This is a genomic window from Paraburkholderia sediminicola (assembly GCF_902859805.1).
Classification (GTDB): domain Bacteria; phylum Pseudomonadota; class Gammaproteobacteria; order Burkholderiales; family Burkholderiaceae; genus Paraburkholderia; species Paraburkholderia sediminicola.
In genome coordinates this window covers 512,195-624,487 of the sequence record NZ_CADIKC010000003.1, presented here as the reverse complement: position 1 = coordinate 624,487, position 112,293 = coordinate 512,195, and the positions used below count along the sequence as shown (strand labels likewise).

117 protein-coding genes and 3 tRNA genes (1 of these 120 running past the window's edge) are annotated in these 112,293 nt (G+C 61.3%); 45 read left to right on the top strand and 75 right to left on the bottom strand.

Annotation, left to right across the window (positions count from 1 at the left end):
* Positions 1–27 precede the first annotated feature (27 nt).
* On the top strand, positions 28–939 hold the full coding sequence (locus R8871_RS15275) for a LysR family transcriptional regulator (RefSeq protein WP_175051186.1): 912 nt from the start codon (positions 28–30) through the stop codon (positions 937–939).
* A gap of 283 nt (positions 940–1,222) precedes the next feature.
* On the opposite strand, the gene alaS is transcribed toward R8871_RS15275, so the two are convergent.
* Complete coding sequence (alaS, locus tag R8871_RS15270; protein WP_175051185.1) at positions 1,223–3,847, bottom strand: alanine--tRNA ligase; 2,625 nt, start codon at positions 3,845–3,847, stop codon at positions 1,223–1,225.
* Positions 3,848–4,258: 411 nt separating this feature from the next.
* On the opposite strand from alaS, the gene R8871_RS15265 reads away from it, so the two are divergent.
* A complete protein-coding gene (locus tag R8871_RS15265) occupies positions 4,259–5,479 on the top strand; it encodes a CaiB/BaiF CoA transferase family protein (RefSeq protein ID WP_175051184.1) in 1,221 nt (406 codons plus the stop codon).
* A gap of 218 nt (positions 5,480–5,697) precedes the next feature.
* Here the strand turns inward: R8871_RS15265 and R8871_RS15260 are convergent, their stop codons facing one another.
* Together R8871_RS15260 and ggt are read right to left on the bottom strand one after the other, a co-directional pair.
* The gene (locus R8871_RS15260) at positions 5,698–6,258 is read right to left on the bottom strand and encodes an RBBP9/YdeN family alpha/beta hydrolase (RefSeq protein WP_175051183.1); all 561 of its coding nucleotides are present in this window, start codon (positions 6,256–6,258) and stop codon (positions 5,698–5,700) included.
* A 190-nt stretch (positions 6,259–6,448) separates the two neighbouring features.
* A complete protein-coding gene (gene ggt / locus R8871_RS15255; protein WP_175051182.1) occupies positions 6,449–8,203 on the bottom strand; it encodes a gamma-glutamyltransferase in 1,755 nt (584 codons plus the stop codon).
* Positions 8,204–8,701: 498 nt separating this feature from the next.
* Here ggt and R8871_RS15250 point away from each other — a divergent pair, with 498 nt between their 5' ends.
* Both R8871_RS15250 and R8871_RS15245 read left to right on the top strand, forming a co-directional pair.
* Positions 8,702–10,411 (top strand): glutamine--tRNA ligase/YqeY domain fusion protein, encoded by a 1,710-nt coding sequence (locus tag R8871_RS15250; protein WP_175051181.1) that lies wholly within the window; start codon positions 8,702–8,704, stop codon positions 10,409–10,411.
* 271 nt (positions 10,412–10,682) lie between these two features.
* Positions 10,683–11,576, top strand: a complete 894-nt coding sequence (locus R8871_RS15245) for a transporter substrate-binding domain-containing protein (RefSeq protein ID WP_175051180.1) — start codon at positions 10,683–10,685, stop codon at positions 11,574–11,576.
* A gap of 77 nt (positions 11,577–11,653) precedes the next feature.
* Here R8871_RS15245 and R8871_RS15240 read toward each other — a convergent pair whose 3' ends face one another.
* Entirely contained in the window at positions 11,654–12,103 is a 450-nt protein-coding gene (locus tag R8871_RS15240; protein ID WP_175051179.1) for an NUDIX hydrolase, read from the bottom strand.
* Positions 12,104–12,185: 82 nt separating this feature from the next.
* A complete protein-coding gene (locus R8871_RS15235; RefSeq protein ID WP_175051178.1) occupies positions 12,186–12,575 on the bottom strand; it encodes an RT0821/Lpp0805 family surface protein in 390 nt (129 codons plus the stop codon).
* Positions 12,576–12,854: 279 nt separating this feature from the next.
* Here R8871_RS15235 and R8871_RS15230 point away from each other — a divergent pair, with 279 nt between their 5' ends.
* On the top strand, positions 12,855–13,094 hold the full coding sequence (locus R8871_RS15230; protein WP_175051177.1) for a hypothetical protein: 240 nt from the start codon (positions 12,855–12,857) through the stop codon (positions 13,092–13,094).
* 63 nt (positions 13,095–13,157) lie between these two features.
* Here R8871_RS15230 and R8871_RS15225 read toward each other — a convergent pair whose 3' ends face one another.
* Positions 13,158–14,693, bottom strand: coding sequence for a cytochrome-c peroxidase (locus R8871_RS15225; RefSeq protein ID WP_175051176.1), 1,536 nt, complete (start codon positions 14,691–14,693; stop codon positions 13,158–13,160).
* 215 nt (positions 14,694–14,908) lie between these two features.
* On the opposite strand from R8871_RS15225, the gene R8871_RS15220 reads away from it, so the two are divergent.
* Positions 14,909–16,489 (top strand): acid phosphatase, encoded by a 1,581-nt coding sequence (locus R8871_RS15220; protein WP_175051175.1) that lies wholly within the window; start codon positions 14,909–14,911, stop codon positions 16,487–16,489.
* Between the two features lie 254 nt (positions 16,490–16,743).
* Positions 16,744–17,127 carry a DUF427 domain-containing protein gene (locus R8871_RS15215; protein ID WP_093640291.1) on the top strand — a complete coding sequence of 128 codons (384 nt, stop codon included), beginning with the start codon at positions 16,744–16,746 and terminating at the stop codon, positions 17,125–17,127.
* Positions 17,128–17,185: 58 nt separating this feature from the next.
* On the opposite strand, the gene R8871_RS15210 is transcribed toward R8871_RS15215, so the two are convergent.
* Both R8871_RS15210 and R8871_RS15205 read right to left on the bottom strand, forming a co-directional pair.
* Positions 17,186–17,259: transfer RNA gene (locus R8871_RS15210), tRNA-Arg, on the bottom strand.
* A gap of 309 nt (positions 17,260–17,568) precedes the next feature.
* The gene (locus tag R8871_RS15205) at positions 17,569–18,399 is read right to left on the bottom strand and encodes an undecaprenyl-diphosphate phosphatase (RefSeq protein ID WP_175051174.1); all 831 of its coding nucleotides are present in this window, start codon (positions 18,397–18,399) and stop codon (positions 17,569–17,571) included.
* Between the two features lie 678 nt (positions 18,400–19,077).
* On the opposite strand from R8871_RS15205, the gene R8871_RS15200 reads away from it, so the two are divergent.
* The 3 genes from R8871_RS15200 to R8871_RS15190 all read left to right on the top strand — a co-directional run bounded on the left by R8871_RS15200 (position 19,078) and on the right by R8871_RS15190 (position 21,373).
* A complete protein-coding gene (locus R8871_RS15200; protein ID WP_175051173.1) occupies positions 19,078–19,986 on the top strand; it encodes an aldose epimerase family protein in 909 nt (302 codons plus the stop codon).
* Between the two features lie 204 nt (positions 19,987–20,190).
* Positions 20,191–20,919, top strand: coding sequence for a peptidoglycan DD-metalloendopeptidase family protein (locus tag R8871_RS15195; RefSeq protein WP_175051172.1), 729 nt, complete (start codon positions 20,191–20,193; stop codon positions 20,917–20,919).
* 127 nt (positions 20,920–21,046) lie between these two features.
* A complete protein-coding gene (locus R8871_RS15190; protein ID WP_093640302.1) occupies positions 21,047–21,373 on the top strand; it encodes a hypothetical protein in 327 nt (108 codons plus the stop codon).
* 857 nt (positions 21,374–22,230) lie between these two features.
* Here R8871_RS15190 and R8871_RS15185 read toward each other — a convergent pair.
* The gene (locus R8871_RS15185; protein WP_175051171.1) at positions 22,231–22,959 is read right to left on the bottom strand and encodes a pentapeptide repeat-containing protein; all 729 of its coding nucleotides are present in this window, start codon (positions 22,957–22,959) and stop codon (positions 22,231–22,233) included.
* Positions 22,960–23,070: 111 nt separating this feature from the next.
* On the opposite strand from R8871_RS15185, the gene R8871_RS15180 reads away from it, so the two are divergent.
* Together R8871_RS15180 and R8871_RS15175 are read left to right on the top strand one after the other, a co-directional pair.
* Positions 23,071–23,379, top strand: a complete 309-nt coding sequence (locus R8871_RS15180) for a DUF2288 domain-containing protein (protein WP_175051170.1) — start codon at positions 23,071–23,073, stop codon at positions 23,377–23,379.
* Positions 23,376–24,764 (top strand): MATE family efflux transporter, encoded by a 1,389-nt coding sequence (locus R8871_RS15175; RefSeq protein ID WP_407673160.1) that lies wholly within the window; start codon positions 23,376–23,378, stop codon positions 24,762–24,764. The genes R8871_RS15180 and R8871_RS15175 overlap by 4 nt, the downstream gene beginning before the upstream one ends.
* A gap of 184 nt (positions 24,765–24,948) precedes the next feature.
* On the opposite strand, the gene R8871_RS15170 is transcribed toward R8871_RS15175, so the two are convergent.
* Entirely contained in the window at positions 24,949–25,110 is a 162-nt protein-coding gene (locus tag R8871_RS15170) for a hypothetical protein (protein ID WP_166618273.1), read from the bottom strand.
* A 162-nt stretch (positions 25,111–25,272) separates the two neighbouring features.
* On the opposite strand from R8871_RS15170, the gene R8871_RS15165 reads away from it, so the two are divergent.
* From R8871_RS15165 to R8871_RS15150, 4 genes are all read left to right on the top strand, one after another.
* On the top strand, positions 25,273–25,446 hold the full coding sequence (locus R8871_RS15165) for a hypothetical protein (protein ID WP_175051169.1): 174 nt from the start codon (positions 25,273–25,275) through the stop codon (positions 25,444–25,446).
* Positions 25,447–25,543: 97 nt separating this feature from the next.
* Positions 25,544–25,620 (top strand) — tRNA-Pro (locus tag R8871_RS15160).
* Positions 25,621–25,811: 191 nt separating this feature from the next.
* Positions 25,812–26,270, top strand: a complete 459-nt coding sequence (gene sixA / locus R8871_RS15155) for a phosphohistidine phosphatase SixA (protein WP_054036280.1) — start codon at positions 25,812–25,814, stop codon at positions 26,268–26,270.
* A 244-nt stretch (positions 26,271–26,514) separates the two neighbouring features.
* Complete coding sequence (locus tag R8871_RS15150; RefSeq protein WP_175051168.1) at positions 26,515–27,327, top strand: GNAT family N-acetyltransferase; 813 nt, start codon at positions 26,515–26,517, stop codon at positions 27,325–27,327.
* Positions 27,328–27,452: 125 nt separating this feature from the next.
* Here R8871_RS15150 and ppx read toward each other — a convergent pair whose 3' ends face one another.
* On the bottom strand, positions 27,453–29,078 hold the full coding sequence (gene ppx, locus R8871_RS15145; RefSeq protein WP_093640350.1) for an exopolyphosphatase: 1,626 nt from the start codon (positions 29,076–29,078) through the stop codon (positions 27,453–27,455).
* Positions 29,079–29,280: 202 nt separating this feature from the next.
* Here ppx and ppk1 point away from each other — a divergent pair, with 202 nt between their 5' ends.
* On the top strand, positions 29,281–31,344 hold the full coding sequence (gene ppk1 / locus R8871_RS15140; protein WP_175051167.1) for a polyphosphate kinase 1: 2,064 nt from the start codon (positions 29,281–29,283) through the stop codon (positions 31,342–31,344).
* Positions 31,345–31,454: 110 nt separating this feature from the next.
* On the opposite strand, the gene phoR is transcribed toward ppk1, so the two are convergent.
* The 11 genes from phoR to R8871_RS15085 all read right to left on the bottom strand — a co-directional run bounded on the left by phoR (position 31,455) and on the right by R8871_RS15085 (position 43,629).
* A complete protein-coding gene (phoR, locus tag R8871_RS15135) occupies positions 31,455–32,768 on the bottom strand; it encodes a phosphate regulon sensor histidine kinase PhoR (RefSeq protein WP_175051166.1) in 1,314 nt (437 codons plus the stop codon).
* Positions 32,769–32,810: 42 nt separating this feature from the next.
* Positions 32,811–33,512, bottom strand: coding sequence for a phosphate regulon transcriptional regulator PhoB (gene phoB / locus R8871_RS15130; RefSeq protein ID WP_028199153.1), 702 nt, complete (start codon positions 33,510–33,512; stop codon positions 32,811–32,813).
* A 25-nt stretch (positions 33,513–33,537) separates the two neighbouring features.
* Positions 33,538–34,242: a phosphate signaling complex protein PhoU gene (gene phoU / locus R8871_RS15125; RefSeq protein WP_054036271.1), complete on the bottom strand. Its 705-nt coding sequence runs from the start codon at positions 34,240–34,242 to the stop codon at positions 33,538–33,540.
* A gap of 28 nt (positions 34,243–34,270) precedes the next feature.
* A complete protein-coding gene (pstB, locus tag R8871_RS15120; RefSeq protein ID WP_175051165.1) occupies positions 34,271–35,119 on the bottom strand; it encodes a phosphate ABC transporter ATP-binding protein PstB in 849 nt (282 codons plus the stop codon).
* Positions 35,120–35,136: 17 nt separating this feature from the next.
* Positions 35,137–36,033 (bottom strand): phosphate ABC transporter permease PstA, encoded by an 897-nt coding sequence (gene pstA / locus R8871_RS15115; RefSeq protein WP_175051164.1) that lies wholly within the window; start codon positions 36,031–36,033, stop codon positions 35,137–35,139.
* Entirely contained in the window at positions 36,030–37,031 is a 1,002-nt protein-coding gene (pstC, locus tag R8871_RS15110) for a phosphate ABC transporter permease PstC (RefSeq protein ID WP_175051163.1), read from the bottom strand. The genes pstA and pstC overlap by 4 nt, the downstream gene beginning before the upstream one ends.
* A 145-nt stretch (positions 37,032–37,176) precedes the next feature.
* Complete coding sequence (gene pstS / locus R8871_RS15105; protein ID WP_097389979.1) at positions 37,177–38,208, bottom strand: phosphate ABC transporter substrate-binding protein PstS; 1,032 nt, start codon at positions 38,206–38,208, stop codon at positions 37,177–37,179.
* Between the two features lie 309 nt (positions 38,209–38,517).
* A complete protein-coding gene (gene glmM, locus R8871_RS15100; protein WP_097389980.1) occupies positions 38,518–39,876 on the bottom strand; it encodes a phosphoglucosamine mutase in 1,359 nt (452 codons plus the stop codon).
* Between the two features lie 28 nt (positions 39,877–39,904).
* A complete protein-coding gene (gene folP / locus R8871_RS15095) occupies positions 39,905–40,804 on the bottom strand; it encodes a dihydropteroate synthase (protein ID WP_175051162.1) in 900 nt (299 codons plus the stop codon).
* A gap of 83 nt (positions 40,805–40,887) precedes the next feature.
* Positions 40,888–42,777: an ATP-dependent zinc metalloprotease FtsH gene (ftsH, locus tag R8871_RS15090; RefSeq protein WP_054036261.1), complete on the bottom strand. Its 1,890-nt coding sequence runs from the start codon at positions 42,775–42,777 to the stop codon at positions 40,888–40,890.
* Between the two features lie 189 nt (positions 42,778–42,966).
* Complete coding sequence (locus tag R8871_RS15085) at positions 42,967–43,629, bottom strand: RlmE family RNA methyltransferase (protein WP_054036258.1); 663 nt, start codon at positions 43,627–43,629, stop codon at positions 42,967–42,969.
* A gap of 182 nt (positions 43,630–43,811) precedes the next feature.
* Between R8871_RS15085 and R8871_RS15080 the strand changes: the two genes are divergently transcribed.
* Positions 43,812–44,342 (top strand): YhbY family RNA-binding protein, encoded by a 531-nt coding sequence (locus tag R8871_RS15080; protein WP_063496816.1) that lies wholly within the window; start codon positions 43,812–43,814, stop codon positions 44,340–44,342.
* Between the two features lie 132 nt (positions 44,343–44,474).
* Here the strand turns inward: R8871_RS15080 and R8871_RS15075 are convergent, their stop codons facing one another.
* From R8871_RS15075 to gloB, 7 genes are all read right to left on the bottom strand, one after another.
* A complete protein-coding gene (locus R8871_RS15075) occupies positions 44,475–44,984 on the bottom strand; it encodes a DUF4149 domain-containing protein (RefSeq protein WP_175051161.1) in 510 nt (169 codons plus the stop codon).
* A gap of 20 nt (positions 44,985–45,004) precedes the next feature.
* Entirely contained in the window at positions 45,005–45,481 is a 477-nt protein-coding gene (gene greA, locus R8871_RS15070) for a transcription elongation factor GreA (RefSeq protein ID WP_054036257.1), read from the bottom strand.
* Positions 45,482–45,632: 151 nt separating this feature from the next.
* Positions 45,633–48,887, bottom strand: a complete 3,255-nt coding sequence (gene carB / locus R8871_RS15065) for a carbamoyl-phosphate synthase large subunit (protein ID WP_175051160.1) — start codon at positions 48,885–48,887, stop codon at positions 45,633–45,635.
* Positions 48,888–49,042: 155 nt separating this feature from the next.
* Positions 49,043–50,197 carry a glutamine-hydrolyzing carbamoyl-phosphate synthase small subunit gene (gene carA, locus R8871_RS15060; protein WP_175051159.1) on the bottom strand — a complete coding sequence of 385 codons (1,155 nt, stop codon included), beginning with the start codon at positions 50,195–50,197 and terminating at the stop codon, positions 49,043–49,045.
* A gap of 428 nt (positions 50,198–50,625) precedes the next feature.
* Positions 50,626–51,867: an MFS transporter gene (locus tag R8871_RS15055; RefSeq protein WP_175051158.1), complete on the bottom strand. Its 1,242-nt coding sequence runs from the start codon at positions 51,865–51,867 to the stop codon at positions 50,626–50,628.
* 200 nt (positions 51,868–52,067) lie between these two features.
* Positions 52,068–53,762, bottom strand: coding sequence for a transglycosylase SLT domain-containing protein (locus R8871_RS15050; protein WP_175051157.1), 1,695 nt, complete (start codon positions 53,760–53,762; stop codon positions 52,068–52,070).
* Between the two features lie 157 nt (positions 53,763–53,919).
* Complete coding sequence (gene gloB / locus R8871_RS15045; protein WP_175051156.1) at positions 53,920–54,711, bottom strand: hydroxyacylglutathione hydrolase; 792 nt, start codon at positions 54,709–54,711, stop codon at positions 53,920–53,922.
* Positions 54,712–54,730: 19 nt separating this feature from the next.
* Here gloB and R8871_RS15040 point away from each other — a divergent pair, with 19 nt between their 5' ends.
* The 5 genes from R8871_RS15040 to R8871_RS15020 all read left to right on the top strand — a co-directional run bounded on the left by R8871_RS15040 (position 54,731) and on the right by R8871_RS15020 (position 59,372).
* Entirely contained in the window at positions 54,731–55,594 is an 864-nt protein-coding gene (locus R8871_RS15040) for a class I SAM-dependent methyltransferase (protein ID WP_175051155.1), read from the top strand.
* Positions 55,591–56,037: a ribonuclease HI gene (gene rnhA, locus R8871_RS15035; protein WP_175051154.1), complete on the top strand. Its 447-nt coding sequence runs from the start codon at positions 55,591–55,593 to the stop codon at positions 56,035–56,037. The genes R8871_RS15040 and rnhA overlap by 4 nt, the downstream gene beginning before the upstream one ends.
* An 80-nt stretch (positions 56,038–56,117) precedes the next feature.
* Positions 56,118–56,858: a DNA polymerase III subunit epsilon gene (gene dnaQ, locus R8871_RS15030; protein WP_175051153.1), complete on the top strand. Its 741-nt coding sequence runs from the start codon at positions 56,118–56,120 to the stop codon at positions 56,856–56,858.
* A gap of 48 nt (positions 56,859–56,906) precedes the next feature.
* Positions 56,907–56,981 (top strand) — tRNA-Val (locus tag R8871_RS15025).
* 513 nt (positions 56,982–57,494) lie between these two features.
* Entirely contained in the window at positions 57,495–59,372 is a 1,878-nt protein-coding gene (locus tag R8871_RS15020) for an ABC transporter ATP-binding protein (protein ID WP_175051152.1), read from the top strand.
* 81 nt (positions 59,373–59,453) lie between these two features.
* Here the strand turns inward: R8871_RS15020 and R8871_RS15015 are convergent, their stop codons facing one another.
* The 3 genes from R8871_RS15015 to R8871_RS15005 all read right to left on the bottom strand — a co-directional run bounded on the left by R8871_RS15015 (position 59,454) and on the right by R8871_RS15005 (position 62,253).
* Positions 59,454–59,918 carry a DUF2214 family protein gene (locus R8871_RS15015; protein ID WP_175051151.1) on the bottom strand — a complete coding sequence of 155 codons (465 nt, stop codon included), beginning with the start codon at positions 59,916–59,918 and terminating at the stop codon, positions 59,454–59,456.
* Between the two features lie 158 nt (positions 59,919–60,076).
* Positions 60,077–60,931, bottom strand: coding sequence for a hypothetical protein (locus R8871_RS15010; RefSeq protein ID WP_175051150.1), 855 nt, complete (start codon positions 60,929–60,931; stop codon positions 60,077–60,079).
* Positions 60,932–61,188: 257 nt separating this feature from the next.
* Positions 61,189–62,253, bottom strand: a complete 1,065-nt coding sequence (locus tag R8871_RS15005) for a glycosyltransferase family 4 protein (protein ID WP_175051149.1) — start codon at positions 62,251–62,253, stop codon at positions 61,189–61,191.
* Between the two features lie 692 nt (positions 62,254–62,945).
* Between R8871_RS15005 and R8871_RS15000 the strand changes: the two genes are divergently transcribed.
* The gene (locus R8871_RS15000; protein ID WP_175051148.1) at positions 62,946–64,781 is read left to right on the top strand and encodes an ABC transporter ATP-binding protein; all 1,836 of its coding nucleotides are present in this window, start codon (positions 62,946–62,948) and stop codon (positions 64,779–64,781) included.
* A 115-nt stretch (positions 64,782–64,896) separates the two neighbouring features.
* Here the strand turns inward: R8871_RS15000 and otsA are convergent, their stop codons facing one another.
* Positions 64,897–66,357 carry an alpha,alpha-trehalose-phosphate synthase (UDP-forming) gene (gene otsA / locus R8871_RS14995; protein ID WP_175051147.1) on the bottom strand — a complete coding sequence of 487 codons (1,461 nt, stop codon included), beginning with the start codon at positions 66,355–66,357 and terminating at the stop codon, positions 64,897–64,899.
* 67 nt (positions 66,358–66,424) lie between these two features.
* Positions 66,425–67,174 carry a trehalose-phosphatase gene (otsB, locus tag R8871_RS14990; RefSeq protein WP_175051146.1) on the bottom strand — a complete coding sequence of 250 codons (750 nt, stop codon included), beginning with the start codon at positions 67,172–67,174 and terminating at the stop codon, positions 66,425–66,427.
* 429 nt (positions 67,175–67,603) lie between these two features.
* On the opposite strand from otsB, the gene R8871_RS14985 reads away from it, so the two are divergent.
* Genes R8871_RS14985 through R8871_RS14975 form a run of 3 tightly spaced genes read left to right on the top strand, consistent with a single transcriptional unit; the run spans position 67,604 to position 69,604 of the window.
* Positions 67,604–68,218 carry an SCO family protein gene (locus R8871_RS14985; RefSeq protein WP_407673159.1) on the top strand — a complete coding sequence of 205 codons (615 nt, stop codon included), beginning with the start codon at positions 67,604–67,606 and terminating at the stop codon, positions 68,216–68,218.
* Between the two features lie 18 nt (positions 68,219–68,236).
* A complete protein-coding gene (locus R8871_RS14980; RefSeq protein WP_175051144.1) occupies positions 68,237–68,698 on the top strand; it encodes a copper chaperone PCu(A)C in 462 nt (153 codons plus the stop codon).
* A gap of 9 nt (positions 68,699–68,707) precedes the next feature.
* A complete protein-coding gene (locus tag R8871_RS14975) occupies positions 68,708–69,604 on the top strand; it encodes a cytochrome c oxidase assembly protein (RefSeq protein WP_175051143.1) in 897 nt (298 codons plus the stop codon).
* A 78-nt stretch (positions 69,605–69,682) separates the two neighbouring features.
* On the opposite strand, the gene R8871_RS14970 is transcribed toward R8871_RS14975, so the two are convergent.
* From R8871_RS14970 to R8871_RS14955, 4 genes are all read right to left on the bottom strand, one after another.
* Entirely contained in the window at positions 69,683–70,177 is a 495-nt protein-coding gene (locus R8871_RS14970) for a GNAT family N-acetyltransferase (RefSeq protein ID WP_175051142.1), read from the bottom strand.
* 220 nt (positions 70,178–70,397) lie between these two features.
* On the bottom strand, positions 70,398–71,156 hold the full coding sequence (locus tag R8871_RS14965) for a TraB/GumN family protein (RefSeq protein ID WP_175051141.1): 759 nt from the start codon (positions 71,154–71,156) through the stop codon (positions 70,398–70,400).
* 47 nt (positions 71,157–71,203) lie between these two features.
* Positions 71,204–71,608: a hypothetical protein gene (locus R8871_RS14960; protein ID WP_175051140.1), complete on the bottom strand. Its 405-nt coding sequence runs from the start codon at positions 71,606–71,608 to the stop codon at positions 71,204–71,206.
* A 100-nt stretch (positions 71,609–71,708) separates the two neighbouring features.
* A complete protein-coding gene (locus R8871_RS14955) occupies positions 71,709–72,443 on the bottom strand; it encodes a hypothetical protein (protein WP_175051139.1) in 735 nt (244 codons plus the stop codon).
* Positions 72,444–72,571: 128 nt separating this feature from the next.
* Between R8871_RS14955 and R8871_RS38445 the strand changes: the two genes are divergently transcribed.
* The 4 genes from R8871_RS38445 (at position 72,572) to R8871_RS14940 (ending at position 75,312) form a co-directional block, all read left to right on the top strand.
* A complete protein-coding gene (locus tag R8871_RS38445) occupies positions 72,572–72,934 on the top strand; it encodes a hypothetical protein (protein ID WP_246287577.1) in 363 nt (120 codons plus the stop codon).
* Positions 72,852–73,727: a hypothetical protein gene (locus R8871_RS14950; protein WP_246287576.1), complete on the top strand. Its 876-nt coding sequence runs from the start codon at positions 72,852–72,854 to the stop codon at positions 73,725–73,727. Before R8871_RS38445 ends, R8871_RS14950 begins: the two co-directional genes overlap by 83 nt.
* Positions 73,728–74,161: 434 nt before the next feature.
* Positions 74,162–74,746 carry a ComF family protein gene (locus tag R8871_RS14945; RefSeq protein ID WP_175051137.1) on the top strand — a complete coding sequence of 195 codons (585 nt, stop codon included), beginning with the start codon at positions 74,162–74,164 and terminating at the stop codon, positions 74,744–74,746.
* Between the two features lie 32 nt (positions 74,747–74,778).
* Positions 74,779–75,312, top strand: coding sequence for a hypothetical protein (locus R8871_RS14940; RefSeq protein ID WP_246287575.1), 534 nt, complete (start codon positions 74,779–74,781; stop codon positions 75,310–75,312).
* An 80-nt stretch (positions 75,313–75,392) separates the two neighbouring features.
* Here R8871_RS14940 and R8871_RS14935 read toward each other — a convergent pair whose 3' ends face one another.
* Positions 75,393–76,193: a hypothetical protein gene (locus R8871_RS14935; RefSeq protein ID WP_175051135.1), complete on the bottom strand. Its 801-nt coding sequence runs from the start codon at positions 76,191–76,193 to the stop codon at positions 75,393–75,395.
* Between the two features lie 119 nt (positions 76,194–76,312).
* Entirely contained in the window at positions 76,313–77,104 is a 792-nt protein-coding gene (locus tag R8871_RS14930) for a DNA adenine methylase (protein ID WP_175051134.1), read from the bottom strand.
* 220 nt (positions 77,105–77,324) lie between these two features.
* Between R8871_RS14930 and R8871_RS14925 the strand changes: the two genes are divergently transcribed.
* Positions 77,325–77,726: a hypothetical protein gene (locus R8871_RS14925; protein WP_175051133.1), complete on the top strand. Its 402-nt coding sequence runs from the start codon at positions 77,325–77,327 to the stop codon at positions 77,724–77,726.
* 151 nt (positions 77,727–77,877) lie between these two features.
* Here R8871_RS14925 and R8871_RS14920 read toward each other — a convergent pair whose 3' ends face one another.
* The 35 genes from R8871_RS14920 to R8871_RS14750 all read right to left on the bottom strand — a co-directional run bounded on the left by R8871_RS14920 (position 77,878) and on the right by R8871_RS14750 (position 106,837).
* Entirely contained in the window at positions 77,878–78,261 is a 384-nt protein-coding gene (locus tag R8871_RS14920) for a hypothetical protein (RefSeq protein ID WP_175051132.1), read from the bottom strand.
* A complete protein-coding gene (locus R8871_RS14915) occupies positions 78,258–78,428 on the bottom strand; it encodes a hypothetical protein (RefSeq protein WP_175051131.1) in 171 nt (56 codons plus the stop codon). Before R8871_RS14915 ends, R8871_RS14920 begins: the two co-directional genes overlap by 4 nt.
* Positions 78,425–78,919, bottom strand: coding sequence for a hypothetical protein (locus R8871_RS14910; RefSeq protein WP_175051130.1), 495 nt, complete (start codon positions 78,917–78,919; stop codon positions 78,425–78,427). The genes R8871_RS14915 and R8871_RS14910 overlap by 4 nt, the downstream gene beginning before the upstream one ends.
* Positions 78,906–79,313 carry a hypothetical protein gene (locus R8871_RS14905; RefSeq protein ID WP_175051129.1) on the bottom strand — a complete coding sequence of 136 codons (408 nt, stop codon included), beginning with the start codon at positions 79,311–79,313 and terminating at the stop codon, positions 78,906–78,908. Before R8871_RS14905 ends, R8871_RS14910 begins: the two co-directional genes overlap by 14 nt.
* Positions 79,314–79,331: 18 nt before the next feature.
* Entirely contained in the window at positions 79,332–79,898 is a 567-nt protein-coding gene (locus R8871_RS14900) for a glycoside hydrolase family 108 protein (RefSeq protein WP_175051128.1), read from the bottom strand.
* On the bottom strand, positions 79,895–80,155 hold the full coding sequence (locus tag R8871_RS14895) for a DUF7940 domain-containing protein (RefSeq protein WP_175051127.1): 261 nt from the start codon (positions 80,153–80,155) through the stop codon (positions 79,895–79,897). The genes R8871_RS14900 and R8871_RS14895 overlap by 4 nt, the downstream gene beginning before the upstream one ends.
* Before the next feature lie 82 nt (positions 80,156–80,237).
* Positions 80,238–80,549, bottom strand: a complete 312-nt coding sequence (locus tag R8871_RS14890) for a hypothetical protein (protein ID WP_175051126.1) — start codon at positions 80,547–80,549, stop codon at positions 80,238–80,240.
* A 10-nt stretch (positions 80,550–80,559) separates the two neighbouring features.
* Positions 80,560–81,288 carry a hypothetical protein gene (locus R8871_RS14885; RefSeq protein ID WP_175051125.1) on the bottom strand — a complete coding sequence of 243 codons (729 nt, stop codon included), beginning with the start codon at positions 81,286–81,288 and terminating at the stop codon, positions 80,560–80,562.
* A complete protein-coding gene (locus R8871_RS14880) occupies positions 81,288–81,593 on the bottom strand; it encodes a hypothetical protein (RefSeq protein WP_175051124.1) in 306 nt (101 codons plus the stop codon). The genes R8871_RS14885 and R8871_RS14880 overlap by 1 nt, the downstream gene beginning before the upstream one ends.
* A complete protein-coding gene (locus R8871_RS14875) occupies positions 81,593–84,988 on the bottom strand; it encodes a host specificity protein J (RefSeq protein ID WP_175051123.1) in 3,396 nt (1,131 codons plus the stop codon). Before R8871_RS14875 ends, R8871_RS14880 begins: the two co-directional genes overlap by 1 nt.
* The gene (locus tag R8871_RS14870) at positions 84,988–85,575 is read right to left on the bottom strand and encodes a tail assembly protein (protein ID WP_175051122.1); all 588 of its coding nucleotides are present in this window, start codon (positions 85,573–85,575) and stop codon (positions 84,988–84,990) included. Before R8871_RS14870 ends, R8871_RS14875 begins: the two co-directional genes overlap by 1 nt.
* A complete protein-coding gene (locus R8871_RS14865) occupies positions 85,572–86,324 on the bottom strand; it encodes a C40 family peptidase (RefSeq protein ID WP_175051121.1) in 753 nt (250 codons plus the stop codon). The genes R8871_RS14870 and R8871_RS14865 overlap by 4 nt, the downstream gene beginning before the upstream one ends.
* Positions 86,324–87,007, bottom strand: coding sequence for a phage minor tail protein L (locus tag R8871_RS14860; RefSeq protein ID WP_175051120.1), 684 nt, complete (start codon positions 87,005–87,007; stop codon positions 86,324–86,326). Before R8871_RS14860 ends, R8871_RS14865 begins: the two co-directional genes overlap by 1 nt.
* Complete coding sequence (locus tag R8871_RS14855) at positions 87,004–88,749, bottom strand: hypothetical protein (RefSeq protein WP_175051119.1); 1,746 nt, start codon at positions 88,747–88,749, stop codon at positions 87,004–87,006. The genes R8871_RS14860 and R8871_RS14855 overlap by 4 nt, the downstream gene beginning before the upstream one ends.
* Positions 88,750–88,754: 5 nt before the next feature.
* On the bottom strand, positions 88,755–89,093 hold the full coding sequence (locus R8871_RS14850; protein WP_175051118.1) for a phage tail protein: 339 nt from the start codon (positions 89,091–89,093) through the stop codon (positions 88,755–88,757).
* Positions 89,090–91,978 (bottom strand): phage tail tape measure protein, encoded by a 2,889-nt coding sequence (locus R8871_RS14845; RefSeq protein WP_175051117.1) that lies wholly within the window; start codon positions 91,976–91,978, stop codon positions 89,090–89,092. The genes R8871_RS14850 and R8871_RS14845 overlap by 4 nt, the downstream gene beginning before the upstream one ends.
* Positions 91,968–92,369, bottom strand: a complete 402-nt coding sequence (locus R8871_RS14840; RefSeq protein ID WP_246287574.1) for an HK97-gp10 family putative phage morphogenesis protein — start codon at positions 92,367–92,369, stop codon at positions 91,968–91,970. The genes R8871_RS14845 and R8871_RS14840 overlap by 11 nt, the downstream gene beginning before the upstream one ends.
* On the bottom strand, positions 92,350–92,652 hold the full coding sequence (locus R8871_RS14835; protein WP_175051116.1) for a phage tail assembly protein T: 303 nt from the start codon (positions 92,650–92,652) through the stop codon (positions 92,350–92,352). The genes R8871_RS14840 and R8871_RS14835 overlap by 20 nt, the downstream gene beginning before the upstream one ends.
* 32 nt (positions 92,653–92,684) lie before the next feature.
* Positions 92,685–93,059 carry a hypothetical protein gene (locus tag R8871_RS14830; protein ID WP_175051115.1) on the bottom strand — a complete coding sequence of 125 codons (375 nt, stop codon included), beginning with the start codon at positions 93,057–93,059 and terminating at the stop codon, positions 92,685–92,687.
* 3 nt (positions 93,060–93,062) lie between these two features.
* On the bottom strand, positions 93,063–93,500 hold the full coding sequence (locus tag R8871_RS14825; RefSeq protein ID WP_175051114.1) for a phage tail tube protein: 438 nt from the start codon (positions 93,498–93,500) through the stop codon (positions 93,063–93,065).
* Positions 93,501–93,511: 11 nt separating this feature from the next.
* Entirely contained in the window at positions 93,512–93,868 is a 357-nt protein-coding gene (locus R8871_RS14820; protein ID WP_175051113.1) for a DUF3168 domain-containing protein, read from the bottom strand.
* Between the two features lie 23 nt (positions 93,869–93,891).
* Positions 93,892–94,218, bottom strand: a complete 327-nt coding sequence (locus tag R8871_RS14815; RefSeq protein ID WP_175051112.1) for a phage head closure protein — start codon at positions 94,216–94,218, stop codon at positions 93,892–93,894.
* A 1-nt stretch (position 94,219) separates the two neighbouring features.
* Positions 94,220–94,882: a head-tail connector protein gene (locus tag R8871_RS14810; protein WP_175051111.1), complete on the bottom strand. Its 663-nt coding sequence runs from the start codon at positions 94,880–94,882 to the stop codon at positions 94,220–94,222.
* Positions 94,879–95,244, bottom strand: coding sequence for a hypothetical protein (locus R8871_RS14805; RefSeq protein ID WP_175051110.1), 366 nt, complete (start codon positions 95,242–95,244; stop codon positions 94,879–94,881). The genes R8871_RS14810 and R8871_RS14805 overlap by 4 nt, the downstream gene beginning before the upstream one ends.
* A 71-nt stretch (positions 95,245–95,315) precedes the next feature.
* Positions 95,316–96,542, bottom strand: a complete 1,227-nt coding sequence (locus tag R8871_RS14800) for a phage major capsid protein (RefSeq protein WP_175051109.1) — start codon at positions 96,540–96,542, stop codon at positions 95,316–95,318.
* Positions 96,543–96,622: 80 nt separating this feature from the next.
* Positions 96,623–97,342, bottom strand: a complete 720-nt coding sequence (locus R8871_RS14795; protein WP_246287573.1) for a head maturation protease, ClpP-related — start codon at positions 97,340–97,342, stop codon at positions 96,623–96,625.
* Positions 97,320–98,606 carry a phage portal protein gene (locus R8871_RS14790; RefSeq protein WP_175051108.1) on the bottom strand — a complete coding sequence of 429 codons (1,287 nt, stop codon included), beginning with the start codon at positions 98,604–98,606 and terminating at the stop codon, positions 97,320–97,322. Before R8871_RS14790 ends, R8871_RS14795 begins: the two co-directional genes overlap by 23 nt.
* Positions 98,606–100,294, bottom strand: a complete 1,689-nt coding sequence (locus R8871_RS14785) for a terminase large subunit (RefSeq protein WP_175051107.1) — start codon at positions 100,292–100,294, stop codon at positions 98,606–98,608. Before R8871_RS14785 ends, R8871_RS14790 begins: the two co-directional genes overlap by 1 nt.
* Complete coding sequence (locus R8871_RS14780; protein WP_175051106.1) at positions 100,291–100,791, bottom strand: P27 family phage terminase small subunit; 501 nt, start codon at positions 100,789–100,791, stop codon at positions 100,291–100,293. The genes R8871_RS14785 and R8871_RS14780 overlap by 4 nt, the downstream gene beginning before the upstream one ends.
* A 244-nt stretch (positions 100,792–101,035) precedes the next feature.
* A complete protein-coding gene (locus R8871_RS14775; RefSeq protein WP_175051105.1) occupies positions 101,036–101,419 on the bottom strand; it encodes an HNH endonuclease in 384 nt (127 codons plus the stop codon).
* Between the two features lie 221 nt (positions 101,420–101,640).
* Positions 101,641–102,432 (bottom strand): zinc finger-like domain-containing protein, encoded by a 792-nt coding sequence (locus tag R8871_RS14770; protein WP_175051104.1) that lies wholly within the window; start codon positions 102,430–102,432, stop codon positions 101,641–101,643.
* Between the two features lie 267 nt (positions 102,433–102,699).
* Entirely contained in the window at positions 102,700–105,441 is a 2,742-nt protein-coding gene (locus R8871_RS14765) for a VapE domain-containing protein (protein WP_175051103.1), read from the bottom strand.
* Positions 105,442–105,602: 161 nt separating this feature from the next.
* Entirely contained in the window at positions 105,603–105,851 is a 249-nt protein-coding gene (locus R8871_RS14760) for a hypothetical protein (RefSeq protein ID WP_246287572.1), read from the bottom strand.
* 135 nt (positions 105,852–105,986) lie between these two features.
* Positions 105,987–106,496, bottom strand: a complete 510-nt coding sequence (locus R8871_RS14755) for a hypothetical protein (RefSeq protein WP_175051317.1) — start codon at positions 106,494–106,496, stop codon at positions 105,987–105,989.
* A 113-nt stretch (positions 106,497–106,609) separates the two neighbouring features.
* Positions 106,610–106,837 (bottom strand): hypothetical protein, encoded by a 228-nt coding sequence (locus tag R8871_RS14750; protein WP_175051102.1) that lies wholly within the window; start codon positions 106,835–106,837, stop codon positions 106,610–106,612.
* Between the two features lie 17 nt (positions 106,838–106,854).
* On the opposite strand from R8871_RS14750, the gene R8871_RS14745 reads away from it, so the two are divergent.
* From R8871_RS14745 to R8871_RS14685, 13 genes are all read left to right on the top strand, one after another.
* The gene (locus R8871_RS14745) at positions 106,855–107,460 is read left to right on the top strand and encodes a helix-turn-helix domain-containing protein (protein WP_322789515.1); all 606 of its coding nucleotides are present in this window, start codon (positions 106,855–106,857) and stop codon (positions 107,458–107,460) included.
* Positions 107,402–107,911 (top strand): hypothetical protein, encoded by a 510-nt coding sequence (locus tag R8871_RS14740; protein ID WP_175051100.1) that lies wholly within the window; start codon positions 107,402–107,404, stop codon positions 107,909–107,911. The genes R8871_RS14745 and R8871_RS14740 overlap by 59 nt, the downstream gene beginning before the upstream one ends.
* Before the next feature lie 147 nt (positions 107,912–108,058).
* Entirely contained in the window at positions 108,059–108,268 is a 210-nt protein-coding gene (locus R8871_RS14735) for a hypothetical protein (RefSeq protein ID WP_175051099.1), read from the top strand.
* A 10-nt stretch (positions 108,269–108,278) separates the two neighbouring features.
* Entirely contained in the window at positions 108,279–108,437 is a 159-nt protein-coding gene (locus R8871_RS14730; protein ID WP_175051098.1) for a hypothetical protein, read from the top strand.
* Positions 108,438–108,445: 8 nt separating this feature from the next.
* Positions 108,446–108,643, top strand: a complete 198-nt coding sequence (locus R8871_RS14725; RefSeq protein WP_175051097.1) for a hypothetical protein — start codon at positions 108,446–108,448, stop codon at positions 108,641–108,643.
* A gap of 90 nt (positions 108,644–108,733) precedes the next feature.
* Complete coding sequence (locus R8871_RS14720; RefSeq protein WP_246287571.1) at positions 108,734–108,994, top strand: beta-hexosaminidase; 261 nt, start codon at positions 108,734–108,736, stop codon at positions 108,992–108,994.
* Positions 108,991–109,233 carry a hypothetical protein gene (locus R8871_RS14715; protein WP_175051095.1) on the top strand — a complete coding sequence of 81 codons (243 nt, stop codon included), beginning with the start codon at positions 108,991–108,993 and terminating at the stop codon, positions 109,231–109,233. Before R8871_RS14720 ends, R8871_RS14715 begins: the two co-directional genes overlap by 4 nt.
* Positions 109,226–109,594, top strand: a complete 369-nt coding sequence (locus R8871_RS14710) for a hypothetical protein (protein ID WP_175051094.1) — start codon at positions 109,226–109,228, stop codon at positions 109,592–109,594. Before R8871_RS14715 ends, R8871_RS14710 begins: the two co-directional genes overlap by 8 nt.
* Positions 109,587–111,056 carry a ParB N-terminal domain-containing protein gene (locus R8871_RS38440; protein WP_246287570.1) on the top strand — a complete coding sequence of 490 codons (1,470 nt, stop codon included), beginning with the start codon at positions 109,587–109,589 and terminating at the stop codon, positions 111,054–111,056. Before R8871_RS14710 ends, R8871_RS38440 begins: the two co-directional genes overlap by 8 nt.
* Entirely contained in the window at positions 111,053–111,508 is a 456-nt protein-coding gene (locus R8871_RS14700) for a hypothetical protein (protein WP_246287569.1), read from the top strand. The genes R8871_RS38440 and R8871_RS14700 overlap by 4 nt, the downstream gene beginning before the upstream one ends.
* Before the next feature lie 9 nt (positions 111,509–111,517).
* Entirely contained in the window at positions 111,518–111,988 is a 471-nt protein-coding gene (locus R8871_RS14695; RefSeq protein ID WP_175051093.1) for a hypothetical protein, read from the top strand.
* Positions 111,985–112,176 (top strand): hypothetical protein, encoded by a 192-nt coding sequence (locus R8871_RS14690; RefSeq protein ID WP_175051092.1) that lies wholly within the window; start codon positions 111,985–111,987, stop codon positions 112,174–112,176. The genes R8871_RS14695 and R8871_RS14690 overlap by 4 nt, the downstream gene beginning before the upstream one ends.
* Positions 112,173–112,293, top strand: the beginning of a protein-coding gene (locus R8871_RS14685) for a hypothetical protein (protein WP_175051091.1). Its footprint extends 332 nt past the window's final position; the window shows 121 of its 453 coding nt (coding positions 1–121); it begins with the start codon at positions 112,173–112,175; the stop codon falls past the right edge of the window. The genes R8871_RS14690 and R8871_RS14685 overlap by 4 nt, the downstream gene beginning before the upstream one ends.

Below are 112,293 nucleotides of genomic sequence, written 5' to 3'. Positions count from 1 at the left end.
GATATCAACCATCGCCAGGAGAGAATCGTGGATCTGGCCGCTTTGACTATTTTTCGTGCTGTCGTGCGGGAAAACGGCGTGACGCGCGCCGCTGCCAAGCTTAATCGCGTGCAATCGAACGTCACGACGCGCATCAAGCAACTTGAGGAGCAGCTGGGCACCGACCTGTTCATCCGTGACGGCCGGCGCCTTGTTTTGACCCCGGCCGGCGAGACACTGCTGCCCTACGCGGAGCGTTTGCTCGCGCTCGCCGACGAGGCGCGTCATGCCGTACGCGAGGATCGTCCGAGTGGACGCCTGCGTTTGGGCACGATGGAAAGCGTCGCGGCGACGCGTCTGCCCGGATTGCTCGCGAGTTATCACCAGCGGTGGCCCGATGTCGCGCTGGAACTCGAAACCGGCACGACCGGCAAGCTGATCGAGCGGGTCCGCGAATTCGAAGTCGATGCAGCGCTAGTGGCGACGCCGCAAGATCCTGCCGCGCTCGGCGAATTGTTCGAGACGGTGCCGGTTTTTCGTGAAGAGCTGGTGATGCTGTCGCCGCGAGGCCATCGGCCGATTCGCGAAGTAAGAGATATTGCTTTATCGACGCTGATTGCGTTCGAGCGCGGCTGCGCTTACCGCGCGTATATCGAGAAGTGGTATCTGGAGCATGGCGTGAGGCCGGCTCGCGTTCTGGAGCTCGGTTCGTATCATGCGATCGTGGCTTGTGTCGCCGCCGGCGCGGGGGTGGCCGTGGCGCCGCGATCCGTGCTCAATCTGCAAACGGATGCGAGCAATATCGCGGTTCATGAGCTTCCCGATATTGGTGTGATCGAGACGCTTCTCGTCTGGCGACGCGGGCATTTTTCGTCGGCGCTCAATGCGCTGCGGCAGACGCTGGTGTCGGGAGAGGATGCGGCGGAGCTACATGCCGCTGTGGCGGTAGGCGCTGCTTGAGGCTTGAGGCTTGAGGCTTGAGGCTTGAGGCTCTGGGCTCTGGGCTCTGGGCTTTGCCTGCGTGCTGGAGAACGCTAGCCGTCACCGCACCCGGCCTGTTCACCGCGAACCCTGCGATAGTCACCTACTCCTGCTGCAGAGGGAGGCATCGCGAAGAGCGGTTACTTGCACCGGCGCCCGGCCGGGTTAACGCACAGCCGCCTACACGAAACGGCCAGAAACAACTTGGGCCATATGGGACGCCAAAACCACCAGCGCCCCGCATGGCCCAATCAAACCCGAATCAAAGTTGGGCTTCGACCCAACCCTTCACGCCTGCCAGTGCCGCCGGCAGATTCGCCGGTTCGGTGCCACCCGCTTGCGCCATATCCGGTCGCCCACCGCCCTTGCCGCCGACTTGCTGTGCAACGAAGTTGACCAGTTCACCAGCCTTGACCTTCTTGCTGGCGTCCGCCGTCACACCGGCGATCAGGCTCACCTTGCCGCCCTCGACCGAAGCCAGCACGATCGCCGCGCTCTTCAGCTTGTCCTTCAGCTTGTCGACCGTTTCGCGCAGCGTTTTTACGTCCGCGCCCTCGAGCGTGGCAGCCAGTACATGCACGCCGGCCACTTCGATTGCCTGGCCAGCAAGCTCGTCGCCCTGGCTCGAAGCCATCTTCGACTTCAACGCGCTCAGTTCCTTCTCCAGCGACTTGACCTGATCCTGCACCTGCACGATCCGCTGTGTCAGTTCCGAAGGCTGCGCCTTCAACACGGCCGCTGCCGCGTTGATCCGCGCGTCGAGGTCCTGCACGAAGCGCACCGCGTTGTCGCCCGTGATCGCTTCCACGCGACGAATACCGGCAGCCACGCCGCCTTCCATCACGATCTTGAAGAGGCCGATGTCGCCCGTGCGATGCACGTGCGTACCGCCGCACAATTCACGCGAGAAACCGAGGTCGAGCACGCGCACTTCGTCGCCGTACTTTTCGCCGAACAGCGCCATCGCGCCGCCCTTCACCGCTTCATCGAACGGCATCACGCGCACGATGCCCGGCGCGTTCGCCAGCACTTCCGCGTTCACGATCGCCTCGACCTGACGGATCTGCTCGTCGCTCATCGGCGCGTTGTGCGCGAAGTCGAAACGGGTCTTGTCTGCATCGACCAGCGAACCCTTCTGCTGCACGTGCGAACCGAGTACTTCGCGCAGCGCCTTGTGCATCAGGTGAGTGGCCGAGTGATTGCGCTCGGTGCGGGCGCGACGCACCGCATCGATTTCCGCCTTCACGACGTCGCCGACTTTCAGCGTGCCCTGCTCGAGCATGCCGTGATGGCCGACCACGTCCGCCTGTACCTTCAGCGTATCGGCTACCGCGAAGCGCACGCTCGCGTTCGCCAGCACGCCCTGGTCGCCGACCTGACCGCCCGACTCCGCGTAGAACGGCGTGTGGTCGAGCACGACGACCGCTTGTTGGCCGTGATTCACTTCCTTCACCGACGCGCCGTCGACATACAGCGCGATCACTTTCGCGTCGTCGAAGATGATTTCTTCGTAGCCGTGGAACGTGGTCTTCGCGCCGGAGTATTCGAGGCCCTGCGCCATCTTGAACTTGCCCGCCGCGCGCGCCTGTTCGCGCTGACGCGCCATGGCTTCGTCGAAGGCGGCTTCGTCGACCGTGACTTCGCGTTCGCGGCAGACGTCTGCCGTCAGATCGAGCGGGAAGCCGTAGGTGTCGTGCAGCTTGAACGCGAGTTCGCCGTCGAGCGTCTTGCCGCCCTTCGCTTCCAGATCGGCCAGCGCGCTTTCAAGAATCGACATGCCGTGCTCAATGGTCTCGAAGAAGCGCTCTTCTTCCTGACGCAGCACGTCGGTCACGCGTTGTTCCGCGTCCTTCAGTTCCGGATAGGCGCCGCCCATTTGCGCGACGAGGTCCGGCACCATGCGGTGGAAGAACGAACCCTTCTTGCCCAGCTTGTAGCCGTGGCGGATCGCGCGGCGCACGATACGGCGCAGCACGTAGCCGCGGCCTTCATTGCCCGGAATCACACCGTCGACGATCAGGAACGAGCAGGCACGGATGTGATCGGCGATCACCTTCAGCGAGTTGTTCGTCAGATCGGTCACACCGGTTTCGCGGCCCGCAGCCTTGATGAGCGCCTGGAACAGGTCGATCTCATAGTTGCTGTGCACGTGCTGCAGAACCGCGGCAATACGCTCGAGACCCATGCCCGTGTCGACGCATTGCTTGGGCAGCGGCGTCATGTTGCCTTGGGCGTCGCGGCTGAACTGCATGAACACGAGATTCCAGATCTCGATGTAACGGTCGCCGTCTTCCTCAGGAGACCCCGGCGGGCCACCCCAGATTTCCGGACCGTGGTCGTAGAAAATTTCCGAGCACGGCCCGCACGGCCCGACGTCGGCCATCTGCCAGAAGTTGTCCGACGCGTAGCGCGCGCCTTTGTTGTCGCCGATGCGAATGATCCGCTCGACCGGCACGCCGACTTCCTTCGCCCAGATGTCATGCGCTTCGTCGTCTTCGTGATAGACGGTGACCCACAGCTTGTCTTTCGGCAGCTGGTACACGCCCGTCAGCAATTCCCACGCGTAGTGAATCGCGTCGCGCTTGAAGTAGTCGCCGAACGAGAAGTTGCCCAGCATTTCGAAGAACGTGTGGTGACGCGCGGTGTAGCCGACGTTTTCCAGATCGTTGTGCTTGCCGCCGGCGCGCACGCTGCGCTGCGCGGTCGTGGCGCGCGCATACTGACGCGACTCCGCGCCGAGGAATACATCTTTGAACTGCACCATTCCCGAATTGGTGAAGAGCAGTGTCGGGTCGTTGCCGGGCACAAGGCTCGACGAGCGAACGATCGTATGGCCCTTCGATTCGAAGAACTTGAGGAATTTCTCGCGGATTTCGGCGGCTTTCATAGCGTGCGGGGGACGGGTTTGCCAGTTCCCTGGCTGTTACCGGCGGCATCATGGAGATGCGCCAACTGTTTGTTTCTTAAACGACTGATTATACGGGATCGGCGCCCCTGCGCGGCGGCGGCCCTGTCTCCGCCTTGATCCCGATAGCCATTCGGCCAGGTTTGGCCGGGTAGCAAGTGACATGGCAAGGCGCGCCGCGCGTCCTATGACGTTCGGCCGACTGCGCCGGCGCGCGGGAATCGCTTAAGATTGCCCCCATCCGCGGCGCCATGCGCGCCGCGTCAACATCCACAAATCTTGCATGGGACCGAAGTAAGCGCCAAAGCGCTAACACCGGTCGACCGCTGATGCATGGGACCGGAGTAAGCGCTAAAGCGCTAACACCGGTCGACACAGGAGACATTGAAAAATATGGGCGCTCTCAGTCATATCCGCGTGCTGGACCTCACTCGCGTGCTCGCCGGACCCTGGTGCGCGCAGACACTCGCCGATTTCGGCGCCGACGTCATCAAGATCGAACGCCCCGAAGTCGGCGACGACACGCGCCACTGGGGGCCCCCCTACCTGAAAACGCCCGAAGGCGCCGACACGCGCGAGGCCGCCTATTACCTCGCCGCGAATCGCAACAAGCGCTCGGTCACCGTCGACATCGCTTCGGCCGAAGGCCAGCGGATCATCCGCGAGCTGGCCGCGCAAAGCGATGTGGTGCTGGAGAACTACAAGGTCGGGCAGTTGAAGAAGTACGGCCTCGATTACGCGTCGCTGAAGGAAGTGAAACCCGATCTGATCTACTGCTCGGTGACCGGCTTCGGGCAAACCGGCCCGTATGCACAGCGCGCCGGCTACGATTTCATCGTGCAGGGCATCGGCGGCTTCATGAGCATTACCGGCGAGCGCGATGGCCAGCCGGGCGGCGGCCCGCAAAAGGCCGGCGTCGCGATCGCCGATCTGATGACCGGCATGTATTCGACCATCGCCGTGCTCACGGCGCTTACGCATCGCGACCGCACGGGCGAAGGTCAATACATCGACATGGCGCTGCTCGATGTGCAGGTGGCCATGCTGGCCAACATGAATTCGAATTACCTGGCGAGCGGCCAGCCGCCCGCGCGCTGGGGCAATGCGCATCCGAACATCGTGCCCTACCAGACCTTCCAGACGAGCGACAGCTGGATCATCGTCGCGGTCGGCAACGACGGCCAGTTCCGCAAGTTCGTCGAAGCGGGCGGGCGCCCCGAGCTCGCCGTTGACGAACGATTCGCGACCAATCCGGCACGCGTACGCAACCGCGATATCCTCGTGCCGATTCTCGCCGACATGGTGCGTCTGCAGGGCAAACAACAATGGATTACCGCCCTCGAAGCAGCCGGTGTGCCGTGCGGGCCGATCAACGATCTGGGCGAAGTGTTCGAGAACGAGCAGGTGGTGGCGCGCGGGCTGCAGGTCGATCTGCCGCATCCGTCGGGTGGCACGGTCAAACTGGTGCGCAATCCGATCAATATGACCGGCACGCCGCCCGAAGCGCTGTCCCATCCGCCGACGCTCGGCGAACACACCGACAGCATCCTGCGCGATGTGCTGGGTTATGACGAGGCCAGGATTGCGGCGCTGCGGGACCAGTCGGTGATTTGAGGCCGGCTGCCTTGCGGGCGAGGGGTTTGGAGCCGGCTGAAGCGGTGGCAATTTTCAACGAAGCTGGCGGTGGTGCCAGCTCACTCGCCACCCTGCTGTGTTGGCGAACCGGCCACTCTCGCCTCGGGTATCCGCCGGCAAATCGGCCCCTGCACCGAGAGCGAGACAGAGCGCGGTGTGGGCGTCGAACACCGGCCGAATCAGCGCAAATCAGGCCGTCACCGCCGCTCGTCTAACGAAGCCAGCCAGCGCCGCCCCTCGTCCCAATCGCCGAGGCCGCTGTCGGCATTGATGTGGCCGCGCGGCCCGATATCGATCCAGCGGCTGCCCCACGCGCTCGCACAAGTCTGCGAAAACGGCACGCCGCCGTATGGATCGTCGCTGCTCGATACGACGATACTCGCGAACGGCAGGCGCGCAAGCGGCACCGGCGAAAAGCCGCTGGCGTCCTGCGGAAAATGCGCCTCGGAGGGATCGGGCACGGCCACCAGCAGCGCGCCCGCCACCTTCGCCAACTGTGAAGCGCTTGCGTATTGCGACGCCCAGAAGGCGGTCGTCAGACAGCCCAGGCTGTGCGCGGCAAACACCACCGGCGAGGCGGCCGCGGCCACTGCGGCGTCGAGCGTGCGGCACCACGCGTCGCGCGTCGGATGGTCCCAGTCAGGCATCTGCACGCGCACGAAGCCGGGATCGAGCGCTTCCCAAAGCGTTTGCCAGTGGCCCGTGCCGGAGTTCTGGTAGCCCGGCAGCACGAGTACGTTTAGTTTTTGTCCGCTCATTGCGTTCCCCGTCGCAGTTCGTTTTTCAAGTTCGCTTTCGCGATATGTTTCCGCGGTTTGCGTCTGCAATTGCTGCTGCGGTACGTTTCTGCGGTACGTTTCTACGGTACGTTTGCGGCATGTCCACGCAGTTCGCCCCCGCAGCCCGCTTCCGCAACCACACCCTACTTCGCCCGACCGAAGCCTTGCTTCAATGCATCACGCGGCCCACGCCCACGCCGCGCGGATCAGCCGCCGGCTCAGGCGTCGTCCCCTCAACGCGGATCATCTGCACGTCACCGTTAAACGACTGCCCTTCCAGCGTGTAACCCCTGGCTTTCAGCTGATCGGCCAACTCGCCCGTGATCGGATGATACGGCTCGAAATAGATCGTCTTCGGCGGCAGCAACTGATGATGGAACCGCATCGCGGCCAAAGCGTCGGCCGGCGCCATGTTGAAATCGTACAGGTTGGTCATGACCTGGAAGATCGACGTGAGGATTCGCGAGCCGCCAGGCGTGCCGATCACGAGCGAGACCTTGTTGTCCTTCAACAGAATGGTCGGCGTCATCGACGAAAGCGGCCGGCGTCCCGGCGCCACCGTATTCAGGTCGTCAGCCGTGGCGCCGGGCGTGCCGGCGGTTGCCGGTTTGGTGATGAAGTCGTCCATCGCGTCATTGAGCAGGAAGCCGCCGCCGTCCACCACCACGCCAGAACCGAAAGACCCGTTCAGCGTGTAGGTGTTCGACACAGCATTACCCCACTTGTCGACCACCGAAAAATGCGTGGTTTGCGCTTTCTCCGGCATCGCGTCGCCGAGGCCGCCTTTGACGGGCGTGGCGCCCGGCACTTCGTCGGGTTTCACTTCGTCGGCGCGTTGCGCGAGGTAGGCGTCGCTGGTCAGTTTGTCGACCGGCACCTTGTACGAATCGGGGTCGCCGATGTATTGCTGGCGGTCGGCGAACACGCGGTCTTCGATTTGCGCGATCAGATGGATATACGGTTCGGAGTTCAGCTCGAGGCCATCGAACGCCGGCTTCAGATCAGCCTTCATCTTCAGCATCTGGATCAGCCCGACACCGCCCGAACTCGGCGGCGGCGCGGTCACGATCTGGTAGCCGTTCCAGTCGGCGGTGAGCGGCTGGCGCCAGACAGCCTTGTATTGAATCAGGTCCTGCTTCGTGACCAGACCGTGGCCGTACATCTGCTGGGCGATCAGATCCGCGGTGCGGCCTTCGTAGAACTCACGCCCGCCGTCGCTGGCAATGCGCGAGAGGGTTTGCGCGAGTTCCGGCTGGCGATACATCACGCCCGCCTTCAGGTTCGAGAAGTAGGCCTCGAAATTGGTCTTGCCGGCGAAACTCTTCGCTGCCGCGTCGTGACGCTGCTGCAACCCCTGGTCGACCTGGAAGCCGTCGGTGGCGTAACGGATCGCGGGCGCCAGCACCTGCTTCCATTTCAGCTTGCCGAAGCGCTGCTGCGCTTCCCACATGCCCTCGACGGTGCCCGGCACGCCCACCGCGCGATGGCCGACGAGGCTCATACCCGGCACGAGGGTGCCTTTATCGTCGAGGTACATGTCGCGGGTCGCCTGTTGCGGCGCGCGCTCGCGGTAGTCGAGAAAATACGGCTTGCCGTCCATGAACACGGTCATGAACCCGCCACCGCCGATATTGCCCGCGTCCGGACACGTCACGGCCAGCGTGAAGGCGATCGCCACCGCGGCGTCCACCGCGTTGCCGCCGGCGGCGAAGATCTGCTGGGCGGTGTCGGCGCTGTAGCGATCCGGCACGGCCACCGCCGACGCATCCAGCACGGCCTTTGGCGGCGGCGTTTTCGCGAGCGCTGGGGCCGGCGCGATGAAGCTGCCGGCGAGCGTGGCGAACACGGCCGCAGCCGTCACGATCCGTGCGAAAGACAAAGAGGCGAAAGGCGCGCGAGGCGCGTCATGTGAGGGGATGGACATCCGAGAAACTCCGGGAACTAGGAGCGCCATGTTGCACGAACGGAAAACGTCCATGCCAGGGCGGCCCAATGGGTGAGGCGGCCTGCGCGCCCGGCAGCGCTGCGCTGGGCGCTACACGGCAGGGCGCAGGCAGCGCAATCCGAAACGGCTCGAGCGGGGCGCGGGTGTGCGGCGAGGCTGACTGGCTTGCGCCGCACGGGCGCAAAGCGGTGCCGGGAAAAAAATCCGTGGGCGAACATCATGTTGCCCGTGCGCGGCGCGTGGAGAGTGCGCCGCCCGCATCGTAAGTCGCCATGGACCACGCCAACAAAACGTTTTACCTCCTGTTACAGCACATTAAACGCAGCTTGCGGGATCTCGTCCTGCCCCCAAAAACCGCCCGAAACCGCTCAAACGTTGGCTGCGCGCCGCACTCGCCTGCCGCGAGCGAACGCGTCAGGTAGAATTGACGGATAAGTGGGCGCATTGCGCGTCCCCGACAGACTTTCACCTTCTCGCATGAATACCGAACGCAACGACGCGCCAGCGGCATCCAATTTCATCCGCAACATCATTGACGAAGACAACCGCACCGGCAAGTGGGAGCAGCGCGTCGAAACGCGCTTCCCGCCGGAGCCGAACGGCTACCTGCACATCGGTCACGCCAAGAGCATCTGCCTGAACTTCGGCGTGGCGCGCAGCTACGGCGGCGTGTGCCATCTGCGCTTCGACGATACGAATCCGGAAAAGGAAAGTGTCGAGTACGTCGACTCGATCATCGACTCGGTGCGCTGGCTCGGTTTCGAGTGGGAAAAAGGCGGCAAGGAACAGCTCTACTTCGCAAGCGACTACTACGACAAGCTGTACGAATTCGCCGAACTGCTGATCGAACGCGGCAAGGCGTATGTGGACAGCCAGTCGGCCGAAGAAATGCGCGCGAACCGCGGCTCGGCGTCCGAAGTCGGCACACCGTCGCGCTTCCGCGACCGTTCGGTGCAGGAAAACCTCGACCTGTTCCGCCGCATGAAAGCCGGCGAGTTCAAGGAAGGCGAGCACGTGCTGCGCGCGAAGATCGACATGTCGTCGCCGAACTTCAACATGCGCGACCCGGTCATCTACCGGATCCGCTTCGCACATCACTACCGCACCGGTGACACGTGGTGCGTGTACCCGATGTACGACTACACGCACTGCATTTCGGACGCGCTGGAAAACATCACGCATTCGCTGTGCACACTCGAATTCGAAGACCACCGTCCGCTGTACGACTGGATTCTGAACGAGCTGGCCGAAGCCGGAATCTTCACGCGCCCGCTGCCGCAACAAATCGAGTTTTCGCGCCTGAACCTGACCTACGCGATCACCAGCAAGCGCAAGCTGCTGCAACTGGTGACCGAAGGCCACGTCGAGGGCTGGGACGATCCGCGTATGCCGACCATCGTCGGTGTGCGCCGCCGGGGTTTCACGCCTGAAGCAATCCAGTTGTTCTGCGAGCGCATCGGCATCACCAAGGTCGATTCGTGGATCGACATGAGCGTGTTCGAAGGCGCGCTGCGCGACGATCTGGACGAGAAAGCGCCGCGCACTGCAGCCGTGCTCGATCCGGTCAAGCTGATCATCGACAACTTCCCTGAAGGCGTGACCGAGCCGTGCAACGCGCCGGTCCACCCGCATCATCCGGAAATGGGCGTGCGGGAGTTCCCGATTTCGCGCGAACTGTGGATCGAACGCGAGGACTACAACGAAACGCCGCCGAAGGGCTACTTCCGCCTGTTCCCGGGCAACAAGGTGCGCCTGCGCTACGGCTATGTGATCGAATGCATCGGCGCGGACAAGGACGAGAACGGCAACATCGTCGCAGTCCACTGCAACTACTTCCCGGACAGCAAATCGGGCACGGAAGGCGCGAACACCTATAAGGTCAAGGGCAACATTCACTGGGTCAGCGCGGCAGGCGCGGTCCCGGCCGAAGTGCGCATTTACGACCGTCTGTTCAAGGAACCGCAACCGGACGCCGGCGGCCGCGACTTCCTCGAAGCGCTGAATCCGGAGTCGAAGCGCGTGGTCAACGCCTACCTGGAACCGGGTGCGCGCGACGCGCTGCCGGAACAGCGCTATCAGTTCGAGCGCCACGGCTATTTCGTCGCCGACCGCGTCGATTCGAAACCGGGCAAACCCGTATTCAATCGCATCGTCAGCTTGCGCGACAGTTGGGGCAAGCCGGCGTAAGCTGGAGCCACTACGGCGCGAAGCGCATCTGACGTTGCCTGGCCGACGTCAAATACGGCGTGCATTTCGCGAGCGGGATGCACGCCGTTTTCGTTACATCATGTTCCATCGACAGTGACAGCGCGGCATTCGTGCAGGCGCGAGTCCGGGAGGCCCGATGAAAGTTGCAGCCCGTCGCGGGGTATGTGCATGGGACACAACACCCGGCGCAGGTCATACGCGTGCCGTTCATGTTAGGCGCATAACCCGCGCTGCACGCGTCGCGCGTAGCATGCGCCGCGCACTCGTGGCGATGGGCGCGTTCGGCGCGGCATCGCTCGCCTGCCCCGCTCATGCGGACGAACTCACCGGCACGCTGAAGAAAATCCACGACGACGGCGTGGTTGTACTCGGCGTGCGAGAAGCGTCGATTCCCTTCTCATACTTCGACGGCACGCGCACGGTCGGTTATTCGCAGACCATCGCGCTGCAGATCGTTGATGAAATCAAGAAAACGCTCGGGCTGCCGCAACTGAAGGTGCACGAAATCACCGTGACCTCGTCGAACCGCACGCCGATGTTGCTGAACAACCAGATCGATCTGGAATGCGGCTCGACCACGCATACGGTGGAACGCGAAAGCGTGGCCGCGTTCTCGAATAGCTTCTTCCAGTACGCGGTGCGCATGATCGCGCGCAAGAGCAGCGGCATTACGGATTTTTCGGACCTGGCCAGCAAGACGGTTGTGACAACCGCGGGCACCTCCGACGAGCGCCTGCTACGCCGCCTGAACACCGAGAAGCATCTGAACATGCGCATCACGAGCGCGCGTGACCATGCGGAAGCATTCACCGCGCTCAAGGATGACCGGGCCGTGGCCTTCGTGATGGACGAGCCGATCGTGTACGGCTTCAAATCGACCGACGCGCATCCCGAAGACTTCGTAGTAACGGGCACACCGCTCGGCTATGAGGTCTACGCCTGTATGTTCCGCAAGGGCGACGAGCCGCTGCGTACGCTCGTGAACGGGGTGATCGCACGCGGCCAGCTTGCCGGTGACGCCGAGCGTCTATACAACCAGTGGTTCACCCAGCCGATTCCGCCGCACGGCATCAATCTGAATTTTCCGTTGTCGGAACAGAACCGCACGCTATTCGCCCATCCGAACGACCGCGCGCTCGACTGAGCGCGTCGGCAGCTCGCGTGGCGGGTACGGGTATCCGCTGCTGCCGGCACCACAGGCCAAACACAACCCATTCACCGCTATAGCGTGCGATGCAGTTCCGCGAGTGAAAGCGTGGTCTGAAAAAGCCGAGTGAGACTGCGGCTCGCATACCGCTCGACTTCGTCCGGTGCGGTCCAGCGATATGCGTCCATTTCGGGAATCAGCGTGCCGTCAGAACGGCGCGGAAACAGCGACGTGCAGATGCAAGAAGACAGATCGAGTTCGTCGGCCGTTGCGCGCGCCGCGAACAGATGCAGATCCTTGTCGCGCCGGTAGACGAACAGTCCGAGATCCTTCAGGCGACCGGCTTCGATCACGATACCGGTCTCTTCGACCATCTCGCGCAACGCCGTGACGTGTGGCGCCTCACCCTCTTCGCCATGCCCTTTCGGAACGTCCCAGTGCGACGTTTCGGTGGCGTGCGCGAGCAGCACCCGGCCGTACGGGTCGAGCAGCACGACGCCGCACGAGACGACCCGCGCGCTCATCGACGCAACGCGCCGAAAGGACTCACGGCTTCAGGCTGCGCCGGCGGCAAGCCGGCGCGCGTTGTCATACCCACCCGCACGCTCAGTGCTTTTTCTGCAATTGCCAGTTGCCGCTGCCCTGTTTGCAGAACTGCGGACGCAGGTTCATGGACTGCCCTTTCGCATTCAGCACGACGCCGACGTCACGACAGGTGCGCTCACCATCTTTCGCGGTGCTGGCGATGCTGATGGTCGCGTCGATCTTCACGCTGTTGCCGGTGCCTTCATTGACCCAGCTCACGCTCTCGCCGTCCTGCTTGTCGTTCAAGGCCGTGAACACGGCGCTCTTGATCGAGTCGACGTCGCGTTGCTTCATGTAGCTGATCGGCGTGTCGTTCAGAAACCCGAGGTTCGCCGCTTGCGCACCGATGGCGCCGCCAAGCAGCAGGCCACCGACGGTCAGGTGAAACAGGGCACGGGGTCGCATCGACATGAAGGGTTCTCCTCGAAGAGTGGTTCGGCGGTCTCGAGTGCGCTCACGGCATCTCGTGATCTGGACCCCAAAAGCATAGCATGTCGCCCTCGAAGTGGCCGCCCGGATGCGGCCTCGCAACGACCCGCGGCGTCTAGCGGCTAGCTCCCTGCCATGGGGAACGAACTGGCGCGAAGATAGCTCAGACTTTTTAAGACGCGTCTCATATCTTCATCTGAAACGTCTTCTTAAGATAGCTCCATTGCGCTGTAGCGCCGACCAAGCTTCCAACGCCGCTTTATGGACATCTCGTTTGCTCTAGAAACCTTCACCGTCGCGCTCGCGCTCATTTGCGTCGCGCTGGTGCCGTTCGCCATCGGCCGCGATCCGGGTCTTGCGCGGCGCATCGTGCGAATGGACAGTCTCCCTCGCCCACGCTGGCCGAATCTGCTGACACGCGCCGGCATTGCATGCCTCCTCGTGTCGTTCGCGCTTCTGCTGGTCGGCTGCTATTACATCATTACCGGCGCAGGCTACTGACCACGCCCGCGGCGGCGCATGCCGCCCCAAACGGCCGCTCGCCCATCGCCCATCGCCCGGAGATCAATTCGCGGCTGCCTGAATTCCCGCTTGAATTCCCGCTTGAATTCCCGCTTGAATTCCCGCTTGAGTTCCCGCTTTATTTCCCACCTTATCTCCCGCCTTGTACCCATCCGTGAGCGTATTCAAAAACGCCACCACGTCCTTGATTTCAGCCTCGTCGAGCACCGGCTTGTCACCCGGCTTGCGATCGAACGGCGGCTCGGTATTCAGATTCGCCCAGTAACGCTGCGGCAGATCGTCGAACTTCTGCACTTTGCCCTTCACGACCGGATAGAACTTTTCCGGGTTCGTGTCGCGTTGCGCATAAAAACGCACGGCCTGATCCAGCGAGTGATAGATGCCGTTGTGGAAGAAACTCTTCTTCAACGCGACGTTGCGCAGCGTCGGCGTGCGGAAGATGCCGCAAAATTCGGCGCGACCCTTCAGGTCGGTACGCTCCGGCCCGCATGCGCCGAGGTCGTAGAAATGCGGATCGCGATTCACCGGCAGTGCGCGATTGCGCGGCACGCCGATCGCAATCAGACCGAAGTCGCTGAACTGCGGCGGCGCACCGTCCATAGTGCGCTGGCTGATGTGGCAACTCGCGCAATTGCCCTTCTTTTCGTCGTTGAAGACTTCCAGACCGTGTAGTTCGGCCTTGGTCAGTTGTGTTTTGCCGGCCAGATACGCGTCGTACTTGCTGGTGTACGGATAGAAAATTTCGGGCGCCTGCTCGAAGGTTTCCAGGGCTTGCAGCACGGCGTTGAAAGTGGCTTCGTCGCTATCGAAAATATGCGCGCCGAACGCCGTGCGGAAAGCTTCCGCATACGGCGCGGCCTTCACCGCCGCCGTGACCTTCGCCGGCGTGCTGCCCATTTCGAACGACGACAGCAGCGGAATACGCGCCTGATCCGAGCCACGGTCGACCCGCCCGTCCCACGTCAAGCCGCCGGTCGGCCCGGCATCCACGCTTTCGTCGCCTTCGTCGTCCGACTCGTGATAGTGCTCAGCGAACGCCGGCACCGATTGCAGGTACTTGAGCGTCGGCGCGGCGCGCATACCGGTGCGGTGCATGTCGTTGCCGCCCAGTTGGACCGACAGCGAATTCGCCGGCGAAAAACCGTGATCGGGGCTGTGGCACGACGCGCAGGCCAGCTTGCCCGAGCCGGATAGCGACGCGTCGAAGAACAGTTGCTTGCCAAGAGCCGTCATCTGCCGCACGGATTCGTAGACTTGCGCGCGGGTCTGACCGGCTTCATGGGCCGCCACCTTGACCGCAGAAGCCGCTGTAGGCGAAGACGCCGGCGACGCACTCGCCTGTGTCCCGACGCCCGCATTAGCGTTGGCGTTCGTATCCGCCCTGGCGCTCACTTGTCCGTTGCCGCTCCCATCCGACTTTGCGCCCGATGTCTGGGAGCCTGCGTCACACGCGGCCAGCGTCACGGTCATGGCCGCGAGCGCCGTCGCCAGCATCGCGCCAATGCCTGGCGTCCCCGCGCGCCGCCACGCCTGCGGCCGAACCGTCGTTTTCCGAATCCCCGCCAGACCAAGCCGCATATGAATGATGTGAGTTTGCGATATTGAAGTCCGCGAGCGTATTTCATCGACATGTCGTTTAAATGACATACAGCCGACGGAAATATCGAAACACAAGCTATTCGTAATTAGTTACATGTTTCTGTCAAATTCCTTGTTCAAACTTTCGCTCGCGGCCGCTCGTGTAAGCAATGCACGCGGCCCGTCCCCAACGCGAGAGAGAGAACACATACCAAATGAACAAGAAACTGATCTGCGCGGCGCCTATCGCGATCGCGGCAGCGTTGAGTCTGTATGCGTGCGGCGGCGACAATGTCACGGCGCCACCGGACATCACGTCGATCAAGACGGTCGTGGTGATCTACGCGGAGAATCGCAGCTTCGACAATCTGTACGGCAACTTCCCCGGCGCCAACGGTCTGCAGAACGTGACGGCGGCGAGCGCCACACAGATGGACCGCAACGGCACGGCGCTCGCCACGCTGCCGCAAGTGTGGAACGGCCTGACGCAAACCGGCGTGACGCCGGTCGTGACGCAGGCAATGACGGCCAACCTGCCGAACAGCCCGTTCGCCATCGACGATCCGAATGGTTTCAACACGCCGATCACGGCCACGACGCGCGATCTGTATCACCGTTTCTATGAAAACCAGATGCAGATCAATGGCGGCAAGAACGACAAGTTCGCCGCGTGGGCGGATTCCGGCGGCCTCGTCATGGGTCACTACACGCTCAACGCCGACAAGCTGCCGCTGTGGAAGATCGCCCAGCAATACACGCTGGCCGACAACTTCTTCATGGGCGCGTTCGGCGGCTCGTTCCTGAATCACCAGTGGCTGATCTGCTCGTGCACGCCGACCTATCCGAATGCGGACAAGAGCCCGGCAGCCGCCTCGATCTCGTCGGTGGAAAGCGACGGCGTCACGCTGAAGCTTGCGACCAACTCACCGGCCTCGGCGCTGAGCGGCCCGCCGAAATTCGTGCTCTCGGGCAACCTGACGCCTGACTTCTACGCGATCAACACGATGCAGCCGCCGTATCAGCCGAGCGGCAACAAGGCGGCTTCCGGCGGCGACGCCAACCTGGCCGACCCGAGTGCGGCCACCACGTTGCCGGCGCAAACGCAGCAGCACATCGGCGATCTGCTGAACAATGCGAAGGTGTCGTGGGCGTGGTACGGCGGCGCGTGGGGTGCGGCGGTGTCGGCGGCGCAAACCGGCACGGCGAATGTGATCTACGGCGCGAACCTGACGGCGCCGAACTTCCAGCCACATCACCAGCCGTTCAACTACTTCGCCGATCTCGCACCGGGCTCCGCGAACCGTTCGCAGCATTTGCTCGACGGCGGTCTGGCAGGCTCCGAGTTCATCAAGGCGATCGACGCCGGCACGCTGCCGCAAGTGTCGTTCTACAAGCCGCAGGGCAACCTGAACGAGCACGCGGGTTACACCGACGTTGCCTCGGGCGATCAGCACATCGCCGACGTGATCTCGCATCTGCAGAAAAGCCCGCAGTGGAACAACATGCTGGTGGTCGTGACATACGACGAAAACGGCGGCTTCTGGGACCACGTCGCGCCGCCGAAGGCCGATCGTTGGGGCCCGGGCACGCGGATTCCTGCGCTGATCATTTCGCCGTACGCGAAGAAGGGTTTCGTCGATCACACGCAGTACGACACGACGTCGATCCTGCGTTTCATCACGCGCCGTTACTCGCTGCCGACGCTGCCAGGCATCGCCACGCGTGATGCCGCGTTGGTCAGCAACGGCAGCAAGCCGATGGGCGACCTGACTGCCGCGCTGAACATCAGGCAGTAATCCGTTAGCAACGGCCCGCCTGACGGTGGGAGTTTGACGGGGCAGCTTCGGCTGCCCTTTTTTGTTTTCGTCGCGGACCACCCCACGGCGCATGCAACTCGTCATCGACGCAAACAGCGACGCAAACAGCGACACAACGCGTTTGCATGACCGGCGTATGCTTCGACGCAGGACTCGATCATTCCCGCCGATGGCGGCTCGAAACCCATAGCAACGTGTTGCAGGCTTGCCCACCTATTCAGGAGCTCGACAGCATGACGGAAAAAATCATCAAGGTACCCGGTCCCGATCATCCGATTACGATCGAGCCGGACAAAGCCCACGTGGTGGTGACGGTGGCCGGCCGCGTGATCGCGGACACGCGTAATGCGCTGGTGCTGCGCGAGGCGGCGTATCCACCGGTGTATTACATCCCGCGAAATGACGTCGAGATGACACTGCTGGAACGTACCGATCACGCGACGTATTGCCCATACAAAGGCGATTGCGCGTACTACAGCATTCCGCTTGGCGGCGAGCGTGCAGTGAATGCAGTCTGGACCTACGAATCGCCCTATGCGCCCGTGAAGGAGATCGCACAGCATCTGGCGTTCTATCCGAACCGGGTCGATTCCATCGACGTGCAGCCGGCGGAGTAAACGGCCACGCGCGCATCGCAGCGGTAAGGCTTCGATGCGCGGCGCAAGGCTTTTGAAGTACGGCAGGAGGGACTCGAACCCCCCACCCTCGGCTTAGAAGGCCGATGCTCTATCCAGCTGAGCTACTGCCGTATTGACGTGAGGCGATGCAAACACAAACGTGACAACCTGCATCGCCCGCAATGAGAACCCGTAACGGGCATTGGAACCTGTGCTGTATGACGGCCACAGGGTTCATGGGATACCGAAATTCTAACTGACCGTGCGGGGGACTGTGGAAATCCGGTCCGGCACACGGCAAGCCTGATCGGCAATCACCAGACAGCGTCACAAAACAAACGGGCCCGACGCGTTGAGCCGGGCCCGGATTATAACCGATCGCTTCTTGCCCGCCAGTCGCACGCCAGCATCTGGCGGGCTGCGCGGGCATTTCGAGCGCAATCAGACCGGCTGCGGATGCAGCATGAACCAGCCGAGGAACACGATCCCCGCGATCACGCAGTAGACGCCGAACGAAGCCAGACGCCCGCGGCCTTCGAAATAACGCATCAGGAAACGCACGCTGAGATACGCGGCGATTGCGGTCAGCACGCCGCCGAGCAAGGCATCGGCGAGCTGGTCAGGCGCGTGGAACAGTTTCGGCAATTCGAGCACGCCGGCCGCGAAGATGATCGGCGTGCCAAGCAGGAACGAAAACTCGGCGGCCTTCTCGGTCGTCAGGCCGGCCGCGTTACCGGCGATCATTGTCAGACCGCTGCGCGAGAAGCCCGGAATCAGTGCGCCGATCTGCGCGAGGCCGACGAAAAACGCCTGGCGGAAGGTCAGCTTCTCCGGTGCCTGATGCGCGCGCGAACGTTGCAGGCGATCGCCGAACCACAGCAGCACGCCATTCACGATCAGCGCGAACGCGACAATGCGCAGGTCGTGAAAAATCAGCTCGAGACGTTTCTCAAGAATCAGCCCAACGAGGCCCGCCGGAATCGTGCCGATGATGAGCGCCCACATCATGTGCGCGTCGTCGTTGCGACGACCGCCGAACGAAGCGAAGAAGCCACGCACCAGTGCGCACCAGCGCTTGCGGAAGTACCACAGCAGCGCGAACGCGGTACCGAGGTGCAACGCGACGAGGAATGGCAGCAGCTGCGGCGCGTGCTTGTCGATATGCATGCCGAACAGGCCAGGCACGAGCAGGGTGTGGCCAAGGCTGCTGACCGGAAACAGTTCGGTGACGCCTTGCAGCACGCTCAGGAAAATCAGAAACGACAGGTTCACGCGGCGGTCCTTGTAAGGAAAATGTCGGGGAACAGCGCGCCGCACAAGGAAATCGACGGCGCGTCAAAAGCGCACCGATTATGCCTGGCTGCAAAGTCAGCGCCAAGCGTTTGAACCGCATTCGGGGAAATATTGATGCGCTGCGTCACAACTGGAAACCGTTGTTACGTCGCAGCAAAAGAAACAGAGCGCCGCCGGTGGCCGCCCTGTGATCATGAGAAATTCAATGTACTGATGCGCGAAACTTGTGCCGGGCCCGCCGTACCAGGCCCGTCATACCAGGCCCGCATTGACGGCCCCGGCAGAAAGCGAAGCAGACGACTGGATCAGCGCTCGAGCTTGTAGAAAAAGTAGACCGTGCTTGCCGCGAACATGCCGAACAGCGCCACACCCATTGCCATTGCGAGATCCATAAAGCCTCCAGAGCCGATCTCGCCCGGTCGTTGATTGACCGGGCAGTGCGTGGATTATCGACAAGGATAGTGCTTCCCGGCCACCCGCAATTTCCCCAGAAGGGTTTCCCCGTAGCGTAAAGCAGCGCAAAATCGTTGCTTCGCGAGCCGTTATGCGGGGCCGTTCGAACGCTCACAACCCGCATTCGAGCCGCGCTCAACTCACGTTTGTCGTGTTTGTCGCGTTTGAACCGTACCCAACCTTTTATCAACCAGCCCATCGACCATGCCCCTCTCCCCGCAACAGGACATTCTCGAGATCGCCCAGGACGCCTCCGTGCTCCGCTTCTCGCCGCAAGCCGGCGGCCGTCTTTTGTCGTGGATCATCGACGGCGAAGAGGTGATTCATTGGCCAGAGAACGCCGACTGGAGCCAGCCTGCCAGGATTCGCGGCGGCAACCCGCTGCTGTTTCCGTTTCTGGGCCGGCATCGCGTCGACGGCAAGATCGGTTTCTGGCGTGACGCACAAGGCACGGTGCGCGAATTGCCGATGCATGGTTTCGCGCGCGACCTGCCCTTCGAAGCCCACGCCGACGTAAACGGCGCCGATTTGCGCATGACGCTCGCCGACAGCGACGCCACACGCGGCGGCTACCCGTTCGGCTTCCGTTTCGAAGCGACGTACCGGCTCGTTGATACGCATACGCTGGAAGTCACGCTAAGCACCACCAATACTGGCGACACGCGTCTGCCCTACTACGCCGGCCATCACTTCTATTTCACGCTGCCGCACACGCAGCGCGCCGAGACCTCGCTGGAGCTGCCGCCCACCGAACGGTGCTACCAGCAGAGCGACGGCTCGATCAGCGCGACCGAGCCGGGCGCGGCGCGCTACACACTCGACGAGGCGCGCATTCTCGACCGCTTCCATTGCCTCGTCGGTGTGCCGGACCAACCCGTGCGAGTCGTCGCGCCCGGACTGAACCGGGTCATCACGATCGATCTGCAACGGCCGGACTCGGTGCCCTGGTACGCGGTAACCACATGGACCGAAGCCGCTGAGTCAGACTTTTACTGCGTCGAGCCGTGGCTGGGTTTGCCGGACGCGATCCACAACGGCCAGGGACTGCGCTGGCTCGAACCGGGACAAACCGAGACAGCCGCATTGCGCATCAACGTCAGCAAGCTGCGCTGATTGCGCTGATAGCAGGTTTTCCACTCATCGCGACGTGACGGGTTACGCGACTTTTTCGCCGCGTAACCGCCGCGTTCCCGGCGCGCGCGCCCGGCTCTGTATCCGTTTTTCGGATGCTGCAGCGCAAAACCGTTAGAATCGGACGCTTTGCATCTACCTGCCGCGTGATCGGGATCGGCGCGTGGCAGCGCTTTGCGAGGTCCAATGCTTAACACAACAAGAATGATGAAACGGCTCGCCTGCGCGTCGTTGCTGGCGGTGCTTGCCGCCTGCGGGTCCGCTCCGGTGGGGCCAGGCTTTTACCGCGTCGAACGGGGCGATACGCTATCGAAGATCGCGCGCAGCAATCGGCAACCGGTGCAAAACATCGTGCGCTGGAACAACCTGACCAACCCGGACAGCATCGAGGTCGGACAGGTGCTGCGTGTCGCGCCGCCGGGCAATGTGGCGTCCACGGGCGGCGCTGCGGGTGGTTCAACGCGTAGCAGCGGTGCAGGAAGCGCGAGCGCTTCGACGGCGCCCCGGCCGGCGCCAGCCGATAGCGCACCGTCGTCGGCACCGGCTTCGGCGATCTCGCTGATATGGCCGGCTGACGGCACGGTGATCCGGCGCTTCGACGGTTCCAATTCGAAGGGCATCGATATTTCGGCGGCGGCGGGCACCCCGGTGGTTGCCGCGGCGTCCGGCACGGTGGTCTATGCGGGTAACGGCTTGCGCGGTTACGGCAACCTGCTGATCCTCAAACACAACGCCGACTATCTGACGGCCTATGCGCACAACCGCGTGCTGCTGGTGAAGGAAGGCCAGTCGGTCGCCCGAGGTGAGAAGATCGCCGAAATGGGCGACACCGACACCGACCGTGTCATGCTGCACTTCGAACTGCGCTATCAGGGCCGCTCGATCGACCCGTCGCGGGCATTGCCGGCGCGCTAGCCGCCCGGCTTCAGGCACGCGCCCTGCAACAGCAGTCGAGGGAACCGCGCGTGCTATAAAACGCCCAATCCTATGCATGACGCGGCTTCGCGCCGCGTCTTCCTCTGTTATCTGTAAGGAACCTGCAATGAAGAGCGCACTTGCGTCCTTAACAACAGCCGCGGCGATCGGCCTCGGCCTGCTGACGCTCGGCAGCCTCGGCGGCTGTTCCAGCACCACCACCATGACTTACCTGCCAAGCGGCGATACGGGCTTTGCGATCAACTGCAGCGGCAGTGACGCGAGCTCCAGTTGGGCCGAGTGCTACAAACGCGCGGGCGAAGTCTGCGGCAACTACGGCTACGACGTCGTTTCGAAGGACGTCGACAACGGCGCGACCTCAGGTGGCTCGGTCGGCGGAATTTTCGGTGCGAACGTCAAGAACCGGTCGATGGTGGTTCGCTGCAAGCAGTAGAAGCAAACTGGCGACGCTATAACGTAGGCGCAGGGCCGCTCGAGATGGCGACGGCGCCAGCGGCCGGAGCGCGGATCGACGCGCACGGCGAACGCGAATAGCGCGCCGAGCGCAAGCGGCCAGATGCCAAGAAAAATAATCAACCAGGTCATAGTCATCGAAAGGCAAACGTAATTTTCAATGATCCATACTGTGTGTGAATCCGCAGTGACTCCGGATTGATTCGGCAATCAGCGGGCGAAAAAAAAGCCCGGCACGAGGCCGGGCTAACGGGGGTTCGGCGCATATCGGCAAAGGACCGGTTCACCATGCGCCAGAAGGAAATCTAACAACCCCCTTTTACAAGCGCAATCTATTAATTGCATGGGCAATGTGACGCGGCGTACGGAGTCCGCATTACGTGAAGAGAAAATGTCGGAAATAAACGAGATAAATAGCCTCGCCTGCTCCGTATGAAACCTCATAAAAGCGGCAAGTCAAAGTCGCGTGCGCGGTTCGGCAGGCCTTATAAATCAAGCACCTACCCGCACACCACCAGAAAAGCCTGATGAAAGCCCATTGGTCGATTCCCGCCAGCCCCACCCAGCATGATCCGGACGCTTTATGTATTGCGAACCTTTAGTGCGCCAACGCACCATACAGATGCATTAGCGATTATCGAGCGGTACGAATAAGCAATCGCGTTTCTTCATAACAAATTCGCGAATGGCGAATATATTAAAAATATTCAAATCCGCTGACAAATTGCGAACCTGAAAATCGACCGCTGTTATTGAACCAATAGATTAGATGATAAGCACAGGCCTTGATTCGTTCAAGCTGGTCGAATGGCTAAAATCGGCCAGCTTGCAGCGCAATCACATGACTCGCAGACCGAGCTCGGTCACGAGCACCGCCGCCTGCTGATGCGAAATCGTCGCGCCCTTGAACAACGCCGCATCGACGAGCCGCACGCCGCTCAGATCCGCCTCGCGCAGGTCCGCGCCGTCAAAGCGCGCGCCTTTCAGATGAGCATCCTTCAGACTGCCGCCGTCGAAGATCGCCTCGCGGAAATCGACGCCGGCCAGATCGGCGTCCGAGAAATCGAGTTGCTGAAGCGTAGCCTTGCGAAACGACAGGCCGCGCAAATGCGCGCCCACCAGCAAGGTCTCGACGAAGCTCAGGCCGAGCGCCGTACAGGCTTCGAAATTGGCGCCCGTCAGCTTGCAGCTATGGAACGACGCCGAGGCAAGTTTGGCACGCCGCCAGCTCGTGTTATTCAGATCGCTCGACTGGAACGCCGCATCGACCAGATCGGCCGATGCGAAATCCGCCTGGCGGCCACGGCAACGAATCCAGCGCGTGTGCGACAACGTCGCGCCAAAGAACGACGTCTCGACGATCGTGCAGCGATGAAACTCAGCGCCGCGCAGATCGAGTCGCGACAGATCGGCGCCTTCGAAATCGCAGTCGGTGAAATGAAGCGGCTCTCTATTGCCGGCCAGGCTCGTAGCAACGAAGCGCTCCACGTCGGTGCGCGTGAGCGTGGCATCGGCCACCACGTGAGCTTGCGCGCCCGCAGCGCGCGTCGTTGAATCCAGTGACATGAAGGTTCAGAATGAATTGTGCCGAAAGACCTCAAGCGTACCGGAACGCGCGCCGCCCTGGCGATCCGCGCCGATGGTTTATAGTAACGGCCCCGTCAGAACCCGCTCACGATGACTTCCAACGACGCCACTCATAGCCCGCTGTACGCCAAGCTGCTCGCCGAAACCGCCAAAATCGGCTGGGCCGAACTCGAACGCTTTTTTGCGCGCGGCATGCTGCTGCGCGTCGCGCGCGACATCGATCTGGTGAGCGTCGCCGAAGCAATCGCCAGCGACGACACCACGCAGGTCACGCAATGGTTGTCTTCGGGCCTCGTCGAACGCGTGCAGGCGGAAACCGCCGCCGATTTCGCCGCGCGCGATCCCGATCTGTGGGCAGTGGTCGTCTCGCCATGGGTGTGCGTGCAGGAACGTAATTGAGCGACCCTGCGCACGCCCCGAACGAAATCCCCTCGGGAAACGGCGCGAGCGCGACGGCTCCCGCCGTCCCCGTGCACTGGCACCGCCGGGTGCTGACGCTGGCGTTTCCAATCGTCCTCGCCAATCTCACCCAGCCGATTCTCGGCGCAGTCGACACCGCCGTCGCCGGTCATCTGGACGGTGCGTCCTATCTCGGCGGCGTCGCGCTCGGCGGCCTGTTCTTCAACTTCGTGTTCTGGGGCTTCGGCTTCCTGCGCATGGGCACCACGGGCCTCGTCGCGCAAGCGCACGGCGCGGGGAATCAGGCTGAACTGCGCAACAACGTCGTACGCGCGCTATTGCTCGCGGCGGCGATCGGCGCGGCGGTGCTGATGCTGCAAGCGCCGTTGATCGATTACGCATTGCGCGTGATCGGCGGCAGCGATGCGGTGCAGCGCCACGCGCAGATCTACTGTCACGCGCGCATCTGGGCCGCGCCGCTCGCGCTCGGCAACTACGTTGTGCTCGGCTGGCTGCTCGGTACGCAGCAGGTGCGGCTCGCGTTGCTCTCGCAAGTGTTCATCAACAGCGTGAACATCGCGGCGGTGCTGTTGTACGTGTACGTATTCGATTGGGGCGTGGCCGGCATCGGCGCGGCCACGGCCACCGCCGACGCGCTCGGCTTCGTGCTCGGCGCCGCGTTGTTGTGGCACGGCCGGCCGCGCGGTTTGCCTGCGCTAAACCGCGCCGCCCTCTTCGACGCTGCCGCCCTCAAGCGTCTCGTGGTGTTGAATCGCGATATCTTCGTGCGCACGCTCTGCCTGCTGTCGTCGTTCGGCTGGTTCGCGCATCTCGGCGCGAAGCAAGGCGACGCCACGCTCGCCGCCAACGCGCTGCTGCTCAATTTTCAGACCTTCATGGCATACGGCCTCGACGGCTTCGCGCACGCGGCCGAAGCGCTGGTCGGCGCCGCGATCGGCGCGCGCGACCGGCACGCTTTCGCGCAGGCCATCAAGGTAACGGCGCTATGGTCCGCGCTCGGTGCGCTGGGCTTCTCGCTGGTGTACTGGGGCGCGGGTTCATGGATCATCGAAGGTCTGACCAATCAGGCCGTTGTGCGCGCCACAGCCGAGACTTATCTGCCGTGGGCCGCGCTCTTGCCGGTGATCTCTGTGTGGGGGTTTTTGCTCGACGGCGTGTTCATCGGCGCCACTCGCACGCATGAGCTGATGACGTCGATGGTGGTCTCGTTCGCGGTCTTCGTGGCGGCCTCATGGGCATTGCTGGCGCTGTATGGCAATCACGGTTTGTGGGCCGCGATGCTTATCTTTATGGCCGCGCGCGGCGTCACGCTCGCGCGCTTTTTGCCGGGTGTCCTGCGAGGCATGGCGGTGGCGGCGGTCTGAACGGACAACGCAGCACAAGCCGTACACGCCGCACATGGTTACGGCTTGAAACAAGCGCACACATATCACGCGTGCACCGCGCCCTAGAATAACTGCAGCCCGCGCCGTCCGCGCGAATTCTCTGCGCGGGTCAGAAGCGCCGGCGTGCCCGCGCCGGTGCTTCGCTTTCGTTCACTGCAAGCGCTCAGGGCGCGGGCGCCATGACGGGCGGACGGTCGTCGGTAGGCACGCCGTGATAGTCGACGGGATCTTTTGGCGGCGGGCCGCCATGGTGGCCGGAAGGATCGTTGGCACAGCCGGCGAGCCCGGCAGCCAGCATCAAGACAATCAACAAAACACGGTTCATAGACTCTCGAAACAGAATGACAATAACGGCAACGAAGCGCCGAGAGTCTACCTGCAATTCGCATTCGACGATGTCGCGGCAGGCCGCATCCCCATGCCCCCTGCCATTTTGTTACGCGTGTCCTACTATAGAGGCACAGCTTGCGTGTCATAGGAGACTGCCATGGACGCTGAATCGATCGCAGGTCTGATCGGACTTGCAATAGGCCTGCTCGTGCTGCTCGCCCTGTCGATTTTCGAATCGAGAACCTACCGGCGCGAACACGACGGCGAAGGCATGCTGCATCACTGGGTCACGCACCAGCACATGCCGCACTGGATGCGTCGCCGGCATTGAACGGACAAACCGGCGCGCCACACTGACACCTTTTTTCACCCCGACGCAATTCGTGATTGACTCTGGCACCCAATGCCACGTAGAATCTCGGATTCGTCGGAGCGTAGCGCAGCCTGGTAGCGCATCTGATTTGGGATCAGAGGGTCGAAGGTTCGAATCCTTTCGCTCCGACCACGAAAAGCAATACGAAACCCGCGTAGCCTTCGGCTTCGCGGGTTTTTGCTTTTTGGGCGCGAGAGGCTCACGCGAACTGATGTGACCGTTCGGCACGCGTCACCGCCTTGCGCCCCCACAAGCTCGCATGCGAGAGTGATTGAAAACCCGGCGCTGTTAACCACGCCGCAACCAGAGTCAAGGAGACACACATGAATCTGATCCTCTGGCGTCACGCCGAAGCCGAAGATTTCGCCGCCAGCGATCTCGCCCGCGCGCTCACCACGCGGGGCCGCAAACAGGCGCAAAACGTCGCCAAATGGCTGCGCACCCGCCTGCCCGACGACGCAGTGGTCCTCGCGAGTCCTGCGGTGCGCACCATCCAGACGGCGGAAACCTTGAGCGACCAATATCGCGTGGTGCGCGAACTCGCGCCTAACGCCAGCGCCGACGACGTGCTCGAGGCCGCCGGCTGGTCAAAAGGCATAGCACCGACCGTCGTGATCGTGGGCCATCAACCGACTCTCGGCCACGTCGCAGCGCGTTTGCTCGGCAACAGCGGAGCAAGTTGGCCGCTAAAGAAAGCCGGCCTGTGGTGGATCGAAAGCCGTGAGCGCGACGGCGACGACCAGGCCGTGCTGCGCGCAGCGATGAGCCCCGATCTGATCTGATCTGAGCGACGGGCTGAACTGATCAGATCGCGCAACCTCGTCGTCGAAGCGGCCCAGTTGCGCTCGCCAGCCCCAAGGGTCGCGCGGAAACAACACATGACCGGCCCGGCCCACGACATTACAAGCCGCGCGCACGCAGCTTACGGGCAGTCATCCAATCGTCACGGCTTTGCCATGCGAGCGTCACCAGGCGTTACTACATTGGCGAAAAAAGAAATCTCCCTTTTTTCGACCAGGACGCCACATGCGAGAACTGCCGACGCCCACCCTGCCCCTGGCTTCGATCTTCGAAACGCGCCGCCTGCCGCGCGCCGAAGAGACAGTCACCGCCCAGCATCGCCTGCAAGTGACGTGGGCACGCACCGACGAGCAACTGCGCGAGGCCCAGCGTCTGCGCTACCGTGTATTCGCCGATGAAATGGGCGCCCGTCTGACGGGTCCGGCCGGCCTCGACGTCGATGTGTTCGACTCATACTGCGATCACCTGCTGGTGCGCGATCTCGACACGCTGAAGGTGGTCGGCACCTATCGCGCGCTGCCGCCGCACCAGGCCGCCCGCATCGGCCGCCTGTATGCCGAAAGCGAATTCGACGTGTCACGTCTTACGCACCTGCGCGCGAAGATGGTCGAAGTGGGCCGCTCATGCGTGCACCCCGACTATCGCAGCGGCTCGGTGATCATGTCGTTGTGGGCAGGCCTCGCCGCATACATGAAGCACAACGGCTACGAGACGATGCTCGGCTGCGCGAGCGTCGCGATGGTCGACGGTGGCCACTACGCAGCGAATCTTTACTGCTCGATGCGCGACAACGCAATGACGGCGCCGGAATATCGCGCGTTCCCGCACACGCCGCTGCCTGTGGAAGAATTGCAAACCGGCGCCGACGTCGCGCCGCCGCCGCTGGTGAAGGGCTATCTGCGCCTTGGCGCGAAAATTTGCGGCGCACCGGCCTGGGATCCTGACTTCAACACGGCCGACTTTCTGACGCTGTTGCGTCTGACGGATATCAACGCGCGTTATGCGCGGCACTTCCTCGGCGACGCAACGCCGCGCTGAATCGAACTGAGCAGCACACGCGAGCCGCCCGGCAGATTCAGCCGGCGGCTGAGCGACTGAAAACTGACGCGCATAAAAAAAGCCCGGCTAATCCGCCGGGCTTTTTCATTTGCCGCGCATGATTCTCAATCGTCCGTGTAAACCACGCGATAGGGAATGCCAACCTTCTCCCACTCCGCGGCTTCCTGGATCAGGCTGTAATCCGTCAGCGGATTGTTAGCCACCCACTCGTTCGGCAAACGCACTTCGTAACCGCCATTGACCTGCGCGACCGCGATACCCGGCAAGCCGACATCTGCACGCCGGCGGCACAGCAGCGCCGCGAGCCGCAGGCAGAACAGCAGCGGCCATTCCACTTCGCGCGTTTGCGACAGCTTGCCAAGTTTCCCCGCGTGGCCAAGCACGAGCGCAGCGAGCCGCGCCTGATCGGTGCGCGAAAAACCCGGCATGTCGGCGTTGCTGGCGATATAGGCGGAATGCTTGTGATAGGCGCTGTGCGAAATCGACAGGCCGATTTCGTGCAAGGCTGCTGCCCAGCCGAGGAACATGCGGTTCTCGGCGCGGCGCTCTTCGTCCGGTTCGGCAAACTGATCGTAAAAGCGCACCGCGAGCTCACCGATACGCCCGGCCTGCGCGCGGTCCACACCGTAACGGCGCATGAAGCCTTCCACCGTCACCGTGCGCATGTCCTCGTGCTGCGAACGGCCCAGCAAGTCGTACAGCACGCCGAGGCGCAGTGCGCCGTCTGTCGTATCGACGTAATCGACGCCGAGTTCGTCGAACACCGCGATCATGATCGACAGGCCGCCGGCCAGCACCGGAATGCGATCGCCCTTCAACGCGACCAACTTCAGACGATTGACGTTTTCCGCCTTGATCAGCGCACGCTTGAGGCGCTCCAGCCCACCGCGCGAGATGCCGTGCGTGACGCCCGGGTCGTTGAAGCCATTGGCCTCGACCAGTTCAGCGAGCGCCCGCGCGGTGCCGGACGATCCAATCGCCTGCTCCCAGCCGGTTTTCTTGTATTCGGCGGAGATGATCTGAATTTCACGGCTCGCGGCAAGTTCGGCCTGGCGCATCGTGTATTCGTCGACATTGCCCGCCGGAAAGAATGCACGGCTGTGGCTCACACAGCCGATATACAGGCTCTCCATCTTGATCGGCGTGTAGTGCGACCCGATGATGAATTCCGTCGAGCCTCCGCCGATATCCACCACGAGACGCTTGCCCGCGCTCGCGGGCACGGAGTGTGCAGCCCCTGCATAAATCAGGCGCGCTTCTTCACGCCCGGCAATCACTTCGATCGGAAAACCCAGCGCGGCTTGCGCCTCGCCGAGAAACTCGCCCGCGTTCTTGGCGATGCGCAGCGTATTCGTAGCGACGGCGCGAACATGATCGGGATGAAAGTCGCGCAAGCGCTCGCCGAAGCGCTTGAGCGCGTCCCAGCCGCGCACTTGCGAGGCGCGGTCGAGCATCTTGTCGCGTGACAGGCCGGCCGCAAGGCGCACCGGCTCGCGCAAGGCGTCGACCTGATAGATCTGGCTGCCTGCGTCGGTTTCCTCGACCCGGCCCACGATCAGCCGGAAGCTGTTCGAGCCGAGATCGACGGCAGCGAGAAGTTGTGGAGTTGTGACCATCGAGTAAGCGGACTCCATGCGCGCGAGCGCGGCGGCGGTGGATGCGAAAGGTGCCGGATGTCCACCGGATGCCTTGGGCGCCTTGTGGCCGGCCGCGCTGTTCAAAGACGCCATTCTAAGCGTACCGGACCTCACGATGTCGCCTCGCAGTAATGGGGGTGCCCTATGGTCCCACATGCACTGCGTCATAATTACGACACGCAACGAATACGGCGTAGAATTTATAACTTCAAGAATGTCATAACAACGTCATCATACTGTGAGAATTTCCGAGCGTCTTTTCGTCTCCCCTCCTGACATTCCATTCTCGCTGCCGATGTCCATCCGCTACCCCTTATTGAATCGCGAGCTGGGCATTCTGGGTTTCAACGAGCGTGTGTTGGCACAAGCTGCCGACCCTGCCGTCCCTTTGCTCGAACGCCTGCGTTTCATCTGCATCACCAGTAGCAACCTCGACGAATTCTTCGAAGTCCGCATGGCCGGACTGCAGGAACAGATGCGCGACAATCCGGGCGCGCTGTCGCCTGACGGCATGTCGCTGCAGCACGTGTACGACCTCGTGGTCGAGCGCGCGCAGAGGCTCGTGCATCGCCAGTACACCATGCTGCACGACACGGTGCTCACCGCGCTCGAAGCAGAAGGCATCTATTTTCACGGCACTGAAGCGTGGAACGAAGCGCAGACCGAATGGGCGCGCAATTATTTCTTCGACGAACTGCTGCCGGTGCTCACGCCGATCGGTCTCGATCCGGCTCACCCGTTTCCGCGCGTGCTCAACAAGAGCCTGAACTTCGTCGTCGAACTCGAGGGCAAGGATGCGTTCGGCCGCCAGGCGATGATGGGCATCGTGCAGGCGCCGCGCGCCTTGCCCCGGCTCGTGCGCATGCCGCAGGAACTGTCGGGCTATCCGCATGGTTTCGTGCTGCTGAGCTCGTTGCTGCAGCGCTTTGTCGGCGAGCTGTTCCCGAATCTGGTGGTGCGTACCTGCAACCAGTTTCGCATCACACGCAATAGCGAACTGTTCGTCGACGAAGACGAAATCACGAACCTGCGTGTCGCGCTGCAGGGCGAACTGCCGGCACGGCATCTCGGCAATGCGGTGCGCCTCGAAGTGTCGGCGGAGACGCCCTCGCATGTCGTGCGGCGCCTGCTCGACGAAAGCGGCCTCACCACCAAGGATTGCTATTTCGCCGACGGCCCCGTCAATCTGGTGCGGCTGATGCAATTGCCGGAGATGGTCGACCGGCCCGATCTGAAATTCGTGCCGCATATTCCGGCGATCCCGCCGCAGATCACCAACAGCGCCAGCATGTTCGACGTGATCGATCAGGGCGACGTGCTGCTGCATCACCCTTATGAGAGCTTCCAACCGGTGCTCGAGTTGCTGCTGCAGGCAGCGAAAGACCCGAACGTGATGGCCATCAAGCAGACCATCTATCGCACCGGCACCGACTCGCCGCTGATGGACGCGTTGATGCAAGCGGCGCGCAACGGCAAGGAAGTGACGGTAGTGGTCGAACTGCTCGCGCGCTTCGACGAAGAAACCAACATCAACTGGGCATCGCAGCTTGAAGCGGTGGGCGCGCACGTCGTGTACGGCGTGGTGGGCCACAAGTGCCACGCGAAGATGATGCTGATCGTGCGGCGCGTGTCGTCGGGCGGCAAGACCACGCTCAAGCGTTACGTGCACCTGGGCACCGGCAACTATCACCCGCGCACCGCGCGCCTTTATACCGACTTCGCCCTGATGACCGCGGATCAGAAGATCTGCGAAGACGTGCATCACGTCTTCCAGCAACTAACGGGCATCGGTGGTGAACTGTCGCTGCACGAGTTGTGGCAGTCGCCGTTCACGCTGCATCCGAAACTGGTCGAAGCGATTCGTGCGGAAGCCGAGCATGCGCGCGCCGGCAAGAAGGCGCGCATCGTCGCGAAGATGAACGCGCTGCTCGAACCGACCGTGATTGCCGAGCTGTATGAAGCGTCACAGGCCGGTGTGAAGATCGATCTGATCGTGCGTGGCGTGTGTTCGTTGCAGCCGGGGGTGCCGGGTTTGTCGGAGAACATCACGGTGCGTTCGATCGTCGGGCGCTTTCTCGAGCATCACCGCATCTTCTACTTCTACGACGGCGGCAAGGAGCAGGTGTATCTGTCGAGCGCCGACTGGATGGACCGCAATTTCTTCCGGCGTGTCGAAGTGGCGTTTCCGGTCAACAACCGTCGTCTGAAGCGGCGTGTGATTGCCGAAGGTCTGTCGGCGTTTCTCGGCGACAACCAGTCCGCGTGGCTGATGCAAAGCGACGGTCACTATCGCCGCCGCCGGCCGGGCAAATCCTCGCGCAATGCGCAGATGAGCTTGCTGGGGAAATTCTGTTCGTGAGTTTGTGATGTCCTGATCGTGTTCGCGCGCCGCTGAAGCAAGCGGCGCTGCGCATAAAAAAAGCCCGCCTTGGATTGTTCCAGGCGGGCTTTTTTTTCAGGCCGGCGTTCTCATGCCGGCGCCGGTTGCCGACGCGCCGTGCGATACACCGGGAAGCGTACGGTGAACGTGCTGCCACGTCCCTCTTCACTCTTCACGTCGAGCTGCGCATCGTGCCGTTGCAGCACATGCTTGACGATGGCGAGACCGAGACCTGTCCCACCTGTATCGCGCGAGCGGCTGCGGTCGACGCGATAGAAACGCTCGGTCAGACGTGGAATGTCCGCCGCTGGAATCCCTAAGCCGCTATCCGTGACCGAAAAAACCGCACAGCCGCTGCTGGCCTGCCAACTCACCTTGATCGCACCGCCGTCCGGCGTATAGCGGATCGCATTGGTCACAAGGTTGCCCAGCGCACTGAGAATTTCCGTCTCGACGCCGGTGACCGTAAGCCCTTCGTCGGCGTCGAACGCGATCTTGTGATGGTCGCTCGACAGGTTTTCCGCGTCGTCCTTCAAATGCCGCAGCACCGCACGCATATCGATCATCTGATCGCTCGGCGGTTTGTTGTCGCCCTCGAGCTTCGCGAGCACCAGCAGATCGTTGACGATATGGCGCATGCGCGAAGCCTGCTGCTCCATCAGTTCGAGGTAGCGCGCACGTTCGCCTTCGCTTAGCGGCAGCTCTCGCATCGTCTCGAGAAAACCCGACAACACGGTCAAGGGCGTCTTCAATTCATGCGACACGTTAGCGACGAAGTCGCGCCGCATCGCGTCGGTACGCTCCAGCTCGGTGATGTCCTGCGACAGCACCAGCTTGCGATTCTCACCGTACGGAAACACCTGCACCGACAGCACGTTCTGGCGCTTCTCGCCCATGCCGCGCATGATCAGCATCTGCTCGTAGCGTTGCGAATTCAGATAGCGCACGAAATCGGGCTGACGCACCAGATGCGTGATGTGCTGACGCAGATCGCGTTTCGCATCGAGCCCGAAATGAAGTTCGGAGATCGCGTTGCACCACTCGATCTGATCGTGATCGTCGAGCATCGCCACGCCGTTCGGTGAGGCCTGGATCGCCTGGATGAAACGCGAATGCTGCTGCTCGACCTGACGCACCTGCGCATGCCAGCGTTTCGCAAGCTTATGCAGACGGTAGTAGATTTCGCCCCAGATGCCGGGGGCGCTCGGCACTTCGCCATAGACCGGCGCGTCGAGCAGACGCCACAAACGCTGCTTGTGGAAGGTGCTAAAGAGGCTCTGCGCGAGCAGCATGACGATCGCGAGGACCAGCCCTGCCTTGACGTTCAGGAGCGCGCCGACCGCCACGCACAGAACAGCCAGCAGCACGACCGACACGATGGAGCGCGCCCAGATGATGTTCATGTTCTAGCGATCGAAGAGAAAAGTGCTACCGCTAAGTCAGGCTCAGGCGCTCTTCGCGAGCCGGTAGCCGCTGCCGCGTACCGTCTCAATCATAGCATCGCACCCGGCCGGCTTCAGTGCCGCGCGCAGACGCTTGATATGCACGTCCACCGTGCGCTCTTCGACGAACACGTGATCGCCCCACACCTGATCGAGCAGCTGCGTGCGGCTGTGCACGCGCTCCGGGTGCGTCATGAAGAAGTGCAGCAGGCGGAATTCGGTCGGGCCGAGATCGAGCTTGATCTCACTGCCTTCAGCGTGCGCGGCGACGCGGTGCGTTGCCGGGTCGAGCTTTAGACCGTTGATCGCGACCAGGTCTTCGGTCAACTGCGGCGCGCGGCGGCGCAACACCGCCTTGATACGCGCCATCAGTTCTTTCGGCGAAAACGGTTTGGTGACGTAGTCGTCGGCGCCGATTTCGAGGCCGAGCACCTTGTCCTGCTCATCGCCACGTGCGGTCAGCATGATGATCGGAATGTGCTTGGTGCGCTCGTTGTTGCGCAGATCGCGCGCGAACGCGATGCCCGACTTGCCCGGCAACATCCAGTCGAGCAGCACGAGGTCGGGCAGTACGTCGCTGATCAGGTTCTGCGCCTGCTCCGCGTTGTACGCGCGAATCGGGCAGTGTCCGGCGTGTTGAAGATTCACCGAAATCAGTTCGGAAATGGCGGGCTCATCTTCAATGACGAGAATGCTGCTGGGCATCGGCACCTCTGATCCTTATAACTGATTAACTGAGCGCTTCGCGTTCGAGCGCGTCGCGCGACTTGTGCCGCACGTCGGTACCCTTGACGATGTAGATGATGAATTCAGCGATGTTCTTCGCGTGGTCGCCGATCCGCTCGATCGCCTTGGCGATGAACAGAAAATCGAGGCCCACCGAAATCGAACGCGGATCTTCAGTCATGTACGAAATCAGCTTGCGAACGAAAGCGCGGAATTCTTCGTCGATCGCCTTGTCGTCACGCATGATCTGCGCGGCGGCGACCGTGTCCAGACGCGCAAACGCGTCCAGCGCGCGGCGCAGGATCGACACTGCCATCTCGCCCGACAATTTGATCTCGGCGATATTGATGCTGCGCGAAGCGCCGTCTTCCATCAGACGCTTGGTGCGCTTGGCGATTTTCTCGGCTTCGTCGCCGGCGCGCTCGAGATTCGTGATGGTCTTCGAAATCGCGATCAGGAGGCGCAAGTCGCGCGCGGCCGGTTGACGGCGCGCGATGATGTTGCTGCACTCTTCGTCGATCTCGACTTCCATCGTGTTCAGACGGTCTTCAGCGGCGATCACCTGCTCGCACACATCGAGGTCGAAGTTGTTGAGCGCGATCATCGCGTTGACGATCTGCGACTCGACCAGGCCGCCCATTTCGAGCACCTTCGAAGAAACGAGGTTCAGGTCGGCGTCGAACTGGCTGGACAGATGTTTATCGGACATGTCGTACTCCGTTGTTTTGCGCGGCGGCTTAGCCGAAGCGGCCAGTGATGTAGTCCTCGGTTTCCTTGCGGACCGGCTTGATGAAGATCTTTTCGGTGTCGCCGAATTCGATCAGTTCACCGAGGTACATGTAGGCAGTGTAGTCCGAACAGCGTGCGGCCTGTTGCATGTTGTGCGTCACGATTACAACCGTGTAATCGCTCTTCAATTCGGCGATCAGTTCTTCGATGCGGCCCGTGGAAATCGGGTCGAGCGCGGAACACGGCTCGTCGAGCAGCAGCACTTCAGGACGGATCGCGATACCGCGCGCGATACACAGACGCTGTTGCTGCCCGCCGGACAAACCGTAGCCGCTCTGGCCCAGTTTATCCTTGACTTCGTTCCACAGCGCGGCCTTGGTCAGCGCCCATTCCACGCGGTCGTCCATTTCCGAGCGCGGCAGCGTTTCGAACATCTTCACGCCGAACGCGATGTTGTCGTAGATCGACATCGGAAACGGCGTCGGCTTCTGGAACACCATGCCGATCCGCGCGCGCAGCAGCGAAATATCGCGCTTGGAGGTCAGCAGGTTTTCGCCGTCCATCAGGATCTCGCCTTCGGCGCGTTGCTCCGGATAGAGCGCGTACATCTTGTTGAGCGTGCGCAGCAGGGTCGACTTGCCGCAACCCGACGGGCCGATGAAGGCGGTGACCTTGCCTTCGGGGATCCGCAGATTGATGTTCTTCAGCGCGTGATACTTGCCGTAGAAGAAGTTCAGGTCGTTGATTTCGATCTTCGGACGCGAAGAGGCTTGCGCCTGGCCGCTTTGGGCGGGATCGAAACCGGCGGGCGCTGTCGGACGCGCGCCCGGATTGAGTTGAGTTTCTGCCATATTCATCGGATTACACTCCGCCCTTACTTATTCGAAAAGATCGTGCGCGCGAGGATGTTCAATCCCAGCACCGCGAGCGTGATCAGGAAGACGCCGGCCCATGCGAGCGATTGCCACTGCGCAAACGGGCTCATCGCGAACTTGTAGATCGTGACCGGCAGGTTCGCAACCGGCTGGTCCATGTTCCACGAGAAAAACTGGTTCGACAACGCGGTGAAGAGCAGCGGCGCCGTTTCGCCGGCAATACGCGCGACGCCGAGCAGCACGCCGGTGACGATACCGGCAACCGACGCCTTCAGCGTGATCGACATGACCATCTTCCACTTCGGCGTACCGAGTGCGAAAGCGGCTTCACGCAGCGCATTCGGCACCAGCTTCAGCATGTTTTCGGTGGTGCGGATCACGATCGGAATCTGCAGCAGCGCGAGCGCGAATACACCGGCCCAACCGCTGAAGTGGCCCATCTTCGCTACGACGAGCGCGTAGACGAACAGACCGACGACGATCGACGGCGCCGACAACAGAATGTCGTTGATGAAACGCGTGACACTCGCAAGCCAGCCCTTCTGACCGTACTCGGCGAGATAGACGCCCGCCAGAATGCCGATCGGCGTGCCGACGAACGTTGCGAGCGCAACCAGCATCAAGCTGCCGACGATCGCATTGGCGAGACCACCGCCATCGGTGTTCGGCGGCGGCGTGGATTGCGTGAACAATTCGACCGACAGGCCGCCGATGCCAAGGCGCAGTGTCGTATAGAGAATCCACACCAGCCACACAAGGCCGAACGCCATGGCCGCGAGCGACATGGTCAGCGCAACCGCGTTCTTCGCGCGGCGGCGGCCTTGCAGACGCACCCGCATCGCTTCAAGCGCGGCTTCGTCGTGCGAACCCGGCATATTCAAGGTGGGCTGGCTCATCTTGCGCCCTCCCCTTTTTCGAGGCGAAGCAGCATGATCTTCGAAATCGCCAGCACGATGAAAGTAATCACAAAGAGGATCAATCCGAGTTCCATCAGCGCGGACGTATGCAGGCCCGGATCCGCTTCCGCGAATTCGTTGGCGAGCGCCGAGGTAATACTGTTGCCCGGCGAAAACAGCGAGACGTTATCGAGCAGATTGGTGTTGCCGATCACGAAGGTCACCGCCATCGTCTCGCCGAGCGCACGGCCAAGGCCGAGCATCACGCCGCCGATCACGCCGTTCTTGGTGAAGGGCAGCACGATCTTCCACATGACTTCCCACGTCGTGCAGCCGATACCGTACGCCGATTCTTTCAGCAGGACCGGCGTGACTTCGAACACGTCACGCATCACCGAAGCGATGTACGGAATGATCATGATGGCAAGGATGACCCCGGCGCACAGGATGCCGATGCCGATCGGTGCGCCCTTAAACAACGCGCCGACGATAGGAATGCCGCTGAGCAGCGTGCCGAGCGGCTTTTCGAACCACGTCGCGAAGATCGGCGCGAACACCAGCAGACCCCACATGCCGTAGACGATCGACGGAATCGCGGCAAGCAGTTCGATCGCGACGCCAAGCGGACGGCGCAGCCACGCGGGCGCGAGTTCGGTCAGGAAAAGTGCGATGCCGAAGCTGACGGGCACCGCGATGATGAGTGCAATGAGCGAGGTCGCGATCGTGCCGTAAATAGGCACCAATGCGCCGAATTGCTTGCTTGGTGGATCCCAGTCGGCGGTCCATAGAAATGCGAAGCCGAACTGCTTGATCGACGGCAGGGAAGCGACGATCAGTGAAACGATGATGCCGCCGAGCAGCAACAAGGTAACGATGGCGGAGAGACGGGCAAGGCCGCCGAAGATAACGTCGCCGGCGCGGCTGGGCGCTTTCTGCTGCGACGTGCTGCCGGGCGGTGTCGATCTCGCCGCGCCAGGCGCTAATTGGATATCGGACATGAGAGCCTGATGGACCTGTTTCCAGTTGCCGTACGACACTTGTCGTGCGGCGGACAATTCTGGCTAATGCCGGGGTAACGCCATTGGCCGTCCTCGAATGAGGACGGCCAATGTATTGCTGGATGCCTACTGCGTGCTGCGTCGCTTAGTCAGCGATCGGCTTGCCCGCAGCGTCCTTCACCTTCGACTTCCACTGCGTGCGGATTTCCGACACAACCGAATCCGGCAGCGAGATGTAGTCCAGATCGTTCGCAGCTTGCGAGCCATTCTTGAACGCCCAATCGAAGAACTTCAGCGTTTCGGTGCCTTGCGCCGGCTTGTCCTGCGCCGTGTGCAGCAGCACGAACGTTGCGCCGACGATCGGCCATGCGTTCTTGCCCGGCTCGTTCGTCAGGATCTGGTAGAACGACTTCGACCAGTCTGCGCCCGCTGCCGCTGCCTTGAACGTTTCCGTCTTCGGCTCGACCACCGTACCCGACGAATTCTTCAGGCCGACATACGTCATCTTGTTCTGCTTCGCGTACGCCCATTCAACGTAGCCGATTGCGCCCGGCAGACGTTGCACGAAAGCTGCGACGCCGTCGTTGCCCTTGCCGCCCGTACCCGTCGGCCAGTTGACCGTCGAACCTTCACCAACCTTCGACTTCCAGTCAGCGTTGACCTTCGACAGGTAGTTCGTCCAGATGAAGCTGGTGCCCGAACCGTCGGCGCGGCGAACCACGGCGATGTCGGTATCCGGCAGCTTAGCCTTCGGGTTCAGTGCAACGATCGCCGGATCATTCCACTTCTTGATCTTGCCCAGATAGATGTCGCCGAGCACTTCGCCCGACAGCGTCAGTTCACCCGGCGTCACGCCCGGCACATTGACAACCGGCACCACGCCGCCGACAACCGTCGGGAACTGGAACAGGCCTTCCTTCGCGAGGTCTTCGTCCTTCAGCGGAGCGTCCGAACCAGCGAAGTCAACAGTCTTCGCGACGATCTGCTTCACGCCACCCGACGAACCGATACCTTGATAGTTGACCTTGCCGCCGCCCGACTTCTGGTAGGCATCGGCCCACTTCGTGTAGATCGGTGCTGCGAAGGTGCTGCCCGCGCCGGTGATGTCTGCGGCTTGCGCTGCGATCGCGAAAAGCGCGCCAGCGACGCCAGCGAACACGGTTTGCATCAATTTCATGAGACCTCCAAGGGTGTGAGCGGTGTGAGCGAATAACACGAACACCGCGAAGCTTAGGGTCTCTTTATGACAGTAACGTGACTAACCGTGAAACAGATGTGACAGTGAGATTACTAAGGTGAAAGGCGCACGCGCGAACAAATCGCCGCTTTGGCGGCGTTGTGGGCGTCGTTTTACAGATTAGACGAAAAAAATGGGACGCGAACGTTTGCGTGTGCCTGAGTGGACATCGCCAAGGCGTACATCAGAGGGGTGCGGCGGCGAGGACACGCTCATGGTCGTCCCTCGCCGCCGTAGGTCAGGCGCGGTTCAGGCGGTGGCCAGCTTGACCGCGTTAGCGATTGCTTCGGAATGGCGAATGGCGTCGTCGACTTTTTCGGCCTCGACCATCACGCGCAGAACGGGCTCGGTGCCCGAGGCCCGAATCAGTACGCGGCCACGGCCGTTCAGCGCTTCTTCGGCCGTGCTGATGGCTCGGCGGATCGCGTCGCTGCCCTTCCAGTCCGCGCCGGGCTGCATCCGTACGTTGATCAGCTTCTGCGGAAACAGCGTCACGCCGTGAAGCAGCTCGGCGAGCGTTTTGTCGCTGCGCTTCATCGCGGCCAGCACCAGCAGGGCTGACACAATGCCGTCGCCGGTCGAATGGCGGTCGAGGGAGAGAATATGGCCGGAGCCTTCTGCGCCCAGCTGCCAGCCGTGCTCACGCAACTGTTCGAGCACGTAGCGGTCGCCCACTGCCGCACGGACGAACTTCACACCGGCTTCCTGCAGCGCGACTTCGACCGCCATATTGGTCATCAAGGTGCCGACCGCGCCTTCCACTTTGCCGTCGGTCGCCATCCGGTCCTTGACCAGCACGTATAGCAGTTCGTCGCCGTTATACAGGCGGCCAGCCGCGTCCACGACCTGCAGCCGGTCGGCGTCGCCGTCGAGCGCGATGCCGAGGTCAGCGTGGTTCGCGCGCACCGCGCGCACCAGCGCGTCCGGTGCGGTCGCGCCGACGCCATCGTTGATGTTGAAACCGTTCGGCGCGACGCCGATCGGGATCACATCGGCGCCGAGCTCGTGGAACACGTGCGGTGCGACGTCGTACGCGGCACCGTGTGCGCAGTCGACCACCAGTTTCAGGCCGCGCAAGTCGAACGCTGCCGGGAACGTGCTCTTGCAGAACTCGATGTAGCGGCCGGCTGCGTCGTCGAGGCGCCGCGCCTTGCCGAGTTGCTCGGACGCCGCGCACGCGAGCGGCAGATCGAGTTGTTCTTCGATCTGCAATTCCACTTCGTCGGGCAGCTTGTTGCCGTCGGCGGAGAAGAATTTGATGCCGTTGTCGTAGTACGGATTGTGCGACGCGCTGATCACGACGCCCGCGGCGAGCCGCAGTGCGCGCGTCAGATAGGCGATGCCCGGGGTCGGCATCGGCCCGGCCAGCATGACGTCGACGCCCGCCGCGGAAAAGCCCGCTTCGAGCGCGGCTTCGAGCATATAGCCCGACACCCGGGTGTCTTTGCCAATCAGCACCGTGGGCCGTGCGCCCGTTCTCGCCCAGCGGTCCGCGCCGGCCAGCACCTTGCCGGCCGCGTAGCCGAGCCGCAATACAAACTCCGGCGTAATCGGACCTTCGCCGACCTTGCCCCGAATCCCGTCCGTTCCGAAATAACGACGTGCCATGTTTTATGTTCCTCCTTGGCTTGTGGGTTCAGCCGTGCGCGCGGCTGTGATTCGCCGCGTCGCGCATGGCCGCCCATACTTTCAATGCATCCACTGTTTGCGCGACGTCGTGCACGCGCAGAATTGCCGCACCGCGCCCGGCGGCACACACCGCGGCGGCGATGCTGCCCGCGACGCGCTCCGGCGCGGGTCGTCCGACAACCGCGCCGACCATCGACTTGCGCGACATGCCGGCGAGAATGGGGTACGGCGACTCGGCGCGCGGCGCCGTGTCCGGCAGGTGCGCGAGCAGCGCGTAATTGTGTTCGACCACCGCCTTGCCGAAACCAAAGCCCGGGTCCACGCTGATGCGAGCACGAGCGATGCCCGCCTGCTTCAGGGTTGCCACCCGTTCTTCGAGAAACTGCCGAACTTCGCTCACCACGTCGTCATAGGCAGGCTCACCGAGCTGCATGGTCTGCGGCTCGCCGAGCATATGCATCACGCACAGACCGCATTCGCTGTCGCGAACGGCGTCGACCGCGCCGGGCATCCGGAAGCCCCAGATATCGTTGATCAGGTCGGCGCCCGCGGTCAGTGCGTGACGCATCACTTCCGGCTTGTACGTATCGACCGACAGCGGCACATTCGCGCCGCGCAGTAGTTCGACCAGCGGGATCACCCGTTCCAGCTCTTCGTCGAGCGGCACGGGCGGCGCACCCGGGCGGGTCGACTCGCCGCCGATGTCGATGATGTCCGCGCCGTCGAGCAGCATGCGCTCGGCCTGGCGCAGCGCATCGCCGCGCATCGCGTACTGACCGCCATCGGAAAACGAATCGGGCGTAACGTTCAGGATGCCCATGACCAACGGGCGTTCAAAGGTCAGCTTGAAGCGGCCGCATTGCAGCGGTTCGGGGATGGGAAGAGAAGGGAATTCGACTTTCGACACGTAGCGGTCAATCACGTAAAACGAATAAATGCAAAACGGGCCGGTGTGAATCACACCGGCCCGCACTTTCTACTGGTCGCCGATCAGGCCGGCGCGGTCGCGCTGCCCGGCTTGACCTCGGTGCCCGGGCTGCCGCCCGACGAGGCGTCGCTTGCCGACGGCGGCGAGCTCTTCGGCGAACGCGGCGGACGGCCTGCCATGATGTCGTTGATCTGATCAGCGTCGATCGTTTCCCACTCCATCAGTGCGGCGGTCATCGCTTCGACCTTGTCGCGGTTCTCGTCCAGCAGGCGCTTGGCGAGGTTGTACTGCTCGTCGAGCACGCGGCGGATTTCCGCGTCGACCTTCTGTTGCGTCGCTTCCGAAATGGTGCGCGTGAAGCCACGGCCAAACGGCGTTGCGTCGTTTTCGTCGTCGACGTAGACCATCGGTCCGAGTGCGTCCGTCATACCGAAGCGAGCCACCATGGCGCGGGCCGTAGCCGTTGCCTTGTTGAAGTCGTCCGATGCGCCGGTGCTGATCAGGTTCAGGAACAGCTCTTCCGCGACACGGCCACCGAACAGGATCGCGAGGCGGTCCAGCAGGTAGTCTTTCGAATACGTTTCGTTGTCATGCTCAGGCAACTGCCACGTGACGCCCAGCGCACGGCCGCGCGGAATGATCGTGACCTTGTGCACCGGATCGGCCTTCGGCAACAGCTTGGCGATGACTGCGTGACCCGACTCGTGATACGCCGTAGCACGCTTCGATTCTTCGCGAATCACGGCCGACTTGCGCTCCGGACCCATGAAGATCTTGTCTTTCGCGTCTTCGAAGTCGTTCATCTCGACGATGCGCTTGCCGCGGCGAGCCGCGAACAATGCTGCTTCGTTGACCAGGTTCGCCAGATCGGCGCCCGAGAAGCCCGGCGTGCCGCGTGCGATCACCGCTGCGTCGACGTCGTTCGAAATCGGCACCTTGCGCAGGTGAACCTTCATGATGTGCTCGCGACCACGGATGTCCGGCAGACCGACGTACACCTGACGGTCGAAACGGCCCGGACGCAGCAGCGCCTTGTCCAGCACGTCCGAACGGTTCGTTGCAGCGATCACGATCACGCCCGAATTCGCTTCGAAACCGTCCATCTCGACCAGCATCTGGTTCAAGGTCTGTTCGCGTTCGTCGTTACCGCCGCCCATGCCGGCGCCGCGATGACGGCCGACCGCGTCGATTTCGTCGATGAACACGATACACGGTGCGTGCTTCTTGGCCTGCTCGAACATGTCGCGCACACGAGCCGCACCGACACCCACAAACATTTCCACGAAGTCCGAACCCGAGATGCTGAAGAACGGCACCTTTGCCTCACCGGCGATAGCGCGTGCCAGCAGCGTCTTACCGGTTCCCGGCGGGCCGACCAGCAACACGCCGCGCGGAATGCGTCCGCCCAGCTTCTGGAATTTCTGCGGATCGCGCAGGAAGTCGACCAGTTCGGAAACTTCTTCCTTGGCTTCGTCGCAACCGGCGACGTCGGTGAAATTGATTGCGTTGTTGTTTTCGTCGATCAGACGTGCACGGGATTTACCGAACGAGAACGCACCGCCTTTCCCGCCCCCCTGCATCTGTCGCATCATGTAGAACCAGAAGCCGATGATCAGGATCGTTGGTCCGAGGTAGTACAGCGCGGATACCAGCGCATTCGGTTCGTCATCAGCCTTGCCGCTCACCTGAACGCCATACTTCATCAGATCGCCGACCATCCAGATGTCGCCGGGCGACACGATCTGGTACTTCTGGCCGTCTGCTGGAGTGACCGTGAGGTTCCGCCCCTGGACAATGACGTTCTTGACTTTGCCGTTCTTCGCGTCGTCCATGAACTGCGAATAGGAAACGCCTTCCTGGACACGGGGCTTGTCGAACTGCTTGAACACCGTAAACAGCACCAGTGCGATAACTAACCACACTGCTGCTTTCGAAAACATATTGTTGTTCAAAGCACCACTCCTTCACTTAGACGGGCGCCTACATTTGCCTTGCGGCACCACGAAAGCATTCTAATCCAGTCCGCAGACCCCTGCCATAAGGTTTCGCTACCACACAAATAGCGCAGCGGGCCATTTCAGCGCCAATTTCCGGTGCTGCTGGCACCTTATCGGCCGATGCGGAACCTTCCTGTAGCGCACCTACGCGGGGCGCTTCAGATGCTTACCCAAAATAAACGTTTCTGACGATTTGTCCCGCGAGGCTTTCGGCTTGCGGGCCGCCACCACCTTGAACTGGCGCTTGAACTTTTCGACAATCTGGCTATAACCGCTGCCATGAAAACATTTGACTAAAAGGGCGCCATCCGGCTTCAGGTGGTTTTGCGAAAATTCCATCGCGATATCGCACAAATGCTCGATTCGCGCGGCATCCGCCACCGCCACTCCCGACAGGTTGGGCGCCATATCCGAAATTACAAGATCAACCTGACGTTCTCCGACTAATTCTTCGAGTTGCTCGAGAACCGAGTCTTCGCGGAAGTCGCCCTGAATGAAATGGACGTCGGCGATCGGTTCCATCGGCAGCATATCCAGCGCGATGATCGTGCCGTCGATGCCGCCCTCGCGCTCCGCGTCGCGCTGCGAGCCCTTGGCGAGCTTGTTGCGGGCGTACTGGCTCCAGCTGCCCGGCACCGAGCCGAGGTCAACGATCACCTGGCCTGGCCGGATCAGCTTGTCCTGCTCGTCGATTTCCTTCAGCTTGTAGGCTGCGCGGGCGCGATAGCCCTCCCGCTGCGCCATTTTGACGTACGGGTCGTTGATGTGATCATGCAACCACGCCGTGTTGAACTTGTTTTTTGCCATTAAAGGTGAACTCTTGCTGCGAAATGTGGCGCTTTAGGGGATAATACGCGGTTAATTCGCGCGGCCACCGCCAAAACTGGCAGTCATCCGCGATTCTGTTGTTCTGACGCGCCGCCCTGCGCTATTGGCCGAATCTCTCGGAAATGCAGGTGCCGCCATTTTAGTCGAGTCTCCCACTTTCCATGCCAGCCCTTAAAGTCTCTTCCGACCAACGCGCCGAGTTGCGCTCCCAGGCACATGCGCTCAAACCGGTCGTGCTCGTCGGCGCCGAAGGCTTGACCGACGCTGTGCTGTCGGAAATCAAGGTCCACCTTGGCGCGCATCAACTGATCAAGATCCGCGTGTTCGGCGACGAACGCGAAGAACGTATCGCCATCTACGAACAGATCTGCGACACGTTGAACGCCGCGCCGATCCAGCACATCGGCAAGCTGCTGGTGATCTGGAAGCCGGAAGCCGCTGCACAACCGGCTGTCAAGGCCAAGCGCGGCGCCCTGCCGAGCGCCCGCGAAGCGGCTGTCGAAGCCAAACCGGGTAAAGGCCGCGCACCGCGCGTAGTCACCGTGGTAAAGCCCAGCGAAATCCCGATGCGCAAGCCGAAGGCAAAAGCGGTCGTGGTGCGCGGCAATGAACGCGTCACGCAAGGCGGCAATATCAAGCGCGCCAAGAAGCGCCAGACCAGCGCAAAGCGCGCGCATCAGTCGTCGAAGTAAGCGAATGATGAGGGTGCGGGCGGTGTCCGCACCTTGGGGTGAACTGCTCAGGCGGCCTGGGTGGTGTCTATTTGATGCCCATCTCGGTAACGCCGCGGGCAAATCCGCTCAAGCAAGGTAGAACCATACCACTCAACTGGTTACTTTCCCCGCAGCGCTGCGAGCACCCTGCTCCGCGCTCACGATACCGACGCTTGCCGGCAGCTTCCACACCAGCGCCACACCCAGCAGGCTCTCGATCAGGTAAAACAGACTCGATACGCCGTGCAGGATGCCAAAGCGTGTTGCATAAGCCGAATGCCCGACATCACTGCCCGCTTCCAGCGCGGCAATGCGCATTGCATTCATGAACGGCTGCAACGCAAAATAACCCACCAGCACGCACACCAGCATGCCGACGATCAACCAGCGCAAACGGCGATAAGCGTCACCGCCCCGTCGCACCAGTACGTTCGCGAGACCTAGCAGCAAAATACCGCACACCGCACCCAGCACGCCCTCGATACGAAACAGTTGCGCCGCCACGGCGCCCGCCGTCATGCGATCGAGCGACGTGAACAACACCGGCGCGACGGCATAGCCGATAGTCAGCAGACTACCGACCCACACCACCGTCAGCAGACGGAACAGTCGATGCGGCATCAAGGACACCGGGGCCGCCTTCAAACGTAGCTAACCGCGATGATTTCGTACTCGCGTACGCCGCCCGGCGCCTGCACCGAAGCAACGTCGCCTTCCGACTTGCCGATCAATGCGCGCGCGATCGGCGAGCTGATCGAGATCAGACCGTGGTCGATGTCCGCTTCATCGTCGCCGACGATCTGGTATTTCACCTTCGCACCCGAATCGAGGTCTTCGAGTTCAAGTGTTGCACCGAACACTACGCGACCGTCCGCTTCCACCGCCGCCGGGTCGATCACCTGCGCGCCGGCCAGCTTAGATTCGATTTCGGCAATACGGCCTTCGATGAAGCCCTGCTTTTCTTTCGCCGCGTCGTATTCCGCGTTTTCCGACAGATCGCCCTGGGCACGCGCTTCCGCGATCGAATTGATCACCGAGGGACGCTCAACCGATTTCAGGCGCTGCAATTCATCGCGCAACATTTCCGCGCCGCGCTTAGTCAATGGAACAGTGCTCATAAACAACTCTATGCAAAAAACAGCCGTAAAAAAAATCACCGCGGTTAAGTGCATTCCGCGGGGGCCAGAGCGCCGGACAAAGCCCGGGACCCAGCACCTGCGGAACGCCGCTTAACCGCGGCACTTACATCTTGGACAGGTATTCGAAGCCTTAGTTTAGGCGAGCGTGAAGACCTTGTAAATCATAGACTTCCAGGTCCTTCAAATAGCGCAAACCTTCAACTGCGGCCCGTGCGCCGGACATCGTCGTGTAGTACGTGACCTTGTTCGCCTGTGCGCTCATGCGGATCGAGCGCGAGTCGGCGATCGCAGCACGGGTTTCGTCGACGGTCGTGAAGACCAGCGCGATTTCGCCGTTCTTGATCATGTCGACGATGTGTGGACGGCCGTCCTTCACCTTGTTGACGACCTTGACCGGCACACCGGCCGCTTCGATCGCGGCTGCCGTGCCCTTGGTTGCAACGATCGGGTAGCCGAGTTCGTGCAGCATGCGCGCGACTTCGACGGCCTTCGGCTTGTCGGCGTCCATCACGGTCAGGAGCACCGTGCCCGACTCCGGCAGACGCGAACCCGCCGCGAGTTGCGACTTGAACAACGCTTCGCCGAACGTCTGACCGACGCCCATCACTTCACCGGTGGAGCGCATTTCCGGTCCGAGCACCGGGTCGACTGCCGGGAACTTGACGAACGGGAACACAGCTTCTTTCACGCTGAAGTACGGCGGATCGATTTCCTTCGTCACGCCCTGTTGCGCGAGCGTCTGGCCGACCATCGCGCGCGCCGCGATCTTGGCGAGCGGCAGGCTGGTTGCCTTCGAGACATACGGCACGGTACGCGAGGCACGCGGGTTCACTTCGAGCACGTAGATCACGTCCTCTTTCGAACCGTCTGCCTGCGGCACCTGCTGGATCGCGAACTGCACGTTCATCAGGCCGATCACGTTCAGCGCCTTCGCCATTGCGCCGGTCTGGCGCTTCAGCTCGGCAATCGTTTCCTTCGACAGCGAGTACGGCGGCAGCGAGCAAGCCGAGTCGCCCGAGTGAACGCCCGCCTGTTCGATGTGCTCCATCACGCCGCCGATAAACACGGCTTCGCCATCCGAGATGCAATCCACGTCGCATTCGATCGCGTCGTTCAGGAAGCGGTCGAGCAACACCGGCGAATCGTTCGACACCTTCACGGCCTCGCGCATGTAGCGCTCGAGGTCACGCGGCTCGTGGACGATTTCCATCGCGCGGCCACCCAGCACGTACGACGGACGCACCACCAGCGGATAGCCGATTTCTTCAGCGAGCTTGAGCGCTTCGTCTTCAGCACGCGCGGTGCGGTTCGGCGGCTGACGCAGACCGAGGTCCTGCAGCAGCTTCTGGAAACGCTCGCGGTCTTCCGCGGCGTCAATCATGTCGGGTGACGTGCCGACGATCGGCACACCGTTCGCTTCGAGATCGAGTGCGAGCTTCAACGGCGTTTGACCACCGTACTGAACGATCACGCCAACCGGCTTTTCCTTGTCGACGATTTCGAGCACGTCTTCGAGCGTCAGCGATTCGAAGTACAGACGATCGGACGTGTCGTAATCGGTCGAAACGGTTTCAGGGTTGCAGTTAACCATGATCGTTTCGTAGCCGTCTTCGCGCATGGCGAGTGCAGCGTGCACGCAGCAATAGTCGAACTCGATACCCTGGCCGATCCGGTTCGGGCCGCCGCCCAGCACCATGATCTTCTTGTTGTTCGTGGGGTTCGCTTCGCACTCTTCCTCGTAGGTCGAGTACATGTAGGCGGTTTTCGTGGCGAACTCGGCCGCGCACGTGTCGACGCGCTTGTACACCGGGCGCACGTTCAATTCGATACGACGTTGACGCACTTCCGACGGCTTCGCGCCGAGCAGCTTCGCCAAACGGCGGTCCGAGAAACCGCTTTGCTTCACATACTTGAGTTCTTCCTTCGACAGGCTCGCCAGCGTACGGCCGGCCAGTGCCTTTTCCTTCAGGATGATCTGTTCGATCTGCGCGAGGAACCACGGGTCGATCGAGGTCTCTTCGAAGATCTCTTCGGCGCTCATGCCGATACGGAACGCGTCGCCGACGTACCAGATGCGATCCGGGCCGGCTTCGCCGATCTCGCGGATGATCTCGTCGCGGTTATCGGTCTTTTCGTCCAGACCGTCCACGCCTACTTCGAGGCCGCGCAGCGCCTTCTGGAACGACTCCTGGAAGGTGCGGCCGATTGCCATCACTTCGCCGACCGACTTCATCTGCGTGGTCAGGCGCGAATCGGCTTCGCGGAATTTCTCGAATGCGAAACGCGGGATCTTGGTGACGACGTAGTCGATAGTCGGTTCGAACGAGGCCGGGGTCTGGCCGCCGGTGATTTCGTTCTTCAACTCGTCGAGCGTGTAGCCGCAAGCGAGCTTCGCCGCGACCTTCGCGATCGGGAAGCCGGTCGCCTTCGAGGCCAATGCCGACGAACGCGACACACGCGGATTCATTTCGATCACGATCATCCGGCCGTCTTTCGGATTGATCGAGAACTGCACGTTCGAACCGCCCGTGTCCACGCCGATCTCGCGCAGCACCGCGAGCGATGCGTTACGCAGGATCTGGTATTCCTTGTCCGTGAGCGTTTGTGCCGGCGCGACGGTGATCGAGTCGCCGGTGTGGATGCCCATCGGATCCAGGTTTTCGATCGAGCAAACGATGATGCAGTTGTCCTTCTTATCGCGGACCACTTCCATCTCGTACTCTTTCCAGCCGAGCAGCGATTCTTCGATCAGCAGTTCACGCGTAGGCGACAGGTCGAGACCGCGCTTGCAGATCTCTTCGAATTCGTCGCGGTTGTAGGCGATACCGCCGCCCGAACCACCCAAAGTGAACGACGGACGGATCACGACCGGATAACCGCCGCTGCCCGTTTGCGTAGCGATGTCCGCTTGCACTGCCAGCGCTTCTTCCATCGAATGCGCGGTGCCCGACTTGGCCGAACCGAGGCCGATCTTCGTCATCGCGTCTTTGAACTTCTGACGGTCTTCCGCCTTGTCGATCGCTTCCGGCGAGGCGCCGATCAGCTCGACCTTGTACTTGTCCAGCACGCCGTGCGCGTGGAGATCGAGCGCGCAGTTCAGCGCGGTCTGGCCGCCCATCGTCGGCAGGATCGCGTCCGGGCGCTCCTTGGCGATGATGCGCTCCACCACTTCCCACGTGATCGGCTCGATGTAGGTCACGTCGGCCGTGTTCGGGTCGGTCATGATCGTCGCCGGATTGCTGTTGACGAGAATGACCTTGTAGCCTTCCTCACGCAGCGCCTTGCATGCCTGCGCGCCCGAGTAGTCGAACTCGCACGCCTGGCCGATGATGATCGGACCCGCGCCGATGATGAGGATGCTTTTAATGTCTGTCCGCTTGGGCATAACGCTCTCGCTAATGTATTCCTGAATTCTTTCCGTCGGCGCGCTGCGTTGATACGTTGCGCGCGCTCTATTGTGTGCGGCTCGCTGCGCTTGTGCGCTGAGGCGCTGTTCGCGCCGCGAGCCGTGCGCCGCCTGGGCGCCTCACACTCTGCTGCTTATGCCGCTGTCGCCTTGCCGGCCTTCTTCGTGTCCATCAACGCCGTGAAGCGATCGAACAGATAGGCGATGTCGTGCGGACCGGGCGACGCTTCCGGGTGGCCCTGGAAGCAGAACGCCGGCTTGTCGGTCAGCGCGAAGCCTTGCAGCGTGCCGTCGAACAGCGAGATGTGCGTGACCTTGGCATTGGCCGGCAACGTGTCGGCGTCGACCGCGAAACCGTGGTTCTGCGACGTAATGACCACACGTCCGTCTTCGAGATCCTTCACCGGATGGTTCGCGCCGTGGTGGCCGGTCTTCATCTTCAGGGTCTTGGCGCCGAGCGCGAGGCCCATGATCTGGTGGCCGAGGCAGATGCCGAAAGTCGGGATGCCACGGTCGATCAGTTCTTTGGTCGCCGCGATTGCGTAATCGCACGGTTCCGGATCGCCGGGGCCGTTCGACAGGAACACGCCGTCCGGGTTGAGCGCGAGCGCGTCGGCAGCAGAAGCTTGTGCCGGCAGCACGGTGACGTGGCAGCCGCGCTCAGCCAGCATGCGCAGAATGTTGTACTTCACGCCATAGTCGAACGCGACCACGCGATACTTCGGCGCGTTCTGAGTGCCGTAGCCGGTGCCCAGACGCCATTCGGTCTGGGTCCATTCGTAGCTTTCCTTCGTCGACACGACCTTCGCGAGGTCCATGCCCGACAAGCCCGGGAACGAACGCGCGAGTTCGATTGCCTTCGCTTCGTCATCCGAACCGGCCAGAATGGCGCCGTTCTGCGCACCCTTGTCGCGCAGCACGCGGGTCAGCATACGGGTGTCGAGACCGGCGATGGCGACCACGCCTTCGTCCTTCAGGTATTGCGGGAGCGTGCGCTCCATGCGGAAGTTCGACGCGAGGACCGGCAGATCACGGATGATCAGCCCGGCGGCATGGACTTTCGTGGCTTCGACGTCTTCGGCATTCACGCCGACATTACCGATGTGCGGATACGTGAGGGTCACGATCTGGCGCGCGTAGCTCGGGTCGGTCAGGATTTCCTGATAACCGGTGATAGCGGTGTTGAACACGACTTCGCCGATCGTATGCCCGGGGGCGCCGATCGAGTAACCACGAAAGACCGTGCCGTCGGCGAGTGCGAGCAAAGCGGGAGAAAATGACGGCAACACGGGAGACTCCTTGGGGAACACCCTGTTGCCGACCTGTCTATCCGACTGCGAGCCGCAGCGAAACGCATCGGCAAGGATGCGCGCGCAGACTCGCTCGCGTACTGCTGGTGACGTCGCAAGGGGCGCGATGGGTCCATTGTGTGGACGGATCGGCTGGGTGCGGGGCGTCAAAAGCGCGCGGCGGATGAACGGTATGGGAGAGGTAGGCGCTAGGGTGCGGGTTGATAAGCTCAAACCTTGGAATTATAGCGTGAAACTACCCTTCCCTCCAAATCCGAGATGGGGAGCCGGCGTAGCGGAGCGTCCTCCCAAACGGGTCGAAGCCTTGCAGCGCATGGCTCAGAAGCCGTCGGACAAAATTTGCGCGGGCCAGAATCGGGATAGTGCCGGTAAATATGACCCGGCCCGGCAAACCATCAACAACGGCCTTAAACCTGCCGTTCGGCGTGTGCGTGCGTCGACTGAAGCCCTGTCCGACTGGGCAATACGTACCAGATCGCGCTCAACAGTTGCAGCGCCATCAGAATGCCCCAGGCGGTCAGATGTGCGGCGGCCGGATAATGCCCGCCACTGGCCGGCCAGTGCGACAGCACCGCGCCAACACCAATCTGGAAGCCGAAAATCAGCAAAAAGATGATCAGCGTCAGGGTGGTATTCACCCGGCCGATCATCTGCGCCGGGAAGTGCCGCGCCATCACCGCGTAGCTGAGAATCCCCGTCCCGCCGAAGATCCCATACGCGGCCCACAGCAGGCTCGCGGGCAGCGGCGCATTGAACATGATCAGCAGTTGGGTGACAACGAACAGCGCCATGCCGATGCCGCAAAACACGTACAGGGAGATACCGCGCCGCTCCAGGCTGCGCGCCGCCGCGCCAAAGCCCACGCAGCCGGCCATCATCGCGAAGCCGAGTATCGATACCAGCGCGGCAGCTTCACGCGGCTCGAAGCCCTGCACGTCGCGCAACCAGGCGCCGACCCACAGCGACTGCATCGCGTAGAACACGCCTTGCGTGACGACCGAAAACGACGCGATCTTCCAGAATGCCGCGCTCCTCAAGATGTGCAAAGTGCCCTTGAACTGGGCGCCAAGACTTGCCTGATGATGGCTTTCTTTTGCGTCTGGCGCGAGGGTCCATTGCGCGACTGCCACGAGAACCGTCAGCAGACCCAAGCCGACGCAGACCGCGCGCCAACTCGCGAAGCCCAGCACCCACGTGAGCGGCGACCCGACCATCACACCGCCGAAGCCGCCAATCGCCATCACCAGCCCGTTCATCAGCGGCAGCCGCGCGGACGCGAAATGCTGCGCCAACGCTTTGAAGGCAGCGCCGAGACACACGGACACGCCGACGCCGATCAGCAGGCGCCCGATCATCATCACGCCAACGCCGTGCGCGGCACCAAACACCCAGATTCCCAGCGCGGCAAATAGCAGGGTGACCGCCGTCACCCGACGCGCGCCGAAGTGGTCGAGCAACACGCCCGCCGGAATCTGCGCGCCCGCGAAACCGAGGAAATACAGACTGGTCAGCAAGCCGAGATCAGTGGCCGACAAGCCGAGATCGTGCGTGATGAAGGGCGCAAAGCCCAGATTGACGCCGCGAAACACGTACGAAACAAAGTACCCGGCGGAAAACAGGAGAAAAACGCGCAACTGGGTGGACGACATGAGTTTTGAAAAGAGCGGCCGACAAGGCCTGAGCACGAACGATAAATGAAATGAGCGAAATTCGCTGATTTGATCTGCAGAATGAAAAACGCCGTCACCCTGAGGTGACGGCGTCGGAATAACACGGTGCGTGATCGGAGCGCAATTCATGCGCTGCCCCCGCAACGCATGTGGTCACTACCGTGGAGCCGCTTTTTGGTCTACTTACCCTTCTTCGCGTTGGCCGCGGTCTTCTGGCGGCTATCTGCCGCAGCCTTCGACGCCTTGCTGGACGTGGAAGCCGACACCTTCGTCACCTTGCCCCTGGTAGCGCCGGACGTTGTCGGCTTGCTCGCTTTAACCACCGGATCAGACACCTTCACCACGGCGGAACGGCCACGACCCTTCTTCTTATCGTAGCGCGAATCGTTCTTCGTGTCTGTGACACGGGTGCCGATCTTCTCGACGCCGCCGCCCTGGACGTCGGTTGCGATGCGCTCCGGACCCGGCTCGCTAGGCATCGCCTTGCCGACCGGCACGTGCAGCACGATCACCTGGCCGCGCGAAACCTGATCGCGATGCGTGCGATTCCACGCTTTCAATTGACCGATCGAAACGCCGTAACGCACTGCGATCGCGGCCATGGATTGATTGCGACGCACGCGGATCAGCATCTTGCGGGTGTCGGGAACGTCAGGCTCCATGGCAAGCACGGCGCTTTCGGCGACGTCGGCACTGATGTCTTCGTCGTCGTCCGACCCACGCGGCACCACGATTGTGGAACCCGGTTTCAAACGCATGCCGGCCGGAATCTTGTTCACTTCCATCAGCGTGTCGGCGTCGACACCGATCTTTTGCGCGATCGCCGCCGGTGCCGAACGCTCCGTGACCGTGTACGTGGTCCAGGACGACAGCGAACCGGAATAGGCCTTCAGATTACGTTCGAAGGCGCTGGCGTTATCGAACGGCAGCAGGATTTGCGGCTGCGTGGCGCCGAGAATCACCGGCTTCCTGAACGACGGGTTCAGCGAACGGAATTCGTCCGGCGACAGATTGGCGAGTTTCGCCGCCATGTCCACGTCGATGTCGTGCGAGGTCGTGACCGTCACGAAATACGGGTGATTCGGAATCGACGGCAGCGTGAGCCCGTACATCTGCGGGTTCATCACGATATTCTTCACCGCCTGCAGCTTGGGCACGTAGTTGCGCGTCTCGTTCGGCATGCGCAGGCTGAGGTAGTCGGTGGGCAGCCCCGCCGCTTCGTTGCGCGCGATCGCGCGCTGCACGTTGCCCTCACCCCAGTTGTACGCGGCGAGCGCCAGTTGCCAGTCGCCGAACATGTCATGCAGACGCGACAGGTAGTCGAGCGCGGCGCTGGTCGAAGCCAGCACGTCGCGGCGCTCGTCCTGCCACATGTTCTGCTTGAGGTTGTAGGTGCGGCCCGTGCCTGGCATGAACTGCCACATCCCGGCGGCCTTCGCCACCGACAACGCCTGCGGGCTATACGCGGATTCGATGAACGGCAGCAACGCGAGCTCGGTCGGCATATTGCGCGCCTCGAGCTCTTCGACGATGTGGTACAGGTATTTCTGCGAGCGCTCTGTCATGCGCTGCACGTAATCCGGGCGTTGCGCATACCAGTTGACCTGCATGTCGACGAGGTCGGTTTGCAGATCCGGCATTTGAAAACCACGGCGAATACGGCCCCACAAATCGGCGTCTGCGCTCGTCAGTTGACTGACCGAGCCTTGATCGACGTTGATCGTCTCTTTGGCGGTGGCTGTCTTGCGAAGGGCGTCGGCTACTGCTTCCTGACTGGCGGGGTTTGTTGCGGTGGTGGGGCTATTCGTCGCCGGTCCCTGACTCGCGCAAGCGGCGAGTGTCAGGACCAACAACGCACTAAAGATAAATCGCATGAACGTCTCGGCTTCCACAAGGGCTGGAATTTGCAGCCGATAGTACGAAACGGCAACGTTTACGTCAATCGGAAAATTACGAAAAATATCAAGGAAATCTTGGGCTTGGCGAATTTTTCCGATTCTTCGCGTGAGGAATACCCTGATGCCGAACGGGTCAACGGAAGCGGTTTTTCCATTCGCGCATCAGCGTAAATGCCGATAAACGATCGGACACTTTTTCGTGCAACTGCTCCTGCAAGGTCACGCGGATCGCCGGACTGTCGGCACGTAAAAACGGATTCACGGCGCGTTCGTGGGCGATGGTGGTGGGCAGCGTCGGCACATGACGTGCGCGCAATTCGCTCGCCGTGTCGCGCCAGGCTTGCAGTTCGGCGTTGCCCGGCTCGCACGCGAGCGCGAAGCGGATGTTCGACAACGTGTATTCGTGGGCGCAATGAACCTCGGTCGCGCCGGGCAGCGCGGCGAGCGAATCCAGCGACGCCAGCATCTGCGCGGGCGTGCCTTCGAACAAGCGGCCGCAGCCACACGCGAACAGCGTGTCTCCGCAAAACACGTGGGGCGTGCCGCGCGGGTCGGCCGCCTGAAAATAGGCGATGTGACCGCTCGTGTGACCGGGCACGTCGAGCACGCTGAATTCGAGCGCGGGGGCCGCAATCGTCACGTGATCGCCGTTTTTGAGACGATGCGTGAGATGCTGGATCGCCTCACCAGCGGGGCCGTACACGGGAACGGCCTGGCCGTTCAGCAGATCGGCCACCCCGCCGACATGGTCTTGGTGATGGTGCGTGAGTAAAATAGCGCTCAGCCGCCAACCCCGTTTCGCCAGATATGCGCGCACGGGGGCGGCCTCACCCGGATCGACGACCACCGCATGATGCCCGTCGGAAACGACCCAGATGTAATTGTCTTCAAACGCCGGGACCGGTACGTACTCGAGCGCATTCATAGGCGACGCATTCTCTGATATGACTGATCGAGCGATTATAGACTGGCCTGCCTGGACCGATTCGCCACCCGGGCGCTACGTACTCGAGTGGGAACAGACCCAGCTCGATCGCGTGGTGTCCGACGTGTTCGGTTACCATGCGCTGCAACTCGGCCTGCCGCAGCTCGACGCCTTGCGCGAGAACCGCATGCCGTGCCGCGGGCTTGTGCTCGACGCAGCGAGCGGCGCGAGCGCGCCCTACGCTTTTCCGCGCGGCCTCGGGCGCGCCGGGAATGGCTCGGGCAAAAGCATGGGTAACAGCGCCGCGCAAGGTCTGCCCGCCGGTTTGCCCGCGCCGGCTGGTCGCAGCGCTGTCTGGTGCGATCTGCTCGACTTGCCGTTCGAAGCACAAAGCGTCGACCTGATTGTGATGCCGCATACGCTTGAATTCACGAGCGACCCGCACCGGCTGCTGCGCGAAGCGGAACGCGTGCTGATGCCCGAAGGCCAGTTGATCATTCTCGGCTTCAATTCACTGTCGCTGTGGGGCGCGCGCCAATCGGTCGGCAAGATGACCGGCCGGCCGTTCGTGCCCGCCGCAGTCGATCTGATCGCCTTCACACGCCTGAAAGACTGGATCAAATTGCTGGGTTTCGACCTTGAACGCGGGCGCTTCGGCTGCTATCGTCCGCCGCTCGGCAGCGAACAATGGCTGTCCCGCTATGGTTTCATGGAAGCCGCCGGCGACCGCTGGTGGCCGATTTTCGGCGCCACCTACATGATCAAGGCGATCAAGCGCGTGCGCGGCATGCGCCTCGTCGGCCCACTGAAAGTGAAAAAACCTGTCCTCGCCGCGGGCCTCGCGCCCGCCGCCACTCCGAACACACGCAACCACACTCAATGACTCCCGACATCATCGATATTTATACCGACGGCGCCTGCAAGGGCAACCCCGGCCCTGGCGGCTGGGGCGCGCTGCTGCGCTTCGGCGACCAGGAAAAAGAACTGTTCGGCGGTGAGCCCAACACCACCAACAATCGCATGGAACTGATGGGCGTGATCGGCGCACTCGAGGCGCTCAAGCGCCCCTGCAAGGCCGTCGTGCACACCGACTCGCAGTACGTGCAGAAAGGCATCAGCGAGTGGATTCACGGCTGGAAGAAAAAAGGCTGGATCACCGCCGCGAAGCAACCGGTGAAGAACGCCGATCTCTGGAAGCGGCTCGATGCGCTCGTCGCGCAGCACGAAATCGATTGGCGCTGGGTGCGCGGTCACAATGGTCACCCGGAAAACGAACGCGCGGATCAACTGGCCAATCGCGGCGTCGCGTCACTCGCGGAAATGTGATGCGTGCTGTGATGCCCGCGGCGGCACCCGCGCGCGCGCCCTTATTTTTTGCTGATTTTTCTAGAGCAGGCTAATCCGACATGCGTCAACTCATCCTCGACACCGAAACCACCGGCCTGAATGCGCGAACCGGCGACCGGATCCTTGAACTCGGTTGCGTCGAAATGGTGAACCGCCGGCTCACGGGCAACAACCTGCATTTCTATATCAACCCGGAACGCGAAAGCGATCCGGGCGCTTTGGCAGTCCACGGGCTGACCACCGAGTTTCTGAGCGACAAGCCGAAGTTCGCCGAGATTGCCGATCAGATTCGCGACTTCATTCAGGACGCGGAACTCATCATTCACAACGCGCCGTTCGACATCGGCTTTCTCGATGCCGAATTTGCGTTGCTGGGTTTGCCGCCGGTGAAAACCTACTGTGGCGAGATCATCGATACGCTCGCGCGCGCCAAGCAGATGTTCCCGGGCAAGCGCAATTCGCTCGACGCGCTGTGCGACCGCTTCGGCATCAGCAACGCACATCGCACCTTGCACGGCGCACTGCTCGACTCGGAACTGCTTGCCGAGGTTTATCTGGCGATGACGCGCGGCCAGGAAAGCCTCGTTATCGACATGCTCGGCGATTCGCACGGCGGCGGCGATGCGAGCACACCGCGCATCGCGATCGATTCGCTGAATCTGGTTGTGATCGCCGCGAGTGACGACGAAGTCGCCGAACATCAGGCCGTACTCGACGGTCTCGACAAAGCGGTCAAAGGCACGAGTGTGTGGCGACTTGAACCGGCTCCGGCCGCGGCCGCGGATGAGCAAACCGCTTAAAAAGTACTAGACGAGTCGAAAAATCCCTGACATAATTCGGCTCTCTTCGGGTGGTTAGCTCAGCGGTAGAGCACTGCCTTCACACGGCAGGGGTCACAGGTTCAATCCCTGTACCACCCACCAGATTCGCTGGTTCCCGAAGAACCACAAGAGAAAGCCCTTAGACGAAAGTCGAGGGCTTTTTTGTTTTTGCTTCCGCTTAACTCTGTTTGCTTCCAGACACGCGCACGCTTCATTGATCACGTGTGCGCCCGTTGATACGCATCTGCGCCCGCTCTGCTTCGAAGTCAACACCGAACTTTCGTACGATTGCGGCGGCCAAATACTGCTGATATAGTCAGTTCTCGGGCACTCGCCCCGTCCATTCCTTCACTTCATTCGACTACAGGGAGGCGTCACATGTTCGCAGTGCATATCGCTCTCCCTGGGATGGCCTCACGACCATTCTCGCGACCTTAAGTTTGTCGCGTTGTCGCTCACGCGGTTCCGCCTGACCAGGCGTCCCGCGCAAATTCCAGACAGTCCGTAGTCTCATTGCCGGCATTGCTGTCAACACAGCGCGGCTCGCTTGACTGTCTCTTCCTTTCGCTTCTGACTGGAACCTCGGTGCGCTCGCGCGCCACCGGGTCGTGGCAAATGACTAGAAAAAAACTCGACTTTCGTGGACAAGCCTTCAAGGACGTCCTCGGTTTCACCTTCCGTCACTGGGCCAAACAGCCTTGGCGCATCTTCGTCATTGCGGCGCTGGTGCTGCTCTCGGCATTGGCCGACGTACTCACGCCGATGTTCGCCGGGCGGCTTGTCGACGCAATCGCATCCGGCTCTGCCAGCGATGCCGTCGCGTGGCACGCGGCGATCACGGCCTTCTGTGTGCTAGGCGCGCTCGGGCTCGGCGCTGAGCTGCTTCGTCAGGGCGTGTTCTTCAACCTCATCAGGCTGACGCTCAAGATGATGAGCGAGATCGCCGGCAACGCTTTTCATCGCGTGCAACGCTTTTCGACGGACTGGCACGCCAACAGCTTCGCCGGATCCACGGTGCGCAAGATCACGCGCGGCATGTGGGCGCTCGACCTGCTCAACGACACATTGCTGGTCGCGCTGCTGCCGTCGCTGGTCATGCTGGTCGGCGCGACGGTGCTGCTCGGCTGGCGCTGGCCGATGATGGGCGCGGTCGTCGGTATTGGTTCGGTGCTCTATATCGCGGTGACCGTGGCGCTGTCGCTCGGCTTCGTTGCGCCCGCCGCGCGCCTCGCTAACGCTTGGGACACGCGCATGGGCGGCGCCCTTGCCGACGCAGTCAGCTGCAACGGCGTAGTGAAAGCGTTCGGCGCCGAAGAGCGCGAAGAAGCCCTGCTCGAGCGCGTGATCGTCAAGTGGCGTCATCGCACGCGCCGCACGTGGATTCGCGGCACGATCAACGGCGGCGTGCAGGGCAGCATGCTGGTGGCGATTCAGGCCGCCATTCTCGGCGTCGCGTTGCTGTTGTGGGCGCGCGGCGAAGCGAGCGTCGGCGACATCACGTTCGCGCTGACGATGTTCTTCATGTTGCAAGGCTATCTGCGCGACGTGGGCATGCACATCCGCAACCTGCAGCGTTCGGTCAACGACATGGAAGAACTGGTGTCGCTCGAGAGCCAGCCGCTGGGTATCGAAGATCGCCCCGGCGCAGGTCCGATCGCGATCGGCAAAGGCGAAATTCGCTTCGAGCACGTCACCTTCCACTACGGTGCGAAAGCTACGCCGCTTTACGACAACTTCTCCGTGCGCATCGCGCCGGGAGAACGCGTCGGACTGGTCGGGCATTCGGGTTCGGGGAAGACGACTTTCATCAAGCTGATCCAGCGGCTCTACGACATTTCGGAAGGCCGGATCACGATCGACGGTCAGGATATCGCCCGTGTGCGGCAGGCGTCGTTGCGCAGCCAGATCGCGATCGTTCAGCAGGAGCCGGTGCTGTTTCACCGCTCGCTGGCGGAGAACATCGCCTATGCACGGCCCGACGCGAGCCGTGCCGAGATCGAACGCGCCGCGAAGCTCGCGAGTGCGCACGGCTTTATCTCCGCGCTGCCGCAAGGCTACGACACGCTGGTGGGCGAACGCGGTATCAAGCTCTCGGGTGGCGAACGTCAGCGCGTCGCGATCGCGCGGGCGTTTCTCGCGGACGCGCCGATCCTGATTCTGGACGAAGCGACCTCGAGCCTCGACAGCGAAAGCGAAGTGCTGATCCAGCAGGCCATGGAACGGCTGATGATGGGCCGCACGACGCTGGTGGTGGCGCACCGTCTCTCCACCGTGCGAGCGCTGGACCGACTGCTGGTGCTGGACAAGGGCAAGGTCATCGAGGAAGGCAGTCACGAGGCGTTGATCAGACTCGACAACGGCTTGTACAGGCGCTTGTTCGAACGTCAGGCACTGGAGTTGATCAAGGGCCTGGGCGATTCGGAGGTCACGCCCAAGACCCATGCCGCGAAGGCGAATCGACTCGATGATTCGGACTTGCTAGTCGAGAAGTAAATCGCGGAGAAGTGTGTGGGACGTCCTGCAGAAGCCACCGTAACAGGCGTTTTCTGCAGGCGTTCGCCCCGTTACGCAGGCCTATACCACGCCCGCAGGCAGCCCGACGCCACGCGCCATGCCGGTCGCCGCGAACACCATCAACACCAGCAGCACGGTCTGGATCACACTGAAACGCGCATAAGTACGCGCCTTTCGCAAATCAGGCGTAGCGCCTTTTCTAATGCTGGCGCGCCAGCGAATCAGGCCGAGCATCGTCGGGACTTCGAGGATGAGTATCAGCACGAGCAGCGTCATCTTCAGGTGAAAGAGCGGCTCATGCAGGTAGTAGTCGGCGCCCTTTTCGAAACCGCCGAAGGCGCGCATCAGACCGGTGACGATCAGCACCAAAGCCGAAAGCCCCCAGCGCGAGTCGGAGCGGAATACGGATCGCAGCGCAGCAGGCACGCTGGCTCGCCGCAATGACCACGTGCGCCGGAGAATCGACGCAAGGGCGAAGCCATAAGCAAGTAGATGAAGGGCGGCAAGCAACCAGCGAACCAGCATAGCGACTCCTGCAAACGACGCAATACGATCGATGTATCTCTCACTCGCCCACTGAAACGCCGGGCGGCACTTTTTCTTACATGTCTTATTATCGACTACCGCACTTTACGACGTCTGCTTCGCCCTTGCGTTGTAGCTGACTGAACAAAGCGTTAGTTTCAGACTTGCCGCAACGATGTGTCGAGCGCTCGCGCGGCGACCCGATCACCCTCGGTAGTCAGCGCGGCGCGGAACACGGTTTGCCGGTTGTGGCCCGCCGCAGCCGGCGAATCCCACAGCAGTTCGATTTTCGGACGTCGGCCGAAGCCGCCGCGCACCAGCGCAGGCGCGCCGACCGAACCGAGCGGCGCCGCAGCGCCACCCGCCTCGCCGGCAACACCGAACGCCACCGCGGGAGCAGGCGCCGACGGCGCGCTCATGCCAGGAGCGGCCGCCCAGCGCACAGACAATTCGCGGGCATCATACTGCCCCACCTTGCGACGCTCGGCCCAGACGACCACCGTGCGTGTGGCCGGATCGAGCGCGACCGCATAGCGGCCGATCGCAAAGCGTCGCGCGGCGATATTGGTTCGCCACAACGCGCGCGGCCGGCAAATCCACACCACCGCCGCGTACAACGCCGGTGCCGCCAACAGCCAGCCGTTGGTGGCCGCTACCGCCTGCGCGGCGCGCCGCCAACCGGCGCTCGCAGCAAATGCGCCGACCGACCAGACAGCAAACAGGAATCCGAGGAAAGCAAACAGACGCACCGCCTGCCGCAACCATTGCGGCAGCGGATGCAACGGACGTTCGGCCACGGCGCGGGCGCCGGGCAGGAAGATCAGCAGGAACAGGAACACCAGGTTGATGCACGCCCACGGCGAGGACACCATCGCCGACAACGACGCGCCCAGGTCCATCTGCGCCATCGAAAAAAGCCAGCGAGTGAGGAGCACGAGACCGATGGCGCGCAGCGCGAAAATCATTCCGGCGCCGGGCGCCGCGTTCGCACGCGTCTCTTTCGTTCTCGCCAAAGCATCCTCCTGTCGTCGACGGCGCCGCAGCCAGATTTGCGGCACGGCCATTATAGGGATATTACCGAGACAGGCTCATGCTTGCCGGTCCCAAAACCGTACTTTCTGCCGCATACGCGCAAAATCGCGGCGCGCATGCAACAACGCCCCGCAGGCGAGATGCGCGCGGGGCGTTGCTGGGGCAGCCGGACCATCGATCGCGGTGCGCCCGAAAGCGCGCGCCGCCCAGCCGGCCTGGCTGCTTTTACGTACCGTACTTAGCTGGCGTTGACTTCGCGCAGCACCGTGCGATGCTTCTGACGCAGCAGCTCTTCGTAGGTGGCAACGTAGTTCTTCGCCATAACCTTTGACGAGAAGCGCGACTCGAACGCGGCACGCACCTTGGCGCGCGGCAGCGTGTGCAGACGCTTCACTGCGGCAACCGCACTGATTTCGTCTTCCACGACGAAACCCGACACGCCGTTTTCGATCACTTCCGGCACCGAACCGCGATTGAACGCGATCACCGGCGTACCGCAAGCCATGGCTTCGATCATCACCAGGCCAAACGGCTCCGGCCAGTCGATCGGGAACACCAGTGCATGCGCGTTGCCGAGGAACTCACGCTTTTCGGCTTCGCCGATTTCGCCGATGTATTCGACGTGCGGGAGCGCCATCAGCGGCTTGATCACTTCTTCGTAATAGGCACGGTCGGCCTTGTCGATCTTGGCGGCGACCTTGAGCTTCATGCCTGCCTGGCCGGCGATGCGGATCGCGCGGTCGAGACCCTTCTCCGGCGAGACGCGGCCGAGGAATGCGAGGTAGCCCGGCTCGACGTCCTTGATCGGCGTGAGCACGTTTTCCGGCAGGCCGTGATAAACGGTTTGCAGCCAGTTCGCCTGTTGCAGCGGGATGCGCTGGTTGTCCGAAATCGACACCACCGGCACGTCGTTGAACGTGTTGAAGATCGGCTGCAGTTCCGGCAGATCGAGACGGCCGTGCAGCGTGGTCAGGAACGGCACCGGCTGGCGGGCGAACAGCGAGAACGGGTAGTAATCGATGTGGAAATGCAGCACGTCGAATTCGTCCGCGCGGCGGCGCACTTCTTCGAGCAGCAGCATGTGCGGCGCCATCACGTCGCGGATGGTCGGGTCGAGGCGCAGCGCCTGCGGCCAGAACGCTTCGAGCTTCGCCGAGGTTTGCGAATCGCCGCTTGCGAAAAGCGTGACGTCATGGCCCTGCTCAACCAGCGCTTCGGTCAGGTAGGACACCACGCGTTCCGTCCCGCCGTAAAGCTTGGGAGGAACCGCCTCGTGCAAGGGAGCGATTTGAGCGATTCGCATAATGAAGAACTCCTCGTAAAAAATCAGGCAAAAATACTGCGTTTGGTAAAAGCGACTCGCTTGCTCGCCAGGGCAGTCTGGCCGGATATGCCGGCGCGGGCCTGATTCTTTCGAGAAATCCTGCGATGGATCGCTTGGGTAGTGAGCCCAGATCAGCAGTTCGCTGTCTGCACATGTGCCGGTAAACGCACACATGACACCTACGTTGACAAACTGTCAGATATTTCGGTGGGCTAGCAGAGCATGCATTATCAATGCCGGGGATCTCGCTGCACCACAACATTTCAAAGTCTTTACGTTGTTACAAAGGCGAAACACTTTACAAACCCTTGTTTTATAAGACAGTTCTACAGTAGCAACTGGCTTGCAACGCTGACCCGAAGACGGCAGCTGTAAGCTCCTGTGTCAACCTTGCCGGCAGGCATTGAAGAAATGCCGCACCGCAGTTGAATGCAGTTTGTAATTATATCCCGAAATATTCCGCAACCTGCGTGAACCACCGCCCGATCGGCGGGTCGAGCAACAGTAGGTCGCGGTCGTCTATCGCGAAATCAGTCGCGCCATCGCCCGGATACACAGGGCGCAATCGCTTTTGCATGTTTACAATGCGAAGCATCGGCTTCGCGGCGAACGCTTTTGCTGTGGCCCATGCCTTGCATGCACAACCTGAAACACACCGACCTCACGATCAATTGGAACACTTAACCATCGCCCAGCGTAACGCCCAGAACGCAAAGCTTGCGAGCTATGCGCACAGGCCGCTTGCGTTTCTTTTCCGCTTTATTCGCCGCCATCCGCTCGCGCATGCGATCGTCCTGTGCAGCGTGTTCGCGGCCGTGGGCTGTGCGCTCGCTTCGCAATACGCGATCAAGCATCTGATCGATGTGCTCGGCGAAGGCCGGCATCATCCCGGTCCGCTGTGGGGTGCGTTCGCCATCCTGGTTGGCCTGATTGCCGCCGACAACCTGCTGTGGCGGGTCGGCGGATGGGTGGCCGCACATACCTTCGTGGCCGTGACCGGCGATCTGCGACGCGACCTCTTCCAGTATCTAAGCGGCCACTCGCCGACTTACTACTCGGAGAAACAGCCGGGCATGCTGGCGAGCCGCATCACGGCAACGTCGAACGCGGTCTACACCGCCGAGAACACCACCGCCTGGAACGTGCTGCCGCCGTGTATCGCCGTGCTCGGCGCAATCGTCATGATCACCGCCGTGAATCCGCTGATGGCCGGCGGCCTGATGCTCTGCTCGGCCATTCTGTCGGTCGTGCTTTACAAGCTTGCCGGGCGTGGCTCGGCGCGGCATCACCATTTCGCCACGAAAGCGGCGTCGGTGGACGGTGAGCTGGTCGACGTGATCAGCAACATGGGCCTCGTGCGCGCCTTCGGCATGACGTTTCGCGAGCAGCAACGTTTCGGCGCGACCGTCAAAGCGGAAATGGAAGCGCGCCAGCAGAGCCTGCTGTATCTGGAAAAGCTGCGCCTGCTACACGCGGTGATCACCGCGCTGCTCTCGGCAGGCTTGCTGGGTTGGGCGCTGTGGCTGTGGGATCAAGGCAAGGCGACCTCCGGCGACATCGTGCTGGTCAGCTCGCTCGGCTTCACGATTCTGCACGGCACGCGTGATCTGGCCGTGGCGCTGGTCGACGTCACCCAGCACGTCGCGCGGCTCGCGGAAGCCGTTCGCACCCTGCTCGAGCCGCACGGCATGCCGGACCGCGACGGCGCAACCGAACTCGTGCCGCAAGGCGGCCGGGTCGATTTCGAAGCCGTGACGTTCGCCTACCCGCGCCGCCGGCCGATTCTCGATCATTTCGACCTGCATATCGAGCCGGGCCAGCGGGTCGGCCTGATCGGCAAGTCGGGCGCGGGCAAATCCACCGTGCTGGCGCTGCTGCAGCGCTTCTACGAGACGCAGGGCGGCGCCATCAAGATCGACGGCCAGGACATCGCCGCGATCACCCAGGACAGCCTGCGCCACGCCATCGCGCTGGTGCCGCAGGATATTTCCCTGTTCCATCGCACGGTGTACGAAAACATCGCCTACGGCCGCCCTGAGGCAACCCGGGAAGAAGTGGTCGCCGCCGCGCGCGAAGCCCGCTGCAGCGATTTCATCGAAGCCATGCCGGAAGGCTTCGACACGATCGTCGGCGACCGCGGCGTCAAGCTCTCCGGCGGACAGCGCCAGCGCATCGCGATTGCGCGCGCGATCCTGAAGAACGCGCCGATCCTGCTGCTCGACGAAGCCACCTCGGCGCTCGACAGCGCATCGGAAGAAGCAATTCAGAAGGCACTCGACCGGCTGATGGTGGGCCGCACGGTCATCGCGATCGCACACCGCTTGTCGACGCTGAACAACTTCGACCGGATCATCGTGATGAGCGCCGGCAAGGTCATCGACGACGGCACGCCGGAAGAATTGCGCCAGCGGCCGGGCCTTTATCGCGATCTGCTCTCGAAGCAGTACGGCAAGGGCACCACGCTGCATGTCGGCGGCAAGAAGGTGGACGAACAGCACGTGGTCTAGCCGACGCACCACCCCTTCCACTGCTTCAGCAATACCCGCAGCAACAAACATAAAAGCCGCTCGAGAGCGGCTTTTATGTTTTCAAGAGGCAGTTCTAATCGGGCCCGAAAACCACCTATCCGACCGTGGTTTCGCGCGCCGTCTTCTTGCCCGATCCGGCTCGCACCTTCACGGTTCTGGTGCTCTTCGCACCATCGACGCGCTGAAGATCGCGCATGAAGTTATCGCGCCACACCGACACGTTGTTCTCGCGCAGCTGCACCATCATGTCGCGATGACGCGCCTGACGCTCCACGAGCGGCATTTCCAGCGCTTTCGCCAACGCCTCGGCCATACCGTCGATATCGACCGGATTCACGATCAGCGCGCCGTCCAGTTCCTGCGCGGCGCCGGCAAAGCGTGATAGCACGAGCACGCCTGGATTCTCCGGATCCTGCGCCGACACATACTCCTTGGCGACGAGATTCATGCCGTCGCGCAAGGGCGTGACGTAGCCGACATGCGCCGTGCGAAACAACGCGGCCAGCACCGAGCGCTCGTACTGCTTATGAATGTAGAGAATCGGCGTCCAGTCCAGTTCGGCAAAACGTCCGTTGATACGGCCCGACTCCCCTTCGAGTTGCAGGCGGATGTCCTGATACGCATGCATGTCGGCACGCGTCGGCGGTGCGATTTGCAGGAACGACACCTGGTTGCGTTGCGCGGTGAAATGTTCCAGCAAGCGCTCGAACGCGCGGAAACGTTCGACCAGCCCCTTCGAATAATCGAGGCGGTCCACACTCATGATCAGCTTGCGCGAATGCAGCGCAGTCTTCATGGTGCGAACCGGCTTGCCGCGCTCGCCCGCCTTCGCGAGCTCGGCGATTTCGTCCGGATAGACGCCGATCGGATAAGCCGCCGCGCGCAAGGTGCGGCCGAACGCATGGACGCTCAGCGGTCCGCTGGCGGACACGTCGACGGTGCCGTTCGCTTCATTGACGATGTAGTCGCAGAACGCCCGCAAATCCGGTGCGGTCTGGAAGCCGAGCAGATCGAACGAACAGAGCGCTTCGACCAGTTCGCGATGCGGCGGCACTGCCAGCAATACCTGCGACGCCGGAAACGGAATATGCAGAAAGAAGCCGATGCGATTCTTCACGCCGGCCGCGCGCAACGCCTGGGCGAACGGAATCAGATGATAGTCGTGGACCCAGATCACGTCGTCCTCGCGCAACAGCGGGACGAGTTGCTGAGCGAGCCACGCGTTGACGCGGCAATAGCCTTCGAAGTCGTGCCGGTCGTACTGCAGCAGGTCGGCGCGATAATGGAACGCGGGCCACAGCGTGGCGTTCGAGAAACCGCGGTAGTACTGGTCGTAGTCGCGGCGCATCAGCGCGATGGTCGCGAAGGTCACCGGGCCGCGCTCTTCCACCTTGATCTGCGGCTGGCCCGAACTCAGCACATCGCCGCTCCAGCCGAACCACATGCCGCCGGTTTCCTTCAGCGCGTCGTACACGCCGACCGCCAGGCCGCCGGCCGCCGGGCCGCCCTCAGAGATCGGTGCGACCCGGTTCGAAACGATGATCAGTCGGCTCATGAAGCGCGATTCCCGATGCAATAAATCATGGTCGTTAGGGGATGGGGCGCAGCCGGCGACGTCACGATCACGCTCCGCGCGCAGCCGCGACAATCGATTCCAGCCAGTCGAGCAGCGCCGCGACCGATTCGATGCGCGCATGCGCCATCGTGTCGCCCGCGCCCACCTTGATCGACAGGCCGCCGCGCTCGTTGACGACGGCAAAGCCTTTCTCGTCGGTCAGGTCGTCGCCGGCAAACACCGGCGTGCGGCCCACGAATGGCGGCTCTTCCAGAAACGCGCGCATCGCACGGCCCTTGTCGACGTCCTTCGGCTTGATTTCGTAGACCATCTTGCCCGGCTGCAGCACATACGAGCCGGGATAATCGGCCACCAGCCGCTCGGTCGCTTCACGCGCCACCGGTTCGCGGTCGGGCGCGTTGCGGTAGTGCAGCGCGAGCGCCGCCCCTTTGATCTCGAGCAGCATGCCGGGATGTTCGTTGACGACCTGCGCAAGCACCTGCTCCATACGCAACAGGCGTTCGTCGTGAAAACCGATGCGCTGCGTGTCGCCGTTCGCGTCGCGCCGCTCGGCGCCATGCAACCCGGCGATCGGCAGATCCGGCATGCCGAGAAAACTGTCGATGCTGTCGATGCCGCGGCCCGACACAATCGCGACCGCGCCATTCGTGAGATTGCGCAACTCGGTCAGCAGCTCGATCACGCGAGGTTGCACCAGCACGCCGTCCGGCGTGGGCGCGAGTTCGACGAGCGTGCCGTCGAAGTCGAAGAAAAATGCCGTCTCACCAGGAGACAGAACAGCCGGAAGTGCTTGCATCGGTTAATTTTGCCTTTCAGCCTTCTGCGGCTGGAAAAGTGTGCGCATCTTACCGCGCATCCGTCAATTTTTCGAGAAAGTAAGCCAGGACACAAGCCTGGCCGGGCAGCGCAGCCGACGCCGCTCACGATTGCGTTCAAAAAGAGAACAATCGGGCTTCAGCGAGCTTTCAGCCGCCTGCGTCAAATTGCCTCGCAAACCGCGCGCCCGCGGGCGCTGCGCGACGTCATCGAAGATTTTGCGATACAGTCGCTGCCACGCAGACCATTGCAGCGACGCCCCTATTTGCACACCATGACGGGCCGCGCGCCTGGCACGAACCAACCGAGTCCGTTCGCGGGCAGCGCCACGCGCCGCTCTTCAATCGAGTCATTGAACCCTGCTTTGTTCCCCATCCTCTCGTCCCGCCACCAACAGTCGAATCGCTCAATGCCGCGCCAGCCGTGGCCCAGGCGCCTGGTCGCGCTGACCGTCATGGTCGGCGCGCTCGGTGCGCTAACCGGCTGCACGCATCCCACCGAACCGTTCCAGTTGACCAACGTGACCGGCCACTTGCCAGATCTCGACTTCACGCTAACTGGCGACGACGGCCGCGCCGTAACTGGTGATTCGTTTAAAGGCCGCACGTCGCTCGTCTACTTTGGTTATACGCATTGCCCGGACGTCTGCCCAGAAACGATGGGCCGCCTGATGCAGGTGCTCGGCAAACTCGGCCCGGACGCGCAAAAAGTCCGCATCCTGTTCATCACCGTCGATCCGGCGCGCGACACGCCCAAAGCGCTGCATGACTACGTCGGCGCTTTCGACTCGCAGCACGCCGAGGGCCTGACCGGCACCGACTGGCAGATCGAGTCGCTCGCCAAGCGCTACCGGGTTGCCTATCAGATGGAAAAGCGCGACCCCAACGGCAACTACGAAGTCACCCATAGCTCCGCCGTCTACGTGTTCGACCCGCAAGGCCACGCGCGCCTGCTCGCCACCGATCACGATACGCCCGATGCGATCGCACAAGACCTGCGCCGCATCGTTGATGACCGTTCCTGACCTTTCCCGAGTTCACCCATGTCGATCAAGATCAAAACGCTCGCCGCACTGAGCTGCACGCTCGCCCTCTCATTCGGTTTCGCATCGGCCGCGCATGCCGCCGGCGCGAATGCAATCAGCGTCAAGGACGCGTGGGTGCGCTGGTTGCCGAACAACCTCCCCGCTGCCGGCTACGTGACGCTGGTGAATGCGAGCGACAAGCCGGTCGACCTAGTCGATATTTCCAGCAACGACTACGGCGACGCGATGTTGCATCAAACGGTGTCGAACGGCTCGACGCAAAAGATGGTGATGGTCGACAAGCTGACGGTGCCCGCGCACGGCCAGGTGGCAATTGCGCCGGGCGGCTATCACGTGATGCTCGAAGACGCGAAGCATAAGGTCGCACCAGGCGACACCGTGCATCTGACGCTGAAGTTCTCCGACGGCGAAACGCTCGATACGCCGTTCGCCGTCAAGTCGCCCGCCCAGACCAAGTAACGTCCCGCGATGAACCTGCTCTACTGGCTCGACCCCTGGGAGTTTTCACCGACCGTCGTCATCGCCTTGCTCGTGCCGGCGATTCTTTTCGTGCGCGGTGCACACAAGGCGAAAGTGTCGATTCCCCGGCGCATTTCCTTCTGGTTTGGGCTGGTCGCGTTGTATGTCGCGCTGCATACGCGGCTCGATTATTTCTTCGAGCATGAGTTCTTCATGCATCGCGCGCAGCATCTGGTGCTGCATCACCTCGGGCCGTTCTTTATCGCCCTCTCCTATCCGGGCGCTGCGTTGCGCGCGGGCATTCCGTTCAGCTGGCGGCAGCGTTTCGTGCGGCCGGCGCTGGAGACGCCGGTGGTACGCAAGCTGCTCGACGTGGTGATGCATCCGGTGGTCGCCGTCACGTTGTTCGTCGGCTTGATCTACTTCTGGCTGATGTCGCCCATTCATTTCGTGGCGATGCTCGACTGGCGGCTTTATCGCGTGATGAACTGGAGCATGGTGATCGACGGGCTGCTGTTCTGGTGGCTCGTGCTCGATCCGCGTCCTGCGCCGCCGGCGCGTTTGTCGCCCGGCAAACGCGTACTGGTGGTGATTGCTGCGATTCCGCCGCAAATCATGCTTGGCGCGTTTATCTTCTTTACGCCGCGTGAGCTGTATCCGATCTACTCGATTTGCGGGCGCGCCTTCACGTGGCTGAGCCCGATGCGCGATCAGCAAATCGGCGGGCTGTTGCTATGGATTCCGGGCTCGATGATGAGCGTGATCGGTGCGCTGCTGGCGTTGCGTCACTGGATGCGCTTGTCGGCACGCGGGCGTCTGCGCGGCGAGCGACGTGCAAAGGCGACTCAAGGTGTGACACAAGGTGTGACGCAGCCCGCGTCAGTACCTGCAAGCGGCCAGCGCTAAGTATTTCGAATCGATTGCAGTCGCAGCGTTTACAGCCGGTCGGCGCGTGAGCGCCGAGTCCGGTTGCGCTCCGGTTTTTTAGGCCGAACGCATCCACACGTGCGGGATGCCGTCCTCTTCGTGAATCTCCGACACCGGCGTAAAGCCGAACGCGCCATAGAAGCCTTGCAGGTGCGCCTGCGCATGCAAACGGATCGGCGTACCGGGCCACTGCGCCCGGATATGCGCGAGCGAGCGTTCGAGCATCGCGTTGCCGACGCCGATGCCGCGGAATTCCGCCGTGGTCAGCACGCGGCCGATGCGGATGTCGGTGTCGTCAGCATCCGGCAACAGCACGCGCAAATAGCCCGCGAGCGGCGGCTTCTTTTCGCCGGGGCCAAAAGCAAACAGGTGCCAGGCATCTGAATCGAGCCCGTCGATATCGCCATACAAGCAGTTCTGCTCGATGACGAACACCGCGCTGCGGGCTGCCAGCATCGCGTAGACTTCCGCGGCCGTGAGGTCTTCGAACGATTTCCAGCGCCATTCGAGTTGCGCCAGTCGCGCGGCGGCGGTTTGTTGCGGTTCGGTCATGGAAAGGCTTCAAAAAGAGATGCGCCTGGAGGGGCGGCGGCAATGCGAAATTATGCCGCGCGTGGCGATCTTAGGCTATGCCGCGCCGATCCTGGCGAATGCGGGGTCGGCTCACACGCATGGCGCATTCAGCCGCCATGCGCCCAATCGCACCACCGTTACGCCAGGCATTCAGGGCGCGCGGTCGATTGAGTCGATGCGTCCACCAGCCTTAATCCTGCTAGGCGCTTGCAAAAACCGGCTCGACGGGCCGTGCGAGACAGTCGATCAGGTTACCGGGCCCGCACAGATGCAGCGCGCCTACTACGACCAAGGTGCGCTCCGGCCGCCCGAGCAGTTCAGTCACCCGCGCCGCCCACGCGCGATTGCGTGCATCGAGAATGGCGTGGCGGATGCCGGGCAGATTGAACATCGGCGACTCGACAGCGATCTGGTGCACCGCCTCCAGATCGCCATGCAACCACGCGGCGTGCATCCGCTCGAGCGTGCGCTGCGGTTCGTTGAGATCGGACATCAGCATGCCGAGCGCGGTGCCAACTGCTTCAAGCGAAATCGATTCAAGCGACGCCGCCACGTCCTGCGCGGTCTCGAGATACTGGTACGGCTTGGCTTGCGTGAGCGCCGAGCGCAGCATGCGCGGCTCGACACCTTCGACGACCTGTTGAAACAGCGTCGGCGCGACGATCAGCGCGGCCCACGGACGTAGCTCGACGAGCGGCGCCAACGGGCCCTCCACGGGCCACACAGCCTGGAGCTGATTCCAGGCATCGGCGGAGAGCAAAGGCCGCAGCTGATCGGCACCGCCCTGCGGGGGAGCCTTGAGAAACGGCAGGATCGTCGGCGGATCGGATTCGAAGACCAGCGATTCGGCCCAGTCATACGCTTCAGCGATCCATGGCGGCGTTCTGCGACTCGTCGCCGGAAACAGATGCATCGAGCCAAGCAGACGAACGTTGGTGCCGGTGAGTTGTAGGTACATGCAGCCTCGTGTAGACGGGCAATTGCGCAAAACGGCAATCGGGCAATTCAATCAGCGGCGCGCAGCGCGGCGGCGCGGCTCGTGGTCCCTCGCCACGCGGTCCGCACCGTGAACGCGACGAACAGCAGGAAAGCAATCTGCGAAACGTACAGGTCCATGCGGATCGGATGATGCAGCGCGAACCATGAATTGTGCACCACGTCCGTCACGATGACAGCGACACAGAGGATCAGCCCTGCTCTCGGGCTCAACAGCAATAGCAGAACCGTTAGCGGATCGATGAAGAGCAACGACGTCCAGTAGATTTGTGTCAGCGGCGGTGCGCCGCCGTAGTCCCATGAGAGCCCGTGGACCAAAGCCACTTGCAGATGCGTCCAGGTGGCGCCGCACAGACACAGCGCGTAAATCAGGCGCAAATAAAACGAGCGACGTTCGGGGTTTGAGATACCCATTTTTGATCCGTTTTGCATTCAGGAAGGATTAAAAAAGCCCCGGCATTCGGGGCTTTTTCTCTTACGCAGCAAGAGTGGACAATTTAATCACACGCTCGAATCATTCCGTGCCTCTTTTGAACGACTCCAGTTCACCTGTATAGCGCTCGTTTCGCACACCATTACTACCGTAATATTCTTCCACTACCTTTACCCAGCGGCCAATCTCAGGCACATACCAGAACGCTTTATAAGTACGCCCGGTCACCTGAACGGGGCCTGTTTTCTGTGCGTGAGTGATCATGGCGGTGTCGCCTTGCTGCGTCTGCACGGCTTGGGTGACAGTCTGAGTGGGCTCGAGTTGCGCGACCCAGTCACCTTCCGCTTCGACTTTAATCGCCTGAAATTTTCCCGCCGGCACCTCAACAGTTTCAGTATCCACCACCCGATACTGGCTGCTCCACTTTTGCGAAGCGAACGTCTTGTTCGGATGCTGTTCCGTATATTCGAGGTTCCAGGTTTTGCCCGGCGATAGCGGGAAAACGAACGGCCGATTGACGACCACCTCCGCCCCATTCACGTTGCGCTCGCGGCTCCAGTCGGCGCCGGCTATGACCTCGTTCGGCACCTGGGTCGAGCCCGCCTGCTTCGAGGTGTAGTAGATGTGGGAAGGGGTTGCGCGCAGAACCGTCACTTCGTCGTGCGTCTGGCGCCAGATGGAAGGCGTTTTCTCAAAGGTGTTGACGTAGGTCCACGAATCCCCGCCTTTAATGTCGGGAGGCGGTGCCGATTGCGCGATCGCCAGCATTGGCAACCCAATGGTAAACAGCACAGCAGCGGTTATGTTTTTTTTCATTGGTCGTATGTTCTATTAACAGCGGGTTTGCCCTGCCCCGTGCATTCGCGATCTGGAAACATCTAGAATCATTGCATCGTATCTCTAACGATGTTTCCAAATAGGCGAAGCAGCATGAGATACTTTACATGATCGGCATCGAACTGCCAGCGATCAATGCTTTATTCGGGGCTTTAGAAAACCAACAGAATAAAATCGAAAGACAAAAAATCATAAATGAAAGAAAACAAAAAGCGATTGGTAAATCGGCATTTCATGCTGGCCACGGGCACCGCATTTATTTTGTCTGCGATTTTGTCAGCGTGCGGCGGCGGCTCGTCAGGCAGTTCGGGATCGACAGCCAGTACTTCGAGTCTGAGCGACACACAAAAGAGCTACGAAAGTGTCGCGCTCGCGGCAAACGGCGGCATGCATTATCTGAGCGGCAGCCTGTCGGTCAGCGCATCGTCGACGGGCACGCTGACGGTCAGCCCGAGCAGTGTCTTCTATAGCGACGACTCGAGCATTGCACAAAGCGCCGCGGCCGGGGCGCAGCCGCTGACCGTCACGTACACGTCTGTGTCGTCCGCGCTGAAGGTTCCGGCAATCACGGTGGCACGCTTACTCGTCAATGGCGCCGTCTATAGCTCCGCGTCTCCGCCGCAAGTTCGGATCAGCTACCCGGGCGCGAATGTCCAGGAAGACTATCTGGCCTCAGACGGCAAAACGGTGACCCGCACATTACTTGGCACCAGCTACAGCGTCGTGCCGCTATCGGGTCTGATTTCCGCCTCACCTGCCGAACTCTTTGCGAATAACGCCGTTGGTCTTCTCACGAACACGCTCAACGGGCAATCGCTGTACAACCAGCAGGCCAGTTGGCAGAGGGGCGCCGCCTACGTCAAGGTCGTGCGGCACACAGTCGGCGACGAGGCCTTCACATACGACTGCGCTGCACCCGCCACGACGGGGAGCAATCCGACACCGTGCTCCGCCACGATCTCGACGCTTGAAAACTTCTTTCCGTACGCAAGCACGACCGACGGGAAAACCTATCAGATCAGCGATGGCCAGATCGTAACGTTGGCCGGCATGCGCGCATGGGTAGCCAATACGGCACTCGGCGCGGCAACCACCGATTACCGGGTCTACTACCAGAACAACGGCGGAATCTACGCAGGCTACGTGATCAAGGACGGCACGACATTGCAGCTCGCGCCGCTTGCCGGCGGAACGCCGCAAGACAACTACTACTTTCTGAACAGCGCGGCGCTTCAATCGATCAAGTCGGCGATTGTTTTTTGAGTGAGTGACGAGCGAGCAGGCGCAATTGTCTGCTCGCTGCGCCAAAGGTCGGGATGACTGAGAGCGACGATATGTGCTGGAACGAGTAGCCTCACACTGAAGCGCCCGCCCTGAATTGATATCTGCGACAACGCCGCCGAAAAAAGAAAAGCCCCGACAAGTCGGGGCTTTTCTTTACATCAACTACTGGAGGCGCGAGCCGGAGTCGAACCGGCCTAAACGGCTTTGCAGGCCGCTGTACTCATATATAAATCAACTACATATCACGCTTAACCACACACGATAACCACTCAGCCCTTACATATTATCTTTCCGTTTGTGGCAATATTACTGCTAGCAGCGATTGCCTTAGGGCATAACTGCCGACTGCGAGAGGGTCGATAAGTGTCGCGGATGCATGCGCGACATCCACAAATAAAGAACAAGGAAAAACGATGAACGTCAATGTTAGGGCTATCGCGGGTAACTGGGACGCAGGCTTTGCGCTCGACAAGCACATGGCGCACAGCGAGTATATTGGTGACGACGAGCACGGACACGCGCGATTCAACAACACGCGCACCGAAATTGGCCAAGCTCTGTATGAACTAAAGTACAACGGGCACGACTTCAGCAAAGTGGAGCCCCTTGCCGAAGAGTTGGTCCGGCACATTGTGCCTTTGCTGCCCCAGATCGGATTGGTGATACCAATGCCAGCCTCAAACCCCCGCGCACGTCAGCCTGTCACTGAAATAGCCCAAGCAGTCGGACGAATCATCGGGCAGCCCGTCTTTGAGAATATGCTCAGCAAAACCGCCAACGGTCAGCAACTCAAGGATCTGAATACGAAAGCGGAAAAGCAGGCGGCCTTACAAGGCAGCTTTAGCCTTCATGAGTCGATTACGAATGATGGGCGTTGGAACGCGCTGATCATCGACGACCTGTACCACACCGGGGCGTCCCTCGAAGCGGCGTGCGCTACCCTTCGGGGATATCGTAAAATCGACAAGATCTTTGTTGCGGCCGTTACATGGAGATAGATATCGTGACTACCGTTTTCATAGCTGGATCGATGAATATCAAACACCTTGATTTGAAGGTAAAAGAGCGCATCGACAAGATCATCGAGTCCGACCTCAAGGTTGTCGTCGGCGACGCAGACGGGGCCGACGCGTCCATCCAGACGTACCTCGCGGACCATTGTGCAAAGTATGCAACGGTGTACTGCAGCGGGCCGACGCCGCGAAATAACATCGGCGATTGGCAAGTCTGTACCATCGAAGCGAAACACGCGAAGGGCACCCGCGCATTTTTCACCGCCAAAGATATAGCGATGGCACACGTCGCCGACTTCGGGCTGATGATCTGGGACGCCAAGAGCACGGGGACGTTAAGCAACGTCATCGAGTTACTCAAACAGAAAAAGAAATCTGTCGTGTTCGTCAACAAGGAAAAGAGTTTTGTAAACGTTGGTGACGTGGATCAGCTGCAAGAGCTGGTGTCCCATATGTCGGAACACGCCCAGGTCAAGGCCGACGAGAAGATCGGCCTACACGCCAAGATAAACGAGTTGAAGCATGAGCAAAGCAACTTGTTCGCCCATTAATTCAGGGCTGTGGAGTCAATGAAAAAAGAGCCCGCCTAAGCGGGCTCTTTGCATTTCGGGAGTGCCCGCAATGGACGCTCCTAGTTTGTGCCGGTTGTTGCCTGATATTGGCTAGCGATGCTATCCGCAATCGCTTGGACACGCTGATTCAGGAGGTACGCGTCCGGCGTTCTGCAATCCGCGCCGAGATGCGCGAGATCCGGCGACTGAATGACGTTCCCGGTACCATCGTAGGCGACCGTCAGTGAAATCGCGCCAATGATCGAAAGGTTCGATTTAAGTGACGCTTGCGTCAGTGCGTTCTGCAGGCCAGACGAAGCGGAAGCGCCCGGTTTCGCGTCACAAGTCTGGATCGGCTGCACGGCAAAAACTCGCTTACCGCTGACGGCCGCTCGCTGAACGAAGACCGACAGATCCTGGATGAACTGCTGGATCGCAGCAGCCTGAGAAGGGACATCTACCGTACTCACCATATCGTCCAGCTGGAAGTTGACGACGATCCACTCGCTCGGATCGGTTTTGAACTGATCAGGGGTAGGAGGCAAACCGTTGTTCTCACCGATCACGATCTGATGGAGCGTTGTACCGTCCATCACTTGCGCCGTGACCGCAGCAGGCACGCCTCTCGCCACCAGCGCGTCCTGCAGAGATTGCACCGAGCTTCCCGCATCCGAGGATGTCGCCGGCGCTGATGCGGCCAAATCGCGTGCAGCAAGCTGCGCATGTGCGACCGTTCCGCTTGCAGCCACAAGAGGCTGGCCGTAGAGCGACAACTTGAGCGACTTCGGCGCCGGCGTAAGGGAGCCGTCGCCCCCACTTCCACCGCCACCGCAAGCCGCGAGACATAGAGATACCAAAATTGCAGTTGCTGTTTTTTTCATTGTGGCCCGCCTCGATGAATAATTGTTGTTTGGTCTTGCGGCGTGGAGTTTACACCGCAATTACGTTTTGCCTGCGATGATTGGAGCTCTCAACCAAGAGCCCCAATCGATTCCCCGCGCTAGAAAAGGCCTGCCGGTTCTGCTGCGTCGTCCCAGCTAAAAATGATTACCTCCTTCCGGAGAGCTTCCCTTCCGCCTCCGCCGACCGTGTATTTAATGTCGACGGTCTCTATGTGAAAGCCAGAGAACGCCTCTCGGATTGCCGGATGATCGTTCAGACTAATTATTGCTTTGCCCTTCAATCCCCGGATTCGGCTCGCCATTTCGACATATTCCGCGTACGGAAACGGAACGCCATATCCCTCGGTTTCCCAATAGGGCGGATCAAGATAGAACAGCGTGTGCGGCCGATCATATCGATCAATGCAGGTCTTCCAATCGAGATGCTCGACGAAAGTATTTGACAGCCTCAAGTGAGCCGCAGAAAGCGTTTCCTCTAACCGCAAAAGGTTTAAGCCTGGCGGCGTAGTTGTCGCAGTACCAAACGACTGGCCTTCGATTTTTCCTCCAAAGCAGTTGTGCTGCAGATAATAGAAACGAGCTGCGCGCTGGATATCGGTGAGCGTTTCCGGGACCGTCTCCTGAAGCCATTTAAATACCTGCCGACTCGTAAGCGCCCATTTGAACTGACGCACGAATTCCTCAAGATGGTGCTGCACAACCCGATATAAATTGATCAGATCGCCGTTGATATCGTTGATCACTTCGACCGCTGCCGGCGGCCGCAGAAAGTAGAGTGCGGCCCCGCCCGCAAACACTTCGACGTAACAGTCGTGTTTTGGAAAACGCGGGATCAGATGGTCTGCCAGACGACGCTTACCGCCGATCCACGGAATGATTGGATTCGCCATATTTGGAATTGCCCGTTCTTTTTAAGTTAGAATTCGGCCCGCCTACCGGTAGGTGTCAGGGCCTTGGCTAATTCACTGGCTGTAGCAGTGGAAAGGCGACCGGGAGAATGCGCGAACATGCTCCTGGCCGCCCTGTCTTCCCCGCGCTCGAACGCCGGGAAAGTTACTTTGCAGTGCCCCCTAGCAATTGGGGGACACATTGCAGCCTCGAAAATACTGTATGTTTACACAGTACTTTGAGAGGCCTATCGTGAAACTCCCCGAATTCAAACCCCCTACGCTCGCCGAACTACGCAACTGGTGGGTAGACCATCGCGGAGAAGGCGACGTCGAGCGGCTGATTCTGGAAGTGCAGTATCTGCGGCTTGTACTGCTGCGGCTGAGAGGTGAGGCCGACGCGGCTGTCCGCCTTGCGAGAGAAGTAGACCGCGACCTCATCGCCCGCGAATCACCGATCATGGAGCTTCGGATACGACTCGCTCAGGAGGTCCTGCGCGTCGGCGATATCGACGACACACCGAGGCACGATCTCGTCCCCAAGAATGTCCGGGAGTACGCTCGCGACCCGGAAGCCGTTAGATTCGAGGCAGACGCCCGTCGTCGACTTGACCGGAAAAAATAATCCGCGCACGTCGACGCAAAGCTACTTGCCCCAGCCGCAGTGCTGCACGCCCGCCTTGTTGTGATCGTCGATCTCGCGGGCGAGAAACGGACTGATCAGGTCGACGTCGGACGCGGCCAGGTAGATCGCCTTCACCCAATCGCAGGACGTGTCAACGATTCGCGTCTGCGCTTGAACCGGGGGCAGCACCGGCGCTTGCGTCGACGGGCCGGACCCAATCGCGCAGCTCGTCACGCACGGCACTGTCAGACTTAGCAGCAGTATCAGCTTCCACATTCGTTCTCTCCTTTACGGCTTGTGCGCCGGCCTGCGCGGCGCTTACATTGGCTTGTGCCTCGACGTCGCGCGTCTCGGCGGTTTGGGTTTGCGCCTGCGCGGCAACTGTTTGCGCTTCGGCGACTTTCTGATTGGCCTGTGCCACTTTGGCGTCGGACGATTTCTTCGTGAGAAACGCTACGGCGAGAGAGCCGAGCGTCAGGAGCGCGGCACCAATCGCGATCCAGTCGCCGCCCATAAACGAGGTAATAAGGTTCATCGAGTGCCTCCAGCACATTCGCCATAGAGCGTTGCAACGGTCGTTGCGTAATCGCTCAGGCTGTTGAAATCGGCTTTCGCCGGCGGATCGGGCAATGCAGGACACCGCCGTTGGGCAGCGCATCCCCCAATAGAAACAAAAATCACAATCACCAGCGCGCGAATCATTTGGCCGCCTCCTTCACCTTCCTGTTGGCCAGATCGACAGCAAGGCCGAGCTGACTCGGGGTCGGTTGAGCAACGGAAGACGCCACGACTGCAATTGCCGGTCGACGAGCTGCAGTCACTGCGGCCGACTTCGCTGTCTTCGCTGCGCCGGCGGACGTATCCGCTGCGTCGGCCGCCGCCTCCGCTGCACTGTTTGCGGTCACTGCTGCGCTGCTGGCTACTGCTGCCGCCGCGCTCGCGACCTGCGCGGCCTGCTCGACCTTAGGCGTGAGAGCACCAAGGTTTCTGGCGTAGACATCCGTCAGCCGCGTGATCTCCTCACGCTGAGCCTCACGCAAATCCACCACCACTTGATGCAGCCGATACTCGCTGTACGCGAAGCCGACAATGGCCCCGCCGGCGGCCAGTGCGAGTGCCAGCGCCCACCCCTCAACCCGACGGGCTATCTTGCTGACCCAGCCCCCATCTGCCGCCCCATCAACTGGCCTCATTGAGTTTCTCCCGTAGCTGCCGCACCTCGGTTCTCAACTGCTCGAGCTCGAGGTTCTGAGCCGTGATCGTTTCGCTCTGCTGCCGTACGCGTTCAGCAAGAGCTGCCATTTCGCGCTGCACTGCCGAGATCTCACGGATCGTGTCGTTGCGTTCTTTGTATGCCTCGTCGGTGCGCTTCTCAGCTCGATCTGCGCGCTCGTTGGCTTTTTCAAGTTGCTCCGACAGGTTGTCGATCAGATCCTTCTCAGCAGAATCTTTGCGACGCTCAACACCATCGCGCGAAAGATAGGTGCGCAGCCTGAGGGCGGTGACAAAAACGGCCGCCAGGCCGCCTCCGCCAATCCACCCCCACACCCCGGTCGAGCGCGCAGCCAGTTCATTCAAATCCGCCATATCCCTGCCCCCGCAGTGTTAGGCGCCAAACATCGCGCGCTGCGCCTGCCATCCGTATTCGAACGTCTCCTGCGTCCGATTTCTTTCTGCCAGCTCGATAAAGAACGTCGAGCGAAGCGAGTGCACCATGAACCGCAGAACCGACAACCCCGGTACGCCTCGCGCTGAGATATATGCACGCAGCGCCGCGAACGTCAGATTGCCCAGACCGCCGTCAGGAACCAGATCCGGGAATGTCTGCGCCTGGTTGTTAAGGACGTTGAGCGCACGCTGCAGGAACTGAACGCCGGTAGCAGGACCACTCGTCACGCCGGTGTCGAGCAAATAAACGGCAAGGTCCTGATCGATGGCGTACAACTGATCAAACTTCGGTGCGATCCAGAACCGTTGCTGATACAACGCGATCGCCTCGTCGTGTGTCATGGTGTCTACCGTACGAGCGAATCCGAACGCGGCTGCGGTCTTCGCTGTCCACCCCCATCGCGTCAGGCCGCCTGCATCGTTAGGATCGTTCGTAACCTTCCCGCCGCCCTCCCTCACCAGCAGATCCTCGAAGATCTGCATCACCGCAGCAGAGACCGTCATTGATCACCGCCGCGACGGATGTTGGTAATTCGAGCAGCCATCATCAAAAGCACACCGATGACCGGCACGATGCTTGCCGGCGCCGAGGGAAAGAAATGCATCACCCACGGCGCGATATCGGGCCAGTGATCGGCGAGGAGCGGCACGATGTGCGGCAGCGTGAGGTAGATCGCGGCAAGGATCGCCGAGAGGCGCATTGACGACCATCGAAGGCACTCGCGCCAGTCCTCGACCAATTCAACTTTCAGTTTTTTCATATATCCCCTTTCAACAAAGTCACTTTTTGAGCGCACATAAAAAAAGCCGCCCGGAGGCGGCTCGCAGCGCGGCTAACTACTTCTAGGAAACGATCGTCGCGCCCGCAAAGACGTAGCGATTCACAGACGGCGCACCTGCGTCAGCCGGCGGTGCGGCGACGAGCTGCGCCTCGGCGTAATCGAAGGCGTTCTGCCCATCTGCCGGCAGACCGGCCAGCATGACCTGCTGCGTGTACATAGCGAATTTGCCGGCGTCGACGGCGTCCTTGCTCAGGTACGAAGACACCGTCGCATTAGTCGCCGTCGACACCTTGTCGAGCGATACCTGCTGCACCAAGTGATACGAGGCCACCGCACCTGTCGACGGCGTTATGTAGTCTTTTTCAAGCGGCATTTTTCTTCCTCTAAATTATCCCGGTCATATCCAGGACCATGAAACGCCACGCGCTTGCCTCACGAAAGCCAACGTAGTGAGAGCCGCGCGTGCCGTTGAATGTGTGAAATTCCCATGTGACAACTCCACCTGACACCGCAATCCCGCTCATGGTCGTCTCACCGGTACCATCGCCAGAGTTGGACATGTAGTGCGCCGGAAAGCAGCCCGCGATGGCAACCGGCCGCCCATAGTCCTGACTCTGCGTGCCGGCGCCGGGCATCGACGTACCAGTCCCGTCAAAACCCGAGCCACTCAGGTAGGCACCGGATTTAACATCCAGGACCCTTGCGAAAGGACTCACCGCGTCCGCGATCAGAGCACCCGTATTGTCAAAGACCTGCAGGCCGAAGCGGGAACCCGACGGCGCCACCTTATCGAAAATGAACAGGGTGACATTGGCCTGTCCAGCTCCGATGAATTCCGCCGTGTAAGTGTTGCTGCCGGTTTTGGAAAACTTCCATGGGGTTACCATGACGTTCCCATCTGCTACGAACGCAAAAAGCGGATTGGTCGCAGTAAAGGAAAACGTCGTGTGCCAGTAAGTTGCGTAAAACTGCTGCCCCACGTTGTTATAGACGGTCGGAATACTTTCCTGTCTCAGTGTCTGAACAAGGCTCGCAGTGAGCTGATAGTTTGGCGTTTGTCCATCTATCTGGAACAGGCCACTATCCGTAAAAGCCTGAAATCCAGCGGTCATTAAAAGACTCCCCAGAAGAGCCACCCCGTAACCGGATTTGGAAAGTTCAGTCCGGCCGTCGAGCTATACGTCCAGCTGATCCCGCCCGCGTTGATCGAAACGATCGGCGGAGGCGTCACATTCGAAATGTGCCTATAGAGGAAATCCGGTTGAAACGACCAGAACGGTGTCCCGTCGGAAAGGTCGCTCGCAACCGAGCCGTTTGCGCCGGTGAGCTGGACCGCCCCTTTGATGCGTCCACACCGCTGAGTCGCGTCCAGCACCAGCACGCCTGATGCGTTCCAAATCTGAAGACCAGCCGCCATTACCAGAGCCCCAATCGGACACGCAGCGTTCCGTTATTGTCGTAGACCAACACCGTCGAATCGCTGATCGTCAAATAGCCGCTTCCGGAATTGGCTCCGTTCATCGTCAGCGTCCCATTCTTATCAAGCTTCCAGCGCGGCTGACCGTTCGCCCCTACCGACGTCGACTGGATCACGTCCCCGATCATCGCGTTCTGAATCCACCCAGTACCAATGAATGCCTGACTAATGAAGGTCTGGCCGCCCTGAATAACGAACGGTGACGACACTGCGGTGCCATTCGGATCCAGTACGGCAAACCGGCTGGCCGAAACCAGCACAGTAGATTCGACAACGCCGCTGCTGTTGTCGACGCCGACACCGATCCCGGCTATGTAGGTCCGGCCGTTGGCTGTGATCTGCGTCTTGATCTGATAGGACGCCGACACACGGCCGTTAATGTCCGCATACGACGCTGCAACAGTCTGAACGGCCGCAGCGTTCGCGTTGGCCTGCACCTGAACCGTCGTGATCTGCTGCGCCTGCGCGCTGTCCGCATCAATGCGCGCCTGCGTCTCGGTTTGCACAGTCGCAAGTAACTTTGTGCTCGTCGACGAGATCTGCGCCGTGACGGTGTCGATATTCTTAGCCAGCGCGAGATCCGCCTCGGCACGCGCAGACTGCTCAGACCACACGCCGGCATACACCTGCGTCGACCCCGCATAATCCCCCGTGCTGCCTGCCATCGGTGGAATTACGACCTGCGCGACAACCTGATCGAGCCGATTGGAAAGCGCCGTGTCGCCATCAGTGCGCGCCTGCTGCTCATTGGTGATGGCCGCAGCATTCTCCTCCACCGACTGCTCGATGCCCGGAATTGCTTCAATCGGCGCGAGCACATCCTGCGCGAGCTGCTCTTTCGTGATCTGGTTCGCCAGATACGAGAGAATCTCGTCGGCGTCGCTGCTGCTCTGCCCATTCACACCCACGCCCGTTGGATACCAAGGTCCGATGTTGCCGGATGTATCGATAAGCCGCCCCCAGAAGAAAAACGAGCGGCCTGCAGCGAGCCCCATCAGATTCGCACGCGCTTGCGGATACGCGTAGTCGGCCAGCTTAACCGCCGTGCTGCGATCCGGTGTCTGGCTATACCAGATCTCGGTGCGCTGCGTGTCGCCCGCCGAGCCATCAGCAGGAAACGTCCAGTCGAGCTGGATTGCAAAGACCTGAGTCGTTGTCGTGAGCGACGTCAGCGATGGCGGCGGACTCGTCTTTCCGGTGAGATCCGTATTGGTCCCATAGGCCGGGATCGATGTCACCCCCATGGCATTCTGCGCCCGAACGCGAGCCAGATATGTGCCCTGATAGATGCCCACGATCTCGACCTGCAGGCCACCTGTCTGATTGGCAGTTACCCACTCGCCGTTATCCTTCCTCCATTCCGGCAAATAGTTCACAGCGTTTGCGGCAGCATCCCACGCGATAACCATCACGGTTTTCGAGATGCCCTGATCGATCACCGAGTATGTCGACAGTCGCACATTTGCCGGAGGCGCCTGCGCAGACGGTGGCGTAACTGTCACAGGCCGTATCTGGATCGCCGCCCCGTTGTCGACGGCCGCATACTTGCCAGGTTCGTGCTGGACAGCCGAGATCGAGTAAGTGATCTGATCGTCGTCCGATGCCTCCTGAACGCTCACGACGCGAAACAGCTGCCCCACCAGATCCGTCGTCTCTACCATCCACACTGCACCCGGCACCGGCACCGAATCGAATGCCGCTGTCACGCGCACCGCGTCACCCTGGACGGACTGCACCGATCGACTTTGCGCCACTCCGCTCGGCATGATCACAGTCAGCTTGTCGCCGGCCGCCACGATCGGCGCTTTGTCGAGCGTAATGTTCAGCGCATCCGTCGCTGACCGCACCCGCCCGCCGATGCGGCGCCCGGCTTTCGCCGGATCCGCCACCGCGATGACGTCACCCGGCCCCGTCAGCGTGCCGTCGAGACCGACTGTGAAATTAACCGTGTTCGTCTCATAGCGGCTTGTGAGTAGCGTCCACAGGCCGATACGATGGGCCAAGCCCTGCGAGGTCACGCCGAAGGCGGTCAGCGACACCTTGTTCACGCCGTATCGCGCAAGACCGGGATCGTCCTGTACAGGCTCGACCGCCGGCTTGCACTGATTAGACGGATCGTTCCATGCGACTTGCGCGAACGTGTAACGGGTCTTCCGCTCAGATCCAACGTACTTGAACCCAGCCTGTACGTTGGCGTTTGTGTACACGTATACGGGATCCGTCGGCATATCGCAGCCGGGAACAAGTTGGCCCGCGCCCCAATACGAGATGCCCCTGAACGCCGTCGCAATGTCCTGCATCAGCTTGTAGGCATCGGCCTGCGTCTGGATGACCGCGTTGATCGCAAAGCGGGGTTCCATCCCCCCTTTCCCGTCTGACACCATGACGTCGCAATATTGCGCGATCTCGTAGAGCGACCACTTATCGACCATCGACGCATCGATGAGCTTGCCAAGCCCGAAAATCGGATTCGTCGCGAAAGCGTAGTAAATCCATGGCGGGCTGTCGGTCCACGCCTGCTTGAACGTACCGTCCCACACGCCACTGTACGTACGCGCGATCGGGTCATAGTTCGAAGGAACACTGACCTCGATCCCATAGACGTCGTATGAGATCGTTGGAATCGAGCTGAACGAGCGAGCATCGAATTGCAGCCCCACAAGCGCGCTCATCGGATAGCGCAGCTTGCGGTCAATAATCTCCGTGATCGCTTCGATATTGATCGTGTCAGCGATCAACGAACTGTTAGCGTTCGCAGTGAGCCGACGCACCCGCACGACCCAGCCGGTCGACGAGGTCGGCAGTTCGATGCGCACACTACGCTCATAGAGCGACGTAGTCTTGCCATCGAACGCACCCGACAGAACCTGCGCAAAGGATCCGCCTACCGCAGCGAGATCGATTGCGTACTCGACGCGATAGCCAGTAACGTCGCCGGTCGACTGATTGGACTTCTGCAATGCTGGCAACCCGAACCGCACACGCACCGCGGTCAACTGCGTATTCTCGACCTGGTGCACCCACGGCGCGTCTGACGTGAGTGCAACGCCTACAGCCACCTCATTCTCGACGGCAGGAAAACCGGACAAGTAACTTTGGTCCGGCGTGCCGGGTCTGGTGTCGACCGCAACATTCTGAAAGTTCATCGAACCGTCAGAATTTTGCAGCGGTGTCCCGTCGAAAAAGATCGACTGCAGACCATTCACCAGGCCTCGGATCGGTCCCTCGGAAATCAGGTCGAGTATGCGTGCGTACGCGATCGAATGAAGACTATCGGGCGACTCCGTTGGCGTCGAGCCGCCACCACCACCTTTGGATCCAGCTAGGTTCACCATCAGGTTTGATCCTCCGCGTAAATGCCGGAACTGATTCGCTTCGACCCGCACGTGAAACGGCCAATGACCACCTGCGCGACGTCACCTTGTGCCGAGCTGTTGACCGGCCCATTGAAGTAATACGACGTGCCGTTATCCGGCCCTGTCCCGTTGAGGCCGGAGACGTGCGGGCTGAGCAGCTGCGCGACGCCACCAAGCGCCATCGCGGCGCCCATTGCCATCATGTTGCCGCCATAGGGGTTACCGAAGTACGTCGAGACCGCGCCAACAGCGAACAGAACAGCACCGAAAATCGTCTGGAAAACTCCACCATTCTTACTGCCGATCAGGACTGGCGCAATGCGGATGTCATCGCCACAGCCAACCGGGAAACCGAGCTCATTCTCGGAGAGGTTCTGCTTTCCCAAAAAGACAGCGAACGTCAGTCCGTTGTCTTTCGCGTTGATCACAAATTTTTTGAATCCGGGCAATACAACGCCGAGCGCGCGCATCGCTTCAGCAGTCGACGACACTGCCATACGATGAACGCGGCCAAATCGCGCGCCAAGTACCCCATATAGCCGGATTGTTCGTAGCTGTTCTGTCATGGAGTGACCTCCTCATGCCGAAGTACCGTCCGAAGGCATTGCGTCCACATGCCGCCCCATACGGTGCGACCCGAGAGTCGCCCGTGCATGTGATGCAACATCACACCGTCGCCAAGGTAGATGCCGGCATGATTCGGCACGTCGTTCTTACTGCGGATCTGCATCAACAGGATGTCGCCGGCCTGCAGCGTCGCGGCCGGTCCAACGTCGACGAACCCAGCCTCGCGATAGTGGTCGAGATACAGATTCGACGCGCCGTCTTCCCACCAGTTGTCGCGGCGCTCGAAATCTGGAAGCAGGATGCCCCGCTCAAGCTGGTAGTAACTGCGTATGAGGTCATAGCAGTCGTGCACGCCGTGCACGAACTGGCGGCCCAGAAGCGGCGCGATATAGCCTGTCGGCCCGAACTCGAACCACTCATCGATTGCCGTGGAGCCGTCCGACTGCACGCCCAGAGAAACGATCACCCACTTATCGATGCCACTCTGCTCACACATTTTCCGATCGGCACCGCTCGGCCGCGCCATCCCGCCAGGGTGCGAATGCACAACGGCGACGATTGGCCCGAGATCCTCCGCGAGCGCGTAGTCCTCCGGTGCCAATCTGAAGTCTTCAGTGGGTCGAGCTGCAATGTTTCGACAGGGCACATACACCTCATGCCCTTCCTGCAGCACTAGCAGCCCGCAGCACTCGCGCGGGTATTCCGCGAGCGCGTGGTCCGCGATCGCACTCTTGATCGTGTCGTTCATCAGGAAAGGTTGTCGCTGAGAAAGCCGCCGAACGGCAGCTCGTTGTTGACGCCGAAGCGGCACTCGCAACCGCTGGTTTTCATGCTGCAGCGATCGAGCGCCGGATCGTCGACCGGTTTGTCATTTACGTCAAAGTAACTTGTGCCGGTATAGCCGCACACAGCGTCGCGATATTTCCACTGGCATATGCTGACGATCTGCCGCGACGGTGCCTGTTGACCACCAAAATCTAGCGGCGACGAGAGCGTGAATTCAACAGTGAGCCCGGGTTGCTCGCCGCTCTTCTGCTCGATCCGCCACACTTCGATCGCCATTTCAGCAGTCGGATCCGCGCTTGCATTGCCGCCCGGAAAGTTCGCCGCATCCAGGTACTTCGCGAGCGTACGGTGTCGCGTCATCTTCGCACCGACCAGATCGTCCAGGTATACGCAAAGCGCCGATATCGTGCCGTTGATATCGGCAACGGTCAGCGTTGGTGACGGCTGCTGTGCGTCCGATGTGCGCTCAAAGCCTGTCGCCTGGATCGGCCACGGCTTGTACTCGTTGCCTTGCCAGAAAATCGATGCCGACTGCAGATGCGCATGAAAGCGCAGTATGTCGCCGCCGATCGCCGTACAGTCGACCTCGAATAGCTCAATGAGCGAGCCGGGTTCTAGTTGCTGAACATCGGAATTGATGCTCATAGGTCACAACTCAGAGCGAGGGTGTAGCCGACAACGAACCACGTCCCGGTAGCGGAAACCGGGGCGATACAAGTTAGAGTATCCTGGAAAAAGTTGAAGGTCGGAGGCGCACCGATATTCGAGTAGCTAGGAGACCTACCCCAAGTAAGTCCCTGTCCTACAGGCGTACTTCGCATACTAGGAAAGGTCAGAGACCAATACGCATTTTGACCACCCGATTGGTAGCCCTCAAAGTCGATAGTGACTGCGCGCCAATAAGATTCACAGCGGCGTCGCTCCATTTCCATAGGCACAGCCTCAAACGCAGTCGGAACGGTGCCTTGTTCGATCTGAGGTAACGCTAGAGTGCCGTTTTTCCATCGGAATTGAATGCTAGAGAGCGCAGCTAACGTAAATGTTTGTCCCTTAACGAGCGCGGTTGCGGAACCCACCGGCCCCATTTCACATGTAGCGGTACCTAGCCAGTTAATAACGTACGTACCGCCGAGTACGTCGTTTGGTTCCATAACTTGCTCGAAACCACCAGCGGGGCAAGTAACCTGCCAATACCCTGTGCCAGCAGGCACCGAAGCGGAGATTTGTTGACCGGACACGACAACGCGCCACCGATCTAGACAGTACTGGTATCCAGACCCCGCTGTAAAAGGCAGTGAGACGCGCCTATTGTTCACCTGAAAGCGCGCGTTATGCAGCATGTTCCGGTACGTGCCGTTCATAACGATGTTAGACACGTTACCGACTTGCGCTACGCTACCCTCTTGCGAGTACAGCGACGTACCCGTACCCGCCTCTACCTTCAATTGTCGCCACACAACACCAAACGCCGCTGCCGTTACGCTCGTCATGTTGACGTACACGACTACGTACGCCGTACTTGCGGGTGTGGCGCCCGTGATTGAGTACCGCTGTAGCGCCGAGCCGTTAGCAATGTTCAGCGCACCCAGATTAGAGATAAACGCTCCGGAACTATTGAACGCAGCAAATGAGACGTTTACGGTGCCCGCAGTAGCAGAGTTTGCTATGTCAAAAGAGGCCGTCATGACAATGCCTGGACCGGCCTGACACGACGCAGTAGTAGAGCTATTGGTGTAGTTTGCGAGCGCGGTAGTGTTGGTAAAGAACGGCCCAATACCCCCGGTCGTGTCCACCTGTTGCGCGATTTGCGGGCCGAGAACCCAGCCGCGTGTACCAAACTCGCCGGATCCGTTTAACAGCAGGTTGGGGCTATTCGCTCCGGCGACCTTGCCGACCACGGACAAGCTTCCACCAACAATCTCATTTCCACTTACGGTGCAGTTACCGTTCACCGTCTCGTTGTCGCTATTCGTGCGGCCCCGCATCAGGACGGACCACGCGTGCACGCCGTCCGTGTCCATCAACGCCGTCTCACCCGGATTCAGGCGAGTGAGAGACACGCTATCGCCGGACCCCGTCGTGACAGCGAGCGTCACAACTGTTGTACCAAGATTGCGAAGCAAAGTTACTTGGTCCGCAGCGCAGGTCGACGCGGCTGGCAGGTTGATCACGCCGCCCGCAGCAAGGCTGATGTTGACCCGCTTACCGATGTGCAAAGCTGCCGTTAGTGCTTGCGGTGCCGTTATGACCGCCGGCGCACTGGTAAGCGTTGCCTGCGCATTCAACACGTCGACATTTGAATTCGACTTCGCGTTGGCACCGCGGTTAGTGTCGCCATCTTCCGCAGTCGGCGGTGTGCCGAGATTGATTTTTACGAGTGCTGTCATAGTGCTCAGGGTGCGAAGGTTTGATCGAACTGCGCCGTCATGGTGTAGACGTCGCCGTCTTTGGTCGGCTCGGTGTACTTCTCACACGTGAATAGCGATTGCGTGCGCAAAAGAGGCGTCCAGTAGAAAGCCGTGGCGCCAGCGTGCGCGTCGAGAAAAGCCAGAATCGCGGTGAGTTTGTCGGCAGCGCCAATGAACTGCAGTTGATAGGACGATGATCGGTTGTTCAAGCCGTCGGCAACGCGCTGCGCGTATCCGTCTCCGAACTGTGCTTTCCGCACCTTCAGCGTCGCGTCGCCAGACAGCCCCGCTACAGTAGGAACCCAAATGAACGTATCGGTCATCCCGCTATCCCGTTTTTCATTTTCCAGAGCGCACCACCCTGCTTGCGCTCATTGACGACTACCGCGCGGATCGCCGCCGTGATTTTTCGATCGAGGTCACCAGCATTTTTCTGGTTAGCGCTCCCGTCCGAACCACCTTCCACGGTGATCTGCGGAGCGATGGTCAGATCGCCACCACGTGCCACCGTCGAGGTCGACGCCGCATTGCCGATATAACCGCCCTGCGCAAAGCGCTGCCAACCATTGACCGCGCGGTCGTTATTCATCGCATCGAGATTCGAAACCCCAATGCGACGCACCGCCTCGGCTTTCATCATGTATTCGCCGTTCGATGCCATTACGGGGATGCTGTCGCTGGTCGACGTGCCCGGCCCTGAGATCGCCCCGCCGTCAGCCAGGTGGAACGCGTAGGAAGCCGAGCTCGCCGCTGCCGTCGACGAGTCGCCGAAATACGAGCCGAGTGCGCTCTCCGCGTAACTGAACAGGCCGGAGATCGCCGCACGCGCCTGCATGCGGGCGATGTCGGAAATGACACTGGTGGCAAGGCTGCTGAAGCTGATCTTTCCGGTCGTCACGAAAGTGGCGAAGGCATCTTCCATGCCCTTGAACGCATCCTGAAACGTGGATGCGGTCGACGCTGCAACGTTGCCAGCCTGATCCGCATAGTCGGCAATCGCGCGCTTCGCACCCGTCGTCCAGTCCGCGTTGGCCGCCCGGATATCCGCTGACGACTTCTGCGCGATAGCAACTGACTGGTCATAGTAACTTTGGGTCGCGGCGAGCTCGGCAGCATACTGATCCGGCCCGATACGATGCTCAGTCTGCTGCTTCGCGAGGTCCGCGACCTTGCGGTCGTAGTCCTGCCGCAACGCGATCTGCCGGTCGTAGTCAGCCCGATCGTTCGTCCCCATGCTCAGACCGGCCAGCGTCGTGTCAGCCGCCGCCTGCTGCGTCGCGAGCTGCTGTTGCAATGCATCGGTGTACACCTTGATGTCGGACGCCCGCTTGGCAGCGAGCTTCGCGGAGTCGTCGGTGTACTGCTGATCGTTGTCGGCGATCTTTTTGCGCGTGGCTGCAATCTCGCCGGCATATTTCTCCATCGCCGACTTCTGCTTTTTGCCCTGCGCGATCGTCTCTTCCTGCTGCTGGATCGCGAGCTCGTCGTTAAGCGCCTTCTGACGCGCTTCGTGCGATTGCCTCAGCGCATCGTCCTGCGTGATCAACCCCTGATCCAGCAGGCTCTTGATATGGTCGAGCGACGTTTTCAGACCAGTTTCAACAGCCTTGTCCTGCGCATCGAGCGCGGTGAGCTGCGCATTGATTGCATTCTGTGCAGCTGCTGCAGCTGCGGAGGCCGCCGCCTTGGATCCGTTACGGCTCTCGAATTCCTTTTCGATCTGCTGCAGGTTCGCCGCGTGCCGCTTCGATGCCGCCTCATACTGCGTCGACGTCTTGTCCAGATCGTTGATCGCAGCCGCGTAGTCGGCGTTTTCCTTCTTCACCGCAAGCGTGCGCTGATCGTCCGGCGTCGCATACTGCGTGCTGTTCAGATACTTATTGACGGCGACGGCAGCATCGCCGCCTTTCGCACGCGCCTCGGCGTCGCGCGTGGTCTTGAACTGCACCGCCTGCTGATCGCGCAACGTGTTCAGCGTGGCAGTTTCAACCGCGAGCTGCTGCTTCGCCTGGTCGACACTGAACGACGATGCCCCCTTCAGCTGGTCGACGTTGTGTTGCGCGGCCTGTACGCGAGCGAGCTGGTCGCCGATCTGCTTCGTCATGCTGTCCGGCACGCCGATATCCATGATCGACGCCTTAACGCGGCCGATGATCACGCCCCAGTCGTTCCACCACCGCATGACGGCGCCAATATTCTTCTCCGCCGACGCCGCGACAGATTCATGTGCACTGATCAGATCCAGCATCGCGGCCTTCTGCGCGCCGGCCGCATCGCCGGCGCGCACGAATCCCTCGATCTCCTCGACCTGAGCCGCCGAGAACGTGTGGTGCTGTTCCTGATACGTTTCGAGCCACTGCAACACGTTGTCGTGCATGCGAGTTAGCGACTCAACCGCCTTGTCGGCGCTCACGCCGGTATCCTCACCCATCGCGATCGCAGCACGCCCTGCAAGCGCCAGGTCGTCGCCGGTAAAGCGGCCAGTATTCGCGACCTGGGCAAGCACGTCGCGCGCGGCCGACAGCGACGTGTGCGTGTCGACCATGGTGTTTGACAGGTCGATAAAATCCGACGCCGTTAGCCCGAGTGCACCGTGCGTGCTGGCGATTGCCTTCTGGAACGCGTCGTACTGCTGCGAACCGTCGTAGACGGTTTTGAAGAACAGCGCCGCAGCAGCAGCGGTCACGCCGAGCCCGATGCCCAACGGGCTCATTACGAGCGAGAGTGCATCGGTTCGCTCCGCGAGCACGAGAAGCGAGCCGCCCAGCTTCTGATAACTGCCCTGCGACGCCTCATGCGCAAGCACTGCGAGCTCGCGCCGTGCGGCTGTCGAGTTGAGGCTAAAGCTGTGCGCCGCCTCGCTGCCGTGCGCAGACGCCGCAGCCGCCGCCTCGATCTTTGCGATCGACGCAGCCGCCGCATCAGATACGCCGAGCTGCGCTGCTTTCATCCGAAGCAACTCGGCCGTCGTCTTGCCGGCGGTGTCGGCCTGCCGCGTCAACGACGAAACGAACTGGTTGATCGACCGCGTCGATGCATTGCTGCCGTTCGCAGCCGCCTCGGCGATCGCCTGCTGCGCAACTGCAGTGCGACGGGCAGCGTCGTCCTGCGTCTGCAGGAAAGCGTTCGCGGACCTAGTCGCCCGCTCCAGCTCCGCCGTGTAGCCGCTCGCATCCGCTGTGACGCGTGTTACGGTCTCATTTGCCATTTGCCGCCTTCAATTTTTCGTCAATGACCTGACGCACAGCTTCTGCCGCTGCGTTTTTCTTGGCTTCGAAAGCCGGTCGCATGAATGGGTTCGCCGCAGAATGCGATGTCCCGTACTCGACAAAGCGCAGGTAGAACGCCTCTTTGCTCCACGTGACGATGTACGAGGCGATCTTTCCCGTAACCGACACCTCTTTGTCGTACGCAATTAGCAACGACGTCTTACCTTTGCCCGACGCGACAGGAATGCGCAGCTCCATCTCATCGAGGATGATCCGGGCTCCCGCCACTGCTGCCTGCCGCAGTGTTGATTCGCCCATTGCGTCATCGAGAGCACGGAGCTGCGCGGTGAGCGCATCCGGATTGGCCACTTCAAACGGTTTTCTTGCCACCTGGAACGACCCCGAAGAGCGCTGCCGAGATCAGGTTTGACTGAGCTTCCTTATCGGGCAGCAGGACGGGCTGCGCATCGTCGTTAGCGGCGATGCGCTCGGTTGCCCATGGGATGAAATGCAACGCGCCGAACGCGTTCGGATGCGCCTTGACGTTGCGGTTGACGTTATAGATGGCGGAGGTGATCAGACCCGTTCGAAGGTCCGAAAAACGCTCACCGAATGGCTCTATGTCGTAATACGCGAGCCACTCGGTGAATTCAGCACTGTCGATCTCGCGCATTGCACGCGAGACCGACATGCCAAGTTCCTTTGCTAGGCGGAACCAGAAGAGCCGCTCGGGGCGGCCTCGGAGTTTTTTGCCGCCTCCTCCACCGCTGCAGGGCCGAAGCCGTTCAGACGCTCGGCGATGCGCCCAACGCGCGTGAGAGCTGCAGAGCTCTTGCTGCGCAGCCACTCGATATCATCGGCCGTGAAAAGTGGCTTTGCATCGTCGCCCACCACCGTCGCCACCAGCAGCGTCGCCTGGAAGTAACTGACCGACTTGTCGCCGGCCTGCATGGCAACCTGGAAAACGTCGCGCGCGCGGCCGTCCATCACGATTACCGTGACGTCGCCGCCCCACTCTGGCACCGAGACCACTTCCGACTTCAGGTCGACGGCCGCCTGGATCTGTTCACGTGTCAGCATGGATTACGCGCCCCCTTGCGCCGGCGCTGCCGTGACGACATCGCCGCTGATCGTCATTGCAATGGTGTTGGTGAGGAGCGCATCCGTACCGCCCGCAATCGGAAACGACTTCACCGACGCCGTGAAGGTGTGCGTATAGCCGTTGGGAAGCGTCAGCTTGTATTGCTTCTGCGTCGACGCACGCTTCGATGCAAGCATCGCCGCCTGCCCCGGGTCAGCGTAATCGATGTTTGCATCGATAGAGAACGAACCCCAATCCTGAAGGCCGAGCAGGCGCTCCTTCGCAGTCGAATCGAGGTCGGTCGTGTCAAGCTCGGTGGCCGAACCGTCGAAGCCGCTATAGCTCTTGACGTTCTTGACCTTAGTGAAGACCGGCGCAAGGTCGGTGCCGGTGTTGATCGCGAAGGTTGTCCCTTGCGCGGAAATTGCAGAGCTGGGCATATGCAGTCCCTTCAGGTTGAATACCAGATTGAAATATCGAGGCGGGAGCCGTACAGCTTCGTCGCCTCTTCGTACGCGTCAACGGGCTCGCCGATCGGCTTCCCCTTGATTGCGTCGCCACACAAAGCCGCCATGGCCTGATCCATCAGCACGGTGGACGCCTCACAGGAGGTCGACCAGACGGCAACCTGCATGCGGGCATTGCGAGTGGTTGATATGCCGTCGAGCGTGTCCGAATCAGCCCCACCAACGCGCTGATATGCGATGTATGGGGTCGGCGTGTTCGGCGGTGCAGCGCCGGGAAAGACTCGGTCGTCGACAAGCGGATCGAGTGCGACGCGGACTATTGCGTTAATGGAGTTAGCCACGTTGTGCGCCCCGCTTTGACTCGCTACCCATTGTTGACTCCCGTAACGCACGCCAGATCGACGTGATCCTGCCCCTCTTCGTCTGGCAGCACCGCGACGATGTCAAACACCTTCGCGCCGTAAAGAACCCGCATGCTCGCGCTTAGATCAGTCCGCCAGCGCACACGGATGCTCGCCGTTGCGCTGTTCGCCTCGGCATTCGACGTCAGGAACTGGCGCCCATTCAGATATCGGATGTCCGCCCATACCGTGTCGAAATCCGTCCAGCCGGTCGACGGCTGCCCGGCCGGATCGCGGATCTGGCCGGGCGTCTGGATTGTTATGCGATGCTTAAGCTTGCCTGAGCGCATGTCACGCCACCGGAATGCTGTAGGGGTCGAGAAGCCCGTCCGCGAACCCCAACTCCGGGATCGGCTGACCGGCCGCGTACTCTTCGCGGTTCTCATACAACGCACCGAGCCGCAGCTTGATCCAGCTGATGATCGGAGCCGGGATCTGCGCAGGGTCGTCCCAGCCGGCGGCATATGTGACGATGACGGCATCCGGCTCCCGCGCGGTCTGAGGCCATGGCGACCCAACCGGTCGAAGCATCGCGAGCTTCTCCCCCACGATCGCCAGCCGATATGCTGACGGGTCGAGCGTGATTCGCTGCATCGCCGTATTCAGGTACGCAACGGATGCAACAGACCTGATCGGCGGATGCGGCAGAACAATGGAGTCGGGATAGCCGTGACACCGTGCGCGATACCACGCCGGGTTGAATATCAACCCATGATGCAGGTGACCGTGCTGCTCGACCCACGGATGACGAAAGCTACTTTGGGTCAGCGCCCACGACTGCGGCAGGATGCTGCGTTGCATGCGCCATTCGCATGACGTTCGCGCGGAAGTGATCATCGAGCCGATCAGCTCGTCATCAACGGTCCCGTCGACGCGCAGATGCAGCTTCGCGTCGTCGAGGCTGATCGGCTCGTTGACCGCCTCCCCCGCGATGCGGGAGAGGCCGACCGTCATTGCGCCGCCGGCGCTGCCGGATCCGCTACCGGCTCTACGCCCGGGATTTTGGCTTGAGCATCAGCTTGTCCGTCCGACGCGCCTTGCGTTGATACCGGCGCAACAGCAGCGCCGGCCGCAGCCAGTTGCGAATCCTCAGCAGGATTGAGCGCGGCGCCTTCGGGCACGACATGCTCGATCGGCTCCTTGCCCAGCTCGTCGCGCGCAAAGGCGACGGCATCCGGATCAGAATCGACGGCGCCAGTCTTCTCGTGAGCAGCGGCAAGCTTGGCAGGCATCGAGACAACATCGTTGCAAAGGTATTCAGTCGCGTGGATACGAATCGATTGCAAGATGCGGACGAGTACATTTTTGGTAGCCATAAGGCCCTCATAGACATACAGAATGAAAGTTGACGCGCAGCACCGCCGCACGTCGCGCACACACCGGTCGATCAGGTCGCCGAGTTCTGGAACGTCTTGGCTGCGCCGCCGACGTCGGTCCAGGCACCGCCGGAACGCAGCCAGGCGAGAAAGCCAACCTGCCCCTTCGACGCGTACGCCGAGTCTGCAAACCGGAAGAGCGTCAGGCCCATCACGTCGCGGATCTTGTAGTACGAGAAGTCGCCATATGCGATCGGCGTGTTGTTCGCACCGAGCACCGGCGCGTCGTTGTTGATCTGAATGTCCGCACCGAGCAGTTGATCGGGCGAGCTGCGCGCGATACCGGCGTCGTAGCTCGGCGTCCAGATCGGACGCCCGTTGGCATCTTTCAGCTTGCGGATGACCTTGCGGGTGCTCTGGTGGAACATCCACTTGCAGCTCGGACCGCTATACGCATCGTCGATCGATTCCTGCAGGTCGACGAGGTTGTCGTACGTGACCGTCGTCGCACCACCGACAGCCGCAGCCACTCCTACGCCCAGCGACGGAAACAGACCCTTGGGCTTGTTCGTGCCGTCACCGGCGGTGAAGTGGTTGTTCGTGATACGTCCGAGACGGGTCGCCAGTCGGCTGCGCACGAATGCCTCGATATCGACTTCCGAGTCCTGCAGCAATTCCAGCGGAACAGCAACGATCTTCGAGCTGTATTTGAACGGCGACAGGCCGACCTGGCCGAATGTCGGATCCTGCCCCGTTGCGGTCGCGTTCTGGCCGATGATCTCACCGAGTTCCGCCGTGCCGTCACTGGTCGGGAACGACATCGGATTGCCCTGCGCCGTGGTGAAGACCTCGGCAACCTGCCGCATGCCACCGAACGACTTCAGCGCGTCGATGATCGCCTTCGCGACGTCGGTCTGCACCGTATAGCCGCCCTGCGCCGGCGTATCCGTGCTCATGGTGTTACGGATCGCAGTCCATTCAGCCGCAGTCAACGCGTCCTGACCGCCGCGCAGCCAGCGTGCATATTGCTGCTGAGCTGCGGACGGCTGACCTTCGCCACCGCCCTCACGGCCAGCACCGCCGCCGAGCGCGTTGAAACGCTGCTCGGCATTCGCGTCGAGCAGACGCTGCTCGCGCTCGATCTGCGCGTCGACGTCGCGGAGCTTGTTGTCGAGCTCGGTCCATTTCGCGTCGCAGCCATTCTCCTTCCACTTGCCGTCCGCGTTGTTGTCGAGCAGATTGCGCATTTCCTTCGCAATTTCGTTGCGCTGCTCTCGCAGAGCTTGAATCGAGATCATATGGTTCCTTTCAGAATGGTTGATACAAATGAAAAGGGCCGCACACAATGTGCGGCCCTCATTCGCCCCAGCGAGAGCGCTTACGGTGCGATTCGTTCGAGCATCGCCATGCGACGCTCCAATGTGCTGCGATCGCGTACGGGTTCCCGAGGCACCGGCGGCTCCGTGAGCGCCTTGGGTGTGTTCGCATACGCGGACAGGTTCCAGCGTCCCGAGTTTTCCGTGCCGGCCGTTGCCGCGATTCGATCGGCGAAACCCATGTCTTTCGCCTCGGCAGCAGTCAGCCAGGTTTCGGCCGTCATCATCGCGAGCAGCTCGTCCTTCGGTTTGCCAGTGCGCGCGGCATAGTCGTTCACAATCGACTGGTCGATCTGGTCGAGCAGGCCGGCCGTCTTGCGCAGATCATCTGCGTTGCCCATCTCGATCGTCCACGCCTTGTGGATCATGAAGAACGCGCCTTCCGAGATCTCGACCTCTTTCGCGGCCATCGCAACGTAGCTGGCCGCCGATGCCGCAATGCCGTCGACGTGCGCAATGATGTTCGACGGGTGCTGACGGATGGCCGTCACCATCGCGCGCGCTTCGAACACATCACCGCCCGGACTGTTGATACGCAGGTTGATCGTCGGCGCATTGATCTCGCTGAGCTGCTGCACGAACGACTCGGCGGAAATGCCCCACCACGCGTCGATCGCGTCATACAGGTAGATCGTGACCTGATCGTCCGACGCCTTGACATCGAACGATCGTGGTCGGTTCATGTTGTCGCGGATCAGGTTAAGCAGCGGATTGCGTTTCACTCGGAGCTCCTTTCAGCGGTGTAGGTGAATAAAGTTGGTCCCCGCCCGGCTTGGGTCCCAGATTTTCGTAACCGCGGATCTCGTCGGTCGACAGCCAGCCCGGCCCCTGCGAACCACCGATCGCCTGACGGTAGTACGCACCGAGCTTCTCCATATCTGCAGCGAGATACGCGCGGCGGTCGAACCTGACCGTGTAGCGGCCGATGCGAAACAGCTTGCGGCGCAACTCCTGCTCATCACGCACCAGATGCGGCTGCATGGTGAAGGTGATGAACGCCTGCGTCATGGTCGCCATACCCGATCCCCAGGCAGACTGCTTTTCGCTTTCACCGATCAGGAACGGCGGCACGCCGAACGCACGCGCGATGTCGATGACCTGAAAGTTGCGCGTCTCCAGCAACTGCGCGTCAGCCGCGTTCATCGCAAGACCCTGCGCTTTCGTGCCGCCAGTGAGAATCATTGGCTTATGGACATTCGGGCCGCCGGCATAGCGGAGCTCGAACTCGGCGCGCAACTGATCGACCGTTGTCTGATCCATCTTGCCGGCGTACTCAAGAATCACGCTCGGCATGACGCCGTTCTGAAAAAACTTGCCGGCATGGTTCTCAGCCGCGATCGATGTGCCAATGCTCTGACGTGCACCCCATCGGATCGTGCTCATGCTCCGCAGGCCATCCCAACCGAAGTTGCAGAACTGGAGCATGTCGTCCTGGTCGACGCCGCGATACGTGCCATCGTCGAACAGCACGTAATACGTGATGCGACCGTTGGTCTGCTTTTCACTCTGCACGCGTAACGGATGCAGCGGAATCAGTTCCTGCGGCACGCCGTTCCTGTTCCGACTGATGTACGCGAAGCCATCGCCATACAGATGGCGGCTCGCCTCGGTGTACTCCCAGAAGACTGCAGCCGAGCAGCACGGCGACGGCTCGTCGTTGAGCAAAGACAGATAGGCGTGATCGTCGACGCGGCTGTTCGCGCCCTCCGCCTTCTGGAACATCTGCACCGGCATTGAAGCCTTGGCGCCCGCGATCAGTCTGACGCACGCATACACCGCTGAAACACGCATGGCGCTCTGTGGGGTCACGACCGTTCCCGCAAACGTCGGCTCGATATTGAACAGCTGCGCCATGCCGGCACTGTCGCTGGAGACGACCGTCGACGCCTGCTCGTTATGCACGGCCGGCACGCCCGAGGGCTCGACGCGTTCAGGTGGGGTGCCCGCATCGCGCGCACCCCAAAGTTGCTTTATGGATTCAAACATTAGAGTCCCACGTATGCGGTTTTGATTACCGGCTCGATCGTCGCGAGTGCCGCACGACCGGCAGCCATAATCTGCGCGACGGCCGGATCGATCTTGTTGGCGCTTTTCTGTTTGTCTGGCTTGATGTTGCCGGCCGGATCCTTCGATGCGACGACGTTGCTCATCGCCCAGGTCATAACGGGGTCGTTAGGATGGACCAACTGACGCCCCTTGATCAGGCGCTCGAACTCCTTCATGGCCGGGCTCATGCTCGCGTAACCCTGCCCGAACTGGACCATGTTCGCGCCGTCGTTCATCAGGTCCGTGACGAGCTGCGAACTGTTCCATCTGTCAAAGGCGATCTCGGCGAATGCAAAGCGTTCCATCAGCTTCGCCGCGTCGCTCTTGATGAATTCATAGTCCGTTACGTTGCCCGGCGTGAGCGTCAACCAGCCCTGCTCCTTCCAGACCATGTACAGCCGATGATTCGGGTTCTCCGAATCGAGCGCTACGTCTTCGGGCAGGTAGTGTTTGCCCCATAACGCACGCATGCCGTCTTCGAGAATGAACTGCAGACCCAGCGAACAAAGGTCCGAAGTGCTCGCGAGATCCAGACCGCCATACACCGCGACAACGTCTTCGAGATCCTCCAGCGTGTATGTCTTGCCACACGCCTTCCACTTGTCCATCGCCATCCACAGATGCGATGCTTTGACCCAGATATTGAAGCGCTTTGTCAGCACGTTCGCCTGAGCCGATGGCTCATTCTGCGCAACACGTACGGACTCGGCGAGATTGTCCGGGAAGACTGAGATGCCGAGATTCGGATTGGCCTTGATCCAGTGCTTAGGATCTGTCCAGTCGTCCTTTTCGTCGTCTTCGCCGCCGTCGTAGCCGTCGAGCGTGTAGATCACACCGAAGTACGCGTCGTCGTCGATCGCCTCCTCAAGGATCCGCCGCACATAGTTGCGCTGCTCGATGCAGATCGAGTTGACGACATTGAAGCCGGCCGTGGTGATAGCGAACATCAACGGCTGCGACCGCGAACCGGTCGCCGACTCGATAACGTCCCACAAGGCCCGCGACGGGTGCGCGTGCAGTTCGTCGAGAATCGCACCGTGCGGATTCAAACCGTCCTGCGTCAGCGCGTCCGCGCCGAGTGGTTTGTATGTGTTCGCGGTGCCCGGCAGGAGGATGTCGTTTTTGACGATCTGCAGATGCCTGCGCAGCTCGGCCGACTGCAGCACCATGCGCTTCGCTTCTTCGTGGACGATCTTCGCCTGATCCAGCTTGGTCGCGGCCGTGTAGACCTCCGCGCCAGCTATCCCGTCGCCGATCAGCAAGTACAGCCCCACGCCGGAGAGCAGCGTCGACTTACCGTTCTTACGCGCAATCTCCCAATACGCCTTGCGGAAGCGCCGCGTGCCGTCCGCTCTCAACCAGCCGAACAACACTGCGAGCCAGAACGCCTGCCACAGCGACAGCTCGAAACGCGTGCCGGCCCACTTGTCCTTACTGTGTTTGAGGAAGTCAAAGAACGCCAGAACATGCCGCGCGTGCGCTTCGCTGAAAATCAGGCCGCGAGCAGCGCCCGTTTCGAGATCACGATAGTGACGCTCGACGGCCTTGCGCACCCACTTGCTGACCACGATCTTTCCTGCGAGCACGTCACGACCGTACGCGTCCCAGTCAAGATCGGCATTTTTCATCGCGAATGCACAAGTTTGGGAGGCTGCGGTTTGCCCGAGACAAAGGCCACCAGCGGATCGAACATGTCGGGCTGCTGCGGCTCGCGCATCGCCTGTTTGACCTTAGCGAACGACGGTATGGTCAGGCATGCCTCGGGCAGCATGCGCAGCAGCTCGGCTTTCAGATTGCGCGCCATGTAGTAGCACTGGTGCGGCTGCTCGTAACCGTTCGGCGTCTTAACCATGAACGATCCTTTCTCCGCAGTGTGTTTCTCAACGGCGGCCTCAGCATCGACCCACTGAACGAACGTCGACACGATCAGGTGCATCAGCATCGCGTCGGTGCGATGGATCAGGCCGTAGTCTTTCAATGCGCCAGCCACGTAGTCCCACACGCGCTGCTCCGCGAGCGACAGCAATTTAAGCGGCGCAGGCACCTCCGACTCCACGCCATCGACGCGTTGCTCGGCGGCAGCTTGCCCGTCCAGCACGCCGATAGAAGGCGTAGAAGGCTCCATGGCGGCTCCTGGTTAAAAACGAGAAAAGTTACTGTGGGCGGCTCAGGGGGCCGATTTTTCACCCCCCCCTCCTCCAAAAAACTGGCGCGCGTAAAAACAAGCCTGAACGAGCGGTCCCAGCCGCAAAAGGCTCAGACTTTTGCCCCCCCGGGGTGGCTTCCTTTGGCACATCAGGGCCTGCAGGGACGCGTAGAAGCCGCGCTGCGCCGCTTCTGCTCAACGACCGAGGCGCGCACGACGGCGGCTAGACCGAGCCTGCAGCGGCCCGCTGTCGCGCTCGCGCACTTTCCTGCGCCGTCTTGGTCGCGTGGCACGGATCGCAGATCGCCTGCAGGTTGTCGTCGTCGTCCGTGCCACCTTCGGCCTTCGGCACAACGTGGTCAACGCTATCGGCCTTGGTCACGTCGCCTGCACGCAGACAGACCTGACACAGACCACAGTCACGCTTGAGGATGCGAATGCGCGTTCGTGTCCACTCGGATCCGTAACCGCGTGCGTGACGGTTGCCGCGATGCGCATCTGAACGCCAGCCGACAGCATCGCGCTTGTGTTCGTCGCAATAGCCAGCGCGATCGACAAGCTGTGCACATCCGGGATGACGGCACGGTGTCGGTGCTTTCTTCGGCATACGTTGAGACCAATGCAAAAAGCCCTGAGGCTTTCGCGATCAGGGCTTCGAGTATGTGTTTCGTGAAGGCGAACGCCTCCACATGACCTAACGGGCTCCGATGATTATTTTTATGTCGCCGAGAGGGTTGCGCCACCTTTGCGCGGGCGCTGCGTTTATCCAGTGACTCGGTAAAGGATGCGCGGAGTATATTCCGCGCAAATCTTGGAACGCAAGTGATTTCATCGGCGCACCTTCGCTCGAACTATGTCAGCCGCACTGCCGTCGACGCGGTCGAGAAGCGCGAGCATGCCGCGAAAATGTGCGGCCCAATGCGCACGATAGATGTTGAGCGATACACCGAGCGCAGCCGCGCGAGCCGCATCGTCGACGGCATAACGGCCCGTTCCATCGCATGCCACGCAGATCTGCCGACCGTTACCGCGCGCCTTCTGTGCGACGCGCAACTTGCCATCGCCGTTACAGGTTCCGCATCGCTCGTATTCGCGATAAACAGTCGGATGCCGCCCGTTGTGCGCGAACGGAATGCGCTCTTCGCTCACAACGATCGAACGCGCACCACAGCACGTTCCACACTCGACCTCGACAATCAGCGGTGCGGATTGACGCTCAGCACGCCCCGTCACACCACGGCCAGCACAGCAGGGACAAAGATCCGCGACCCATTCGACAATCACGCGACGTGCGAACCGCTCCACGATATCGGACATCGCACGCTCGACCTTCGCTCCCTTCACGCCGGAACGACGAGCCCGATTCGCTTCGTGGTCGAGCCCTGTGAATTTCCTACGGGCAAACTTGCCGGACCATCGAATCCGGCTAGCAAGCAACAGCGTCGCTCGCTGGACACCAGCACGTTTCACATCCTGACCGTACTTCATACGCCACAGCAAGCGTCCAAGATCGTCGGCGAATGCAAGTGCGGCCAAAGTTACTTGCGGATCACCGACCGACTCACCAAGCTGACTGCGCACATTCATCGCGACACCGGCTTGCTCTTTGAGGTCGATCATTGCTTACCCCCATTCCGTCCCATTGTCCCAATGTCCCAAGGAAAAAAAGTTGCGAATGCGCGCGGGCGCCCGCGACATGCGCACCCTCGCATGCACGTCGCGCACGTCGCACGCATCACGCGCACATACGCGAGGCGATGCGCTTGGGACGTCGGGACATGGGACCGTTTGCAGCGCGCCGAAAAACTGACTGCAGCGCGCCGACGTACGCTGACGCGCGCGCCAAAGCGTGCGGCGGGCGAGCAAAACGGCGCGACGAAATTGGCATCAGAGCGGCGCGTCATCGTCGTGCTCCGCTCGCGCAACAGTGGCCGGAATGACGGGCATCGGCTCGTCGACGGGATCTGGAGGCGTGTAGTACCACTCGCGGTTGCCACTGGATGCGCGCTTGCGGATCCAGCCAAGCGATTTCATGGCCTTACCTACACGACGTTGCTCAGCCGGCGACCACTTCGCGATTTCCAGCTTCAGGCAATCGCCTAGAATGTCTTCCATCGTCACCTTGCCCAGCATGGCGATATGACGCGCGATCATGGTCTCGTAGATGTCGCCTTCGTAGCGCGCTTCCTGCTCTGTCGAGAACAGCGGCTTCTCATGCGGCAAGACCTGCCACGGCGCGGGCAGCACGCCACCCGCCTCGGCGTTCGCCTGCTCCCACTCGCGATACTCCTGGTACGCTTCCGCCCATATCTGATCGCGGTCCTGAGCGAGGCCGCGCAGGTCGAGCGGCGTGCCCGCCTTGACCGGCCAGTAGCGCCGGTTTCCCGACTCGTCTTTGAGGTAAGTGTCAAAGTTGACGGTGCCGCCGAAGACGCTCTGGCGTGGCACGTCAATCGCACGCCGTGCATACGGTGGCCGGTATGTGTCGACTGCCGTCGTAAAGAAGCGCTTTGCGTTGGACGAATCGCTCTTGCTCAGCGCATCGAGCTCGGCCAGCTCGATCAGCCACTTGCCAGCCATCACCGAAAACGTGTCTTTGTCGCCGATCACGATGTTGGCGTCGGTGAACCACTTCTCGCCCCACAACGTGCGGAACAGCGCCGACTTACCAGCGTCTTGTACGCCCTCCAGAATCAGGACGTTGTCCATCTTGCAACCGGGCTTCATAACTCGCCCGATTGCGCCGAGCAGGAACTTGAATGCGACAAGGCGCACGTATTCCGTGTCCGGTGCGAGGGCGTATTGAACGAGCCAGGTGCGCAACCGTTCTTTTCTGTCCCACTGGAGGCTTTCCAGATAGTCACGGACCTCGTGATAGCGGTGGCGATCGGCAACCAGAAATACGGCGTCGGCGACGACATCACTGCGCGGGCTGAACGAGTAGCGCTGGCCGAGCCAGAGAACGCACCGCGCGTCGTCGCGATCGGACCACTCGCCGACTTCACCACCCTCAAACGGCGGCGGCTTGAGCTTCATAATGCGAAGCGAAAACTGCTCAAAACCGAAGACGCCCTGCCATTTCTCGTCGTTCGACAGGATCGCGAAAATGTTGTCGAGCGATGGCAGGATCGCGGCCGACTTCTCTGCCCGCCGCAACTGCTGACGCCACGTGAAGGCACCGTTCTCCACCTCGCCGTCGGCTCTGCTCGCGTCAGCAGACGTCGCGGAGGCCGCGGAATGCGGGTCAATTACCGTACGTACGTCGTTCGCAGCCGGAGCTGAGATCACACCGGCTTTCTGCATCTCCTCGATCAATGCTGCCGCACGGTTGTAGCCAATACGCAGGCCACGTTGCACGCCGGAGACGGTCGCACGGCGACCCTGCCGGACGAGAGCAACTGCCTCGCCGTACAGCGGATCGGCGATTGGCGCCACGGCGTGAAGGTGCGGATATGGAGGTATCTCGTCGGCGGCAGGAGCGAGCGCCGCGAGCAGCGCCGCCTCGATCTGCGCCTTGACGACGTGCAAGCCCTCTTCGCAATGCAGGTCGTTGAAGTCGGTCAGCTTGCGCTCGCCGCGATCGGCAAAACGCGGATACACGATGCTCGCGTGGCCCACATCAGCGACTGCCTCTTCGGCACGCTTGCGCCCGGTATTTTCGAAGCGCCACACGCGCTCCGGCATAACGTCGTTCCAGACCGCGAGCTCGATGTACTCGACGCCACCGTTGATCTGCTTGTACTGAGCATGCAGCATGTACGAGGTGTTCTTCGCCTCGATCTCGATAGCGGCGGCACCGATCACCAGCTCGCCGCTGTAACCGTAATCTGCCGCGACGTGTTCACGCAGGCGCTGCTCGATCTTCCAGTCGTCGTCAGCACAGATCAGGATGTGAATGTCCGGGTACGCCGAACGCAACGCGCGCGCGGCCGGCAAGATCCCGCCCGCGTCATAACACACAGACAGTGGGATCTGGGCATCCGTCGCCATGCGGATCGAGCGGCCGGTTGCGTACCCTTCCGCGAGCATGACGATCTTGTCGTCGACGGTGAGCTCGCCAATGCGGAACTCAGCGCCTTTCTTTTCCATGCCCTTGTTAAACCGCTTCGCGCCATCAGGCGTCACCTTCTGCAACCCGACCATTCGCGGCTCGCCGACGCCGTACTGATACATCGGCACCAGCAGCGTGCCTTCGGCATCAAAGCGAACGCCTTCCGGCGTGATCTGTTTGCGGACCAGATACGCCGACTCGCCGTCTTCGAACGCGTGCTGCCACTGCTGACGCGCCCGATTAGAAGCCATCTTCGCGGCATGCACCCGCTTCCGCTCGTCTTCGCGATCAAGCTCAGCTTGGCGGGCGCGCGTGGCGGCCAGGTCTTCGGGCGCAGCGGCCTCACCCTGCCACTCAAAAGCCTGCGAGCCGTTGTCATCACCGACCCAACGGCCGTACGCGCCGATGTAGCCAAGTACCTGCCCATGCCGCACAACCTGATGGATCGAATACCAGAATTTTTTGCCCGGACCATAGCGGTGCGGCTTGCCGTTGTCGGAGACGCGCGGATGGCCTTCCGGAAGTTTCGGATGACCAGCCGCTGCGAGTTGTGCTGCGATCTGTTCAAGTGATGCCATGCGTCAACCTGCGATCAGGGCGCGTTCACGGTCAAACAGGCGACGCCATTTGGCGCGACCCGCCGCGAATCTCCCTGCGCTTGCGACGAGTTTGCGTGCGAGCGGATGCCGCGCTCGAAGTGCGGAAGCGGTATTGGACAAAGTCACTTTGAATCCCCGGATTATTTGGAACGAAGACGAGACCATTCCGCCGACATCAACTGGTCGAAACGAGCCAGTTTTTCCGCGTTCAGATAGCCGCCGATCTGGCTTCTGAATGCGTTGCGTTCGGTCTTGGTTTGAAGAGCCGCGCAGTAGAGTGCTGCGCGTGAAACGAAACTGTCGGTCTGACCGGTGCTCACCGCATGCTTCGCGATGAAGTCGGCGGACTGCGGAAACGTCTGCAGCAGAACCGTGATGAACTGCGGCACGCTGTCAGGCGCGTGTTCAGCCAATCGCGCGAGCTCGTTGGTGCCGCACAAAAGCTGCCAGCCGTAGTCGCAGGACAGACCGACCTGCTCCCGATGCGGGTTGCAGCACATCATTCCCGGTTTGAAGCGCATCAGTTATTGACGACCTGATTTGCTAAGGCGCAGGACCGCACCGACCATGCGGTCAATGATTCCCTGCTGTGCGCGGGCGGCCACGACAATCGCGTCGGCCTCCTGCCCCGTGATCTTGCCGTCCGAGATCGCCTCGCGAACTTCGCCGGCGACGACACCAGTCTGGCGTGTGAGCTCAAGAGCATCGAGCGCAACGCGATCAACACCGCCGAGCGCGTCGACGTCTTCCGCCGTCGTTGCGCGCAGGCCGAATCGTTCATTCAGCGCGTGGATCGCGTCGACAAAATGCGGTTGTCGCTTCTCTTCCATCCATTCGATCAGCAACTCGAACATTTCCATCGAGAGGCGGTTTTCGCCTTCACCACGCAAACGCAGGCGCAGCGACTCTGTACCAATGCTCTTACCGCGTCGATTGGTAAGGAAAGCCGCTGCGTCTGCGACGCCACCGGGGGTATTGCGCACCGAGGTGTAAAGCACGTCGAGCCAGTCCGTGCCGCTATATCTGCAGGTCATTTGAGCCCCAATTTTGTCTTTGTAGACGCCGCGTTTCATTCTGTTTACCGCGTGCGCTGGTCCGTACTATGCAAACTCACCGCACCAACCAAACCGCTATGTTCAAAAAACCGTCAGTGCGTCGCCCCAGCGCGATCGGCCGCCGTCGATTGCTCCGGCCGAGTCGCGAAGTAATCAAGCAAGGCCTGCACCGTGGAAACGCGCGGATCGCGAACGATCCCGCAAGCGATCTTGGTGAGGGTCTGATACGGCACCCCGCTTCGGTCGGATATCTCCGGCCAGGTGCCGCGTGTTTCGTCAAGCTTGCGCATGACGGTGTCCAGCATCTTTTCCTGTGGCATTTTTCTGCCCCTAAACAATGCAAGTGACCGGATCATATCCTTTTGGGGATATTTCCTCAAGTGGACACCTGCGCCGAAGTATCCCGCAAGGGGTATCCATATTCGGCAATATTTCGCGTATGAACAGGAAACCACTCAGGGAAGTATTGGCGGATAACGTGCGAGCTCACATGAGCCGGAACGCGGCCGTCGATACGCAGACGAAGCTGGCCAATCGAGCCGGCATTTCACAGAGCTCCGTCGCACGTGTGCTGGCGGGCAACGTGGATACTCAGATAAGCATTGTCGCAGCACTGGCGGACGCGATAGGCGTCACCCCTGGCCGCCTCCTTGACCGTGAGGAAGCGGAGCCCGAGCTGCAGCTCGACCGAGAGCGGTTCGCCAAGCTGCCTGCAGCGGAGCGGGCCAAGATACAAAGCTACATTGATTTCGTTATGGCGCAGCCGCCCTCGGCGGACACTGACTCACTTTCGATATCGCAAAAGCTGACCCAGACAAAAGACCAAGAAGATCGCACTCGCCGGGCCGCTCAACGTCCAATCTCCACCGAATCGTTGAGCATTGATGAAAACCAAGACCAAAAAGCCATTCCGGGGCATCGAGGCAGCAGACGTCGGAAGTAATATTTTTCACTTCCCCGCTTCCGAAGCCGCAACGCAGGCCCGCAACCGCCTTGCGCGCCAAACTGCCGTACGCGAACGCCTAACCACACTCGCCTGCACGAATGACGCCGCAGCGCCTGTGGCAATCGCGATGGCCACAGTACTGCCAGATGGCACCGTGGAGTTCAGCGCGACCGGCATTGAACGCGACTTCGCGGCTCCCACTGCGGATGCGCTCGATCGCCTCTCAACGATCCTTCGCTTTCACGCCGTAAAACCACGGCGCCAAAACCGATTTCAACAAGGCCTCGCGACACTGGTGCCACTCGTGTCGATCGCCTTCATGTTCGCCACGTATATCAACGAGATTCCGTGGCTCGATTCCGTCCTGATGCTGGCAGGTCAACTCTCGGTGAACTGGCTGCTCAGCCGACCTCGCCCGCGCGCCGCAAAGCAATCCTCTAGCGGGTAATCACCCGCGACTTTTGAAGCCCGATTCTGCCTCGGGCGCAGAATTCCGATTACGGATATCCCCAAAAGGATTGACATGAAATATCCCTTTGGGGATACTTCGCTCGAAGCGCGCCGCTCCGACGCGCTCGAACGACGGAGAACCTTGATGAAAGAAATAGTTGATTCCGCCGGAGACGGCCGCCGGGCATGGCTTCGAGGCATGCAGGACGATCTTATGCCGCTGCAAAGTGACTTTGAGAAGTCGCCGGTCTACCGCCTCTCCCTGATTGTGGCCGCAGTCGTAGTCGGCTTGAGCCTCTTTGCGCCGCCGCCGGCATCGAGCACGGCCCACGTGGCAGTTCGCGCAACGGTCTGAGGCGGACGCCATGGCAAAACGCAATCGCAACGCACCGCCTGAGCCCGAAGTTCCAATGGGCATCGTCGCCGTGTTTTTCGTGATCGCCCTTGTGGTTGCGTTCGCGAAAGTCACTTCGGGGTCAGGCCGCAGCTTCGCCGAAGCCCAGTCTCAAGTTCGCGTGGTGTAGGAGCCGATATGGCCGAGCGGATTCCCGTCACCGATATCGACATCGCGCGGGAACATCGCCTCCGCCATCTTCCCGGCTCTCCCGCCACTGCAATCCCCGCTCTGCGGATCTGCCTCGCGAATTGTGCCGAGCTGCGGAAAAAGCGAGCGCAATTAGACCAACCCACGCTGGACGGCAAACGTCTTGCCGCTGGCGACATCGACTAACGCCACATGCAAAAACACAGACTCCAGGTTCCGCAGGAACCGACACGCCGAGACACGATCGGCCTTCGCACCTACGTTAAATACGACCCAATGGCGCCGCGCTCGACGACGCCAATCATGGTGGGCAAGCACGTCGTAGCGCGGCGGCCACTGCATGGCAGCGTGCACACGCTTTACATGATTCTGGACGGGCCGACGGTTGTCAGTACGTCCATATCGGTTCCAAACGAGTACGACTGCGACGCCGCGATCAACAAACACCGTCGCAAGCAAGCCGCCAGCCTTGCCGACAAGACGATCGCAAAAGCCAAGCGCAAGCCGCGTGCGCTCCGTATCAAGGAGGCCGCGTGATCTTCGCCCTTCTCGTCGCCATCACCACATGCTGCGCAGCGTGGTTCGTCACCGGCCCCGCACAGCACCGACACATCGGTTTCCTGTTCGGCCTCGCCGACACGGTTCTCTGGCTGTTCGCCGGCGTGTCGGCCGGCAAGCTCTTCGTCGTCATCGTCGCCGCGTTCTGTGCGCTTTGCTTCGCACGGCCGTTCCTGCGCGTGCGCCTGTATTCCCGTCTCCGGAGGCAACATGGTTAATGACCTCTCCCCGATTTGCAAGGCGCTGATCAGCCTGTTCGCCAGTACGGCGACCCCACTGACGATTAGCGACATCGAGACCGCACTGGTCGACGCGGATCGGCCGGCGCTGCGCGCTGAGCTGCAGATGTTGGTTCGCGCGACCGTAGCGAATCAGGCCATCCGTTATGCAGACGAGCGGCTCGTCTATTGGCTCGCGGGAACTCCGATCGAGCCCTTCGACGGAACGCTGCTCCACTACCCGCCGACGTCGGCGGAAATCAAATGGAGCGACGCTGGGAGAATCTGGCTCGTCGGACGTGACGTCACGCTCGCCGACGTCGGGGGCATTCCACGCACGCAGGAGAACCAACATGCCTAAGACCAGTCCGCTCGTTCTCGACGCCATGATCGTCACCGGCAACACCAAGGCAGCTGTTAAAGCGGCAGGCGGTGGATCGTCAGATCTCTGGACCGTACCGCCCGATCAGATCCACTACGACCCGCGCGATAACGTGCGGCCGCTCGATCCCGATCGCGTTCGACATATGGCGAACCTCATCAAGGTGAATGGTTACGACCGCAAGCAACCGCTCGGCTGCTTCGTGCGTAAAGTTGGTGGCGAAGATCGGATCTATGTGTACGCCGGGCAGCACCGTTTCCATGGCGCCCTGCTCGCTATTTCAGAAGGCGCGCAGATCGATCGCCTTCCGATCGTTATCGACGAAGCAAAGTCCGTCAACCGCGCAAACCTGATATACGCCGGCATCACGACGAATGACGGTGAGAAGCTCACGCCGCTGCAGTTGGCCGAGAAGGTTGTCGAACTCCAAGAGCTCGGCGAATCGAATGCCACCATTTGCCAACGACTGAACATCACGGACCAGACGATCCGCGACGTGCTGCTACTCGCGCACGCGCCAGCTGCACTTCACAAACTTGTCCGCGATAAGGTTGTCTCGTCGACGCTCGCTATCGATGAGATCCGCACGCACGGTGGCGAGAAAGCACTTGAGCGGCTCCAGAGCGCGGCAGTACAGGCCAAAGCGGGCGGGAAAGCAAAGGTCACCAAGAAGGCACTCACAAAGCCTGCAGACGACAAGATCACCCCACCGCAAGCAAAGCAACTTTTGCAGGCGCTTCGCGCGGTCCAGGCTGATGAGTCGTTCGGCCTTCTCAGCATGGATACCACGACGGTTATCGTCGCGCTGCTGGACGAGTTCAATCCCGAATTGCTGACCCGCAATGGGACTGCCGGCAAACGCGACATACCCGGACCCAATGATGTTGTCTTCGTTGACGAGCTCATTGACCCGATCGACTACCCACTACACGCCACTAATGAGCATGGCGTGTTCGTCGATTGCGAGCGGCTTGTGATCCCAAAATTCGGCAAAGGCAACGGCCTACCGACAGTTGAGATCAAATTGGCGCATCCGGAGCCCGCCACGTGGATCTATTCGGTGGGCTTCCATCTGAACCAGCGCGGCAAATCGGGACCTATTTCGCTCGGTCAATTCGTGACGACGTTCCCTAGCCGCTTTAAAGCCCTATGCGCGGCACGCGATGAACTGGTCGCAGAGCTCCGCGATCCAGTTCTGAAACGGGATAAGAAGACCGCTGCAGCGCTGCAATGGCTCGAAGATGTCGTGTACGCAGCGAGACAGGGGTTAGTCGATCACGCCCGCACGCAGCAGCGCATGGCTGATCTCGCGCCCTTGGCAAAGCAGGTGAAGGCCAAGACGACTCCGCTGCACCCGGCCGCCGCCTGGCCCTTTCCTACCACCGAGGAAGGCCGTCAACGCGTCAACGCGGCTATCGAGGCAAGGGAGAAGGCCAAATGACGGTTCTCCCGGCCACTTCTACCCCACGTCCGCTGCCGCGTAAGCGGGGTGCGGCGGACAAACGCCCAAGGCTTTCCCTCGCTGGCGCCGTCCCGGCGCATGCATCGAACGACGACGTCAACAGCAGCGGGCTCGCGCCCGCCAAAGCGATCCAGACAAACGAAGCGCCGCTCGCGCGGCGAAAAGCTATCCAGAAGAAGGGAAGCGAGTCGGATTCCCGACTCGCAAACCTCGCTCGAATCGACGCTGTTCGCATCGAGATCCGCAAGCTGGTCGATGAGATCGCGCTTGGCGCTGACATCGAGCTGCTCGACCTCATGCGCGACGAGGTAGGCAGCTTTCGCCGGCACAAAGCGGCGCAGGAAGCGCGCACGTGGGCTAACGCCGCCGGCGTCCAGCTCGAAACAGGACTGATGATGCTCGACCGCGCTATGCGGCCGACGTCGACGTGAGAGGCAACGATGAGACTAACCGAAAACGAATTGCGCGCCCTCCACGCCGAGGCGTGCGCGGCCGTATTGAGCAACGATCGCAGCGTGACGCCAGCAGAAGACGCGTTCTGGCCGCTCTACATTCAATCCATTCTTGACGCACACGGTGCGCACGCGATGCTGAGTATGGCCGCGCGTGACGTCATCGCAGAACGGCAGCGCCACGTCGACGTCGAGGGCTGCACGCCCGAGCACGACGATGAACATGCACCCGGCACTCTCGCATTGGCCGGAGCTGCGTACGCACTCGATGCCGGCTACGCACTCGACTCGTTTGTGCCGGCCGATGCAGATCATCCCGAGCCGCTGTTCTGGCCGTTTAGCTCGGATTGGTGGAAGCCGGGCATACCGCGGAGGGGGCTGGTCAAAGCCGCCTCGCTGATCCTCGCAGAGATCGAACACATCGACCGCCAAGAGTCCCACAGCGAGGCGCAGACATGATCACGATCACAGGCATCAACGGCCAGAAACACCATCTGTCGGCTGCTGCGATCGCGTCCGTCACCGATGCGTCCCCATCGAGCCAGTGGCACGGCATTCGCGCGATAGTCAAGCTGTTCGATAAGTCCATTATCGAAGCACAGGAACCGGCGCAGCAGATAGCAGCCGCTGTGGAGGATCAATCGTGAGCACTATCTACCAACAGGCTTCTGCGATTATCGACTACGCCCGGGACCATCGGAGATCCGTGTGCACCTGCGACAAGCAGGACGACACCGCCGCAAGCCATCATCAACCGGGTTGTC

Coding starts and splice junctions, on each gene's coding strand:
- alaS (WP_175051185.1), bottom strand. CDS start 3,847: ATGAAAGCCGCCGAAATCCGCGAGAAATTCCTCAAGTTCTTCGAATCG.
- R8871_RS15265 (WP_175051184.1), top strand. CDS start 4,259: ATGGGCGCTCTCAGTCATATCCGCGTGCTGGACCTCACTCGCGTGCTC.
- R8871_RS15260 (WP_175051183.1), bottom strand. CDS start 6,258: ATGAGCGGACAAAAACTAAACGTACTCGTGCTGCCGGGCTACCAGAAC.
- ggt (WP_175051182.1), bottom strand. CDS start 8,203: ATGTCCATCCCCTCACATGACGCGCCTCGCGCGCCTTTCGCCTCTTTG.
- R8871_RS15250 (WP_175051181.1), top strand. CDS start 8,702: ATGAATACCGAACGCAACGACGCGCCAGCGGCATCCAATTTCATCCGC.
- R8871_RS15245 (WP_175051180.1), top strand. CDS start 10,683: ATGCGCCGCGCACTCGTGGCGATGGGCGCGTTCGGCGCGGCATCGCTC.
- R8871_RS15240 (WP_175051179.1), bottom strand. CDS start 12,103: ATGAGCGCGCGGGTCGTCTCGTGCGGCGTCGTGCTGCTCGACCCGTAC.
- R8871_RS15235 (WP_175051178.1), bottom strand. CDS start 12,575: ATGTCGATGCGACCCCGTGCCCTGTTTCACCTGACCGTCGGTGGCCTG.
- R8871_RS15230 (WP_175051177.1), top strand. CDS start 12,855: ATGGACATCTCGTTTGCTCTAGAAACCTTCACCGTCGCGCTCGCGCTC.
- R8871_RS15225 (WP_175051176.1), bottom strand. CDS start 14,693: ATGCGGCTTGGTCTGGCGGGGATTCGGAAAACGACGGTTCGGCCGCAG.
- R8871_RS15220 (WP_175051175.1), top strand. CDS start 14,909: ATGAACAAGAAACTGATCTGCGCGGCGCCTATCGCGATCGCGGCAGCG.
- R8871_RS15215 (WP_093640291.1), top strand. CDS start 16,744: ATGACGGAAAAAATCATCAAGGTACCCGGTCCCGATCATCCGATTACG.
- R8871_RS15200 (WP_175051173.1), top strand. CDS start 19,078: ATGCCCCTCTCCCCGCAACAGGACATTCTCGAGATCGCCCAGGACGCC.
- R8871_RS15195 (WP_175051172.1), top strand. CDS start 20,191: ATGCTTAACACAACAAGAATGATGAAACGGCTCGCCTGCGCGTCGTTG.
- R8871_RS15190 (WP_093640302.1), top strand. CDS start 21,047: ATGAAGAGCGCACTTGCGTCCTTAACAACAGCCGCGGCGATCGGCCTC.
- R8871_RS15185 (WP_175051171.1), bottom strand. CDS start 22,959: ATGTCACTGGATTCAACGACGCGCGCTGCGGGCGCGCAAGCTCACGTG.
- R8871_RS15180 (WP_175051170.1), top strand. CDS start 23,071: ATGACTTCCAACGACGCCACTCATAGCCCGCTGTACGCCAAGCTGCTC.
- R8871_RS15170 (WP_166618273.1), bottom strand. CDS start 25,110: ATGAACCGTGTTTTGTTGATTGTCTTGATGCTGGCTGCCGGGCTCGCC.
- R8871_RS15165 (WP_175051169.1), top strand. CDS start 25,273: ATGGACGCTGAATCGATCGCAGGTCTGATCGGACTTGCAATAGGCCTG.
- sixA (WP_054036280.1), top strand. CDS start 25,812: ATGAATCTGATCCTCTGGCGTCACGCCGAAGCCGAAGATTTCGCCGCC.
- R8871_RS15150 (WP_175051168.1), top strand. CDS start 26,515: ATGCGAGAACTGCCGACGCCCACCCTGCCCCTGGCTTCGATCTTCGAA.
- ppx (WP_093640350.1), bottom strand. CDS start 29,078: ATGGCGTCTTTGAACAGCGCGGCCGGCCACAAGGCGCCCAAGGCATCC.
- ppk1 (WP_175051167.1), top strand. CDS start 29,281: ATGTCCATCCGCTACCCCTTATTGAATCGCGAGCTGGGCATTCTGGGT.
- phoR (WP_175051166.1), bottom strand. CDS start 32,768: ATGAACATCATCTGGGCGCGCTCCATCGTGTCGGTCGTGCTGCTGGCT.
- phoB (WP_028199153.1), bottom strand. CDS start 33,512: ATGCCCAGCAGCATTCTCGTCATTGAAGATGAGCCCGCCATTTCCGAA.
- phoU (WP_054036271.1), bottom strand. CDS start 34,242: ATGTCCGATAAACATCTGTCCAGCCAGTTCGACGCCGACCTGAACCTC.
- pstB (WP_175051165.1), bottom strand. CDS start 35,119: ATGAATATGGCAGAAACTCAACTCAATCCGGGCGCGCGTCCGACAGCG.
- pstA (WP_175051164.1), bottom strand. CDS start 36,033: ATGAGCCAGCCCACCTTGAATATGCCGGGTTCGCACGACGAAGCCGCG.
- pstC (WP_175051163.1), bottom strand. CDS start 37,031: ATGTCCGATATCCAATTAGCGCCTGGCGCGGCGAGATCGACACCGCCC.
- pstS (WP_097389979.1), bottom strand. CDS start 38,208: ATGAAATTGATGCAAACCGTGTTCGCTGGCGTCGCTGGCGCGCTTTTC.
- glmM (WP_097389980.1), bottom strand. CDS start 39,876: ATGGCACGTCGTTATTTCGGAACGGACGGGATTCGGGGCAAGGTCGGC.
- R8871_RS15085 (WP_054036258.1), bottom strand. CDS start 43,629: ATGGCAAAAAACAAGTTCAACACGGCGTGGTTGCATGATCACATCAAC.
- R8871_RS15080 (WP_063496816.1), top strand. CDS start 43,812: ATGCCAGCCCTTAAAGTCTCTTCCGACCAACGCGCCGAGTTGCGCTCC.
- R8871_RS15075 (WP_175051161.1), bottom strand. CDS start 44,984: ATGCCGCATCGACTGTTCCGTCTGCTGACGGTGGTGTGGGTCGGTAGT.
- greA (WP_054036257.1), bottom strand. CDS start 45,481: ATGAGCACTGTTCCATTGACTAAGCGCGGCGCGGAAATGTTGCGCGAT.
- carB (WP_175051160.1), bottom strand. CDS start 48,887: ATGCCCAAGCGGACAGACATTAAAAGCATCCTCATCATCGGCGCGGGT.
- R8871_RS15055 (WP_175051158.1), bottom strand. CDS start 51,867: ATGTCGTCCACCCAGTTGCGCGTTTTTCTCCTGTTTTCCGCCGGGTAC.
- R8871_RS15050 (WP_175051157.1), bottom strand. CDS start 53,762: ATGCGATTTATCTTTAGTGCGTTGTTGGTCCTGACACTCGCCGCTTGC.
- gloB (WP_175051156.1), bottom strand. CDS start 54,711: ATGAATGCGCTCGAGTACGTACCGGTCCCGGCGTTTGAAGACAATTAC.
- R8871_RS15040 (WP_175051155.1), top strand. CDS start 54,731: ATGACTGATCGAGCGATTATAGACTGGCCTGCCTGGACCGATTCGCCA.
- rnhA (WP_175051154.1), top strand. CDS start 55,591: ATGACTCCCGACATCATCGATATTTATACCGACGGCGCCTGCAAGGGC.
- dnaQ (WP_175051153.1), top strand. CDS start 56,118: ATGCGTCAACTCATCCTCGACACCGAAACCACCGGCCTGAATGCGCGA.
- R8871_RS15020 (WP_175051152.1), top strand. CDS start 57,495: ATGACTAGAAAAAAACTCGACTTTCGTGGACAAGCCTTCAAGGACGTC.
- R8871_RS15015 (WP_175051151.1), bottom strand. CDS start 59,918: ATGCTGGTTCGCTGGTTGCTTGCCGCCCTTCATCTACTTGCTTATGGC.
- R8871_RS15005 (WP_175051149.1), bottom strand. CDS start 62,253: ATGCGAATCGCTCAAATCGCTCCCTTGCACGAGGCGGTTCCTCCCAAG.
- otsA (WP_175051147.1), bottom strand. CDS start 66,357: ATGAGCCGACTGATCATCGTTTCGAACCGGGTCGCACCGATCTCTGAG.
- otsB (WP_175051146.1), bottom strand. CDS start 67,174: ATGCAAGCACTTCCGGCTGTTCTGTCTCCTGGTGAGACGGCATTTTTC.
- R8871_RS14985 (WP_407673159.1), top strand. CDS start 67,604: ATGCCGCGCCAGCCGTGGCCCAGGCGCCTGGTCGCGCTGACCGTCATG.
- R8871_RS14980 (WP_175051144.1), top strand. CDS start 68,237: ATGTCGATCAAGATCAAAACGCTCGCCGCACTGAGCTGCACGCTCGCC.
- R8871_RS14975 (WP_175051143.1), top strand. CDS start 68,708: ATGAACCTGCTCTACTGGCTCGACCCCTGGGAGTTTTCACCGACCGTC.
- R8871_RS14970 (WP_175051142.1), bottom strand. CDS start 70,177: ATGACCGAACCGCAACAAACCGCCGCCGCGCGACTGGCGCAACTCGAA.
- R8871_RS14965 (WP_175051141.1), bottom strand. CDS start 71,156: ATGTACCTACAACTCACCGGCACCAACGTTCGTCTGCTTGGCTCGATG.
- R8871_RS14960 (WP_175051140.1), bottom strand. CDS start 71,608: ATGGGTATCTCAAACCCCGAACGTCGCTCGTTTTATTTGCGCCTGATT.
- R8871_RS14955 (WP_175051139.1), bottom strand. CDS start 72,443: ATGAAAAAAAACATAACCGCTGCTGTGCTGTTTACCATTGGGTTGCCA.
- R8871_RS38445 (WP_246287577.1), top strand. CDS start 72,572: ATGATCGGCATCGAACTGCCAGCGATCAATGCTTTATTCGGGGCTTTA.
- R8871_RS14950 (WP_246287576.1), top strand. CDS start 72,852: ATGCATTATCTGAGCGGCAGCCTGTCGGTCAGCGCATCGTCGACGGGC.
- R8871_RS14945 (WP_175051137.1), top strand. CDS start 74,162: ATGAACGTCAATGTTAGGGCTATCGCGGGTAACTGGGACGCAGGCTTT.
- R8871_RS14940 (WP_246287575.1), top strand. CDS start 74,779: ATGAATATCAAACACCTTGATTTGAAGGTAAAAGAGCGCATCGACAAG.
- R8871_RS14935 (WP_175051135.1), bottom strand. CDS start 76,193: ATGAAAAAAACAGCAACTGCAATTTTGGTATCTCTATGTCTCGCGGCT.
- R8871_RS14930 (WP_175051134.1), bottom strand. CDS start 77,104: ATGGCGAATCCAATCATTCCGTGGATCGGCGGTAAGCGTCGTCTGGCA.
- R8871_RS14925 (WP_175051133.1), top strand. CDS start 77,325: ATGTTTACACAGTACTTTGAGAGGCCTATCGTGAAACTCCCCGAATTC.
- R8871_RS14920 (WP_175051132.1), bottom strand. CDS start 78,261: ATGAACCTTATTACCTCGTTTATGGGCGGCGACTGGATCGCGATTGGT.
- R8871_RS14915 (WP_175051131.1), bottom strand. CDS start 78,428: ATGATTCGCGCGCTGGTGATTGTGATTTTTGTTTCTATTGGGGGATGC.
- R8871_RS14910 (WP_175051130.1), bottom strand. CDS start 78,919: ATGAGGCCAGTTGATGGGGCGGCAGATGGGGGCTGGGTCAGCAAGATA.
- R8871_RS14905 (WP_175051129.1), bottom strand. CDS start 79,313: ATGGCGGATTTGAATGAACTGGCTGCGCGCTCGACCGGGGTGTGGGGG.
- R8871_RS14900 (WP_175051128.1), bottom strand. CDS start 79,898: ATGACGGTCTCTGCTGCGGTGATGCAGATCTTCGAGGATCTGCTGGTG.
- R8871_RS14895 (WP_175051127.1), bottom strand. CDS start 80,155: ATGAAAAAACTGAAAGTTGAATTGGTCGAGGACTGGCGCGAGTGCCTT.
- R8871_RS14890 (WP_175051126.1), bottom strand. CDS start 80,549: ATGCCGCTTGAAAAAGACTACATAACGCCGTCGACAGGTGCGGTGGCC.
- R8871_RS14885 (WP_175051125.1), bottom strand. CDS start 81,288: ATGACCGCTGGATTTCAGGCTTTTACGGATAGTGGCCTGTTCCAGATA.
- R8871_RS14880 (WP_175051124.1), bottom strand. CDS start 81,593: ATGGCGGCTGGTCTTCAGATTTGGAACGCATCAGGCGTGCTGGTGCTG.
- R8871_RS14875 (WP_175051123.1), bottom strand. CDS start 84,988: ATGGTGAACCTAGCTGGATCCAAAGGTGGTGGTGGCGGCTCGACGCCA.
- R8871_RS14870 (WP_175051122.1), bottom strand. CDS start 85,575: ATGACAGAACAGCTACGAACAATCCGGCTATATGGGGTACTTGGCGCG.
- R8871_RS14865 (WP_175051121.1), bottom strand. CDS start 86,324: ATGAACGACACGATCAAGAGTGCGATCGCGGACCACGCGCTCGCGGAA.
- R8871_RS14860 (WP_175051120.1), bottom strand. CDS start 87,007: ATGAGCATCAATTCCGATGTTCAGCAACTAGAACCCGGCTCGCTCATT.
- R8871_RS14855 (WP_175051119.1), bottom strand. CDS start 88,749: ATGACAGCACTCGTAAAAATCAATCTCGGCACACCGCCGACTGCGGAA.
- R8871_RS14850 (WP_175051118.1), bottom strand. CDS start 89,093: ATGACCGATACGTTCATTTGGGTTCCTACTGTAGCGGGGCTGTCTGGC.
- R8871_RS14845 (WP_175051117.1), bottom strand. CDS start 91,978: ATGGCAAATGAGACCGTAACACGCGTCACAGCGGATGCGAGCGGCTAC.
- R8871_RS14835 (WP_175051116.1), bottom strand. CDS start 92,652: ATGCGCGAGATCGACAGTGCTGAATTCACCGAGTGGCTCGCGTATTAC.
- R8871_RS14830 (WP_175051115.1), bottom strand. CDS start 93,059: ATGCTGACACGTGAACAGATCCAGGCGGCCGTCGACCTGAAGTCGGAA.
- R8871_RS14825 (WP_175051114.1), bottom strand. CDS start 93,500: ATGCCCAGCTCTGCAATTTCCGCGCAAGGGACAACCTTCGCGATCAAC.
- R8871_RS14815 (WP_175051112.1), bottom strand. CDS start 94,218: ATGCGCTCAGGCAAGCTTAAGCATCGCATAACAATCCAGACGCCCGGC.
- R8871_RS14810 (WP_175051111.1), bottom strand. CDS start 94,882: ATGACGGTCGGCCTCTCCCGCATCGCGGGGGAGGCGGTCAACGAGCCG.
- R8871_RS14805 (WP_175051110.1), bottom strand. CDS start 95,244: ATGGCTACCAAAAATGTACTCGTCCGCATCTTGCAATCGATTCGTATC.
- R8871_RS14800 (WP_175051109.1), bottom strand. CDS start 96,542: ATGATCTCGATTCAAGCTCTGCGAGAGCAGCGCAACGAAATTGCGAAG.
- R8871_RS14790 (WP_175051108.1), bottom strand. CDS start 98,606: ATGTTTGAATCCATAAAGCAACTTTGGGGTGCGCGCGATGCGGGCACC.
- R8871_RS14785 (WP_175051107.1), bottom strand. CDS start 100,294: ATGAAAAATGCCGATCTTGACTGGGACGCGTACGGTCGTGACGTGCTC.
- R8871_RS14780 (WP_175051106.1), bottom strand. CDS start 100,791: ATGGAGCCTTCTACGCCTTCTATCGGCGTGCTGGACGGGCAAGCTGCC.
- R8871_RS14775 (WP_175051105.1), bottom strand. CDS start 101,419: ATGCCGAAGAAAGCACCGACACCGTGCCGTCATCCCGGATGTGCACAG.
- R8871_RS14770 (WP_175051104.1), bottom strand. CDS start 102,432: ATGATCGACCTCAAAGAGCAAGCCGGTGTCGCGATGAATGTGCGCAGT.
- R8871_RS14765 (WP_175051103.1), bottom strand. CDS start 105,441: ATGGCATCACTTGAACAGATCGCAGCACAACTCGCAGCGGCTGGTCAT.
- R8871_RS14755 (WP_175051317.1), bottom strand. CDS start 106,496: ATGACCTGCAGATATAGCGGCACGGACTGGCTCGACGTGCTTTACACC.
- R8871_RS14750 (WP_175051102.1), bottom strand. CDS start 106,837: ATGCCACAGGAAAAGATGCTGGACACCGTCATGCGCAAGCTTGACGAA.
- R8871_RS14745 (WP_322789515.1), top strand. CDS start 106,855: ATGCAAGTGACCGGATCATATCCTTTTGGGGATATTTCCTCAAGTGGA.
- R8871_RS14740 (WP_175051100.1), top strand. CDS start 107,402: ATGAAAACCAAGACCAAAAAGCCATTCCGGGGCATCGAGGCAGCAGAC.
- R8871_RS14735 (WP_175051099.1), top strand. CDS start 108,059: ATGAAAGAAATAGTTGATTCCGCCGGAGACGGCCGCCGGGCATGGCTT.
- R8871_RS14730 (WP_175051098.1), top strand. CDS start 108,279: ATGGCAAAACGCAATCGCAACGCACCGCCTGAGCCCGAAGTTCCAATG.
- R8871_RS14725 (WP_175051097.1), top strand. CDS start 108,446: ATGGCCGAGCGGATTCCCGTCACCGATATCGACATCGCGCGGGAACAT.
- R8871_RS14720 (WP_246287571.1), top strand. CDS start 108,734: ATGGCGCCGCGCTCGACGACGCCAATCATGGTGGGCAAGCACGTCGTA.
- R8871_RS14710 (WP_175051094.1), top strand. CDS start 109,226: ATGGTTAATGACCTCTCCCCGATTTGCAAGGCGCTGATCAGCCTGTTC.
- R8871_RS38440 (WP_246287570.1), top strand. CDS start 109,587: ATGCCTAAGACCAGTCCGCTCGTTCTCGACGCCATGATCGTCACCGGC.
- R8871_RS14700 (WP_246287569.1), top strand. CDS start 111,053: ATGACGGTTCTCCCGGCCACTTCTACCCCACGTCCGCTGCCGCGTAAG.
- R8871_RS14695 (WP_175051093.1), top strand. CDS start 111,518: ATGAGACTAACCGAAAACGAATTGCGCGCCCTCCACGCCGAGGCGTGC.
- R8871_RS14690 (WP_175051092.1), top strand. CDS start 111,985: ATGATCACGATCACAGGCATCAACGGCCAGAAACACCATCTGTCGGCT.